Annotated in this window: 127 protein-coding genes, 6 tRNA genes and 1 pseudogene (2 of these 134 only partly in view); 42 read left to right on the top strand and 92 right to left on the bottom strand. The window is 67.7% G+C overall.

Going from position 1 to position 109,960, the window contains the following annotated elements:
- Together EV193_RS15325 and EV193_RS15320 are read right to left on the bottom strand one after the other, a co-directional pair.
- A protein-coding gene (locus EV193_RS15325) for an NmrA family NAD(P)-binding protein (RefSeq protein ID WP_130344773.1) crosses the window boundary here: on the bottom strand, positions 1-37 show its 5' end (the start). 782 nt of this gene lie to the left of the window's left edge; the window shows 37 of its 819 coding nt (coding positions 1-37); the start codon lies at positions 35-37; the stop codon falls past the left edge of the window.
- Complete coding sequence (locus EV193_RS15320) at positions 30-443, bottom strand: nuclear transport factor 2 family protein (protein WP_130344772.1); 414 nt, start codon at positions 441-443, stop codon at positions 30-32. Before EV193_RS15320 ends, EV193_RS15325 begins: the two co-directional genes overlap by 8 nt.
- Positions 444-533: 90 nt before the next feature.
- Here EV193_RS15320 and EV193_RS15315 point away from each other — a divergent pair, with 90 nt between their 5' ends.
- The 5 genes from EV193_RS15315 to EV193_RS15295 all read left to right on the top strand — a co-directional run bounded on the left by EV193_RS15315 (position 534) and on the right by EV193_RS15295 (position 5,781).
- On the top strand, positions 534-1,130 hold the full coding sequence (locus tag EV193_RS15315; protein WP_130344771.1) for a TetR/AcrR family transcriptional regulator: 597 nt from the start codon (positions 534-536) through the stop codon (positions 1,128-1,130).
- A gap of 120 nt (positions 1,131-1,250) precedes the next feature.
- Entirely contained in the window at positions 1,251-2,369 is a 1,119-nt protein-coding gene (locus tag EV193_RS15310; RefSeq protein ID WP_130344770.1) for a sugar ABC transporter substrate-binding protein, read from the top strand.
- Positions 2,370-2,381: 12 nt separating this feature from the next.
- Positions 2,382-3,155 (top strand): ATP-binding cassette domain-containing protein, encoded by a 774-nt coding sequence (locus EV193_RS15305; protein WP_130344769.1) that lies wholly within the window; start codon positions 2,382-2,384, stop codon positions 3,153-3,155.
- Entirely contained in the window at positions 3,155-4,609 is a 1,455-nt protein-coding gene (locus EV193_RS15300) for a sugar ABC transporter permease (protein ID WP_242613398.1), read from the top strand. The genes EV193_RS15305 and EV193_RS15300 overlap by 1 nt, the downstream gene beginning before the upstream one ends.
- A gap of 11 nt (positions 4,610-4,620) precedes the next feature.
- Positions 4,621-5,781, top strand: coding sequence for an ROK family protein (locus EV193_RS15295; protein WP_479723865.1), 1,161 nt, complete (start codon positions 4,621-4,623; stop codon positions 5,779-5,781).
- A 1-nt stretch (position 5,782) separates the two neighbouring features.
- On the opposite strand, the gene EV193_RS15290 is transcribed toward EV193_RS15295, so the two are convergent.
- The gene (locus EV193_RS15290; RefSeq protein ID WP_130344768.1) at positions 5,783-6,958 is read right to left on the bottom strand and encodes an HNH endonuclease signature motif containing protein; all 1,176 of its coding nucleotides are present in this window, start codon (positions 6,956-6,958) and stop codon (positions 5,783-5,785) included.
- A gap of 329 nt (positions 6,959-7,287) precedes the next feature.
- Here EV193_RS15290 and EV193_RS15285 point away from each other — a divergent pair, with 329 nt between their 5' ends.
- The 3 genes from EV193_RS15285 to EV193_RS15275 all read left to right on the top strand — a co-directional run bounded on the left by EV193_RS15285 (position 7,288) and on the right by EV193_RS15275 (position 10,955).
- On the top strand, positions 7,288-7,734 hold the full coding sequence (locus tag EV193_RS15285; protein ID WP_130344767.1) for a hypothetical protein: 447 nt from the start codon (positions 7,288-7,290) through the stop codon (positions 7,732-7,734).
- Positions 7,735-7,760: 26 nt separating this feature from the next.
- On the top strand, positions 7,761-9,665 hold the full coding sequence (locus tag EV193_RS15280) for a glycoside hydrolase family 3 protein (RefSeq protein ID WP_207222648.1): 1,905 nt from the start codon (positions 7,761-7,763) through the stop codon (positions 9,663-9,665).
- Positions 9,666-9,752: 87 nt separating this feature from the next.
- On the top strand, positions 9,753-10,955 hold the full coding sequence (locus EV193_RS15275) for a glycoside hydrolase family 64 protein (protein ID WP_130344765.1): 1,203 nt from the start codon (positions 9,753-9,755) through the stop codon (positions 10,953-10,955).
- Between the two features lie 105 nt (positions 10,956-11,060).
- On the opposite strand, the gene EV193_RS15270 is transcribed toward EV193_RS15275, so the two are convergent.
- On the bottom strand, positions 11,061-11,252 hold the full coding sequence (locus EV193_RS15270; RefSeq protein ID WP_130344764.1) for a hypothetical protein: 192 nt from the start codon (positions 11,250-11,252) through the stop codon (positions 11,061-11,063).
- Between the two features lie 32 nt (positions 11,253-11,284).
- On the opposite strand from EV193_RS15270, the gene EV193_RS15265 reads away from it, so the two are divergent.
- A complete protein-coding gene (locus EV193_RS15265) occupies positions 11,285-11,911 on the top strand; it encodes a TetR/AcrR family transcriptional regulator (RefSeq protein ID WP_130344763.1) in 627 nt (208 codons plus the stop codon).
- Positions 11,912-13,093, top strand: a complete 1,182-nt coding sequence (locus EV193_RS15260; protein ID WP_130344762.1) for a serine hydrolase domain-containing protein — start codon at positions 11,912-11,914, stop codon at positions 13,091-13,093.
- Positions 13,094-13,152: 59 nt separating this feature from the next.
- Here the strand turns inward: EV193_RS15260 and EV193_RS15255 are convergent, their stop codons facing one another.
- Together EV193_RS15255 and EV193_RS15250 are read right to left on the bottom strand one after the other, a co-directional pair.
- Entirely contained in the window at positions 13,153-14,403 is a 1,251-nt protein-coding gene (locus EV193_RS15255) for a glycoside hydrolase family 18 protein (protein ID WP_130344761.1), read from the bottom strand.
- A gap of 123 nt (positions 14,404-14,526) precedes the next feature.
- Entirely contained in the window at positions 14,527-15,714 is a 1,188-nt protein-coding gene (locus EV193_RS15250; RefSeq protein WP_130344760.1) for an ROK family transcriptional regulator, read from the bottom strand.
- 119 nt (positions 15,715-15,833) lie between these two features.
- Between EV193_RS15250 and EV193_RS15245 the strand changes: the two genes are divergently transcribed.
- The 7 genes from EV193_RS15245 to EV193_RS15215 all read left to right on the top strand — a co-directional run bounded on the left by EV193_RS15245 (position 15,834) and on the right by EV193_RS15215 (position 21,850).
- On the top strand, positions 15,834-17,120 hold the full coding sequence (locus EV193_RS15245; RefSeq protein WP_130344759.1) for an extracellular solute-binding protein: 1,287 nt from the start codon (positions 15,834-15,836) through the stop codon (positions 17,118-17,120).
- Positions 17,117-18,028, top strand: coding sequence for a carbohydrate ABC transporter permease (locus tag EV193_RS15240; protein ID WP_207222647.1), 912 nt, complete (start codon positions 17,117-17,119; stop codon positions 18,026-18,028). The genes EV193_RS15245 and EV193_RS15240 overlap by 4 nt, the downstream gene beginning before the upstream one ends.
- Positions 18,025-18,861, top strand: coding sequence for a carbohydrate ABC transporter permease (locus EV193_RS15235; RefSeq protein ID WP_130344758.1), 837 nt, complete (start codon positions 18,025-18,027; stop codon positions 18,859-18,861). Before EV193_RS15240 ends, EV193_RS15235 begins: the two co-directional genes overlap by 4 nt.
- Positions 18,862-18,866: 5 nt before the next feature.
- A complete protein-coding gene (locus EV193_RS15230) occupies positions 18,867-20,309 on the top strand; it encodes a glycoside hydrolase family 3 protein (RefSeq protein ID WP_130344757.1) in 1,443 nt (480 codons plus the stop codon).
- 224 nt (positions 20,310-20,533) lie between these two features.
- Positions 20,534-20,809, top strand: a complete 276-nt coding sequence (locus tag EV193_RS33305; RefSeq protein ID WP_165401362.1) for a hypothetical protein — start codon at positions 20,534-20,536, stop codon at positions 20,807-20,809.
- On the top strand, positions 20,806-21,087 hold the full coding sequence (locus tag EV193_RS15220) for a hypothetical protein (protein ID WP_130344755.1): 282 nt from the start codon (positions 20,806-20,808) through the stop codon (positions 21,085-21,087). Before EV193_RS33305 ends, EV193_RS15220 begins: the two co-directional genes overlap by 4 nt.
- A 199-nt stretch (positions 21,088-21,286) precedes the next feature.
- Positions 21,287-21,850: a hypothetical protein gene (locus EV193_RS15215; RefSeq protein ID WP_130344754.1), complete on the top strand. Its 564-nt coding sequence runs from the start codon at positions 21,287-21,289 to the stop codon at positions 21,848-21,850.
- Positions 21,851-22,021: 171 nt separating this feature from the next.
- Here EV193_RS15215 and EV193_RS15210 read toward each other — a convergent pair whose 3' ends face one another.
- The gene (locus EV193_RS15210) at positions 22,022-22,216 is read right to left on the bottom strand and encodes a DUF397 domain-containing protein (RefSeq protein ID WP_130344753.1); all 195 of its coding nucleotides are present in this window, start codon (positions 22,214-22,216) and stop codon (positions 22,022-22,024) included.
- A gap of 9 nt (positions 22,217-22,225) precedes the next feature.
- A complete protein-coding gene (locus EV193_RS15205) occupies positions 22,226-23,062 on the bottom strand; it encodes a helix-turn-helix domain-containing protein (protein WP_165401361.1) in 837 nt (278 codons plus the stop codon).
- A 242-nt stretch (positions 23,063-23,304) separates the two neighbouring features.
- Here EV193_RS15205 and EV193_RS15200 point away from each other — a divergent pair, with 242 nt between their 5' ends.
- Positions 23,305-23,694 carry a hypothetical protein gene (locus EV193_RS15200; RefSeq protein WP_130344751.1) on the top strand — a complete coding sequence of 130 codons (390 nt, stop codon included), beginning with the start codon at positions 23,305-23,307 and terminating at the stop codon, positions 23,692-23,694.
- A 738-nt stretch (positions 23,695-24,432) separates the two neighbouring features.
- Here the strand turns inward: EV193_RS15200 and EV193_RS15195 are convergent.
- The 44 genes from EV193_RS15195 to EV193_RS14995 all read right to left on the bottom strand — a co-directional run bounded on the left by EV193_RS15195 (position 24,433) and on the right by EV193_RS14995 (position 56,508).
- A complete protein-coding gene (locus EV193_RS15195; protein WP_130344750.1) occupies positions 24,433-24,654 on the bottom strand; it encodes a hypothetical protein in 222 nt (73 codons plus the stop codon).
- Complete coding sequence (locus tag EV193_RS15190) at positions 24,647-24,985, bottom strand: hypothetical protein (RefSeq protein ID WP_130344749.1); 339 nt, start codon at positions 24,983-24,985, stop codon at positions 24,647-24,649. Before EV193_RS15190 ends, EV193_RS15195 begins: the two co-directional genes overlap by 8 nt.
- On the bottom strand, positions 24,985-25,284 hold the full coding sequence (locus EV193_RS15185) for a hypothetical protein (RefSeq protein WP_130344748.1): 300 nt from the start codon (positions 25,282-25,284) through the stop codon (positions 24,985-24,987). Before EV193_RS15185 ends, EV193_RS15190 begins: the two co-directional genes overlap by 1 nt.
- The gene (locus EV193_RS15180; RefSeq protein ID WP_130344747.1) at positions 25,284-25,526 is read right to left on the bottom strand and encodes a hypothetical protein; all 243 of its coding nucleotides are present in this window, start codon (positions 25,524-25,526) and stop codon (positions 25,284-25,286) included. The genes EV193_RS15185 and EV193_RS15180 overlap by 1 nt, the downstream gene beginning before the upstream one ends.
- Positions 25,523-25,741, bottom strand: coding sequence for a hypothetical protein (locus EV193_RS15175; protein WP_130344746.1), 219 nt, complete (start codon positions 25,739-25,741; stop codon positions 25,523-25,525). Before EV193_RS15175 ends, EV193_RS15180 begins: the two co-directional genes overlap by 4 nt.
- A complete protein-coding gene (locus EV193_RS33300) occupies positions 25,738-25,887 on the bottom strand; it encodes a hypothetical protein (protein ID WP_165401360.1) in 150 nt (49 codons plus the stop codon). The genes EV193_RS15175 and EV193_RS33300 overlap by 4 nt, the downstream gene beginning before the upstream one ends.
- Positions 25,884-26,051, bottom strand: a complete 168-nt coding sequence (locus EV193_RS33295) for a hypothetical protein (RefSeq protein WP_165401359.1) — start codon at positions 26,049-26,051, stop codon at positions 25,884-25,886. Before EV193_RS33295 ends, EV193_RS33300 begins: the two co-directional genes overlap by 4 nt.
- Entirely contained in the window at positions 26,048-26,245 is a 198-nt protein-coding gene (locus EV193_RS15170) for a hypothetical protein (RefSeq protein ID WP_130344745.1), read from the bottom strand. Before EV193_RS15170 ends, EV193_RS33295 begins: the two co-directional genes overlap by 4 nt.
- Positions 26,242-26,457, bottom strand: coding sequence for a hypothetical protein (locus EV193_RS15165; protein ID WP_130344744.1), 216 nt, complete (start codon positions 26,455-26,457; stop codon positions 26,242-26,244). Before EV193_RS15165 ends, EV193_RS15170 begins: the two co-directional genes overlap by 4 nt.
- A gap of 64 nt (positions 26,458-26,521) precedes the next feature.
- Positions 26,522-26,977: a hypothetical protein gene (locus tag EV193_RS15160; RefSeq protein WP_130344743.1), complete on the bottom strand. Its 456-nt coding sequence runs from the start codon at positions 26,975-26,977 to the stop codon at positions 26,522-26,524.
- A 20-nt stretch (positions 26,978-26,997) separates the two neighbouring features.
- Positions 26,998-27,915 (bottom strand): sigma-70 RNA polymerase sigma factor region 4 domain-containing protein, encoded by a 918-nt coding sequence (locus EV193_RS15155; protein ID WP_130344742.1) that lies wholly within the window; start codon positions 27,913-27,915, stop codon positions 26,998-27,000.
- A 275-nt stretch (positions 27,916-28,190) separates the two neighbouring features.
- Positions 28,191-28,511 carry a hypothetical protein gene (locus EV193_RS15150; protein ID WP_130344741.1) on the bottom strand — a complete coding sequence of 107 codons (321 nt, stop codon included), beginning with the start codon at positions 28,509-28,511 and terminating at the stop codon, positions 28,191-28,193.
- Positions 28,508-28,843 (bottom strand): endonuclease VII domain-containing protein, encoded by a 336-nt coding sequence (locus EV193_RS33290; RefSeq protein WP_165401358.1) that lies wholly within the window; start codon positions 28,841-28,843, stop codon positions 28,508-28,510. Before EV193_RS33290 ends, EV193_RS15150 begins: the two co-directional genes overlap by 4 nt.
- Positions 28,844-28,938: 95 nt before the next feature.
- Positions 28,939-29,445, bottom strand: coding sequence for an HNH endonuclease (locus EV193_RS15140; RefSeq protein ID WP_165401357.1), 507 nt, complete (start codon positions 29,443-29,445; stop codon positions 28,939-28,941).
- 327 nt (positions 29,446-29,772) lie between these two features.
- Positions 29,773-31,650: a DNA polymerase gene (locus EV193_RS15135; protein ID WP_130344738.1), complete on the bottom strand. Its 1,878-nt coding sequence runs from the start codon at positions 31,648-31,650 to the stop codon at positions 29,773-29,775.
- A gap of 11 nt (positions 31,651-31,661) precedes the next feature.
- Positions 31,662-31,805, bottom strand: a complete 144-nt coding sequence (locus EV193_RS33285) for a hypothetical protein (RefSeq protein WP_165401356.1) — start codon at positions 31,803-31,805, stop codon at positions 31,662-31,664.
- A 79-nt stretch (positions 31,806-31,884) separates the two neighbouring features.
- Positions 31,885-32,154, bottom strand: a complete 270-nt coding sequence (locus EV193_RS15130; RefSeq protein WP_130344737.1) for a hypothetical protein — start codon at positions 32,152-32,154, stop codon at positions 31,885-31,887.
- 3 nt (positions 32,155-32,157) lie between these two features.
- A complete protein-coding gene (locus EV193_RS15125; protein ID WP_130344736.1) occupies positions 32,158-34,572 on the bottom strand; it encodes a phage/plasmid primase, P4 family in 2,415 nt (804 codons plus the stop codon).
- A 13-nt stretch (positions 34,573-34,585) separates the two neighbouring features.
- A complete protein-coding gene (locus EV193_RS15120) occupies positions 34,586-34,996 on the bottom strand; it encodes a hypothetical protein (RefSeq protein ID WP_130344735.1) in 411 nt (136 codons plus the stop codon).
- A gap of 185 nt (positions 34,997-35,181) precedes the next feature.
- Positions 35,182-35,793 (bottom strand): RNA ligase family protein, encoded by a 612-nt coding sequence (locus tag EV193_RS15115; protein WP_130344734.1) that lies wholly within the window; start codon positions 35,791-35,793, stop codon positions 35,182-35,184.
- Positions 35,794-35,919: 126 nt separating this feature from the next.
- A complete protein-coding gene (locus EV193_RS15110; protein ID WP_130344733.1) occupies positions 35,920-36,399 on the bottom strand; it encodes a hypothetical protein in 480 nt (159 codons plus the stop codon).
- 1 nt (position 36,400) lies between these two features.
- The gene (locus tag EV193_RS15105; protein ID WP_130344732.1) at positions 36,401-36,865 is read right to left on the bottom strand and encodes a hypothetical protein; all 465 of its coding nucleotides are present in this window, start codon (positions 36,863-36,865) and stop codon (positions 36,401-36,403) included.
- Between the two features lie 195 nt (positions 36,866-37,060).
- On the bottom strand, positions 37,061-37,741 hold the full coding sequence (locus tag EV193_RS15100) for a recombination directionality factor (RefSeq protein ID WP_130344731.1): 681 nt from the start codon (positions 37,739-37,741) through the stop codon (positions 37,061-37,063).
- 9 nt (positions 37,742-37,750) lie between these two features.
- Positions 37,751-38,548 (bottom strand): hypothetical protein, encoded by a 798-nt coding sequence (locus tag EV193_RS15095; protein ID WP_130344730.1) that lies wholly within the window; start codon positions 38,546-38,548, stop codon positions 37,751-37,753.
- A 159-nt stretch (positions 38,549-38,707) separates the two neighbouring features.
- On the bottom strand, positions 38,708-39,292 hold the full coding sequence (locus EV193_RS15090; protein WP_130344729.1) for a hypothetical protein: 585 nt from the start codon (positions 39,290-39,292) through the stop codon (positions 38,708-38,710).
- A gap of 77 nt (positions 39,293-39,369) precedes the next feature.
- Positions 39,370-39,984, bottom strand: a complete 615-nt coding sequence (locus EV193_RS15085) for a deoxynucleotide monophosphate kinase family protein (RefSeq protein WP_130344728.1) — start codon at positions 39,982-39,984, stop codon at positions 39,370-39,372.
- Between the two features lie 55 nt (positions 39,985-40,039).
- Entirely contained in the window at positions 40,040-40,876 is an 837-nt protein-coding gene (locus tag EV193_RS15080) for a peptidoglycan recognition protein family protein (protein ID WP_165401355.1), read from the bottom strand.
- Between the two features lie 343 nt (positions 40,877-41,219).
- Positions 41,220-41,933, bottom strand: a complete 714-nt coding sequence (locus EV193_RS15075; RefSeq protein ID WP_130344726.1) for a hypothetical protein — start codon at positions 41,931-41,933, stop codon at positions 41,220-41,222.
- 57 nt (positions 41,934-41,990) lie between these two features.
- Positions 41,991-43,118, bottom strand: coding sequence for a hypothetical protein (locus tag EV193_RS15070; RefSeq protein WP_130344725.1), 1,128 nt, complete (start codon positions 43,116-43,118; stop codon positions 41,991-41,993).
- Complete coding sequence (locus tag EV193_RS15065; protein ID WP_130344724.1) at positions 43,115-44,266, bottom strand: hypothetical protein; 1,152 nt, start codon at positions 44,264-44,266, stop codon at positions 43,115-43,117. Before EV193_RS15065 ends, EV193_RS15070 begins: the two co-directional genes overlap by 4 nt.
- Before the next feature lie 15 nt (positions 44,267-44,281).
- Positions 44,282-45,157 carry a hypothetical protein gene (locus EV193_RS15060; protein WP_130344723.1) on the bottom strand — a complete coding sequence of 292 codons (876 nt, stop codon included), beginning with the start codon at positions 45,155-45,157 and terminating at the stop codon, positions 44,282-44,284.
- A 7-nt stretch (positions 45,158-45,164) separates the two neighbouring features.
- Entirely contained in the window at positions 45,165-48,242 is a 3,078-nt protein-coding gene (locus tag EV193_RS15055; protein WP_130344722.1) for a phage tail family protein, read from the bottom strand.
- A gap of 3 nt (positions 48,243-48,245) precedes the next feature.
- Positions 48,246-48,554, bottom strand: a complete 309-nt coding sequence (locus tag EV193_RS15050; protein WP_130344721.1) for a hypothetical protein — start codon at positions 48,552-48,554, stop codon at positions 48,246-48,248.
- 86 nt (positions 48,555-48,640) lie between these two features.
- Positions 48,641-48,958 carry a phage tail assembly protein gene (locus tag EV193_RS15045; protein ID WP_130344720.1) on the bottom strand — a complete coding sequence of 106 codons (318 nt, stop codon included), beginning with the start codon at positions 48,956-48,958 and terminating at the stop codon, positions 48,641-48,643.
- Positions 48,959-49,038: 80 nt separating this feature from the next.
- Complete coding sequence (locus EV193_RS15040) at positions 49,039-49,581, bottom strand: phage tail tube protein (protein WP_130344719.1); 543 nt, start codon at positions 49,579-49,581, stop codon at positions 49,039-49,041.
- A gap of 23 nt (positions 49,582-49,604) precedes the next feature.
- Positions 49,605-50,006 (bottom strand): hypothetical protein, encoded by a 402-nt coding sequence (locus EV193_RS15035; RefSeq protein ID WP_130344718.1) that lies wholly within the window; start codon positions 50,004-50,006, stop codon positions 49,605-49,607.
- Positions 50,007-50,015: 9 nt separating this feature from the next.
- A complete protein-coding gene (locus EV193_RS15030) occupies positions 50,016-50,309 on the bottom strand; it encodes a DUF5403 family protein (protein WP_130344717.1) in 294 nt (97 codons plus the stop codon).
- Between the two features lie 345 nt (positions 50,310-50,654).
- Entirely contained in the window at positions 50,655-51,071 is a 417-nt protein-coding gene (locus tag EV193_RS15020; RefSeq protein ID WP_130344715.1) for a Gp19/Gp15/Gp42 family protein, read from the bottom strand.
- Complete coding sequence (locus tag EV193_RS34745; protein WP_423202169.1) at positions 51,049-51,222, bottom strand: DUF7302 family protein; 174 nt, start codon at positions 51,220-51,222, stop codon at positions 51,049-51,051. The genes EV193_RS15020 and EV193_RS34745 overlap by 23 nt, the downstream gene beginning before the upstream one ends.
- Before the next feature lie 63 nt (positions 51,223-51,285).
- The gene (locus EV193_RS15015; protein ID WP_130344714.1) at positions 51,286-52,230 is read right to left on the bottom strand and encodes a phage major capsid protein; all 945 of its coding nucleotides are present in this window, start codon (positions 52,228-52,230) and stop codon (positions 51,286-51,288) included.
- Between the two features lie 18 nt (positions 52,231-52,248).
- Positions 52,249-52,779, bottom strand: coding sequence for a hypothetical protein (locus EV193_RS15010; RefSeq protein WP_130344713.1), 531 nt, complete (start codon positions 52,777-52,779; stop codon positions 52,249-52,251).
- 55 nt (positions 52,780-52,834) lie between these two features.
- Positions 52,835-53,581: a VG15 protein gene (locus EV193_RS15005; RefSeq protein WP_130344712.1), complete on the bottom strand. Its 747-nt coding sequence runs from the start codon at positions 53,579-53,581 to the stop codon at positions 52,835-52,837.
- On the bottom strand, positions 53,578-54,933 hold the full coding sequence (locus EV193_RS15000; RefSeq protein ID WP_130344711.1) for a phage portal protein: 1,356 nt from the start codon (positions 54,931-54,933) through the stop codon (positions 53,578-53,580). Before EV193_RS15000 ends, EV193_RS15005 begins: the two co-directional genes overlap by 4 nt.
- Positions 54,934-54,954: 21 nt before the next feature.
- On the bottom strand, positions 54,955-56,508 hold the full coding sequence (locus EV193_RS14995) for a hypothetical protein (protein ID WP_207222646.1): 1,554 nt from the start codon (positions 56,506-56,508) through the stop codon (positions 54,955-54,957).
- Between the two features lie 83 nt (positions 56,509-56,591).
- On the opposite strand from EV193_RS14995, the gene EV193_RS14990 reads away from it, so the two are divergent.
- The 5 genes from EV193_RS14990 to EV193_RS14970 all read left to right on the top strand — a co-directional run bounded on the left by EV193_RS14990 (position 56,592) and on the right by EV193_RS14970 (position 58,085).
- Positions 56,592-56,831, top strand: coding sequence for a hypothetical protein (locus EV193_RS14990; protein WP_130344709.1), 240 nt, complete (start codon positions 56,592-56,594; stop codon positions 56,829-56,831).
- On the top strand, positions 56,828-57,007 hold the full coding sequence (locus EV193_RS14985) for a hypothetical protein (RefSeq protein ID WP_130344708.1): 180 nt from the start codon (positions 56,828-56,830) through the stop codon (positions 57,005-57,007). Before EV193_RS14990 ends, EV193_RS14985 begins: the two co-directional genes overlap by 4 nt.
- A 265-nt stretch (positions 57,008-57,272) precedes the next feature.
- On the top strand, positions 57,273-57,587 hold the full coding sequence (locus EV193_RS14980) for a hypothetical protein (RefSeq protein ID WP_130344707.1): 315 nt from the start codon (positions 57,273-57,275) through the stop codon (positions 57,585-57,587).
- Positions 57,584-57,805 carry a hypothetical protein gene (locus tag EV193_RS14975; protein WP_130344706.1) on the top strand — a complete coding sequence of 74 codons (222 nt, stop codon included), beginning with the start codon at positions 57,584-57,586 and terminating at the stop codon, positions 57,803-57,805. The genes EV193_RS14980 and EV193_RS14975 overlap by 4 nt, the downstream gene beginning before the upstream one ends.
- Positions 57,806-57,815: 10 nt before the next feature.
- Positions 57,816-58,085 carry a hypothetical protein gene (locus tag EV193_RS14970; protein WP_130344705.1) on the top strand — a complete coding sequence of 90 codons (270 nt, stop codon included), beginning with the start codon at positions 57,816-57,818 and terminating at the stop codon, positions 58,083-58,085.
- A gap of 199 nt (positions 58,086-58,284) precedes the next feature.
- Here the strand turns inward: EV193_RS14970 and EV193_RS14965 are convergent, their stop codons facing one another.
- The 16 genes from EV193_RS14965 to EV193_RS14895 all read right to left on the bottom strand — a co-directional run bounded on the left by EV193_RS14965 (position 58,285) and on the right by EV193_RS14895 (position 65,918).
- Positions 58,285-58,719, bottom strand: coding sequence for a phage terminase small subunit (locus EV193_RS14965; protein ID WP_130344704.1), 435 nt, complete (start codon positions 58,717-58,719; stop codon positions 58,285-58,287).
- 13 nt (positions 58,720-58,732) lie between these two features.
- Positions 58,733-58,945: a hypothetical protein gene (locus tag EV193_RS14960; RefSeq protein ID WP_130344703.1), complete on the bottom strand. Its 213-nt coding sequence runs from the start codon at positions 58,943-58,945 to the stop codon at positions 58,733-58,735.
- Between the two features lie 487 nt (positions 58,946-59,432).
- Positions 59,433-59,840: a hypothetical protein gene (locus EV193_RS14955; protein WP_130344702.1), complete on the bottom strand. Its 408-nt coding sequence runs from the start codon at positions 59,838-59,840 to the stop codon at positions 59,433-59,435.
- Positions 59,841-60,098: 258 nt separating this feature from the next.
- Positions 60,099-60,785, bottom strand: a complete 687-nt coding sequence (locus EV193_RS14950) for a hypothetical protein (protein ID WP_130344701.1) — start codon at positions 60,783-60,785, stop codon at positions 60,099-60,101.
- Between the two features lie 149 nt (positions 60,786-60,934).
- Positions 60,935-61,141, bottom strand: coding sequence for a hypothetical protein (locus EV193_RS14945; protein WP_130344700.1), 207 nt, complete (start codon positions 61,139-61,141; stop codon positions 60,935-60,937).
- On the bottom strand, positions 61,138-61,317 hold the full coding sequence (locus EV193_RS14940) for a hypothetical protein (RefSeq protein WP_130344699.1): 180 nt from the start codon (positions 61,315-61,317) through the stop codon (positions 61,138-61,140). Before EV193_RS14940 ends, EV193_RS14945 begins: the two co-directional genes overlap by 4 nt.
- 12 nt (positions 61,318-61,329) lie before the next feature.
- The gene (locus EV193_RS14935) at positions 61,330-61,629 is read right to left on the bottom strand and encodes an HNH endonuclease (RefSeq protein WP_130344698.1); all 300 of its coding nucleotides are present in this window, start codon (positions 61,627-61,629) and stop codon (positions 61,330-61,332) included.
- A gap of 2 nt (positions 61,630-61,631) precedes the next feature.
- The gene (locus EV193_RS14930) at positions 61,632-61,838 is read right to left on the bottom strand and encodes a hypothetical protein (protein ID WP_130344697.1); all 207 of its coding nucleotides are present in this window, start codon (positions 61,836-61,838) and stop codon (positions 61,632-61,634) included.
- 86 nt (positions 61,839-61,924) lie between these two features.
- Positions 61,925-61,998, bottom strand: a tRNA-Leu gene (locus tag EV193_RS14925).
- Positions 61,999-62,160: 162 nt separating this feature from the next.
- Positions 62,161-62,233: transfer RNA gene (locus EV193_RS14920), tRNA-Asn, on the bottom strand.
- Complete coding sequence (locus tag EV193_RS14915; protein WP_130344696.1) at positions 62,224-62,574, bottom strand: hypothetical protein; 351 nt, start codon at positions 62,572-62,574, stop codon at positions 62,224-62,226. The genes EV193_RS14920 and EV193_RS14915 overlap by 10 nt, the downstream gene beginning before the upstream one ends.
- A gap of 10 nt (positions 62,575-62,584) precedes the next feature.
- A complete protein-coding gene (locus EV193_RS14910; protein WP_130344695.1) occupies positions 62,585-62,797 on the bottom strand; it encodes a hypothetical protein in 213 nt (70 codons plus the stop codon).
- 37 nt (positions 62,798-62,834) lie between these two features.
- A tRNA-OTHER gene (locus tag EV193_RS14905) sits at positions 62,835-62,907 on the bottom strand.
- Positions 62,908-63,060: 153 nt separating this feature from the next.
- Positions 63,061-63,145 (bottom strand) — tRNA-Ile (locus EV193_RS33280).
- 494 nt (positions 63,146-63,639) lie between these two features.
- Positions 63,640-64,302, bottom strand: a complete 663-nt coding sequence (locus EV193_RS33750; protein ID WP_207222645.1) for a hypothetical protein — start codon at positions 64,300-64,302, stop codon at positions 63,640-63,642.
- Positions 64,299-65,918 carry a recombinase family protein gene (locus EV193_RS14895; protein WP_130344694.1) on the bottom strand — a complete coding sequence of 540 codons (1,620 nt, stop codon included), beginning with the start codon at positions 65,916-65,918 and terminating at the stop codon, positions 64,299-64,301. The genes EV193_RS33750 and EV193_RS14895 overlap by 4 nt, the downstream gene beginning before the upstream one ends.
- Positions 65,919-65,946: 28 nt before the next feature.
- Here EV193_RS14895 and EV193_RS14890 point away from each other — a divergent pair.
- From EV193_RS14890 to EV193_RS14875, 4 genes and pseudogenes are all read left to right on the top strand, one after another.
- Positions 65,947-67,158: pseudogene (locus tag EV193_RS14890) on the top strand (MFS transporter); the annotation flags it as partial.
- Between the two features lie 5 nt (positions 67,159-67,163).
- Positions 67,164-67,823, top strand: coding sequence for a response regulator transcription factor (locus tag EV193_RS14885; RefSeq protein ID WP_130344692.1), 660 nt, complete (start codon positions 67,164-67,166; stop codon positions 67,821-67,823).
- Between the two features lies 1 nt (position 67,824).
- Positions 67,825-69,204 (top strand): sensor histidine kinase, encoded by a 1,380-nt coding sequence (locus EV193_RS14880; protein WP_130344691.1) that lies wholly within the window; start codon positions 67,825-67,827, stop codon positions 69,202-69,204.
- Between the two features lie 92 nt (positions 69,205-69,296).
- Complete coding sequence (locus EV193_RS14875) at positions 69,297-70,250, top strand: TAXI family TRAP transporter solute-binding subunit (protein ID WP_130344690.1); 954 nt, start codon at positions 69,297-69,299, stop codon at positions 70,248-70,250.
- A 93-nt stretch (positions 70,251-70,343) separates the two neighbouring features.
- On the opposite strand, the gene EV193_RS14870 is transcribed toward EV193_RS14875, so the two are convergent.
- A complete protein-coding gene (locus tag EV193_RS14870; protein WP_130344689.1) occupies positions 70,344-70,946 on the bottom strand; it encodes a TetR/AcrR family transcriptional regulator in 603 nt (200 codons plus the stop codon).
- Positions 70,947-71,014: 68 nt separating this feature from the next.
- On the opposite strand from EV193_RS14870, the gene paaZ reads away from it, so the two are divergent.
- The gene (gene paaZ / locus EV193_RS14865; RefSeq protein WP_130344688.1) at positions 71,015-73,054 is read left to right on the top strand and encodes a phenylacetic acid degradation bifunctional protein PaaZ; all 2,040 of its coding nucleotides are present in this window, start codon (positions 71,015-71,017) and stop codon (positions 73,052-73,054) included.
- Here paaZ and EV193_RS14860 read toward each other — a convergent pair.
- From EV193_RS14860 to EV193_RS14850, 3 genes are all read right to left on the bottom strand, one after another.
- Positions 73,043-74,257, bottom strand: a complete 1,215-nt coding sequence (locus tag EV193_RS14860) for a GGDEF domain-containing protein (RefSeq protein ID WP_242613396.1) — start codon at positions 74,255-74,257, stop codon at positions 73,043-73,045. The two genes, paaZ and EV193_RS14860, sit on opposite strands and share 12 nt — an antisense overlap.
- A gap of 322 nt (positions 74,258-74,579) precedes the next feature.
- A complete protein-coding gene (locus EV193_RS14855; protein WP_130344687.1) occupies positions 74,580-75,839 on the bottom strand; it encodes an MFS transporter in 1,260 nt (419 codons plus the stop codon).
- Positions 75,840-76,084: 245 nt separating this feature from the next.
- On the bottom strand, positions 76,085-77,827 hold the full coding sequence (locus EV193_RS14850) for an ATP-binding SpoIIE family protein phosphatase (RefSeq protein ID WP_130344686.1): 1,743 nt from the start codon (positions 77,825-77,827) through the stop codon (positions 76,085-76,087).
- A 58-nt stretch (positions 77,828-77,885) separates the two neighbouring features.
- Between EV193_RS14850 and EV193_RS14845 the strand changes: the two genes are divergently transcribed.
- The 8 genes from EV193_RS14845 to EV193_RS14810 all read left to right on the top strand — a co-directional run bounded on the left by EV193_RS14845 (position 77,886) and on the right by EV193_RS14810 (position 83,942).
- Positions 77,886-78,281, top strand: a complete 396-nt coding sequence (locus tag EV193_RS14845) for an STAS domain-containing protein (RefSeq protein ID WP_130344685.1) — start codon at positions 77,886-77,888, stop codon at positions 78,279-78,281.
- A 287-nt stretch (positions 78,282-78,568) separates the two neighbouring features.
- Entirely contained in the window at positions 78,569-78,835 is a 267-nt protein-coding gene (locus EV193_RS14840) for a thioredoxin family protein (protein WP_130344684.1), read from the top strand.
- A 126-nt stretch (positions 78,836-78,961) separates the two neighbouring features.
- Complete coding sequence (gene dhaK / locus EV193_RS14835; RefSeq protein ID WP_130344683.1) at positions 78,962-79,954, top strand: dihydroxyacetone kinase subunit DhaK; 993 nt, start codon at positions 78,962-78,964, stop codon at positions 79,952-79,954.
- A gap of 2 nt (positions 79,955-79,956) precedes the next feature.
- Positions 79,957-80,574: a dihydroxyacetone kinase subunit DhaL gene (gene dhaL / locus EV193_RS14830; RefSeq protein WP_130344938.1), complete on the top strand. Its 618-nt coding sequence runs from the start codon at positions 79,957-79,959 to the stop codon at positions 80,572-80,574.
- A complete protein-coding gene (gene dhaM, locus EV193_RS14825) occupies positions 80,571-81,233 on the top strand; it encodes a dihydroxyacetone kinase phosphoryl donor subunit DhaM (RefSeq protein ID WP_130344682.1) in 663 nt (220 codons plus the stop codon). The genes dhaL and dhaM overlap by 4 nt, the downstream gene beginning before the upstream one ends.
- A gap of 45 nt (positions 81,234-81,278) precedes the next feature.
- On the top strand, positions 81,279-82,052 hold the full coding sequence (locus EV193_RS14820) for an ion transporter (protein ID WP_130344681.1): 774 nt from the start codon (positions 81,279-81,281) through the stop codon (positions 82,050-82,052).
- 69 nt (positions 82,053-82,121) lie between these two features.
- Positions 82,122-82,781: a transcriptional repressor LexA gene (lexA, locus tag EV193_RS14815; protein ID WP_130344680.1), complete on the top strand. Its 660-nt coding sequence runs from the start codon at positions 82,122-82,124 to the stop codon at positions 82,779-82,781.
- Between the two features lie 6 nt (positions 82,782-82,787).
- On the top strand, positions 82,788-83,942 hold the full coding sequence (locus EV193_RS14810; protein WP_130344679.1) for an acyl-CoA dehydrogenase family protein: 1,155 nt from the start codon (positions 82,788-82,790) through the stop codon (positions 83,940-83,942).
- Positions 83,943-83,945: 3 nt separating this feature from the next.
- Here the strand turns inward: EV193_RS14810 and EV193_RS14805 are convergent, their stop codons facing one another.
- Positions 83,946-85,538 (bottom strand): carboxylesterase/lipase family protein, encoded by a 1,593-nt coding sequence (locus EV193_RS14805; protein WP_130344678.1) that lies wholly within the window; start codon positions 85,536-85,538, stop codon positions 83,946-83,948.
- A 233-nt stretch (positions 85,539-85,771) separates the two neighbouring features.
- Here EV193_RS14805 and EV193_RS14800 point away from each other — a divergent pair, with 233 nt between their 5' ends.
- Positions 85,772-86,569 (top strand): endonuclease I family protein, encoded by a 798-nt coding sequence (locus EV193_RS14800; protein ID WP_130344677.1) that lies wholly within the window; start codon positions 85,772-85,774, stop codon positions 86,567-86,569.
- A 311-nt stretch (positions 86,570-86,880) separates the two neighbouring features.
- A complete protein-coding gene (locus tag EV193_RS14795) occupies positions 86,881-87,609 on the top strand; it encodes a M50 family metallopeptidase (RefSeq protein WP_423202168.1) in 729 nt (242 codons plus the stop codon).
- 208 nt (positions 87,610-87,817) lie between these two features.
- On the opposite strand, the gene EV193_RS14790 is transcribed toward EV193_RS14795, so the two are convergent.
- The 4 genes from EV193_RS14790 to gltX all read right to left on the bottom strand — a co-directional run bounded on the left by EV193_RS14790 (position 87,818) and on the right by gltX (position 90,554).
- A tRNA-Glu gene (locus tag EV193_RS14790) sits at positions 87,818-87,890 on the bottom strand.
- Between the two features lie 34 nt (positions 87,891-87,924).
- Positions 87,925-87,996 (bottom strand) — tRNA-Gln (locus EV193_RS14785).
- A gap of 99 nt (positions 87,997-88,095) precedes the next feature.
- A complete protein-coding gene (locus EV193_RS14780; protein WP_242613394.1) occupies positions 88,096-88,815 on the bottom strand; it encodes an HAD family hydrolase in 720 nt (239 codons plus the stop codon).
- A gap of 236 nt (positions 88,816-89,051) precedes the next feature.
- Positions 89,052-90,554, bottom strand: coding sequence for a glutamate--tRNA ligase (gene gltX / locus EV193_RS14775; RefSeq protein WP_130344676.1), 1,503 nt, complete (start codon positions 90,552-90,554; stop codon positions 89,052-89,054).
- A 92-nt stretch (positions 90,555-90,646) separates the two neighbouring features.
- Here gltX and EV193_RS14770 point away from each other — a divergent pair, with 92 nt between their 5' ends.
- Positions 90,647-91,903, top strand: coding sequence for an FAD-dependent oxidoreductase (locus EV193_RS14770; RefSeq protein ID WP_130344675.1), 1,257 nt, complete (start codon positions 90,647-90,649; stop codon positions 91,901-91,903).
- Here the strand turns inward: EV193_RS14770 and EV193_RS14765 are convergent.
- Entirely contained in the window at positions 91,900-92,682 is a 783-nt protein-coding gene (locus tag EV193_RS14765; protein WP_130344674.1) for a fumarylacetoacetate hydrolase family protein, read from the bottom strand. The two genes, EV193_RS14770 and EV193_RS14765, sit on opposite strands and share 4 nt — an antisense overlap.
- Before the next feature lie 33 nt (positions 92,683-92,715).
- On the opposite strand from EV193_RS14765, the gene EV193_RS14760 reads away from it, so the two are divergent.
- Positions 92,716-93,504 carry an inositol monophosphatase family protein gene (locus tag EV193_RS14760; protein ID WP_130344673.1) on the top strand — a complete coding sequence of 263 codons (789 nt, stop codon included), beginning with the start codon at positions 92,716-92,718 and terminating at the stop codon, positions 93,502-93,504.
- Here the strand turns inward: EV193_RS14760 and EV193_RS34095 are convergent.
- The 10 genes from EV193_RS34095 to EV193_RS14715 form a co-directional block, all read right to left on the bottom strand.
- Positions 93,501-93,902 (bottom strand): hypothetical protein, encoded by a 402-nt coding sequence (locus EV193_RS34095; protein WP_242613393.1) that lies wholly within the window; start codon positions 93,900-93,902, stop codon positions 93,501-93,503. The genes EV193_RS14760 and EV193_RS34095 overlap by 4 nt on opposite strands.
- Positions 93,903-93,989: 87 nt before the next feature.
- Positions 93,990-94,616 (bottom strand): lipoprotein, encoded by a 627-nt coding sequence (locus EV193_RS14750; RefSeq protein ID WP_130344672.1) that lies wholly within the window; start codon positions 94,614-94,616, stop codon positions 93,990-93,992.
- Between the two features lie 71 nt (positions 94,617-94,687).
- Complete coding sequence (gene cimA / locus EV193_RS14745; RefSeq protein ID WP_130344671.1) at positions 94,688-96,340, bottom strand: citramalate synthase; 1,653 nt, start codon at positions 96,338-96,340, stop codon at positions 94,688-94,690.
- A gap of 291 nt (positions 96,341-96,631) precedes the next feature.
- Positions 96,632-97,672, bottom strand: coding sequence for a 3-isopropylmalate dehydrogenase (locus EV193_RS14740; protein WP_130344934.1), 1,041 nt, complete (start codon positions 97,670-97,672; stop codon positions 96,632-96,634).
- A gap of 154 nt (positions 97,673-97,826) precedes the next feature.
- Positions 97,827-99,428 (bottom strand): phosphoglycerate dehydrogenase, encoded by a 1,602-nt coding sequence (gene serA, locus EV193_RS14735; protein WP_130344670.1) that lies wholly within the window; start codon positions 99,426-99,428, stop codon positions 97,827-97,829.
- A 127-nt stretch (positions 99,429-99,555) separates the two neighbouring features.
- Positions 99,556-100,092, bottom strand: a complete 537-nt coding sequence (locus tag EV193_RS14730; protein WP_130344669.1) for an MOSC domain-containing protein — start codon at positions 100,090-100,092, stop codon at positions 99,556-99,558.
- A gap of 54 nt (positions 100,093-100,146) precedes the next feature.
- Complete coding sequence (locus EV193_RS14725) at positions 100,147-100,458, bottom strand: DUF397 domain-containing protein (RefSeq protein WP_130344668.1); 312 nt, start codon at positions 100,456-100,458, stop codon at positions 100,147-100,149.
- Between the two features lie 132 nt (positions 100,459-100,590).
- Complete coding sequence (locus tag EV193_RS34560; protein WP_341273166.1) at positions 100,591-101,439, bottom strand: soluble NSF attachment family protein; 849 nt, start codon at positions 101,437-101,439, stop codon at positions 100,591-100,593.
- A 437-nt stretch (positions 101,440-101,876) separates the two neighbouring features.
- On the bottom strand, positions 101,877-103,343 hold the full coding sequence (locus tag EV193_RS34555; protein ID WP_341273162.1) for a hypothetical protein: 1,467 nt from the start codon (positions 103,341-103,343) through the stop codon (positions 101,877-101,879).
- Positions 103,333-105,117 (bottom strand): HSP90 family protein, encoded by a 1,785-nt coding sequence (locus EV193_RS14715; RefSeq protein ID WP_130344666.1) that lies wholly within the window; start codon positions 105,115-105,117, stop codon positions 103,333-103,335. The genes EV193_RS34555 and EV193_RS14715 overlap by 11 nt, the downstream gene beginning before the upstream one ends.
- Positions 105,118-105,197: 80 nt before the next feature.
- Between EV193_RS14715 and EV193_RS14710 the strand changes: the two genes are divergently transcribed.
- Together EV193_RS14710 and EV193_RS14705 are read left to right on the top strand one after the other, a co-directional pair.
- Entirely contained in the window at positions 105,198-105,962 is a 765-nt protein-coding gene (locus EV193_RS14710) for an alpha/beta fold hydrolase (RefSeq protein WP_130344665.1), read from the top strand.
- A gap of 91 nt (positions 105,963-106,053) precedes the next feature.
- Complete coding sequence (locus EV193_RS14705) at positions 106,054-106,434, top strand: DUF7715 family protein (RefSeq protein WP_130344664.1); 381 nt, start codon at positions 106,054-106,056, stop codon at positions 106,432-106,434.
- 4 nt (positions 106,435-106,438) lie between these two features.
- Here the strand turns inward: EV193_RS14705 and EV193_RS14700 are convergent, their stop codons facing one another.
- The 4 genes in view from EV193_RS14700 to EV193_RS14685 are tightly spaced (at most 35 nt apart) and all read right to left on the bottom strand, a layout consistent with a single transcriptional unit that may run on beyond the window.
- Entirely contained in the window at positions 106,439-107,152 is a 714-nt protein-coding gene (locus tag EV193_RS14700; RefSeq protein WP_207222643.1) for a carbon-nitrogen hydrolase family protein, read from the bottom strand.
- Positions 107,149-108,162: a ketol-acid reductoisomerase gene (ilvC, locus tag EV193_RS14695; RefSeq protein WP_130344663.1), complete on the bottom strand. Its 1,014-nt coding sequence runs from the start codon at positions 108,160-108,162 to the stop codon at positions 107,149-107,151. The genes EV193_RS14700 and ilvC overlap by 4 nt, the downstream gene beginning before the upstream one ends.
- Before the next feature lie 35 nt (positions 108,163-108,197).
- Positions 108,198-108,704: an acetolactate synthase small subunit gene (ilvN, locus tag EV193_RS14690; protein WP_130344662.1), complete on the bottom strand. Its 507-nt coding sequence runs from the start codon at positions 108,702-108,704 to the stop codon at positions 108,198-108,200.
- On the bottom strand, positions 108,701-109,960 hold the 3' portion of the coding sequence (locus EV193_RS14685) for an acetolactate synthase large subunit (RefSeq protein ID WP_130344661.1). The gene runs 615 nt beyond the window's last position; only the last 1,260 of its 1,875 coding nucleotides appear in the window; the start codon falls outside the window, past its right edge; the stop codon is at positions 108,701-108,703. The genes ilvN and EV193_RS14685 overlap by 4 nt, the downstream gene beginning before the upstream one ends.

Raw genomic sequence — 109,960 nt, 5'->3', positions numbered from 1 at the left:
TCGTTCCGGTGGCCCCGATGACCAGGACCTCACGCATCGGCGCGCCCGGTGAAGTCGGTCTCGGAAGTGGCGATCGACGGCGACCAGTAGTCACGGCAGCCGGCGATCCGCCCGTCCCGCACGGTGATCACCCAGACGTAGCGATTGCGGTAGGGCTCGCCGGTGCGCACCCACACGCCCTCGACTTCGATCTCGGCGACGATCACCTCCGGATCGGTGGTCTCGTGCACGGTCAACTCGGTGACGCTCTTGACGTCGTACACGTCGGTGTAACCGCGGAGGTACTCGCGCACCGCCTCACGGCCGTCCAGCCGAGCGGGCCAGCCGTCCGGAGCGAACGGGAACTCCATCGTGCCGTCGACGGCCCACAGGTCGGCGAATCCGAGCATGTCCTTGGCCAGCACCAGATCCAGGCCCTTGTCGAGCAGCTCACGCGGGGTCATCCGTGATCCCTTTCAGATTGGACGAGACGGTGTCGTCCCGTCCAACTTACGCCGGACGGTACCGTATCGTCCATCGGCTAGACTGCTCGCATGAACCGTCGTGCACCGTCCGGCGCGGCCGTGCTGCGGCCCGGCATCACCACCGCCATCACCGACGCCGTGCTGGCCGAACTGGTGGAGCGCGGTTACGCGCGGCTGTCCATGGAGGGCGTGGCCAAGCGCGCGGGCGCGGGCAAGAGCGCCCTGTACCGCCGGTGGCCCACCAAGCGAGAGATGGTGCTCGCCGTGCTCGCCGAGATCAGCGTGCCCCTGGCGGACGACGAGGACACCGGCACGCTGCGCGGGGACGTCCGCGCCACCGTGGCCGGCGTCGCCGCGTGGCTCGCCGAACCGCCGTTCTCCCGGATCATCCCGGACCTGGTCGCGGAGGCCACCCGCACGCCCGAACTCGCCGAGGCCATCGCGACCACCATCGGCGAACCCCGGCGAGCACTGGCACGGGTGAAGCTGGAACGCGCGATGGCGCGCGGCGAACTGCCCGCCGAGACCGACCTGGAGATGGCCCGGGACCTGCTGGCCGCGCTCGTCTACTGGCGGATGGTGGTGCGCCAGGCGCCGGTCGAGCCGGACTACCTCGACCGGGTCACCGACACCGTGCTGCGCGCCTTGGGAGCCGAGCCCGGTTAACGCGGCGTTGCGCAACCGTGTCCATAACCCGCTTCTGTATCGAATCAGACCGCTTCCGCACCACCGTGCCGTGACATATGTTGTGCGCCACAACATTCTTCCCTGGAAAGGGGTGCGCGGATGCGGCGGAACAGGTTGTCGGCCCTCGCGACAGGACTGGGTGCGTGCCTCGCGCTCACCGCGTGCGGAGCGAACGAGACCAGCAACGAGCCGGCACAGCAACCGGCGGGCAGCGGCTCCAACGGCGGCGCCAAGGTCGGCGTGATCCTTCCGGAGACGGCCACGTCCGCGCGCTGGGAGAGCTTCGACAAGCCGATCCTGGAGAAGGCCATGCGCGACGCCGGCCTCGACCCGGACGTGCAGAACGCGCAGGGCGACGTGCAGAAGTTCAGCTCGCTGGCCGACACGATGATCAGCCGCGGCGTGAAGGTGCTGGTGATCGCCGCGATCAACGGCGAGGTCGGCGCCCAGGTCGCGGCCAAGGCCAAGGCGCGCGGCATCCCGGTGATCGACTACGACCGGCTCAACGTCGGCGGCAGCTCGGACTACTACGTGTCCTTCGACAACGTGAAGGTCGGCGAGTTGCAGGGCAAAGGCATGGCCGAGGCGCTGAAGGCCAAGCCCGCGGCACAGGTGGTCGAGATCGAGGGCGGTCCGACCGACAACAACGCCACCCTGTTCCACCGCGGCCAGCGCAACGTGCTGCAGCCGCTTTACGACAACGGCACGCTCAAGCTGGTGCGCAGCCAGCCGATCGACGGCTGGGACAACCAGAAGGGCGGCACCACCTTCGAGCAGATCCTCACCGGCAACGGCGGCAAGGTGGACGGCGTGGTCGCGGCCAACGACGGCCTGGCCGGCGCGGTGATCACCGTGCTGCGCAAGAACCGGCTCAACGGCAGGGTGCCGGTCGTCGGACAGGACGCCACCCAGGACGGGCTGATGGCCGTGCTGCGCGGCGACCAGTACATGACCGTGTTCAAGCCGATCAAGCAGGAGGCGGAGGCGACCGCCAAGCTGGCCGCCGCGCTGTCCCGCAACGACAAGGACGCCGCGAAGGCACTGGCCGTCGGGGGTGTCAACGACCCCAAGGCGAACCGTATGGTGCCGTCCGTACTGCTGGAGCCTCGGCCGATCACCAAGGCGGAGGTGAAGGTCGTCGTGGACGAGGGCTACGTGAAGCCGGCCGACATCTGCGGCGGCGAACTGGCCGGCGTCTGCGCGACGCTCGGCATCTGACGGGTGGTGGCGATGAGCGAACCGATCCTGCGCCTGACCGGGGTGAACAAGAGCTTCGGCCCGGTACACGTGCTGCACGACGTGGACTTCGCGGTCTGGCCCGGCGAGGTCACCGCACTGGTCGGCGACAACGGTGCCGGCAAGTCCACGCTGGTCAAGAGCGTGGCCGGGATCCACACGGCCGACTCCGGGCTGATCGAGTTCCGCGGGAAACCGGTCACCGTGCACAGTCCGAGGGACGCGGCCGACCTGGGTATCGAGGTCGTCTACCAGGACCTCGCGCTGGCCGACAACCTCGACATCGTGCAGAACATGTTCCTCGGCCGGGAGCGCGGCACGCCGTGGCTGCTGGACGAGGCGAGCATGGAGCAGGCCGCCAGGGAGACGCTGGCGTCGCTGTCGGTGCGCACGGTGAAGTCCGTGCGCACCCCGGTGTCGGCGTTGTCCGGCGGTCAACGGCAGACCGTGGCGATCGCCAAGGCCGTGCTGTGGGACAGCAACGTGGTGCTGCTCGACGAGCCGACCGCGGCACTCGGTGTGGCGCAGACCAGGCAGGTGCTCGACCTGGTGCGCCGGCTCGCCGAGCAGGGCATCGGCGTCGTGTTGATCAGCCACAACATGGCCGACGTGTTCGAGGTGGCCGACCGGATCGCGGTGCTCTACCTCGGGCGGATGGTGGCCGAGGTGCCCACCGACGAGGTCACGCACAGCCAGGTGGTGGAGCTGATCACCGCCGGCCGCTCGGGTGATCTCGGGTTGGCCAGGCCAGAGTCGGCGGCGATCTGATGAGCGAGGACCTGATGCCCAAGGCTGATCCGTCGCCGCCCAGGCCGGTCGGCGCGATCTCCGACTTCGGCATCGACACGACCGTGCGCACCACCCGCCAGGCCGGCCAGGACTACGTGGCCCGGCTGCGCGGTGGCGAACTGGGCTCGCTGCCGGCCGTGCTCGGCCTGATCGCGCTGGTCGCGGTGTTCTGGTTGCTGTCGGACAGCTTCCTGACGCTGGACAACACGGCGAACCTGCTCGCCCAGGGCGCCGGCAAGATGATCATCGCGATGGGCCTGGTGTTCGTCCTGCTGCTGGGCGAGATCGACCTGTCGGCCGGCACCGCGTCCGGCGTGTGCGCCGCGGTGATGGCCATGCACTACGTGAAGGCCGGAAACCTGTTGGGCGGCATGGGAACCACGGTGTTCGCCGTGTTCGCGGCCGGGCTGCTGCTGGCCGCGCTGCTCGCCATCATCATGCGAATCTGGGCGGGTGCCGCGCTGTCGCTGCTCGCCGTGGTGATCGCCGCGGTCGGTGTGCCGGCCAACGCCTGGTACAGCGCGTGGGTGGAGATGCTGCTCGCGGTGTGCGTCGGTGCCGCGATCGGCTGTCTGAGCGGATTCCTGGTGTCCAAGATCGGCATGCCGTCGTTCGTGGTGACGCTCGCGTTGTTCATCGCGTGGCAGGGCGTGATCCTGCAACTGATCGGCGAAGGTGGCGTGTTCGGCATCGGCGGCCAGCACGTGCTGTTCGACGTGGCGAACGGCAGCCTGTCGGTCAACGCGAGCTGGGCGCTGTTCCTGATCGCCGCCGGTGGGTACGCCGCGGTGGTGCTCGGCGAACATCGAATGCGGCTGCGACGCGGGTTGGTGACCGCACCGACGCCGGTGGTGTTCGGCAAGGTGGGCACGGTCGCGGTACTCGGGGCGTTGGCCACACTCGCGCTCACGCAGAACCGCTCCCCCAACCCCGATCTGGTGACCATCGAGGGCGTGCCCTACGTCGTGCCGATCGTGCTGGCGCTGTTGGCGGCCGGGAGCTACGTACTCAATCGCACCCGCTACGGCCGGCACATCTACGCGGTCGGCGGGAACGCGGAGGCGGCCAAGCGGGCCGGGATCAACGTGTCCAAGATCAGGGCGAGCGTGTTCGTGGTCAGCTCGGCGGTGGCCGCCGTCGGCGCGATCGTGTACTCGTCCAAGGTCGGCTCGGTCGACCCGCAAGCCGGCGGGCTCAACACACTGTTGTTCGCCGTCGGCGCGGCCGTCATCGGCGGTACGTCGCTGTTCGGTGGACGAGGAAAGATCTCGCACGCCGTGATCGGCGGCCTGGTTCTGGCGGTTGTGGAGAACGGACTCGGTCTGCTCCACCAACCGGCGGCCGTGGTCAATATCATCACGGGGTTGGTGTTGTTGCTGGCCGCAACGGTCGACGCGCTCTCACGGCGCCGCTCGGCTACGGTCGGCGGATAACCGGGATTCAGTTGGCGATCACGACGGCGTTCGGCGCGCGACCGGACGAAGCACGGCGGCACAACCGAACGGCTGTGCTGCGGCGGTTGCATGTCTTCGGACCGGCCACCCGCGCGGCCCTGGCCACTGAACTGGGCCTGAACCGCAGCACCATCAAGGCGGTGGTCGACGGCCTGGTCGAAGACGGCGTCGTCGAGGAATCGGTGCCCCGCCAGCGTTCCGGGGCCGGCCGCCCCTCGCTTCTGGTGATGCCACGATCGCAAGCCGCCGCAGTGCTAGCCGTGGACATCCGTACCGACCGCGTGGCGATCGCCGTCGTCGGAATCGGCGGCGAGATGCTCGGCCGCAACAGTTGGAAGCTGCACGACCGCACCCGATCACCCGACGAGGTGATCACCCACGTGATCGAGTCGACCAGAATCCTGCTCGAAGAATTGAAGCTGGAGATGGTCGCCGCCGGCGTGTCGGTGCCCGGTGTGGTGCGCCGCCACGACGGCCTGGTGCACGAGGCGCCGAACCTGCACTGGACCGACGTGCCACTCGGGCAGCGACTGTCCGGCGCACTCGGCTTCCCCGTCCACGTCGGCAACGACGCTGAACTCGGCGCCCTCGCCGAACACGTACGAGGTGTCGCACGCGGAGCGTCCGACGCTGTATATGTGTCCGCCGACATCGGCGTCGGCGGCGGCGTGATCTCGAGTGGCGCCGCCATGCGCGGCACCGCGGGCTACGTCGGCGAGGTCGGCCACATGGTGATCAACCCGCATGGCCGGCCCTGCTACTGCGGCAGCTCGGGCTGTTGGGAGACCGAGGTCGGCGAACAGGCGATCGCCAGGGCGCTGGGCATGTCCGAGCAGTCGCCGCGCGGCGCGATCGTGGCGGAGCTGCGGACGGCCGACGCGGTGGAGCGGTTGGCATCGGTCACCGAGTGGTTGGTCCTCGGCCTGGTGAACGTGGTGAACGTGCTCGGCCCCGAACTGGTCGTGCTCGGCGACCTGTTCACCGCGCTGCCGAACGACGTGGTCACCCACATCGGCGAGGAAGTCCGCCGGCGCAGCCTGGTCAGTCGTGCGGCGGGTGGCACCCGTGTGGTGGCGTCCACGTTCGGTGCGGACGTGATGCTGATCGGCGCGGCAGAGCTGGCCTTCGAGCCGGTCCTCGGACTCGCCTGAGTCAGGCGGCGTGCATCGTATTGCGGATGGCCTCCCGCGCCGGGTCGACCCAAGCGGGCGGAATGTAGTACGGGAACCCACCGCGCATGACGATTTCCCAGTCCTGCTCGTGAATGATGGTGTGGTGGAATCGACACAATAGTGCCATCGTTTCCTCACTGGTGATCCCACCGTTGAGCCAGTGCACGATGTGGTGTGCGTCGGTCCATTCTGCTGGCCGGTCGCAGCCGGGAAAGCTGCAGCCTTTGTCTCGGGCGATGAGTGCTGCTCGGATTGCTGGGGTGGCGGTTCGTTGCTCGCGTCCGACGTCGAGTGGTTTCCCTCCACTGTTCAACACGATGGGTGTGATCCCGGCGTCGCACGCGATCTGCCGAATCGATTGAGGTGTGATCAGCGCTCCGAAGTCACCTCGGCCGAGCCCAATTTGATCGCGGAGTTGTTCGTAAGAAATCGTGATCGCGAGGTGTGGTCGCCTACCGCCGTCCTGCGGCAGCGTATCGCTGTTGAGCATCCGGTGCGCCAACTCGATCAGCGCGTCGGCCCACCGTCGTGCGGCGGAGCGGTCGTCGTCCTTGCCGGCGGGTTTCGCCAGCGGCGACAGCGCGGCTTTCAACACCTCGGCACACTCGGGTGACAGCCGCCCACGCAGCAGGATCGTGCCGTCGATGTCCTCGACCATGGAGAACTCCATGCGCTTGCGCGCCTGCTTTTCGTCCAGGACAACCTGTTCGGGTTGCAGGTGCGCCCGCGTTCGGAGAGCGAGATTGCCGAGTTTGACGGGGTCAAACTTTGCGGCTTCGTCAACAAGGAGCTGTTCCACTTCGGCGTGATGCTCAGCCGGAAGCTTGTCGATCGTGGCGCGCACAACCTGCACGTGATCACGGCTGATCACCCCCTCGGCGAGCGCCTGCGCCGCCACGGGGAGCGACGCTTCGATGGGTTGCCCGGTAAGCGTGGTCGACCCGAACAACGCGTTCGCGTCCGCCACCCGCCTGCGTGCATCTGCGGGTGTGATCCGCACCGTGTCCCGCAGGAACGACGCCGTGGAGTAGCACCCCATTTCTTTCGCGATGCCTTGCTCATGGATTTCGTGGACGAGTTGAAGTCGCTCGTATTCGAGTTGTCGAATATGGATTTCGCGAGCCCGAAGCTCGTCGATTAGTTGCTGTCCCCTCATACCTCGATTCTACCCAATTCGACCGACCACTATGGGGTGAACTAAAAGGAGCAAGGTGGCGGCGCGGTACGGGCAAAAGGCAGGCGGAGCCTGCCCGTAGCGCCAGCCGTTAGGGCCGATCGAGGCTCACAAGTCCAGGGCGAGGCCCCCTGGGGCCGAGTCGGCGAAGCCGACGCCGAAGGCGCCCTTGACTTGTGAGAATCGGCCCGCACAATACCGCGCCGCCACACCCCCAGGTGCCACCCCAGACACGAAGACTTGTCATGTGACGTGCGTTACGCCATACTTTGTTGTCAGCCACAACAAACACCCTGCACCCAGGTGGCACCATGACACGCCCTGCCCGAACGCTGCTAGGTCTGACAGTCGCGACCCTCCTCGCCACCACCCTGATCACCGCCGCCGCCCCAACAGCAGCCGCAGCCGGCCCCACCGTGAACCACCTCACCACCACCTTCGAACCAGGAACCGCCCCAGCCCCCGTCACCATCACCATCGACGAAACCTGTTGCGACGTCAGCGATTTCACGATCGCGCACGACCTGGCCGACGTCCTCCCCCTCACCCGCCGCGCCAAGGAACTCAACCCAGCCCTCACCGTCATGGCCTCCCCCTGGAGCGCCCCCGGCTGGATGAAAGACAACGACCACATGCACCAGGGCTGGCTCGAAGCCCAGTACTACGCCGACAACCAGACGATCCGCGTGAACCGGGGCGACCAGTCCTACTCCTACGAGCTGCCGCCGAAGACCACGGCCACCTTCACCTGGAGCTGAAACCAATGTCGATCAAGGAGGATCGTATGCGAGGAGTGCGACGGCGGATCGCCGGCGCGGTGGTAGCCGCGGCCGCGGTGACGGTGGTCGCGGTGCCGGTCACCGCGCAGGCGTCACAGCCGGATGCCGGCGCGGCGTACCAGAACGCCGCTTTGCCTGTGCCACAACGGATCGCGGACCTGATCGGCCGGATGACCCTGGCCGAGAAGATCGGCCAGATGACACAGGCCGAGCGTCAGGCGGTCGACACCGAGCCCGGCAAGATCACCGAACTGGGCCTCGGTTCGCTGCTGTCCGGCGGCGGGTCGACGCCGACGCCGAACACCCCGCAGGCCTGGGCGGACATGGTCGACCGCTACCAGTCGCACGCGCTGAAAACCCGGCTGCGCATCCCGCTGCTGTACGGCGTGGACGCGGTGCACGGGCACAACAACCTCGCCGGCGCCACGGTTTTCCCGCACAACATCGGGCTCGGCGCCACCCGCGATCCCAAGCTGGTGCAACGAATCGGGCACATCACCGCCAAGGAGACCCGCGCGACCGGTCCACAGTGGACATTCGCGCCGTGCGTGTGCGTGGTGCGCGACGAGCGCTGGGGCCGCAGCTACGAGAGCTTCTCCGAGGACCCGCGACTGGTCACCGAACTGGCCACCGCGATCGACGGCCTGCAGGGCACCCGCAAGGGCGATCTCAAGCAGCCGGACCGGGTTCTGGCCACCGCCAAGCACTTCGCCGGTGACGGCGACACCAAGTACGGCAGCTCCACCACCGGCACGTACACCCTCGACCAGGGCGTCACGGTCACCGACTGGAAGCACTTCGCCTCGGTCGACCTGCCGCCGTATGTCGCCGCCGTGAAACGACACAACGTCGGCAGCGTCATGCCGTCGTACTCCAGCGTGCAGTGGACCGACCGGCCGGGCAGCGCGCCGGTGAAGATGCACGCCAACGGCGAGCTGATCAACGGCGTGCTCAAGGGCAAGATCGGCTTCGACGGCTTCGTGATCAGCGACTGGGAGGCGATCACCCAGATCCCGGGCGACTACGCCACGCAGGTCCGCACATCGGTGAACGCCGGCGTGGACATGTTCATGGAGCCATTCCGCGCCGGGCAGTTCATCCAGACGCTGACCGCCGAGGTGCGGGCGGGCCGGGTGCCGATGGCGCGGATCGACGACGCGGTGCGCCGCATCCTCAAGTCGAAGTTCGAGCTCGGCCTGTTCGAGAAGCCGTACACCGACCGCACGCACATCGACTCGGTCGGCTCGGCGGAGCACCGCGCGGTGGCGCGGGACGCCGTGGCCAAGTCGCAGGTGCTGTTGAAGAACGAGAACAAGGCGCTGCCGCTGCGCGAATCGCAGAAGGTGTACGTGGCCGGGGTGAACGCCGACGATCTCGGCAACCAGGCCGGCGGTTGGACGATCACCTGGCAGGGCAAGTCCGGCAACGACCACTTCCCCGGCACCACGATCCTGGGCGGCATCAAGGAGCACGCCGACCAGGTGACCTACAGCGCGGACGCGTCCGCGCCGACCGACGGGCACGACGTCGGCGTGGTGGTGATCGGCGAGACGAAGCCGTACGCCGAGGGCGTCGGCGACGTGGGCAACGGCAACACGCTCAACCTCTCCGCCGCCGACAAGGCCGCCGTCGACCGGGTGTGCGGCGCGATCGACACGTGCGTGGTGCTCGACGTGGCCGGGCGCCCGCAGATCATCACCGACGAGCTGCCGAAGGCGGACGCGTTCGTGATGTCGTGGCTGCCCGGCAGCGAGGGCGCCGGGGTAGCCGACGTGTTGTTCGGCCGCACCCCGTTCACCGGCACATTGCCGGTCAGCTGGCCGCGTGCGGAGGACCAGGAGCCGATCAACGCCGGAGACCGCGGGTACGACCCGCTGTTCCGGTACGGCTTCGGGCTCACCACACGCTGACAAGCGTCCCGCGGGGTACTGCCGACACGCCCCCCGATTCGCGGTGCCCCGCGGGACAACCATTCCCCACTGAAAGAGGTGTTCTTCGTGATTTCCCGCCGCAAGTTCCTCGGATACTCGGCCGCCGCGGCGAGCGTGCCCATCCTCGGATCGGCGTTCGGTGCCCACACCGCCGCCGCGGCCGCTCCGGAGACGCTCAAGTTCAGACTCGTCAACAACTCCGGCACCGCGGCGAACGCGTACGTCGTCGGGTTACACAAAGACTCGAGTGACGGCCGCGGGGTGTTCGTGAAGGCGGACAGCTCGACGTACTTCCCGCCCCGGCCGGGCGGCGGCGCGGAGCCGATCACCGAGAACGTGGCCATCCCGATCAACGGCTCGACCGAGGTGACGGTGCCGCGCATGTACGGCGCCCGCGTCTATTTCGTCACCGACGACAAACTCGAATTCCTTGCCGTTCAGGGCGATGGCGACAAAGCCGCGATCGCGCACCCGAGTTTCGTCAACGACGCCGACCCGAACTTCGGACGGAACTGGACGTTCGCCGAGTTCACCCTGGACCCCACGCAGATCTACGCGAACATCAGCTACGTCGACTTCGTGGCCGCGCCGATCGGGCTCAAGCTGGACCATGTCGGCGGCACCCAGGAGGTGCCCGGCCTCAACGGCGGCGCCGTGGACACGATCGCCACGGCGCTGCGCCAGGCCGACGGCGGCAAGTGGGGCGCCTGCGTGCAGGAGGCGAACGGCAAGGTCGTGCGGGTGCTGAACCCGAACCACCGACCGGACGACTTCGCCGGCTACCTGGAGCCGTTCGTGGACGAGGTGTGGAGCAAGTACGCCGGCGAGACACTGATCATCGACTCCCAGCGCGGCGACATCGGCATCCTCGAAGGGCGGGTCGAAGGTGATCAACTGGTGTTCGGCGCCGAGCGGTTCGGCAAGCCGACCTCGGCCGACATCTGGGGCTGCAACAGCGGCCCGTTCGCGAACAACCCCGGCTCGGACACCGAGCAGCGCAAGGCGATCGTGCCGAGGCTCGCGGCCGCGTTCAACCGCACCACACTGCTGATCAACAACAAGCAGCCGCACGAGGAGAAGCCGGAAACGTTCTACAAGCACTCGATCACCAACCACTACGCGCGGGTGGTGCACGAGAACCTGCCGGACGGCCGGGGCTACGCGTTCGCCTACGACGACGTGAGCGCGAACCCGAGCGAGGACCACAGTGGCAAGGTCAACCACGGCGAGCCGAACCTGCTCACGATCACCCTCAACCGCCTGCGCTGAACGCGCGAGTCCCGCGCTGTGCACCGGTGAGTCCCGCGCTCCGCACGATGCGGAGCGCGGGACTCGGGGTGTCTGAGCGCGGGACTCGCGAAACGTGCACCCGGCTCATCGGCTGCTCCCGGCCAGGAACTCGTCGAACGTGATCCGCCCGTCGGCGATGTTCGGGACGAGCACGCCGACCAGGACCGGCCCGACCCAGCCGAGCAGCGCGGGCGCGCCGTTGACCTCCTCGATCGACACCATGACACCGTCCGCGACACCACCCGGGCTCCGGCTGGCGACCGAGACGCCCAGCATGGCACGTTTGACAGTCGTACTAGTTTTAGGTCGTGCAACCTAATCCTGGTCCGAGTGAACTGACGTTCACGGAGGCCGCACGGCGCAAGCAGATCGTGACGGCCGCGATCGAGACCATCGCCGAGCTGGGCTACGGGCGCGCGTCGTTCGCACGGATCGCGAAGCGCGCCGGGCTGAGCAGCCCCGGGTTGATCTCGTACCACTTCGCGGGCAAGGACGACCTGATCGAACAGGTGGTCGCCGAGGTCTACGCCGTCGGCGGCGCCGTGGTCCGACCGCGAGCGGACGCGGCGGCCACCGCGATGGAGACGCTGCGCGGCTACATCGAAGGAAGCATCGCCTTCTACGACACGCATCGCTCGCACATGAAGGCGCTGGTGCAGATTCTCCTTGGCCACCCCGAGGCGCGCGGCCGCTGGTTCGACGAGCCCAACGCCGCGGAGTTGGACGGCCTGGAGGGGCTGCTCGCCCGCGGCCAGCGCGACGGCGAGTTCCGCGAGTTCCCCCCGCGCACCGTGGCGGTGATCATCCGCCAGCTGCTCTCCGGCGCGCTGCAGCACCTGCTCACCGAGCCGGATCTCGATCTTGCCGGTTACACACGCGAACTGGTGGCCGTGTGCGAGCACGCGGTCCGCGCCACCCATGACAAGGAGACCTGAGTGCCCGACATCGATGGTGTGACAGCACCCGCGTTCGACGCGGTCCGCGACGCCTTCGCCGCGAACTTCACCGACGGCAAGGAGATCGGCGCCGCGCTGTGCGTCTATCTGCGTGGCGAGAAGGTGGTCGATCTGTGGGGCGGGCTGGCCGATCCGGAGCACGATCGCCCCTGGCGGCACGACACGCTGCAGGCGGTGTACTCCACCACCAAGGGCGCGACGTCCGCGTGCGCGCTGGTGCTCGCCGAGCGCGGCGACCTGGACCTGGACGCGCCGGTCGCCGAGTACTGGCCGGAGTTCGCCGCGGCCGGCAAGCAGGACATCCCGGTGCGCTGGCTGCTCTCCCACCAGGCCGGCCTGCCGGTGCTCGATCAGCCGCTGTCGCTGGCCGGCGCGCTGACTTGGACGCCGATGGCCGAGGCGCTCGCGGCCCAGCGACCGTCCTGGACGCCCGGCAGCGAGCACGGCTACCACGCGCTCACCTTCGGCTGGCTCGTCGGCGAGGTCGTGCGCCGAGTGTCGGGTAAAAGCCTCGGCTCGTTCTTCCGCGACGAGATCGCCGAACCACTCGGGCTGGATTTCTGGATCGGGCTCCCGGAGTCCGAACACCACCGGGTCGCCCCGCTGATCGAGCCCACGCCCGATCCGGACGCGCTGGCCGGGATGGACCTCGACGCGCTCCCCGAGCCGATGCGCGACTTCATCACCGCCTACACCGACCCGACCTCGCTCACCCTGCGCTCCTACGCCTGCGTGGACCCTCGCCCGGACAACAACGACCCCACCGTGCTGGCCGCCGAGGTGCCCGCCACCAACGGCGTGTGCACCGCCCGCGCGCTCGCCACGTTCTACGCGGCGCTCATCGGCGAGATCGACGGGCACCGCGTGTTCGGCCCGTCCGCATTGAAGGAGGCCACGACCGAGCAGGCGGCGGGAATCGACCGCATCACTCGCACGCCGGTCCGCTGGACCACCGGCTACGCGCTCTGGACCGACCAGTCGCCCTGGCTGCCGCCGACCATGTTCGGCTTCTCCGGCCTCGGCGGGTCGATCGGATTCGCCGACCCGGACACCGGCCTCGCCGTCGGCTACGTCATGAACCACATCGTGCAGGGCATGGAGCCCGATCCGCGCGCGGCCAACCTCGTCACGGCCGTGCGCGAGTGCCTGCGGAGCAGCTGACCCTGGTGGCCCGCGAGCCCCCCGCGCCTGGCTGTGGGGCTCGCGGGCCTGTCAGGAGGTCAGCCGCCGGCGATCGCGCTGATCAACTCACCGTTGGTGGTGTCGCCGGACAGCTCCCAGAAAAAGGCGCCGCCGAGTCCCTGTTGGCGGCTGTAACCCATTTTGCCGCCGATCGTGGCCGGAGTGTCGTAGCTCCACCAGTTGTTGCCACAATGGGCGTAGGCGGTCCCGGCGACGGTTCCGTTCGACGGACATTTGTTCTTCAGCACCTTGTAGTCGTCGATTCCCTGTTCGTAGGTTCCCTGGGCGGGCCCGGTGGCCGTGCCACCCGGTGCGGCCTGGCTGACACCGGTCCAGCCGCGTCCGTAGAAACCGAGGCCGAGCAACAGTTTGTCGGCCGAAATGCCCTTCCCCTTCAGTTTCTGGATCGCCGCGTCGGAATGGAATCCCTGAATCGGGATTCCGGGCCAGGAGGTCAGCGGCGAATGCGGCGCGGTCGGTCCTTGCGGGGCCCAGCCGCCGAAGAAGTCGTAGGTCATCACGTTGTACCAGTCGACGTGGCTCGCCGCGCCGGCGTAGTCCGCCGCGTCGATCTTGCCGCCCTCGGTCGCGTCCGCGGTGATCGCGGCGGTGACCAGATCGCCGCCGAACCTGGTGCGCAGCGCGGACATCAGCTTCGGAAACGCGTCGAACCCACTCTCGTCACACGTCAGCCCGCAGGCGTTCGGGTACTCCCAGTCGATGTCGATCCCGTCGAACACGTCGGCCCAGCGCGGGTCCTCGACCAACTTGTGGCACGACTCCGCGAACGCGGCCGGATTCGCCGCCGCCTGCCCGAAGTTGCCGGACCAGGTCCAGCCGCCGAAGGACCACAACACCTTGATGTTCGGGTTCAGTTTCTTCAATTTGCGCAGTTGGTTGAAATTGCCGCGCAGTGCGCCGGGATCCCAGGTGTCCGGCGTGCCGTCGACGCTCGCGTTGGCGTCGTAGAACTTGTCGTAGTCGGCATAGGCGTCACCGATCGCGCACTGGCCGTTGGTGACGTTTCCGAACGCGTAGTTGATGTGCGTGAGCTTGTCGGCCGAACCGGACGTCTTGATGTTCTTGACGTGGTAATTGCGGGCGTACACGCCCCATTCGGTGAAATAGCCGAGCAGCTTTCCGGCGGCGGCCGGTGCGGCTTCTGACGTGCTGGCGGGCGCGGCATCGGGTGCCGCGGCCGCGCCGTTCGCCGGAGCCACCGTGACGCCGAGCGTCAGCGCCACGACTCCGGCGGCCAGGGCCACCAGCCGTTTCTTGATCTTGGACATCGCGTTCCCTCGCTGCAGGGCAGACGCGACACACAGGGCAGGCGGTGCGTTCCCAGGCGTAGCCGGATCAGGGGCCATCGGTCAACCCCTCACACCGCCGGAGCACACGGATGGAGTAGCCCGTTAGCCCGAGAAGACCTCGTCGCGGGCTCGGTCCACGGCGGCGTGCAACGCGCCCCGCAGCACCGGGTTGCCGGTCACCTCGCTCGGCGTGACCGTGGGCTCGGTCGGCGAGATCCGGCCGACCTCGCGGGCCACCCGGTCGGCCAGGTCCGCCCCGCCGGCACGGCCAAGCGCGCCGGCCAGCACCAGCGCGCCGGGGTCGAGCACGATGTTCACCGCGGCCACGCCGTAGGAGATCCGCAGGGCCAGCTCGTCCAAGAACGCGTCCACCGAACCGTCCACCGCGGCCGTCACGGCGTCGGTCGCCGTCGCCGCGTCGATGCCGTGCGTGCGCGCCAGGTCCAGCACGGCGTCCGCGCTGACCAGCGAGCCGAACCCGCCGCCGAGTGCGGGCAGGCCGGTGGACGCCGATTCCCTGATCGTGTTGGGCAGTCCGACCCCGGGCACCGGCAGGTAGCCGATCTCCCCCGCCGCGCCGGACAGGCCCCGGTGCAGCCGGCCGCCGATCATCACGCCGAGGCCGACACCGCGGTCGATCCACACCAGCGCGAAGTCGCCGGAACCCGCCCCGGCCCGCCCGCCGAACCCGTACTCCGCCTCCGCGACGGTCACCAGGTTCACGTCGTTCTCGATCCGCACCGGCCGGCGAAGATCGTTGCGCAGCGCGTCAAGGACACCCTCGTGCCACTGCGGAAGGTCGAACACGAACTGCACGTCGCCGGTGCGCGGGTCGACCACGCCGGGCGTGCCGATCACCACCGCGCGCAGCCGCGACTCGGCGATGCCGGCGGTGTCGCACGCCCTGGTCACCGCCTCGTGCACGACCCGAACGGGATCGGCGTCGCCGTTGGGATCCACGGTGATCTCGGCGGCCACCGCGCCGGTGATGTCGGCGATGCCGACCGTGACCGTGTCCGGGCCGACGTCGAGGCCGGCCACGTACGCGCTGACCGGGTTCACGCCGTACAGCAGCGCGCTCGGACCGCGCCCGCCGCCCTGCTGCCCGACCACTTCGACGAGCCCGCGTTCCTCGAGGCGGGTCAGCAACTGGGACGCGGTGACCTTGGACAGGCCGGTCTGCTCGCCGATCTGCGCCCTGGTCAGCGGCCCGGAGCGGACCAGGAGCTCCAGCGCGGCCCGGTCGTTGAGCTCGCGCAGCAGGCGGGGCGTGCCCGGCCGTGTCGTCATCCCGATCCTCCTCGAGGGTTTTATTTAGGAAAGTTTCCTGTTAGTTTACCCGAACATCCCACACCATCCACGCAGACACCGGCAGGCAGGCAGGTGGTGCGTCGAAGGGAGTCGCGGCAGTGAAGACCAGCAGACTCGCGGCACTTGCCGCACTGGCTTTGGTGGTCACCGGGTGCGGTTCGAGCACCGGTTCCACCGACGGCGCCGCCGGCGACGGTGGCCCACCTCCGATCCTCACCGTGTGGCAGATGGGCCCCGGCAGCCCTGAGCAGACCACCTTCCTGGACGGCGTCGAAGCCGAGTTCCGCAAGAACTACCCGAACACCGACGTCGTGATCAAGTACGTGCCGTGGTCCCAGGCGGCGACGGCGTTCCAGAAGGCCGCGGCCGGCGGTGAGGGTCCGGACGTGACCGAGATCGGCAACACCGATGTGCAGTCCCACATCGAACAGGGGAATCTGGCCGACATCAGCGCGGAGGTCAACGCGTGGCCGGAGGGCAAGGATCTCAACAAGGGGGCACTGGCCAACGACCAGGCGAACGGCAAGACCTACGCCGTTCCGTGGTACGGCGGCGTACGGGCGGTCTGGTACCGAAAGGACTGGTTCGCCGAACTGAACATCGCCGTTCCGAAGAGCTGGCCGGAACTCGTGGCGGCGGCCCGCAAGATCCAGGACACGAAGAAGGTGCCCGGAATCGCGGCGCCGAGCGACCAGACCAACGCGATCCTCAGTTTCGTCTGGGCGAACGGCGGAGACATCGCCGCGAAGGAAGGCAACAAATGGGTCGGCAAGCTGGCCGATCCGAAAGCCCGCCAGGCGCTGGAGTTCTACACCGGATTGGTGCGGACCGAACGCGTCGCGCCGGACAAGTACGTCGGCAAGAACGAGTTGCAAGGTCCGCAACAGGATTTCGCACTCGGACAGCTCGGCATGTACATCGACGGTAGCTGGGCGCTTCCGGAACTGAAGCAGATCAAGGACGACTCGGCCAACTGGGGCACCTTCCCGGTTCCCGGGCCGACCGGAGGAACGGCGCCGGTCTTCTCCGGCGGATCGGACCTCGCCATTTGGCAGACCACCAAGTCGAAGAAGGCGTCGTTCGACTACATCACGGTGCTCAACAACAAGCGCAACGCCCAGGTGTTCGCCGATTCGCAGAAGTTCCTCCCGCAGTTCACCGATCTGCTGCGCGGCTCCCGATACGCGTCCGATCCGCTCATGAGCGCGTTCGCCACCGCGGCCAACGCCGGTGTGCGGTTCACGCCGACGAGCAAGGGCTGGGCGGACTACGAACAGTCGAAGAAAGTACTCCCGAACGCCGTCAAGGAGGTCATGCAAGGCGCGTCGGTGGAAACCGCGTGTAAGCAGGCCGATCAGCAAGCCGGCCAGTTGCTCAACCCGTGATCCGAACCCGCACCCGGATCACGCCGTACTTGCTGATCCTCCCGACACTGGTCGTCATCGGAGCCCTGCTGTTCTGGCCGATGATCCAGATCGGGATGCTCTCCGCGCAGCAGGTGGGACACCGCCAGCTGCGCGGAGAGCCGGCCCAATGGGTCGGCACCGACAACTACACCGCCGTGCTGGAAAGCGATCTGTTCTGGTCGAGTTTCATGCACACGGTGCTGTTCGCCGCGGTGGCGGTGACCCTGACGATGGCGGTCGGGACGGCGGTGGGCCTGCTGCTGAACCAGTTGCGCGGCCGGATGTCGAACTTCGTCGCCGGCGGCGTGATGATCGCGTGGGCCACCCCGCCGATCACCGCGGCCATCGTGTTCTCCTGGCTTTTCGGCAGCACCGGCGGCCTGGCCAACTGGGTGCTCGAGGCGCTGCCGGACGCTCTGGTCGGCGGCGGCTGGCGTGATTACAACTGGTTCGGCAGCCCGTTTCCCACCTATGTCGTGCTGACCGTGTGCGTGGTGTGGCAGTCCTTTCCGTTCGTCGCGGTATCGGTGCTCGCCGGCCTGAAAAGCGTTCCCGGTGAGCTGTTCGAAGCGGCGAAGGTCGACGGCGCGAGTGCCTGGCGAACATTCTGGCGCATCACCTTTCCGCTGCTGCGCCCCATTTTCCTGGTACTGCTGGTGCTGTCGATCATCTGGGACTTCAAGGTGTTCACCCAGCTGTTCGTGATGTCCGGGCTCGCCAATCGCGACGCCTACAACCTCTCGCTGTTCGCCTACGCGGAGGCATTCGGGTCGATGAACGCGAAACTCGGGCTCGGATCGGCCATCGCGACCGTGCTCACGGTGATTCTGCTCGTGGTCACCGCGCTCTACGTGCGAATGATGGTGCGGCGGGGCGAACTGGCATGAAGTCACGGTCACGAATTCTGGTCAACGCCACCGGCCTCGCGGTATTCGCGGTGACCGTGTTCCCGGTGTTCTGGATGGTCTCCACGGCGTTGAAGCCGAACGAGGAGATCTTCAGCACCACGCCGCGCCCGCTGCCCGGCGACCCCACATTCCGGCATTTCGACTTCGTGCTGAACGGCGGAATCGCGAACACGTCGTTCTGGAGTTACCTCGGCAACAGCCTCATACTCGCGCTGGTCACCGTCGTGGCGTCGGGACTGCTCGCGCTGCTGGCCGCCGTCGCGCTGGTCCGGTTCAGATTCAAATTCCGCACCACCTATCTGGTGATGCTGCTGGTCGTGCAGATGGTGCCGGCCGAGGCGCTGGTGATTCCGCTGTTCCTGGACCTCAAACAGTTGGCACTGCTGGACAATCTCGCCGGGCTCGCACTGGTGTACATCGCCTTCTCACTGCCGTTCTCCATCTGGATGCTGCGCTCATTCGTCGCGGCCGTGCCACGCGAATTGGAGGAGGCGGCGCTGATCGACGGCGCCGGCCCGGTGCGCGCGTTTTTCAGCGTGCTGCTGCCGCTGGTGACGCCCGGGCTGATCGCGACCAGCATCTTCTCGTTCATCACCGCGTGGAACGAGTTCGTTTTCGCCTTCACGTTCCTGGACGACCAGGCGAAATACACGCTGCCGATCATGTTGCAGTACTTCTTCGGCCGTAGCGGCAACGAGTGGGGGCCGATCATGGCCGCGTCCACCCTGCTGACCGTGCCGGTGATCTTGTTCTTCCTCCTCGTGCAAAGACGAATGGTGTCAGGGCTGACCGCCGGAGCGGTGAAGGGATAAACGCAATGACCGAGCTGGAAAGCCTTGCCAGGAGCACGCTGTTGCCCTCGTTCGCGGGCGACGCCCCGCCGGACTGGCTGCTGCGGGAGGTGGACGCCGGACTGGCCGGCGTGACCCTGTTCGCGATCAACGGCAACATGCCGGACTCCGCCGGGCTGGCCGCGCTCACCGGTGCCCTGCGGCGGGCCGGTGATCCGCTGATCGCCACCGACGAGGAGGGTGGCGACGTCACCCGGCTCGCGCACCTCACCGGGAGCCCGTACCCGGGCAACGCCGCGCTAGGCGCCGTCGACGATCCGGACCTGACCGCCGGCGTCTACCGGTCACTGGGTGCCGAACTGGCCCAGGCCGGCGTCAACCTGGACTTCGCGCCGACCGTGGACGTCAACACCGTGCCGGACAACCCGATCATCGGAACCCGCGCGTTCGGCGGCGACCCGGCACTGGTGGCCCGGCACACCACGGCGGCCGTGCGGGGACTGCAGGACGCCGGGATCGCCGCGTGCGCCAAGCACTTCCCCGGGCACGGCGCGACCGCCGTCGACTCCCACCACGAGGCGCCGGTGGTCGACGCGGACCGCGAACTGCTCGCCCGACGGGAACTCGTCCCGTTCGACGCGGCGATCGCGGCCGGCTGCCGGGCGGTGATGCTGGGCCACCTGATCGTCCCGGCGGTCACCGGCACGACGCCGGCGACGCTGTCCCCCGGCGCGGTCGCCCTGCTCCGCGACGAGCTGGGCTTCACCGGTGTGATCGTCACCGACGCGTTGGACATGCGCGGGGCCAGCGGCCGCATCGGCATTCCCGAGGCGTCCGTGCGAGCCCTGATCGCCGGCGCCGACCTGCTCTGCCTCGGCCCCCGCGAGCGCCGGGACAGCCTCGCCTCGGTGATCGTCGCGATCCGGCAGGCCGTCGAGGCCGGGCGGCTGTCGGTCGACCGGCTCGCCGAGTCCGCGGAACGGGTGCGCGAGTTGAAGGCGTGGCTGACCCGGCCGGCCAGCTCGGCGGCGGACCCCGGCATCGGCATCGAGGCGGCCCGGCGTGCCGTGCTGACCACCGGCGAGCCGCGGCTGACCGCTCCCCCGCTGGTCATCGAGGCGAACGCGCCGGCCAACATCGCGGTCGGACCGGTGCCGTGGGGCTTCGGCCGATGGCTGCCGGCCGACGACGTGCTGCGGGTCGATCCGGACGACGCCGACGCGCACGCACTCGCCACCGCCGCGAACGGCCGGCCGGTGGTCCTGGTGCTCCGCGACGCGCACCGGCACCTCGCGCAACGCGCGCTCGCCACCGCGTTGCGCTCGGCCCGGCCGGACACCATCGTGGTCGAACTCGGCCTGCCGATCTGGCGGCCGCCGGACGGTCAGTACGTCGCGGCCTACGGCGCCACCCTGGCCAACACCACCGCCGTCGCAGAACTCCTCGGCCTGACCGCACGACTTTCCTAAGGCGATGTAAGGAAGCCGCCGCGCGTATTGCCGGGGTCGGTCCGCGATCCGCACTGTTGCCCAGATCACGCAACGGTGCGCGGGAGGATCGCGGATGAGCCAGTCAACGGAAACCACGGAGCGGACCGGCGAACGCCGGGTCATCAGCAACATCGTCAAGGGCTCGATCGGCAATTTGATCGAGTGGTACGACGCAACATATGCACCTTTAAGGGAGCAGCGTCGTGGATATCGACTGGTCACAGGTCAGATACGAGTGCTGGAAGACGGTTGAGTACCTCGGCAACGTGCTCATCATCGGTCTGATGATGATGCTTGCGCTTGTGTGCTCGCTGGACCTGCCCGAGCAGTCGGGCGCGCCGTTCGAGTGCGACACGACCAGCATGTTCACGCCTGACGTTCCGCTCGACACAGCTCAGGTGGAGACTGGTCCCGTGGAGTGTGACGAGGACGGCTCGTGCACCGATGGGTTGAGGACATGGGAGGTATGGAGCCGATGAACGAGGAAGAATTCGCCGCCGCGATGGTGTCGGAAATCGCGAACATGGAGCAGGAGGCTAGGGCGCTCACGCCGGAGCTTGCCCGCCTCGCGCGGAGCACTCAGGACGACGTGTTCGACCCGGAGGGCATGGCGCACACGGTGGCGCACGTGAGCCGCGACGGCGGTACCACGACGATCATGAACTGGGGTGGACAGAAGACCGCGCATCCGACGTCGAACCTGTCGGCCAGTCGGAGGCTGCTGGAGGCCGCACGTCGGCAGGGGGCGCCCGGATGAGCGGGCAGAACAGTATTCCGAAGGCGAGCACCGCAGTAGACGCGCACGCTTCAAAGGCTGCCGGACAACAACTGGGGCGCCGTGACCGTGGAGGGCAGCGACGTGGTGTATGAGTGCGGGTTCTGCGGCATGTTTGGGGCCACGCTGAGTGCCGCGTATGTACACAGGCGGGCACGCGAGATTGAGGGAGGCCGGAACGATGAGTGAGACCGAGGGCGTTGTTCGGCCCGAGGGTGATCGGTGGCTCGCCACGTGTGGGCTCGGCAGCCACACTCGCCAGCTCGGCGTGTACGCCACCCGCGAAGAGGCCGTCACGGTGGCGGGCGAGGGCGGGCGCCGGGTGGTCTTCGCGAACAAGGGCGAGTCAGGCTGGGACGCGTACGTGCGCGTGCAGCGCGAGGATGTCGCGGCGACCGTCGGCTTGCCCGTGGACTGGATGTCGTCCGGCGACGTGCTCGCGGTCGAGTTGGACGAACTGACGGGGCACCCACATTGGGGAGGCGACCCGGAGCACGCACGGAAGACGTTGGAGGCCAAGGGACTCTACGTCTGGCAGCACCGAACGGAGCGCAAGACGAGCGGATACCGCCTCGCGCCCCACGGCGACACGGTACGTGCCGCGCTTGTGGCTGGGCACATGTCCCGCCGCGTGCTGCTGTGCGACTCGCGGCCGTGGCCTTCCGAGGAGCCCGGACACCCGCGCGGCGCTGCTTGCGTGCGTTGCGGTGGGCGCGCGTACTACGGCGACAGAGAGACGGAGTAACGCGTCGGTGCTCGTGTGCGACACTACGGACGCGCGCACCATTGTCCCCGCCTTTTCGCGGGGCTCGAAGGCAGCCCCCGGAGACCCCCAGTCCGGGGGCTTTCTTCATGCGACGGCCCCTCGGGAGAAACCCACTCCCAAGGGGCCGTGCTGCACCTCTTATGCGCTACGTCACACGGCCGCCGCACCGCGCTTGGCCGCGCTGATCAAGCCGGCGAGATCGACCGCCGCGAGTACGGGGCCGTCCGGGTTCTTACTGTCACGAACGGCTCCGCCGGCTGAGTGCGCCAACTCTACGCACTGCTCGCCTCCGCCGCTCCGGCTGGACTTGCGCCACGAGGCGCCGGGAAGATCACGGGCTCGCATTCGCCCCTCCTACGTAAGGTCTGAAATTCGCTGGTCGAGCATGGCAACGGAGGCTATCCGACTGTTCGCCACGGCCCGGAGGCGATCATAAGCCACGCCATAGGATCGAGCGTGCTCGCGGCCCAGGTAGTCACTCGACGTCAGCCCCTCGACGTAGACCACTCCAGGGCGACCGGGAAAGATCGTGATCAGGCTAAAAGCGAGCCCATGCGATGAGTGCGCGCCCGACTGGTACGGGACGATCTGAACTGTGATGTTGGGTCGCTCCGCAAGCTCGCGCACGCGAACGAGTTGCTCCCTCAGTACGGGCGGTCCGCCGATCTCGCGGCGAAGCGCCTCCTCCCCGACGATCAACCACAGCGCCGTGCTGTCGTCGGTCTCCCAGCGCTCGGCGCGGCGGGCGCGGTCCTCTGCCATTCGGTCCACGTCCGCCGGGGACACCACTACGGACTCCGTCAACATGGCCCGCGCGTACGCCTCCGTTTGAACGGTTCCGGGGAAGGTGTCCACGCTCCAAATCCGTAGCTCCGACGCTGCCGCGACGAGATGCACATACTTGGCCGCCCACTCCGGCACCCGAGCGGGCGGGAGCCTGCGTCGAGAGTCGGTCGCCAGCACTTGTAGCCGTCGAGCGCGCTCCGCGTCGATTTCGTAGACCTCTACGGCGCGGCGCAGGTCCGCGTCCTTGGTCTTCATGTCGCCGGCTTCGATCTTGGAGAGCTTCCCCGAGTACCAATCGAGAGCCTTGGACGCGGCGGCCGTGGACAGCCCGCGTGTCTCCCGCGCCTCGCGTAGTTCCGCGCCTAGAAGAATTCGTTGCACGATCGGACCGGGGTCTACATCCATGTCACGGAGCATAGCCGGCTACTCCCATTGGGTGATATTCCACTACCGCTCACCTGAAACTAGAAATTCTGGTTTAGTCTGACAGCAGTCGGCGGGGCCGTTGGAGAAGCAGAGTCCAGGCTGTGTGGGCTGGACCCGCTTACCCACCCCCCTGGTATGTCGTGCGAGCGGCCCTAATCCCCTCCCGCGACAGGCCAGTCACCAGCGGTCTCGTCGGCGCCAAACGGATGAAGGGGTCGGCGGTGCTCACGTCAGAGCTTGATCACTGGATCGATGAACTACGGCGCCGCCGCTGGTCCTTCTACTACTTCCCCAACCGCCACGCGCCGGAGATCGTCGCGGCAGTTTGGCTGTGGCACGAGTGCGCCGACGTCATACTCTTGTACCGCGAAGACAAGATGGTCGCGTTCCGAACACCGGACGTGGGCGACCCTCTGTGTCCGGAGTGGGTGACCGCGTTTTACGGGACCGACGACCAGACGACCACCGTGTGGGTTATCCGCTGGGCTCTCGGGCTCCCCGAACCGGGCACCGACCAGGAGAGCCACTACGTGCACCTCATGTCCGCGCCTGCCTCGTGTCGGGTCGAGCGTGCGCGGCCGATGGTCCACCGACCGGGGGTGCAGGCGTGAGCACCATGGACGGCGCACGAACTCATCGCGGCACGTGGTGCCGAGACCCATGGGAGCCGGTCGTGCACTGGGTGCCGGCGGGCGCGGTGGTGTCGGTTCAAGGCCGTGGTCTTCGCCGCGTCGAGATCGCGCGGTCCGTGTGCGCCGGGGTGGCGATCGTATGGCCGCTTCGTCGGCAGCACGCGACGGACACGCGCCCTTGCGACTCGTGCGCACGCTCGACGGCCCTCAGGAACGCCACCGGATCGGGTCTATCGGGATCGACCGGTACACTGCGAAGCTGATCGGTATGGGAAAGCACGATAAGCCGTGTCCGGCATGTAACGGGGCCGGCTGGGTGTGGGGCACCGTGGTCGACCGGAAGACCGGCAGCCGCAACCCGCACAAGGAGACGTGCCCCGGTTGCGGAGGGACGGGCAAATGATACCCGCGATGAAGTACAGCCATGCACCGCGCTGTAGGGCGTGCGGGTGCCGCGCGTTGCTCGTGCGCGACACAGCGGAGGCGCTCGTAATCGAGTCCCTCGGGCGCCTGGAGATGGTCGAGTGTCCTCACTCTCGCGGAGGCTGGCACGTCTGGGCTCCCAAACTGGAAACGGGATACGCACGGACCTAGAGACCCTGAAACGCAAAAAGGCACCCCGCCGGCCCGAAGGCTAGCGGGGTGCCCTTGTCTCCCCCAGGCTGCGATCCGGCTTAGTAGTCCGTCCGCGTACGCCCGAGGTGTTCTCAGTATACGTCACGGCTGTAGCTCCGCGAGGCGCTCCTCTATGCACCAGAGCGCCTGTCGCGCACCATATGCGCGATCATCGTTCCAGGTCTTGCGGTGTAGCGCGAGGAGGGCGCGGACCACGGCCTCGGCGGCTGCCTCTCCCGGATGCAGCGCTGCTTTGCCGTCCTGGGCCTGGTCTTCGGCGTCGATCGCAGCGTCGAGGAGCATTCGGGCGTAGGGGTCAGCCACCGGTCACCCCCAATTCGTCGGCGATCGCCCGCACCGTGGGGCACGGGTACAGCACCGAAGGAACGTAGTCGTCGTCGGCGTTCGCCGGGGTGCACTCGGCGCACCGATCCGGAGCGCGGGAGTCGTCGCACCCGTCGAAGTCGTAGTCCCCCGCTTCGAGGTGGACGGAGGTGTCCTCGTGCTCTTCGAAGGTGTGCTGGGTGCACTCCTCGTACCAGGCCGACGGCTTGTGCAGGTCGAGCACGGCGTTGATCGCGGCGATGAACGGGGTTGCCGGTCCGCCGTGGTATGGGTCGATCTCGGCGCGGATCTTGTCGGCGATAGTGGCCATCACGCCTCACCGGCCAGCGCACGCCGAAGGTCATCTGCCCGCACGGTCTTGCGGCCACCGTGGAGGAGCTGTCGGACAGCCTCGATTCGCCGCTCGTCGGCTGTCCGCTTGCGCTCACGGGCGGACAGATCAACCGGCACCAGCGCGTATAGCGACCAGTCCCATCCGGCTTGACGGCACTCAGCGAGTGACTTGTCGCCAGCCTCTCTGGTGGCGTGGACCTCGACGTCCCAGTCGACGTGCATGCGGTCGTGCTCGTAGCCCACGACCACGAAGCCTTCGATCTCGTCGGTGGCCATCACTGCTCACCGCCCCGAACCTCAGCGGCGGCGACAGCGGCACGGGCCTCACCTGTCGCCTCGCGCTCCATGATCCGCTTGCACCGCGCGCACGAGACCTTGGACCAGTCTCGCGCCTGAACCTGGGGGTTGGCGAACGGCTTGTTCACGTTGGCGCCGCACAGCGGAATCTTGTTCGCGCGGGCCGCGTGGCCGGCGCCCTGTCCGGACTTCGTGAACGTGACAGTGAGGCGCTCGCTCATCGGGTTGCCTCCTGCGCGATCTCGCCGCCGGTCTCCTGCCAGCGGTCGTAGGCGATCTCCAGTCCGCCGAAGACGTCGTCCTTGCCGCCCTTGGCCGCGTACGCCTCCGCCCACTTGCGCGAGCCCTTGATGGTCGGAACCTTGGTCCCATCCTCGCGCCCGTAGGCGTACGCGAAGGCCGCGACTAGCCGATTCTCTCTAACTTCCGCGCTCATCGGGTTGCCTCCGTCAGCTCGCGCTCGATGTCTGCGAGCCTCTCGGCGAGCTGCTCGCGCGTGAGCCCGTCGTTGAGGAACACCTCAACCGTCACGCTCAGCCGGCCATAGGCGTACGCGACGGCGTAGGCCGGGTCCTTACTCATTTGCTCGCCTCCTTGGCGTTGATGCGAGCGGCGGCACCCTCCAGGCGGCGGTATAGCCGCTCTAGGTGGGCGTCCTGGGCGCGGTAGGTGTCCGACTCCGATGCGAAGCTGACTACGCTCAACAGCAGCGACACGTCCGCCGTGTCGAGCGTGAGGGCCGTCATCGGGTCGCCTCCGTGTAGTAGACGCGGATGAACTTCTTTCCTCCGCCGCCGGCCTTGAACACGGGCACGTCCGCGTACTCGTGGCCGTTCTTCGCGCCCCACGTCCAGCCGGCAGCGCCACAGTGCGTGTGCGTCCGTCCCCGATACGTGAAGTCGTCGCCGGTCTCCAGGGCTAGCAGCGCGTCCAGAGTCATCGCGCCGTCACCTCCACCGGGTACCGCTCCGCCGTGACTGTGTGCGCCCGCTTGGTCTTGCCGTTCGCCGTAACGCACTCCGGCACCCAGAAGTCCGCGCCCACGGGCAGCGCCCGGATGCCGTGCGCTACGCCGTGCTCGCACGGGGACGTTTGCCGCATGGACACCACGTCCCCGCCGGCTCTCCGTCTCGTCGCCGTCGCCGTCACCATTTCGTGCTCCTTAGCCGTGAGTCGCCATCAGTTAGACTGACCCTAGACCGCGAGTCGCTATCAGTCAAGCGTAGGAGCAAGAGACTCTCCCGAGCAAAATCCCCAGCAGCGCCGCGAACGCAATCGCCGCTGGCGTAAGGGTTTTCGACGCCGGGGCGTAGCTGTCGGCGGCCTCGGAGAGGCGCACCAGCGCAACAGCCAGACCCAACAGGTCTTCGCTAGCGACTCTCACGCCCCGGCTTGCGCGTCCGGTTACCGGGATGCTCAGAAGGGCGTCACTCTCGGTGTCGGAGAGCCAATAGGCATCACCGATCCACCCCGCTACGGGACGCTCGGACGAGGCGCTCTCGGCCGCGTGCAGCGCCAGCTCCCGCGCCTCGGCAGGCGTGAAGGTGGCCTCGGCCGAGTCCGGGTAACCGTCGTCGCGGCCGTGCTCGGTGATCACGATCAGAACGGCGTCGCCGAACGTGCTCAGGGAAACGCGGTCTCCCTCGGTGTGATTGCACTCGAATGTGTACATGTGGTGGTTCCCCGCCTTCGTCAGTCCGTGATGTCGAGCTTTTCGGCCGTGGCCCCCAGTTTCTTCTCTGCCCGCGCGCGAACGGCGCGAACACCTCGATCCGTCATACCGAGCCGGTCCGCGATTTCGTTTTCGCGGAGGCGCTCGCCGGCCAATCCGGTGCGGAGTGCCATTACGTCGCGCTCCACACGGGTAAGCGGTGCCGCGTCCCAGATTTGATGCGCCAATTCGTGGCGCTCAACTTCCTCGAATGCGTCGTGGGGATCAGCAACGACGTCCGCATAGGTGAGTGTCGAATCACCGTTCACAGGTGAGGACCACTGGACAGTGACGGATGTCAGCGCCGAAAGAATGGACATGAACGTTGAGAATTCCATTCGCTGGCGCGGGTCGTCGGCGTGCTTCGCGCGGAGGTATCCGTACGCCGCAATGGGGTTGTATTCCCCGTCCTCGGTAATCGTCGCCCGGAGCGCGGAACGGACGCGCCGCTTTTCGCGGTCATTCGCGGTGACAGCGCCCGCCCGGATCGAGTCCGCGAGGTGACGCATGTGGCGGGACAGCGTGCGCCCGATGTACGGACCGACCTGCCCGCCGTACGTGGTGCCGATCACGCCCGCCCGAACGTCCTCCAGCAAGCGCGCCACACCCTCCTGATGGAGGTCGTCGCGCCCAAGCACAGATGCGGCCGACGCGCAAGCCCCGGCGGCTTGGTCGATTTCACCTGCGACACGGACGTAGAGCGGCAGCTCTGCGCCTCGGTCGCCGTCTGTGGCGTCCTTGACCAGTACATCTGTGGTTCGCAGGTCCGCGAGCGCGGCCTGCGCGAGGGTGTTCCCGGCCAATCGCGCGAGGTGCCCGGGGAGGGCATGCGAGGCAGGCGCGTTCGGGCTGCGCTGCGCACGGAGGGTAGTCGCAAGTTGGGTAGGACTGTCCGTCATTTGTTCACCTCGGACGTTGTGGGGGAGACAAGAGCGAAGCTAGACCTAGAGCGACTCACACGCAAACATGCGCTTACCCGGTCCGACCTGGCATGTAACACCAGGCCAGACCTGGAAACAGAGAAACCTACTTACCCGTAGGCGGGCGAGTCGCCCTAGATGCCCAGCAAAACAGTGAAAGCCATTAACAGTAGGCCGATCGGAGTACGGGCCAAGAGTTCCGTGGCGGAGGGTTGTCACCGGCGGGTTACACTCCCCCAAACGGGGGATGACGCCTAGCTCACGCTGTGACGATCGCCACAGTTGCCGTAGGCGGCCTCAGCTTCGGCCGCTGCCAGCATCGCGCGGTGCAAGTGCCGTGCAGCCTGTCGGACGCTCGCCCGCGCCTCCGCCACGGCGCGGGCGTAGCCGCTCTCGTCGCGCCACACCACGAGGTCTTCGACAGGGCGACGCACCCCCTTCACCAGTGGGCCGGACACTTGAGGCGGGGTTGATTCCATGGACTCGATGATCTCCGCCCACCGAACCGCGAGAGCGATGTTTTCTTGCATCCACACCAGGTCGCCCCTTGACCCGTCGAAGTTCTGTTCCGTCATTCGTAGTCCCTCTCGGACTCGTAGGTGGCTATCAATTCGTCGGCCCGCGCGAGATAGGCAACGGCAGCTCGCAATAGGTCGGGCGAGTCCTGAAACTGTCCGATGCCGGCGTTGCACGTCGTGCACAGCAGCGCGCGAACGGTGTCGGTGATGTGGCAGTGGTCGACCACGAGGCCCTGAGTGAGGTCCGATTCCGCGCGCCCACAAATGGCACAGCAATAGCCCTGCTCATAGCGGAGTAGGTCTACTTGTTCGCTGCTGATCCCATAGCGCGAGCGATAGCGACGGTCCCGCTGATCAGCGAGCGTGCGGTGATAACGCTCTCGGGACACCGCTCGTGTGCACTCCGCACAATCGATCCGGCGGCCGTCACCGCGCTTGTGGAAGCAATAGACCGGCTTCGTCAGACCACACGATCGACACTGCCTTACGCCGCCGTCCACTCCGCCCACTGAGCGCGAGCCCGCTCCGCGTGGACGCTGAGCAGCCGGCCCGGGAGCCACGCGGCCAGGGCCTTCTTGCCCTTGCTGAGATTGCAGCTCTTACACGCGGGCGCGACGTTCCACGGTGCGTCCGCCCCGCCAAGCGCGAGCGGCTGAACGTGGTCGATGTGCTCCGACGCGACACCGCAATACAGGCACCGGTCTCCGTACAGCCGACGAAGCCACGGCACGTCGTACGGCACGTGCACGGTCTCGTACGCCGCGCTCCGCGTCGCGTGGCCGCGCTGACGTCCGCGATCGCGGGCACTCGGGAACACCCGCCATGCCCGGTCGCCGAACTCCCGGTGGTACCGGGTCGCCTGGACGAGCAGCACCGCGCCCACCGCGCGGACGTCCGGATCAGGCTCGGACAGCCACCACGCGATGATGTGGCACTGAGCCCAGAGCGCGGCGTCGGAGGCGTCGCCGTACTCCTCAGAGAGCGTCTCCACGGCCCGCTTCCGCGCCGCGCGGAAGTACGTCGATGCGCACCCTCGGCACATACGCTCCTGTCGCGGCCACTGCGTGGTGTACGTGCGGACGCCGGCCGTGGACGGGCAGTAGGAGCACTTCACAGGCGCGGCCATTTCGTGCTAGCCAGCATCGCGCGGAGAAGCTCTTCCGTCGGGTCCGCGCTCACCCGGAACGATCCGGTTCCCGCAGCCCGAGCCGGCGAGCCGTTCCGCGCCGGATCGGGAACGGATTGCGCGGCGCTATGGCTGCGATCCACTTCGCGTCCTCGATGACCGGCTCTCTGGGAGGCATCCGATACGGCACGCTCACAGCTCCACCTTTCTGTGCTCTCCATTGATGTAAAGCGTTCCCCACGATCGCCCGCCGATGGTCAGTTCGGTGTCCAGCGGCACCCCGAAGAAGCTGTCAACGCGCATTGTCCGCGCGATCTCGCGCCCGATCTCGTCCGCGTCCTTCTCCGGCGCGGAGAAAACAACCTCGTCGTGTACGGGGAGTCGGAGGAATTCCGTTAGGCCCTTCTCATCCAGGCGGAGGAGCGCTTCGGCAAGGACGTCGCGCGACGTGCTCTGAACCATGTAGTTCGTGGCCGCGTAGAGCCGGTCACGGTCCAGCGGGAGCCGGCGTCCGGCGGGAGTCACTACCTCGCGCCGACCGAATTCGGCGCGCTGCTGTAGCCGGCGCGAGTAGCGCTTAACGCCGCGATAGTTCTTGTCGTACGCCTCGATTGCCTCGCGCACTTGCTCGATTGGGGCGCCCGTTTGCCGAGACAGTGTGGTTGCCCCGCCGCCGTAGACCTTCCCGAAACCAACCCCTTTACAAATTTTCCGATGCCAGTCGGTGTAGTCCGGTCCGTAGATCAGCTCCGCCGTGTAGCCGTGCAGGTCCCGCCCTTCGCGAATCGCGTCGATCATGACCGTCTCGTCTGCGAGTGCCGCTAGCACGCGCATTTCCACGGCCGCGTAGTCCACGGCGCCGATCACGTGCCCCGGTTCCGCGAGCAGCGCCCGCCGGATGGTGGCGTCCGACGACGGGAGCTGTTGCAGCGGCGGCTTACTAATCGACATGCGCGCCGTCCGCGCTTGCAAGCTTGCAATATCCGGATGTACGCGGTCGTCTGCGTCGCGAATCGCGAGCATGGCTTCCGCGTATGATGTCCGCCACTTACCGGCCCGCTTGCTGCGCAACACGGCCTCCGCGAGCGGATTAGGCTCCCGGGCGCCGACTAGTTCCCATTTACGGTTGAGGTCGGCCAGCGGCATAAGGACTTCCTTGTCAACCTTCAACCCGCCGGAGTCCGTTGTCTCGGTAAGCTCCTCTCCCATCTCTACGAGCGCACTCGCGATTTGCTTGGGCGCGTTGACGGACGTGATGCCGTACCGGCGGGCGACTATCGCCCACTTCTCCGACTCCTCCGCCAGTTCGCCGGAGAGCTGCTCCGTGTACTCGACATCGAGCGGCATCCCGACGCGGCGCATCCGCGCACACACGAGACCGACTGCGCTCTCGAATTCCTCCAGGTGGTGTGCGCGGGCGTCGAGTAGATCGGCCTGCGCGTCGAAGAGGCGTGTCGCGAGGATCGGGTCCATGCCGGCGTAGAGCGTGTACGTCGGGTGGTAAAGATCGACCTCGCGCCACACCTTTTCCTTCGTGGTCCCGATCTCCCGAGCGAGAGCGACCATGCTCCCCTTCACTTCGCGGGCAACCTCCGCGTCGAGGTGCCGCCGGGTCAGCGCGTCCAGGCTTTGCCCGACGCCGCCGGGGTCTTGCGGTCCGCGCGGGTCGATCAGATGCGCGCGAACCTTGGTGTCCACCACGCGGGGCCAGAGGTCCGTCAGCTCGACGCCGGGAACGTGCGCGTCCACAACGAGCGCGTCAAACGGCGCGTTGTGGATCACGAGACACGGATGCCGGCGGAGCACGCCGGCCGTAGCCTCCAGCGCACCGGGAACGCCACCCTCCGAATCGACCGGCAGAACCCAGCCGCTACGCGCGTCCCCGAATTGCGCCGTGCGCAGGCGAAACGACGGCGCGTAAAAATCCAACCCTGTCGATTCCGTGTCGAATCCGAGCCGCTCGTCGCCGTGCGCGTTCAGCCACACGCGGAATGCGTCTAGGTCCTCCGTCCGCTCGATCACGCGAATGGCGACGGGCGCACCGTCGATCCGGTATGTGTGCTCGCGCATTAACGCTCCTCTCAGGCGTCGCCGCTGGTGACGTTCGCCGCGAGCACGGTGCAAACCATCTGCATTGCTTGTTCGGGCGTGAACCCAGCGCGGACGAACTCCGCGTACAGCTCGTTTAGCTGCATGGCGGTCGCCGCGAGCGGAGAGATATCCATTGCCGCACTTCCTTTCGGGCATGCGAAAAGGCCCCCACCATGCGGGCTGCGTGGTGAGGGCTATTCGAGAGTGGCTAGATCAAGCAGACAGTTCCCTATGCGCGTCAAGCACGTCCTCTGTCAGCGCCTCGCAGGCGTAGTGCCAGTCCGAGGTGTCGCCTTCGTCGCCCGGGAAGTGCTTAGTAACCAACACACTCAAGACGGCGGAAGCGACGGCGCGGGCCTCATGTCCGAAGTCCACCGCCGTGAATTCGCGCTCGACGTTTCCTTGCGAATCAAGAAGGGGAACGGATACTCGCGCCATTCCTTCGGCAGCCGCGTCCACCAGGACCTTAACCGGGTCGTACATTCGTCATCCCTTCTCCGCCGCGCGGACGCCTATCAACCATCCGACGCCGCCCGTTCCACGAGGGTTGTATGCAACCTTGCGCGATTCCAGTTGCTGGCGGAAACGCTGCTTCCCCCAGCGAAGAACCGGCTCTACGTGTTCGTCAACGCGCCAATCCAGGAACAAGTCAAACGCGTCTTTGAGCTTGATTTGTCCCGCCGGGTCGCGCACGAGGACGCCCGGGAGGAACCCTTCGAGCACGTCCGCAGAGCGGCGGTACTCCTCCACAGCCATGCTCACGGACGCCGGCTCCTGGAGTCCGTCCCGGTACCACTCGACGGCGCCGCGAACGGCCCACGCGATGATGCCGGGAATCTCCTCGCGGAGACGCTCCGGCAATGTGGCGTCCCGATCCTCAACGGTGAACTCCCGCGTGAACGGGATTAGTCTGGTTCGCCGCCAGAAGCCGTCATCCTGTCCGCGAACATCCGGCTTGTAGTTCGTGGCCATGATGAGTAGCGCCGTTGGGTGGAACGTGAATTGCCCCTTGTACAGCTCGCGCGCCACAACCGGGTCGCCGGCCGTGACCTGCTTGAGCAGCGCCTCATTCAGTCGAAGGCCATCGCTCAATTCCGACAGCACCGCGAGCCGTGCCCCGCGAAGCGCCGCCAGTGCGGGGTTAGGTGCCGCCGCGTCGTAGCTCCGCGCGAGGGCAATGGCGGCCTGCGACATGTGCGTCGTAATCCCGGAGAACGCATACGCCAGGGTGTTCACGAGAACTGACTTGCCGTTGGCGCCGTGCCCGTACAGGAGCGCGAAGACATGCTCTCGCGTCTCCCCGGTGATTCCATACCCGATGAGTCGGCGAATGAACGCCGGCATCTCCGGCATCTCCGGGTCCCCAGGGAACACCTCTGCAAGGAATTGCTCCCAGCGCGGGGCCGGTGCCTCTGGGTCGTATTCGAGGTCCACTAACCGCGTCAACATGTGCTCGCGGTCGTGATCGAGCAGCTCGCCCGTGCGAAGGTCTACGACGCCGTTTCGGAACGCGAGGAGATGGGGCGCCGCGTCGAACTCCTCGACGTCTCGCCCGGTGATGGTCTTCAAGTGCGTGAGCGCGGCCTGAATGCCGGAGTCCATGTGCATTCGCCGAACTCGCTTCGTCGCTTCCACGTGATCGCGCGCCTGCTCGCGCTCCTCACCGCTCCCCTTCGGATCGCCCTTCGGCATCTCGTCCAGCTCCGCACGCATGGCGTCCGCGACGCGGTGCCCGATGGCGTTCTCACGCGAACGGGACATGGGCCGCCAGTGCGTGCCGGTCCATGTGAGGAACCCAACCCCCTCGACGTGCGCGGTGTCGGGGCCGACCACCCGGAGCGCATACCGCGCGTTCTCAATGTCGGTACCGTCCATGGGAAGCCGCACCCCCTCCCCGTCGCGTCGCGCGGGTGCCGATGTCCACTGTGGAGCGTCCGACACGGCCGTGTGCAGCTTGCGGGCGAAGGCGTCACCGCTGGCATCGCGCCATTTGCAGATGTCCTTGTGCGCCAAGGGAAACACGAGAGTGCGGGGCTGAATCTCGTGCGCCGTAAGGCTTTCGCCAAGGGCATCGTTGAACTGTCGGCCCGAGCGGTCGTTGTCGCCGGCCAGAACGACAGCAGCCCCGGAGGCCCCGGCCGCGATTTCCTGTGCCGTCCGCTCCGCGCGAGCCACGCCCGCGCCGCGAACGAATGTTGCCGTGTAGCCGGCGGAGGCCGTCGCGAGCGCGTCTCCAGGCCCCTCGGTCACGAGTACCGTGTCGTAGGCCGTGTCCGCGCGCACGACTCCCGTTGTGTCCCAGCGCATGACGGGCTTCCCGTCCGCTCCGCGCGGGTTCTGGAGTCCGGCCCACCGGACCGGGCAGCGTCCACCGATGTCGCGCCCCTGCAGTCCACGCGGGTTCCCTTGCCAGTCAAGGAAGGGCACCACGAGGCGCGGGTGTGCGCGGTAGGACTCGCTCCGGTAGTCGCGGCTGAACAGCTCGCTCGCTCCGTCGTCGTAGCCGAGCTTGAACGCCTCCGCGAGATCGGGAGTCACGCCAAAGCGTCGGGCTGCGTACTTCTCAGCCGGCGACCCGGTGAAGCGGGACGCAGCCCAGTCCACATAGGACGCGAGCGCGGCCAGCGGGGCGCCGCCAAGGGGCTCGTACTCGATCTTCGTAACGGTCGGCTCGCCGGCCACGCGGAACAAGTCCGCCATCTCCATCTCTGCCGCCTGCAAGACATCCGCCGTCGAGCAGCCCGCGCGGCAGTACAGGGACGCGGTGCCCTCGCTGCTCAGTCCTACAAGCAGCGAGGGGCGCCCGTCTGGGTGGGCGGGGCAGCGCACGAGCACGCCTCCGGTGTCCTCCTCGATCGTGCCGGACGGGTCCAGCCGTCGGAGTAGCGCATCGATTTGCACGCTGTCCCCTCCCTTACACGTCGTACTGAGTCGCTGCCTGCTCTGCCTCGGTCAGCGCGTAGCCCCACGGCTTGCCGTTGTCCTGGTGTCCCTGAGCCACGGCGAGCACCTCTCGCGCCTCGTCGGACACGTCGAACCGCGCGGGGAACTCGAGAGAGATAACCTCCGTGTCGTCTAGGTCCTGGTCCAACTCCTGCAATTCCTCCACGCCCACGCCGTAACGCTCGTAGAGTCCGGTCCCGACAATGCATCCGGGCTCGTCGCCGTTCGCGTAGGTGCACGGAGTCCAGCCGGGAATATCCTTGTACCCGGGCAGGGGCACAGGCGAATACACGTAGCCCGCACCACGCGCCTTAACCGCGTCCCGCACCAGCGCCACGGCCTCCGGCACGTCTATCACAATGAGTTTCGAAGTCGTTGTCATGTGCTCTCCTCCCAAATGACCGAAGCCCCGCGAGCCGCCGCGATAGGGAGAGCACAAACGATGCTCTCCCAGTTGGCGCGCTCACGAACGGACTCCGTAAGTACAATCACGTCGCCCGCCCCGAGGGCACGAATGTCCCCCGGGGCGTATGCGTTTTCGTAGCTGAATCTGTGTCGCGCCATTCCTCAGTACTCACAGAAGGCTTTGAACACCTGACTCGCCGCCGTGTGGTAAACGATGACGCCCTCAGGGCGCGGATACCCGGGCGCGGCGAAGGAGCCCAAAACCTGGAGGTCTGCTACGCACTCCGAGACAATGCGGGTGCTGAACGGCCCGGTTACCAGCACAGGAACGAGCCCGAGCCCGGGAACGGCAGCCGTGTCCACGTCCGCGTAGCGCGACACGTTGAACAGCGCGAAGCGCTTCTCCCCCTTCGGCAAGTCGTACCCGCGCTGGATTCCCGACCCCCACCACTCGCCGTAGTGGTAGCCCGCATCCAGCGTGCGCGCCAGCTCGGGCGCGTGGTCGCGCACCCACCGGGCAAAGCCGAAGTTGTCGTCCTCAGGCGTGATGCGCCGCTTCCTCGATTGGGCGCCGACGAGGTATTCCACGACCGGGCCGCCCGCGTTCATCTTGTCGGGGCCGACCACGAGTGCTGTACCCGGAGGCGGGCCGCCGATGTGAGTGCCAAACGCGTGCTCACTAACGACCACGCACGCGTTCGTACCGTCGATTTTCTCCGTGACGATCATGTCTTTATAGAGACGCGGGGTCTTCGGCCATTCCCTGAACTCCATTAGCTGTCTTCCTCCGCCTGAATCCGCTTCTGCTCCGCGCGGAGGGCCGCCATTAACGCGGAGTCCTGTCGCGCGTCCATTGCCTCACGGTCGGAGCGGACGTCTTTCTTCTGTTCGTTGCGCGATTTACTGGCCACGGCGGAGCTCCGAGGCGACCCCGAAACTGTCCTCCACGGCCTGATAAGAGCGCCCGTCGCCCCACGTGTGTGCCTCCTTGGCCCCGACATATGTGGTGTTGTAAACGAACAGGTCCGGGACTACTTCAAACCAGGTGCCGCCGTCGCCGTCCACGAGGACGCGATTCGGGGTGCCGTCATCGGCGTCGTCTCCGAGCAGCTCGCCGAGCGCGGCACACAACTCGCGAGCGGCAGCGCGGGAGAAGTAGACGCTGGTGTCGTTGTAGTTGTCGATCTCGATACGAAACGGGAGATCGCCATATCCCCCGTCTGAGACTCGAATAAAGATGTCCGGGTCCGGGTCGTCGTCCACGGAGATGGACTTCTCGAACGGCCGCGCCGCTCGCTCCTCCACGGTGAAGCCGGCGGGGAGATTTTCGGGCTTCTCCGTCGACTCGCCGGAAATCGTGTAAACGGTGCGCGTTGCCATATCAGTTCTCCTCTACGGAATAGGTCGGGCCGCAGGGGAACTGGTCGGTGACGTCGTTGACGACGTGGCGAAGCAGCGCACTGTGCGCGTAGGTGCCGCTGTTCTGCACACGGGCGAAGCGGAGCACGCTGGCCCATGTGACGGCTTTGTCTGCAAGCCGCGTTACCCGTGCCTTCGCGAACCGGCCGCGCTGAACCTCGAACCAGTGGCACGTGCCGAGAAAATCCCGCCCCTCGAAAACGCGGCCCTGGTACGTCTCCGGCTCGTCGGCACCGAGGTATTCAGTCAGCGCGTCCCGCAATTCGCGGACGGCACGGCGATTGAAATGCATCCGGTTTCTGTCCGGATACGGACTCGCCAACTTGATGCACAGGGTGTCGTGATAGCCCTCGCTCAGCTTCGCGGTGTGTCCCGGCGAGCCCACGCGGGAATCGATCGCGGCCTCGAAGTCGCCTTCCTCTTCCACGACGGTCAACCCAGACGGGAGGACCCACGGGCGCTCTGTAGAAGCACCCTCAATTCGATACGTCTTCTTTCGGGGCATTTCCGCTCTCCTCTCGAAACGAAAAGAGAGGAGCGCCCGGATCAGCGGCAAGAGCAAGCCCCATCGTGGCTGCTGTCCGCGCTACCTAATCCGGGCGCCCCTCAGAATGGCGCGCGATTACTCAGCGGCGCCGGTAACGGTGATCTTCGGCCACGTGTATTCGACGTGGCGACCTGCCTTCGTGTCATATTCCTCGAAGGCCAGCTCCAGCGTGACCCGCGCGGGGCCGCCGATCTCGGCAAGCGCCGACTCGACCTCATCCAGAATCTTCACGAGCGACCACGAACCAGTGGTGAACATGAACACACCCAGGTCCGGGTCATCCGCGAGGCGAAAGACGAGGCGAATATCTGGCTTAGGGCCGATCTGCTTCTTCGCCTTCGCTTTGCGGTCCTCCAGGGAGCGCGGGCAACCGCAATCGTCGCCGATCTCCTCGTCCTCCGGGTGCCCGGAGATGAACTGCACGCCGTCACACACGTGAATCGGCCCGCCGGTTCCGTACTGCGCCATCCGCGAACGGAGCGCGGAGGGGCCGTCAACGATAACGTCAAGCTTCTTCGTGTCGGTCATTACCTGGATGTTGTCCGACTTCTCCGTGTCCCACTCCGCCGGCTCGCCACCAAACATTGCGGCGATTTTGTCCGCGACGTCCGGGTCATCCGTGGTGACGCGCCACTCGGAAAGTGCCTTCGGCTGGCGACCGACCAGCATTCCGCTACGGAATCGGCCGGCGTAGTCGTAGGAGTCGCGCGGCTTCGGCTTGGCGTCCGGGTCAGTCTCGAAAACCCTCAGTGCCATTTGGTGTCCTCACTTCTTGGACGCGCGGCGCTCGGAGCCGGTCGTCGTAAACGTGCTGTAGTCCGGCTTGCCAATGACGGAATCGGAGTCCGTGTGTACCCAGTCGAAGACCTCTCGGAGCGAGAGGAACTTTTGAAACACCGCCGCGTCCGCACGGATGGGGACGAATTGCCAGCCGTCCGGGCGGAAATGAAACACGGCAGCGCCGTCGAATGGCGGCAACGGAACGTCGTCGCCGTCCGGGGTGACGATCCGGTCGGCGTTCATGTACGCGGAGAGCTGCAAGGCAACCTCCGCGTGTACGCCCGACCGTGTGGTCTTGGCGTCGACCATGAGCACCTCGCCGTCGACTTTGGCGATAGCGTCGAACGATCCGGCGTACCGGTGCGTGTCCGACCACACGGTGTCCTCGATGTGGAGAAACTCCGGCTGATACCGGTCAAGGAATTCGCGTACGCCGTTCGCGAACAGCTCCATGTCTGGGTGAAGCCGGCCGACCTTTTCGCCCTTCGCGAGGCGCTCGAAAATGTTATGCGCCTCAGTGCCGATGTCGGCCGCTTCGCCGGTCGTCCGCAAATGCGTCCGCTTGAGCATGTCGACGGCCGCGCTCGGGTCCCTCATCGCGAGCGTGACGACCGCGCCGAGGTTCTCGACGGCCTGCTCCGCCGTGATTTTGGCGACCCAATATTTCAGGAAATCTTTCGGAACCATATCGATGACCGACGTCACACCGGGCACTTTCTCCCGCGTTTCCTTGTCGACATAGAACCGGCTTCCGCCGCGCTTCATCGTGGTTAGTCCTGCCACGCGCACCCCTCCTTTCGTGATGTAGTTGGCTTGCATCACGTACAAGGGGGGTGGGTCACACTTCCGGAACTAATGTGATCGGCGTCACATTAGATTCTAGGCAAAAAAGAAAGCCGCCCCGACCCGCGAGGGATCGGGGCGGCTAAGCGCGAAGAAGGATCAGCGGCGGCGCTGCGTGATGTTCTCTACGATGCGCTGAATCGCGCGCTCTGCCCCGCGAAGGTGGTCGATTGCGTCATCGCGGACGGTGGGGACCAGCCCCGGAAGCCGCCCACAGGTGGACGCAGCGATGGCCTCCGCCACCTCGCGGAGGTTTTCCGCCGCACGTGCCACGCCTGGGCCGTCCGTGGGGCTGGCCAGGCTGTGCCGCTGCTCGCGGCGCTGCGCTGCGCGGGTCTTCGGCGCGAGGCCGTACGCCGCGATCTCCTCCGGCGTCATTCGCTCCTGTCGTACCGTTGCCATGTGGTATTGGACGGCGCGGTTCACCCGCTGGGCCTCCTTGCGGTCCCCGCGAGCCGCGCGCTCGTAAACCTCCGCCGCTGCTCCCCGATACCGGCTCGACGTTCCGGCGTAGTCCGGGCGGCCGTCGCGGTCCTGGAAGCATCCGCGTAGATCGTGGATCGCGTGCGCGGCGGTAAGGTTCGCCTCCTCCGTGCGGGCGCTCGACGCTGCACGAACCGCCAAAACTGCCCGCTCGACGTGTTCGCGTTGTTGAGCGTCCAACTCCACGTCAAACGCGGCCATCGGCAGACCCCTCCTTCTGGTACCTAGTGACCCGTGGCCAACACCGTACCGCACACCGCGAGTCGCTCGCGGTGTTACTACCCCGCAGGGGTGACTTTTCGCAGCACCGCAACGCCGATCGGGGAAGCGCAGCATCGGTCGAGAGCCTCCATGAAGTTGTGTGCGCGCCGGAGGTATGCCGCGTACGTGCTGTCGTTGGAGATCGTGACGTCCGCGCGGATGCTCTCCTGCTCCGTCTCCGACACGTGAGTGTCCGAAGTGGACAGACCCGGGCGCACGACGCGAACGAGGGTGTACCCCTTCGCGCGCAACAAATCCGCTTCGTTCTCAAACCGGACATCTGGGACAACCACGCGCGGGAACTGATGCGCCTTGCGCTCCCACGCGCGAAGCCACACGTCCTCCCCGAGCACGTCCCGCGCGCCCGTGCCGAGGCGCTGGAGGAAGCGGCGCGTCTCGGCGTGGTCATCCTTCGCACGCTCCCAGCCCTTCTGCCGCACGAGATCGACTAGCCCCTCAGCGGGGTAGCCCCAGTCCGGCAACGGTCCCTCAATCATGGGGTCCGCCTTGAGCGCCAAGGCTTTCATCGAGTCCGCGAACCCGACGCGGGTGAAGCCGCGCTCCTCAATGAGGACGCTCGCGAGCGTGTCCTTGCCGGCACGGGCGCGGCCGATGATCCCTACTCCATGCATGTCAGCTCCCTAGTTTAGACCGCGAGTCGCTATCACCCTAGCATGATGGCGACCATCAGCCCACGAACGCGGTAAAGGAGTGGTCGGCCGTGTAACGAATCACCACGCCGACAGTGCCGTCAGGGATGCGTACCGGACCGGGCCGGTCGGCGTGAAACGTGATCGTCTGCCCCGGGCCGGTAAACCTCTTCGCGTTCGGGTCCGCGACCGCGCTCGGCGTCGGGCCGACGAACTCGAGACGCGCTTGAACACTCCGGCCGTACGCGGCGAACACGTACAGGAAGGGCGGACGCCCAGCGGCGGGCACTACCACATGGTCGTCGGTGCCGGCGGGAACGGGCATGGTGCACTCCTCGTAGGGGTCGGAGATGGGGGCGGGGGTCGGCGCCGGAGCGGCGCCGCGAAGGTGATGCGCGACGGCAGCGCGGAAGCCAGCCATGTCGCCAGGCCAGCCGGCGGGGTCGATTTTTCGACCGCGCGGGGCCGCCCATTCCTTGTGCGCGATGGCACGGTCGGCGCCGAGTCGTAGATGTCGCAGGATCGCGGCCACTCCGCGCGGGTAGGCGTCGAGCTGCGCCGGGGTCCAGTCGCCGCGTCCGGTCGACTCCGCCTCGACGCCGAGCATGTGCCGGTTGCCGGCGTTCGTCGGGATGCCGGGGTGCGCGCCGTTGCCGGCGTGCCACGCCTGCCCCGCCGCGACGATTACCCAGGTGCCGTCGCGCGCGAGGCCCAGTTGAGCGAGCGGGCCGTCGAGCCCGGGGCGGCCGTTGACCACGGTGCCCTCGGACGGGTAGTTGCCGGACGCGGGGCCGGCGGTGTGGTGGAGCAGGACGGCGCGGAGGTCGCCCAGCTCCCCGTGCCCACGCGACTGCCAGCCAGGGACTTCGCGCACGCGGAGACCCGCGCGGCGTAGCACATCGGCTAGCCACGTGTTTCTATATGCCATTAGGGAGCAGACCTCCGAATAGGTCGGATAGCCGCCCAGCGGTCTTCGTGAATTGCGTTGGTTTGCTGCGCGGCGCGTACGGCGCGGGCAAGGTCGTCAACGCGGGAATCCAACTTGTCCACGCGGGCACCTACGGAGTGCACGGCCGCGAGCACTTCCCCGTTTCCGGGGGTCGGCTCGGCCTTTTCCGCGCGACGTTTCCGCCAAGCGAGAATGTATTGGGGTCCCTGCGTCACGGCGGCTATAGCGGCGCCGGACGCCAGGAATTCTGTCAAGGTCATATCGAGCCTTACGTCTGCCGGAGGCAGCAGCCGAGCACCTGAAAAGCCACGGCGCCGGTACTGCCGGCGTGCGGCGTCGCACGGAGCGCAATCGGTACGTTGCGATCTCCGAGAAGGTGCGACACGTCGAAGCGTTTATTGGTGGTCTCCAGGAGTCCGGCGGTCCACGAGAACGTGGACGGGCCGATGTCCAAGAAGTAATCCGTCGCGTTAACGCCGGTCGCCTGACCCCAGGTCCCATCAACTTGGATCACGGGGTGCGAGACATACGAAACGCGGCCCTCCCATATGTTCCCGACAAGATCAGCAATCGGGAGGTAGGTATACGGGTATCTCCCCGGCGCCATCGCGTACATGCAGTAGAGCGGGACGTTCAACCACGGCTCGGCCAAGCCGCCCGCGACGTCGGTCGTAAAGACAGGACGGCCCGCGTGGTCGTATTGCCACATTGCCTGGGTGTACCCGTTCGCCGCGAGAGGGTCCGGGTCCCACAATCGAAGTCGAGTCTGTCCGGCGTCGTCGCGAACAACCACAGTGGACTGCTGACTTCCGTCCGGGCGTAGCGGCAAGGAGGGATCGGAGCCGGTAAAGAAGATTTTCTGTCCCTCTTGGTCCTCAACCGTGATGCCGCCGGAGCCGGTCACCGTAAGGCCACCGTCCTCAATTGCGGCGGAGTACAGGGTCTTTCGCTGCATCTCGCGAAGCTGCTGCTCTAGCTTCATCAATCGGTGTTCAATAGCCGAGTTTGGCTGCGGTGTTACTTGCGCCACGCGATTCCCTCAGTTCAGCAATTCCAAAGTTGGGTCGGACTGGCCGGTTGCCTGAATTCCCAGGACGCGAAAGACCAGATCGACGTCCGGGAGAAGGGGGTGGTCCTGCACGCTCGCCATGACGTGATCACCTAGCCGCACATTCGCGATGTGTGGCGCGCCGGTTTGTCGGCCGCTCGGATCGGTTCCGTCCCACCGAACGGTGGCGCCGTAGGTGTAGATCGAATCGCCGTAGGTGTCTCGGTTCGCGGTCGCATATCCGTCGAGCAATTCTTGTTCGCGCGTTGATGTATGCGATGAGTCGACGGATTCCAGACGCGGCCAACCGGCGTTCGTATAGGTGTCTGAGCTGGCGTAGCCGTAGAGAAGCTCGACGCTCATTCCATCGCCGCGTACCCACCAGGAATGCGCGTTGCGCGAGCCGTCGAAGTCGACATCGAGAGACGATAGGGTCGTGCCGTAGTCGTACACATGAGGCTCGCCCGCCTGAAATAGAGCAGGTGCGCCAATACGTACCTCATGCCGGATGGTCGCGCCCTCATCTTGAAGCAACGGATGAAAGTCGAGCTCCGGCCCGTCCGATACTTGGGACAGTTCTGTTAGGCGCTCGCCGAAAAAGGCGAGATCAAACGCGTTATACACGCGGCCGTGACTGCCGGCCGGCAATCCCGTAGGGATGATCAACGGCAGGTCCCCGGCGGGCCGGTCAAGTGCCGCCTCGACTAGTTCCGCCGCGAGGCCCGCAAGGCTGTTCGGCCCAAGCTGCACATTGCTCGCCGCCTCGCGCGGGTTCGTCGCGGTCGGCGCCATGCACAGCCGGCGCATGAGAATCGACCACGGGTCGCCGCACTCGATCGCCAGCACCGGGGCGCCCTCGCGGTCCCGGAAATCGGCGGAGATCATTGGCCCCGCGACGAGCGCAGTTCTGTCTTCTACGAGCGCGAGGGAGAAGCGCCACATGTCGAGTAGCGCCCACATGTCGTCTTTGTGTTCGAGGTCCGGCACATGTACGTCCACTGACAACGAAGCCGGCGCACTCAGGCGCCGGCTCCATCTAGGTTGGCTCGCCATTTCCCATTCATCGACTACTCGACCCGTGCGGGTGTCGTAGACGAGAAGGGATAGCTCGCCGCTCACGCGGGGACCGCGCGGATTCGGAAGCTCCAGGCATTGCCACCCTGAACAGGCATCCAGAAGGCGGAAGACAGATTGCGGAAGAAGCACCGTGCGGTGTGCGAAGTCGTTCCGTCAAGCACGGGCGAAGCATTCGCCGAGCAGTCCACTGTCGCCTGAGTGAAGCCGGCCGCGATCGACTGAGAAAGCTCGAATCCCTCAGAGATAATGTTTGTGGCGCGGTCAGTTGAGTCGTAGTTGGTCGAGATGCCACAGAGCTGGTTTGCCTGGTTCGCGACGTCGATAGCCCAGCTCGTAGAGCACGACGTTTCGATACGGTATGGGTAACCTAGCGCCGGGATGATGAAGGTGGACAGGACAATTGTCTGCCCATTCTGCGCGGTGCCGGGAGTTTGAGTGCCAGTCCAACACAGGGTTTGCGTGCCGTGCCATTTGTTGTCGACTCCGGACCACCGGTCAACAAGCGTCGGGGGGTCAATTCCGGGCGGCACGTGAGGCAGCGTCCGAACGCGCTCCTCACCGTCGATGTACCCGGGGTCCGTGAGCGCGTCGCCCGGAAGCAGGAAGCGCGGGGTGCCGTGTACGTGCGCCGCTTTCCGTGTGTCGGTGATCGAGGCCGCGCTAACCGTGTCAACGCCGGCCGCGCGCGCGATGTTCGTGAGCCGGATCGAACCGCCCGGGAGGGTCGGAGGAACCGGAGTAGTCGCGTGCGGGGCTCCTTTGATGACGCGGAGCTGCGGACCATGTGGGCCGGACGTGGAATCGCCGGCAGCGTGGTCGTAAATCTGCGCAATAACGGAGTCGATGCGCGGGTTGACCAGCTCTGCCGGCTCGGTGTCGAGCGTAGTAAACACGTCCGAGAACGCGAGGTACGGTCCCTGGCCGGCGCGCGAAATGATGGCGCGGCCATCGACCACGCGCACCTTGTTGTCGGGCGTGGTCGGGTTGTTTGGGATTACCTTGAAGTCGCGGAATCTATTCGGAAGGTCCCACTCGGACGGGATCACACCATCGCGGATGGCGCCGGTCGCCGAGTGCGCGAGCAAGGCGCCGATAAGCCCGACCCGGTAGTCTCGCGCGGAGTTGCGGCCCGTGACTCCGTCCGATTCCATTAGCGGAATAGCGTCCGTCATTGGTGCTGATGTGGCCACGTGAAGGACCTCCGATTAATACGCGTCGGACCACTCAGCCACGAGAAGCGCGGTGGGGTCCGGTTGGTCAGCAGAAAAGCGAAGCTCAATCTCGGAGCGCGGCGGAATGCGGAACCACTGAGCGCGAGAGAGTAGGGCGCGCTTGTTGGCGCCGTTGAGACGAACGTCGGTCGTCGCGGAGTCGAGCGTGAGGACCTGCCCCGGAAGGATAGGGTCGCCCCGGTACCACAGGAGATCGCTCGTACTGGAGTTCCGAATTGCAGGGTTGACGAGGGTGGAGCCGGTCAGAGTGAATCGGATGTCCGACTCGGCGTAGCCGTCGTTTCGTAGCACCATTCGGCCGGTCGACCCAATGGCGCCATACTCCACGCCAGGAACGAAGTCCACGCCTGGGGTGTAGACCACTCCGCCGGCACCGTCCGCGAACAGACGAGCGGATGCCGATCGGGTCTGTACCGACCAGCGGCGCGGGTCCGGCGCGGCGAGCTGGATGTCAAAGTCGAGCCAGTGCCCGCCGGGGCGGATTTCGACTTCGGTCGCCGCGTCCAATTCCACGAGCGTGTAGAGGTCGCCCAGCTCTTCTGTGCAACGCAGCTCATAGAGCCTGTGCGGGTCCCCGCACAGCGCGGACAGCGTGTGCTCTGCGTCGCGTCGCGCCTCCCAGGTTGGGCAGTACACCCAGCCGGAGAGCGTGACGATGCGCCCGCCCTTGTAATTGGGACTGCGGTGGTCGCCGGGTCGGGACAGCCGGGGCGCTCGCGCCGTACGCGGCGGAGCGCTCCCCGACCACCCCTCTTCAACTTCGATGACCCACTCGCGCCCCATGGAATCGGGAGCGCCGTTGAATTCGAGACCGTCTAGAAACCATCGCACGCGGAGAGGTAGAGACACCGAAAAATCACCCCATCATTGTGCGGAGCTTTCGCCCGAGTTGCCTAGACGCCTGCACTGCGATCGAGATTTCCGACTGCTCAGGCTGCGGATAAATGTTCTGAGTCAGTGCGATACCGCCCGACGTCGCCATGCCGTCGTCCGTGTCGAATGCTGCGGAGACCTGGCGGAAATGCGAAGTGGCGTCGTCTGCGACAGTGGACAGCGCGGAAAGGACGCGCGGAGATTCATGCTCGATGCCTTGTGTGTAGCCTTGCATCGTCCAAACGCCTAGCTTGCGGAACACCTTCGACGGTGACTTAATACCCATCAAGCCCTTAAACTTGGCAATAATCCCGGTTGCCACCTGACCGGCGGCCCCGAAGGCACCGCCCGCCCCACTCTGGATACCGGCGGTAACGCCCGCGATCACCGACGACCCCGCGCGCTCCATGTCGTCGCGAATGTCGGTGATCCTGCTCAGGATTCCGCGCCCAACGCTGTCGGTGGACGACCACGGCTCATGCGCGCTGCTCAATATTCCGGCGCCGACTTCACCGACCACACTCCGGCCGGCGTTGTTCATTGCCGGACGGGTGTCGAGCCAACGGCCAACGGTGCCCCTTGTCACGGAGTCAGTCGCACCGAACACGGACGAGGAATTGCCGATAATACCGATCCCGACTTGACCGACGTTTTCCCATCCGCTACTAAAGTGGTCAGGGTTCGAGCTAGCCCAGATATCGAGAGAGCTGTCCTTAACGCTGTCGGTCGCACCGGTCACGGCGCCTGAGTTAGCGAGGATTCCCGCGCCGACGCTCGCGACCACGCCAACGCCGGCAGCGCCGAACAGCGACGAGGCCGCCGTGAGCGACCCGGTAATCCCCGCCGGGAGCTTGCCTGCCTCAGCGACGACGGAAGGTGTCCCCGCTAGGATTCCAGCGCCAACATTCCGAGCCGCGTCCGCACCAGCGCCCTGTAGAACGGGTTCGGCTGCGGCGAACGCACCGGCTATTCCCAACGGGACGGGCACGAATGCCCCCATGATGTTGGCGGCTCCCTTAGTAGCCGCCGCGTGCATTCTGTCCGTCGCTTCAATGAGCTGATATGTCGGACGTTCGTTGCCGAAGATGCCAGTAATGCCGTACCAGAGGTTTTCAACGCTGTTCGACACGAACGAGCCGAAGTTCTCGACCGCGTTTTTGTTCTGGTCCCACTGGTAGTCCCAGTCGAGCGATGCGGCGGCCAGCCCGCCTATCAGGACTTTTCCCAAGCCCTTCATACGGGCCGCCGCTGTCTTTTCCACCTTGCCCATGGATGAGTCGACGGTCCTGGGAAGCCCGACCAGCGCGGACGTGACGGAGCCGGTAATCAACGTGGCCAACGGAGAGAGAAGCTTACGGAAGGCCAGCACGGCGGCACCCGCTATGACCAGCCCCGGGCCGATTCCCGATAGTGCACTCACGAGAAGCGGGATGACATGACTTGCTAGGTTCGCAAAGAGTTCGATCATGGGCAGCGCCGCGTCGACCAGGCGAACGAACCCGTCCGCTAGCTTCTGCCAGTCCACCTTTTCAATGATCTTGATCAGCGCGTCACCGATCGCGCGGGCAAGGCGCTCGAACGCGGGCGCCGCCTTTTCAATGGCGGGCTGTAGCGCCTGGAGCGCCTTTACGAGTACTCGCGCCACAACATCGGCGACGGTCACAAGCACGGGCGCCAGCGCCTCAATAATCTTCGCGAACGGCTCCACGGCGGGCGCGAGCGAGGCGAACACGTCTCCGATTTGCGGCCCAAGTCGCTGAATCAACGGCGCAATTACGTCCTTGAAGACACGTCCCAGCTCCATAAAGAGCGGGGTCATTCCCTCAAGAATGTCACCGAGTCCGCCAAATACTTGGCGGAGCATCCGCACACCATCGGCGGACTTCAAGAAGTCAGCGACCGCTTTCGTGCCGTTCTTCAACACGGAGAGCAGGCTTACGCCCTCGACGTTCGCGGCCTTAAACAAGCTACCGATGATCGACCCAAGGTTCTTGAGAACCTGAAAGAAGTCCCCGATTGCGGAGAGGCCGTTACTGATCCACTCCCGGAGCTTCCCCGTCTTTCGCGCCTCCGCGATGAAGTCGCGGAACCGCTCAGCCCCCTCACGAAGACCGGAGGACAAGCCGGGAAGGAATTCCGACCCTACGGTGCCGATGTCGCGGAACGCCTCGAACAGTGGGCGAATCGCTAGTGCTAGTTCGCGAACAGATTGCTTCGCGTTCTCGAACAACACCCCGAAGTCGGCTTTAGTCTGCGCCTGTTTCAGAAAGGCGGAGAACTCCTTAGCGCCGAGGTTCGCCTCTTTCGCGATGCCTTGTAGGCCGCGCGAGAGAATCGGGGCGTAGTCCTTGCCTACCGCGCGAATCTCCTGACCCAGGCCCCGGAACAATTCCTGTTGCACATCTAGCCGGAGCTGATGAAACGCGGGCTTTAGGTCGCGGAACGCGATAGCGGCTTCTCGTGCGGAGGGAGCGAGATTCTTTAGCGCCTCCGCGAAGGCGGCGGGATCGCTCATGCTCGAAAGGGCAGCGCCGAAGCCCTCGAACCCGACGATGAGTGTGGCAAGCGCGGACCCGACAACAGCGCCGATTGCCGGAATCAGCCCGAGCGCACCGGACATCTGACCGACCGCTACGGCGGCCTGTCCAGCAATGGCGACCAGACCCGCAACAGACGCAATGGCCGCCGCCACCCCGACCGTCTTGACGGAGAACGTCGCAGATTTGCCAATGCCGTTCAGCGCCGCCAGTGCGGTCTTATCGACGGCTACTCGGATCTTCGCTTCGGTGCGCTCGACGCGCTTACGCCACGCCTCCACTTCGGCGGACGCCGGAATCGTGTTCGCTGTGGTCTTGACTTCCGCCGAGCGCTGCTCGATTGCCCGAATAGCCGTGTTGACTTCTCGGCCTAGGCCCGTAGTGTCCGCAACGGTCTTAATGTTCAGGCGGGTTCGTGCCTCGATTTTGCGCAAGTACTTGTCCAGCGCGGGTGCGAATTGCTTCGTATCCGGCAGGACTCGAACAGCGGCCCGCGCGACAACCTTCCCCGTGGAATCTGGCATGTGTTAGTCCTTCTGTTTGCGCGCGGCGGCTGCAATATCCGCCACCCGCAAGGTGCGCGGAGCCTGCCGACCAACCCCCGGACGGGGAATTGATGCCGGCTTCTTCGGCGCCCGCTTGCTGCCCTTAGCCAGTACGGCCCACGTGTTCATGTTCATTGCGTCGATCAGCACGGCCGTAAGATGCTCGCCGGTTTGCCAATCGCGATGCTCGGAACCGCCCCGGAGAACCGCCGAGGATGCAGAGCTAGACGAGAGGTGCTCGACCATCCAGAGAATCAACGTCGGGGTGAGCGTGGAATCCTCACGGAACATGTCCGTGAGGTCCGCGCCGTATTCTCGACGGAGGTCCGCGTATAGCGCCGGGGCGCCGACACGCTCAATGAGATTGTCGAGCGCGATTATTCCCCCGCTGACGTCGCCTCCGTGTACCGCTCCAGGAGCACGAGCGCGCCATCAACCTTGTAGTCACGGAGTATCGCCTTCGCCGCGCGGGCGCCGGCAAGGAGAGTAAACGCCTCTAGGGCGAACGTCGAAACGTCGCGATCGTTGTCGCCGTCGTTATCAGACAGTGCGGCGAACGCCTTGCGCTCCTCCACGGTAAGGCGAATCGGGTTTTTCAGGGTAACTGTCTCGCCGTTCGCCAGTTCGGCGTGCTGATCGGCGAACTTCTTTTCCGCCGCCGCGCGAATGTCGCTTAGGGAAAACACGTTAGACATAGGTCGCAGACCTTTCGAAACAGCAGACCAAAGGGAAACTCCGGGGACGGCCGGTCTGCAATAGCCGCCCCCGGAGTTGATTACGGGGCGACGACGATTTCGTCAGAAAGCCACGCCATCAGGTCCTCGCCGGTAACAGAGAGAACGGTCGCGCGGACCGGGAACGAGAGGAAGTTTTCCGGGTCGACCTCAACGTCGTCGTTCGCGAAGAGGGAGACCTTCGGAATCCAAAGGCCGATCTCGTTCGCGCCGTCTACCATTCGCACGTAAAGCGCGTGCTCAGTGGGAGTGGGGTTTGCGGACACGCCGAATCGACCGGCGGTAACTGTGCCGGCGCCGAAAAATAGCCCGAGATTTTCGCGGTCCACCTGGTGGACCTGGAAACCAATCGACCAAACGGTCGGCTCGCGCCGCTCGCGAAGAGCGGTGCTCTGCCACGTGCCCTTTACTTCGGGGTCGCCACCCTCGCGGCTGATGGAAAGGCCCTCTTCAAGAGAGGTGTGGCCAACCTCCACCCACGGAGTGGTGGGCGCAGTGGGGGCCACAGGCTCGACCGTGTTAACGGGAGCAAGGTAAATGTGACCGGTACCCGGAATGAGTACCGCATCGTCGTTCAATGCCATTTGGGATTTCCTCCCGGATACGCTCAGCCCTGGGGCGGGCGCATACCGATTTCGTATGTCGAAGTAGAGATGTGGTACCCGGCGGGAGTCCCCGGGAGTGGCAGACCGTGGGGAATGGAAAGCGCGCGTACGTACGCGAAGTGGCCCTTGCCGGCAAACACGGTTTGCGAGCGCCACGCGGCGTGGAGCACGAGCCGGACCTGCTGCCCGAGAGCGATGGCCGCCGAAGGTGCGCCCTGCGTGTAGCAGTCGATTTCCACAATGGGGCGGTCGAGGTACTCGATATCCCCGGTTCCACCAGCCGTGCGTACGTGCACATAGGGGACGCGCTCGAATTGATTCGAAATCTGCGATTCGACCGTTGTCCCGGATGGGAGCGCCGCGCGGAGGCAGGCCAAAACAAGCCCCGTGTGATCCAGGGTCACCGCGACTCCTTACATATCGAATGCGCCGCGCAGAATGCGGAGCCCTTCGACGCGGGTGCCGTCTTCGGCAATGTGGCCGTATTCGACGGGGATGGGCGCCGGTCCTTCGAGGATTACGAACCAGTCGTACCGATTCGCCTTGCGCACGAGAATCCGGTGATTCGTCTCGTTGCCTAGGAACCGGTGCACGTTCAGCGTTGCGCGGGCGCGCTTTCCACGTGCGCGAGCTTCGTCGCGAACGGCGCGGTTAACGCCCGGAAGTCCGGCGACAATTTCATTGCAGCGGGGATCAACCTGCGCCACTGGGCACGCCCTTAGCGCGGATGATCGCGGTGACGTGCGATGTCGCGGAGGAGTAGCGCCGGCATTCCGGCTCCCCCACAACCTCCCAGTCACGCCCGCCGTACACGACGCGGGACCACGGGCCACCCGGTGCATTTCGCGCAATAACGCGGTAGAGGGTGGTCACACTCTGGCCAATGACCGCCCGCTGAGAAAACGAGAGCTGCTCGACGGAGCTAATCGGCTGGACGCGCCCGCGAACGGTTATCGGCGTCTCGGACGGGAGCCACACTTCGTTTCCGTCCGCGTCGACAGTACGAACGGACGGGTAGATATCCAGCGTCGCGCCGGAGTCGAAGAGGGCCACTACGACCACCCGGTCAAGTCGTCGGGCGGCAGGGGGAACGGTCCCGGGTACGCTGGGTTGACCACGGGCGCGATCGTGAAGGCGCCGCGCGCGACACCGAGCAGGCGCCACTCGTCGTCAGTGACGAACAGGTATCCGGACGCGGCGCGAGGGTCGGCCGAATACGAGTAGTCGCCGGCCGTTTCCTGGCGATAGCCGCCGGGGTTCCGCACGACGCGGAGAACGGCGTCACACTCGACGCGGACCACGAGTGCCTTGTAGGCCGGTTCCGCATTCGCGCGCGTGACCAGATTCGGGATTCGCGCGAGAAGCTCTGCCTCGATATCGGCCAGGCGGGCCGTCACGATGGCTTGCTCGTCGGGGGTCAGATCACGGCCTAGCCGATCCTGTACATCATCCGGTGTTGCTGTTGCCATTCGGGGCCGCCTTCCTGCGCCCGCGCGCGGGCTTCGGCACCGGGTCGGGCTCCGGGGCCGGCTCTGCGGAGACATAGCCCCGCGCGAGCAGCTCGCGCCCGAATTCGTCGCCAACCTCTACGCGCGTTCCCGCCGGAGAGATGAGTCTCATTTCGTATTCCTCCGTTGGGGCAGGCAGGGCCGCCCGCGAAAAGCAGGCGCCCCCACCCGTGAATTAGCTGACCTTGGTCTCAGTCAGCCGAACGAACGACGCGGCGTCATTCACGAGGAAGCCGTACTCGGCCTCTGCGCGTACGGCCACTAGGTTGTGCTCCCAGAGCGAAGTCAGCACGCCGTTAATCGTCACGGTGGCCTGAGTCGAAACGTCGTACGAAATGCCGCCGACGGCACCCCACGCGGCCTGTGACCAGTCGCCGGCAAAGCCAAGCGCGTAAGTGCCCGCGCCCGCCGGGGTCGGCTCGCCAACACCCTCGCCCATGAAAGAGCGCCGACGTAGAAGCGTGCCGCCGCGAGCAACCGGAACGGTGTCCTCTAGCGGAGCCTCGACGTACAGCGGGCGACCCGTGGTGTCCACGGCGCCATTCACGATCGGCTCGATACGGTCGTCCAGCGCGAAGCCGGTCAGCTTCTTGCCGTCATCGACCAGAAGCTTTAGCGCGCTATTGAAGTCGGCGTGAACGCCACCAAGCGCCTGCGTCGCGGTGCCTAGCTCAACGGCCTTGGTGGTCTGGTTGAGATAGGTCGCGAACGGACCGCCGCCGGCAGTGCCGTCCGGCCCCTTGTCGTAAACTGCGGCCAAATCGAACGCAATTGCGAACGCCTCAGCAATCTGCCCAGTGAGCAGCGACATGAATTTCGCGGGGTTGGCACGCACGACCTCAGCCGAAACCACCGCGATAACGGCGAGTTTCTCGGGCTTGATGGTCTTAAGGCCAACGGCGCCCTTGCTAGTCGGCTTCTGGCCACCCTCGGAAACCCAACCGGCGGTCGGCTTGCTGGTGACGTAGGGAATATTCTGCCCGTTGATACCCAGCGGAATACGCTGGACGAGAGACTGCACGACCGAAGTCCGCGCGGCGCGCTCGAAAATCGGGGCGGACTCGTCCGGCGTAAGGAAGCCGGCGAAGTCCGTAGTCTTGGTGGCGGCGGTAATCGCCATGTGTTTCTCCGTTAAGGGTTACCCAGCATTCACCGCACGCGAGAGCGCGTCGGTTAGCGTGCTGGAATTGAGAGCAGGCGGGCCGGCTCCCTGAGTCGGATCGGACGTGAGGATTTGCACGTCAGTGCGCCCGATATCGGTGGCGACCTTCTGAGCGTGCGCGAGCAACTCCTCAGGCGTTTCGCCGCGAAGGAGGTCGTAGTACTCGTTGACCTTGTTCGCCGGAATGCCGCCGGTCACGGCAGCCTGAAACTGCGCGAAGGCGCGGGCCGTTGTGTCGGCGCTTTCCTTTAGCTCGACAAACGCAGTGTTCGCCTGCTCCAACTCGGCGACGCGAGCGGTCAGCGCTTCGGCGGTCGAGGTCGCGTCCGTGAGGCGCTTCCGAAGGTTCTGCGCCTCACTATTCTTCTTCGACAGCTCGGCCTTGTGCTTGTCCAGTGGAACCGTTTCGGCGCTCTGCTCAGGGGTGCCAGTCTCCGTCGCGGCCGGCGCCTCCGGGGCGTCGGTGCCGTTCTGGGTCTCAGCGTTCGGGGTGCCTGCATCAGACATGGGTTAACCCTCCGGGGGTTACTGGGGAATTCGGCGCCCTCCAGGGGCGGCCGGTTTATGCGGCGACAGTTCCCGGCCGGAGGTCCGGCGGGTTGTCGCTGTTCAAAACGCGACGGAGCGCGTTAAGAGGGTGTGTGTCCGGGTGCGCCTCGGCGGCCTTCCGGTACACGTTGTAGAGGTACTTTTGCTGCGTTTTTCCGGGGCGACTTTCCTCGCTGAACACGGGGAAGACAATGCAGTCGCATCCGTCGTGGTACTTCTCTCCGTCCGCATCGAATTGTGCGGACGCGGCAGAGCCGTACAGGTCCTTCCGGCTCGCAAGCAGGACGCAAAATGCGCAGTCCTCGCGTCCGGTGAGGAGTCGGACCCAGCCGAGCGCGAGCTTGTCCGCGCGGACAAGGGACACAGTTTGCTGACGGCTAGCCATTTCGACGTGCCGCGCCACTGCACTACCCGCCGCACGGAGTTGCTCCTCGAGCACAGGCTCCGCCGACACGAGAGCCGGCCGCACCGTGCGGCGAAGAGCGTCGTCAAGCGCGGCGCGCTCGTAATGCGGCGGGGCGACGTTGGGCGCAGAGCCGGCAACACCGTGCCGGCGGCGCTCCCGGCCGTACATCTGTCGCGCGAGCTGCGCGGCCTGCTGGCGTGCGCGGACCACGGCCGGCAGGAGCGAGTCCACCAGCGCGTCATACTGTCGCGCGGACAGCCGGCGCCGAGCCACGCGGCGGAGCAGAGCCACCGTTGCGGCAACCGCGCTCCGCGTGATCACGTCGAGTGCTCGACGGAGCGCGCCGGGGTTCACGCCGCCGGCTCCTCGTCATCGGGGATCGCCGGCAACGCGCGCGCGAACACGGCCGCCGGGTCCTGGTCGCGGTCGCGGTCGCGCAACTCCGTCAACTTGCGTCGCCGCTCCGGCGAGTATCCGAGGTCTTCCCAAGACGCCTCGACCGGGAGAATGCCAGCGCTCACGAGCTTAGCGACCGCATCCGCCTTCGCCGCATACGTCGGAGTGCTCGGGTCACGCCACACAGTTTCTAGGCGCGCTGCGTCTCCACGCCCGCCCGCAATGCGATCGGCTTGCCGCATCCCGCGCTCAAGGCCGCCGCTGAAACTCCGCTGAATACTTTCCACACGGGTGATAAGGCGCTGTTCTCCTGCACGAATCGCGTCCGCGCTCGGCGGGTTCTCGGTCTGGAATCCGAGATACGAGGGCGGCACGGAGGACACGGCCGACACGTTCGTCGCGTAGTGCTCGATCACGCCAGTGAAGTTTGACAAATTCGCGGCGGTGAACTGGCCGACCTTAGAATCGGGGTCCGCAACGGCGAAGTAACGACCGATGTACGCTTGCCACGCCGGAATGGGGTTGCCGTCCGCGTCCTTGAAATCTGACTCGGAGGCGCCCAAAACGTACCGCTGAGGTACGGCCATCAGCTCCTGTGCCACGCCAAGATTCATGATGGCGCGGCACGCGGCGTCGGTGAGCCCCACGACGTCGCGCATTTCGGTCTGACCGTCTCGGTTAGACAGCCGCGCGCGGTTCACCAACGGCGTGACCAGGACCTCGCCAAGACGGTGCTCGTACAGACCGATGGTCGCCCACTGCCCGCCAGGGCGCCGCTCGATGAGCTGATTCGAGTCCGGCAGGTAGAGCATCGCGCGAGCCGGGACGCCTCGGTCGTCCTCGCTGTCAAACAGCGGGCGGAACGCAGCGCGAACAGCACGGGTCGCCGGGTCGTACAAGACGGAGAGGTTCTTCGCAGACTCGAAGGTGACGAGAGGACGGCTCGGGTCGTCGGGGTGTTGCCCGACAACGGCGTAGGCGCGGCCCTGTACGAGCGCCTCAATAAACGCGAGGGCTGACTCCTCGTCTAGGTCGTTGTCCTGCCATATGTCCCAAAGACGTTTGTCCGTCTCGGACTCGCCGGCCAACCGGAAACCCTCGACCGCGAGACGCTCCGCGAGTGCGAGCACCACGAGACGCGGCCAGTTGATCGCCACGACGAGTTGCCGCATTTCCGGAGGTACCGCTAGGCCGAGCCTGTTTAGCCGTTCCTCACCGTCGTAATAGCTCTCATAGAGCCGGAAATCCTTCGTGGTCCGCGCGTGCTCGCGCTCTAGCGCGGTGACGAGTGCCTGAGTCGGTGCCGTCACGCCCCGTCCTTTCCGCGCCGGTTAGCTGTAGACGACAATTCCCGTCTTGCGCTCCACACGGCCCTTTCCAAGTAGCTCAGCGCGAGCCATGTCTGCGAGCTGGAGTGCGGCGAAGGCGTCAACCTTGCGACTACTTTCCCTGTGCTCTTTTCCGAACGACACGCCGTATTGATTGGGCCGGCGACGCGCGTTCAACACGTGGCGCCGGAGATCGGTGTTTCCGTTGTGGATTAGGTCGCCATCGCGGACGCCGGTCACGACGCGCTCAGTGCCAACCGTGAGCCGCTGTAGATTCCCGCGCATGTCGAGCGCAACAGCGTGCCGTCCGGCGGCTTTCACCTTGAGGCGCTGGCCGTAGTCAGCCGCCCACGAATCGACGTACGTTTCCCAGAGTGCGAGGTCGGCGAAGAAGCCGACGACTGTGTAGCGCGCGAACGCGGAATGGACGTAGCCGTTGACCATCTCGCGGTCGACTTCCCAGCCTTCGCCTTCCGGCCCGGTGGGTTTCTCCGCGATGAGCAGAGGGAACACGGCGCGGTCCTCGACCCGCACGGCGACCAGCGCTGTAGCGTCGTCGGTCTTTCCGCCGTCGAACCCGAGGGTGATCTCCTCGCCGTCGAGCAGGAGGAGAGTCTCGTCCTGATTCAGGTCCCATTCCTGCGCGGTGACGAGTGCGTCCTCAGCGGCCACAATTTGGTTCAGGTAGAACCGGCGCGCTTGAGAGGGGAGCGTCTGAGGCAGCCAGATTTCGTTCATGAGGCCGTCAACATCGAGCCACGTTGAATCGCCACGAGCGGCTAGAAGTCCAGCGCGGAGAGAATTCGGGTCCGACATGTCGGTGCCTGGCGGCGCCTCTAGGGAGTCATACAGGAATCCGCTCGACCGTGTTTTGCCGGCGACCATCTTTTGGTAGGTGTCCCATTCGCGCTCCGCTACGGAGTCCTCTCCGGGGTTGTGCGCGTTAGTGATGGACAGTGCCCGCGCGGAACCGCCGCGTGCCTTCGCGAGGTTTCGGCGAATCACGTCGTTCATGTCGTGGCCGCCGTTGGTGGAAATCCAGTGGTGCGTTTCGTTTTGCAGAACGAAGGTCGGCCGGTTCCCTTCCATCGCGCGCGGGCTAGTGGCCACGGCCTCAATCCGGCCGCCCCGCGTGGAGTGGATGATCTCCTTACCGAGGTCTATCCCGTGCTCGGTGACGCACTCCGGCGCGAAGAGGGAGGCAAAGAGCTGCATGGTGTTTCGCGTCTGAAATTGCGATACGGCTGCTACCTGAATCCACGGCGCCGAGTGCGGCTTGCCCACCGGGTCACCCTGCGAGTCGAAGTGCGAAAAGCGCGCGGGTCCGCAGAGCTCGACGGCCGCAATCGCGGCGCCGAGCGGGTCCTTGCCGGAGCCCTTCATTCGGCGATAGCACGCATTGCGGTACACAAACCGGCCGGTCTCATCAACGGCGTAGAACCACAGAACAAAGCGCGCTTGCTCCGAGGTAAACACCCACGGATCGCCTGCGTTGTCGCCGTCCGGGAGGCGCATGTTTCGGTAGGTCCAGCGGAGGACTTGCCAGCCGAGCGTCAATTCTGGGAGTCCGGCGGGGCCGTGTCGGATTGGCTCCACGACACCCCCTTGACTGATAGCGACTAGCGGTCTAGAGTGGTGTCATGAACGAACAACACGCGAGCCGGTCGGCCACCCAGGAGCCGGCTGAACAGTGGTGGGCTAAGCTCGCCGATGACGGCGCCGGCAACCTGAACGACCCGCGATTCCGCGTGTTCACCAGCGCCGAGCAGAACGCAGACGACGCGGCCCGCGAACAGGGGTTCGCACCGTTTTCCGTGCAGTGGTACGAGGCTTGGGCATCGTCGTACAATTTCCTGAGGGAACAGAAGGGCAGCGAATGAAAATCGCAGTCACGGTCACGGTGGACCTCGCGGACCCCAAGGAGTGGACGGCCGCGTTCGGCATTGAGGGCGCGGCGGACATCCGCCAGGACGTGAAGGACTACATCGGCCAGCACCTTCACGACTTCGGCGTGTTCGGAAACGGTGAGGTTTCCGCGACGATCAAATACCGCTAGCTAGGAGAGCAGAGATGCGAGAGGCGAAGGACGATGACGACGAGTCGTAACACCGTGCTCAGCCTCGACGGCAAGCGCGGACAGCGCATGACGGATGAAGCTGCGCGTGAGATTCTCGAAGCCGAAGGGTTCACTCGCCGAGTCCGCGAGAGCGTGATCACTCACAAGGGCGGACGCTCGGAGACGGTTGTGACGATATGGGAGTCTGAGGACTACAGGCGTCGCGCCGTGACAAAGTCAACCTTCGCAGTCTAGGAGAGGCACCGTGCCAAAAGCCACAATGAGCCGCGACGGGATGCCGCGAATCAACATGCTCATTAAGACGCGGTTTGACCACGAGGATATAACCGAAATTCTTGCGTGTCACATGCACAAGAATAAGGGTGAGCTGCCGGACGGAACCTCGCGGCGCACGATTCTTAAGATCGTACGCGACTCAATCGAGCGCTTGGGGCGCGAGCATTTCTATTACTGGAGTGATGGAATGGACGGCGACGACGACGAACACCGCGAGCGGGCGGCACAGCTTGTCCGGTTCCGGTTCCCGGACCTGTTTACCGGAGGAGGTGGCGCACGATGACGACCAAGGGTGAGCCCACCGAGGAAGTGATCGCGCTCGCGGTCGAGATCGTGGACGGCTGGTACCAGGATCGGCGCGTCGACTGGGAAGACGTGTGGGAGCGGCTCGACGGCGCGGAGATGGAGGACGGAACCAAGCTCGACCTCGGCGACGACCTGTTGTCGCCGTACCTGGGCGCGCTGAGGCGCGAAGTCCAGCGGATACGCCGCGAGGGGTAAGGTGTAGGGTATGCGCTTTTACGCCTTGGTTGCGACTAGTAAGGTATCGCCCGACGTTCCTGAACTGATGGACTCCTGGGATGCGGATGCGGTCGCGGAGGACGCCGGTCTTACCCTCGACATGAAGCAAGCGCTCGGGAACGAGCTACGGGACGACGAAAATGCGGACGTCGGGTTTGTGACGATCGAGGTTCCCGACGATGCCATCCTGAGCCACATTCGGTGGGACAAGCTAGAGAAGATTCCGGGCGCCGTGCGGCGTGATCCGAGCACGGAGTAGCAATGGCCACCTACCAAGACGGGAATCGACGGCGCGCTACCCCAAACAGTCGCACGGCCGCGCGTCGAAGTGCCGAAAACCGCCGCTGTCCCAAGTGTGAACGGAAGTCAGCGCTCGTCTTCCACTCCGACGAATTCGGCTTCGGCTCCGTTTGCCGGTGGGAGGACTGCGGGTACAGCCGTATAACCCGCCGGGAAGCCTAGCCGCCTAGCGCCTCGCGGTATGCATCCATCTGTGTGACCTCCGCGTCGTGCTGCGACGTGTCGCCGCCGTCGCGGTTGATCTCGATTCCCGCGCGGAGCCGGTCAGGCTCGGACACCAGAAGCGCATCCATGTCCCGCTGTAGCGCCTGATACATCATCGAGCTTGGCTTGCCGCTTTTCAGCGTGTCACTGAGCAGCTTGATGAACACCCGCGCCCGCGCCCAGTCGGAAGGCTCGTACCGCCACGACTGGCCGCTCTCCGCGAGCGCGGTGTAGAACGCTTCCGCGAAAGGGTGTGCGTCCTCCAGGTCCAGCGGCGGCACCTCGACGGAGCCGCGCACGGTGACAGCGGTCGCGGGGCCGGAGGCCGGCGTATTCCGGCGGCGCCGCTGATCGCTGCGCTTCGGCGCGGGGCCGGATGGCTTAGCCATGTCGTCGCCTCCTCTACAGGAACCGCGTTGTCAGGTGAATGGGGAGCCACAGGCAGAATGCCCAGGTGGCCGGAATGGTGATCCAGCGCCACCAGCGGGCCGGCGAGATGCCGAGTCCGCGACGAATCCACCGCGTGAATGTGAGGCCCTCCAGGTAGCCGGCGTACTCCGCCACGGCGAACAACACGAGGAGGGCAGGCCAGGCTATTTCGAGAACGGCGGCCATGTCGCCCCTTGGAACCCGGCGCGGGCGTGCTGCTCAAGATGCGCACACGCGAGCTTCATCGTGCGGCGCCAATCGCGCGTGTATTCGGCGCGGTGACAGCGTGCGCATTCGTAGGTCCAGTCTCTGTCGCGATCGCGGCGCACGCGAACGAGGGGGGTCATTGAGCACCCCCTCGATTCGTGGTGTAGGGTCTTCGACGGAGCTACCTGAATCCGGCGGGCGCCTTGTTTGCTCGCTGGCAAACTCCCAGCCGCTGGGTGGAGATGCGCGTCTTCACCCAGCGGCACCTTTTTCCGCTGGTCAGCGCGTTGTAGGCACACAGCCCATATCGACTTTCTAACCCGTACAAGACCTTGACTGCTATACCGTACCGGTCACATAACCGCAGGTCAGGGGGTGTCCCCCTGGGTCCCAAGTGGACATTCGTATGTCCCACAAAGGACCGTTACATTCTGCGGTGGTGAATGTAAGCGCGAGGCCGCGCACGTTAAATGTTCATGCTCTCGTGCATCAACTGAACAGCGGTCTTGCCTGCATACTTCGGGGGCCGCCCTGTGCGCTGCCACCTATCGAGCAGCTCGACCACGCGCGCTAGGTCAGAGATGATCTCCTGATCCTCTGCGTCCAGGTGCTTACTGCCCGAGGCGTAGTGAATGGTCGTCGCCGCCTTGCTGCACACGGTACGCACGTCAGTAAGAAGGGCTGACGTACGCTGCCCGACGGGAAGCTCACTCTCCCATTGCAGCTCCGCACGTTTGGCCTCGGCCTGCTCACGCGTAGCGTAGTACCAGAAGTAGGTGAAACCGACCTCATCCACTACCGTAAATGGGTAGCGAATGTGGTGATCGTTCTCGTTTGGCTCTGTGTCCACCACTCGAAAGCTCTTGCGCGCCATGGCGCTACCCCTCCTCGGGCTCGTATCCCACGAACCACTCCGGGGCGTAATCCAATAGGTCCAGGGGTGGCGAATGCAGCTCCGCGTCCCATGGCGCGAGAGGGAGACCACGCCACGGCCACTGGCCGGGAACGCGGTCGTTAGCGTCCACCCAAGCCCACTGGTCGACGGCGCCGCGAAGCGTATGCCCGCTGGAGATCACGTGGTAATCCCACTGGGCGCCGGAGTCGCGAAGGTCGCGCACGAAGAGATCGACCATTAGACGGCCGCCGGCAACCCGGGCACCACAACAGGGCGCGTGAGCATCTGATTACCGTCGTTGCGGATCACGTTGTACGTGCCCGTGAACAGCGCGGTATCGAACTCCCAATCGTCGCCCACACGGCAGTCTACAAAGGTGAGGTCCTCGTTCGTGGCGCCGGCCGTGATGGTGTAGCCGCCACCGTTGAACAGGCACCCGTAGAACGCGACGTCATGGTTGCCGCCGGTCGCCGGGTCGCCATCCAAGAACAACGCCGCGTTTTTCACGTCCGCGCCGGCAACCTGGAACCAGTCCGCGAGATCGGAGACCACGTTGACGAACCGGGCGCGAGTAACGCCCCGCAACGAAATGCCGTCCGCGTGTGCACCCGCGCGAGGGGCGGAGCCACGAATGCACGTATCGATGACCTCGATGTCCGTGCACGGGCCGGCGTCGCCGGTCGCGTTGAAAAGGTCGGCGCCCGATCGGTGAATCAAGAGCCGCTCGAACCGCGCCCGCTCCACGCCCGAAAGGCCGACGCCGCCGAGAACCTCAACGTGGCGCATGTCAAGATCGTTTCCGGTCGCGGTGAAGCCCGCCTCGAAAACGCAGTCAAAAAACCGCGCACCGTTCGCCGTGATCGTGTAGCCGGCGTCCGGCTTGTAAGGAAAGCGCACGCCCACATAGCGCTTGCTAGTCAGCATCGCGCCACCCTGGTAAAGGATATGGTCGCGGAACGCGAGGCGCGAGCCCGTGTTACCCGGATTAGGCCACGAAACGAGGGGCGCTCGCTCCGGCCAGCGGAGGCCGGGGCCGCCTTGAGCGGGAGCGGGGAATGCCATGGAAAATCCGATCAATCGGTAGGAAGAGTGCGAAGGCGGGAGCCCCCAACAGCGAAGCCGAAGGCACGGAGGCGCTCCCGGTACTGCTGGAGTTGAATTGCGCGAGAGGTGTTTTCGATCTCGCGCTGCGCGCCCTCGGAGAGGGTCGCGGTGAAGCGGTGAAGGTCGGCGTCCGTCCAGTCGGGAATCTCGTCCAGGAGGACCAGTGGGGCGCTCATTCCGGCGCCTCCTCGTCGTCGCCGTGCTCGTCCCAGTGCGCGATCAGCAGCGCTGCAAGGTCCTTGAGCGCCTGCGCGAGTTGCAACGTCTGAGACAGGCCAGGGACGGGCACAAGGTCCGCATCGACCCACTCCTTGCCGTCGCGGCCAGTGGCGCGAATGTCAATGACTGCCATGGGGTTCTCCTCTCACAGGTCGCCCGGGTGCCGCTCCGGCGCTCGTCGGCGCGGCGGACGGTTGAGCGCGGCAGCTCGGCCGCCCTCGGAGCTGCTCTTGCGCCGGTGGTGCCACGAGCACAAGGCGCGGAGGTTCGAGTACGAGTGATCCCCGCCGGGGCGTATGTGATCCACCTCGGTCGCCGCGAGACCGCACACGCCCTCCGGCGTCCGCCAGCGGCACTGGTGCATGTCGCGGCCTAGGACCGCGAGGCGGCGGGCGTTCCAGTCGCCGGGCAGCTCGTCGCGGCGGGTGCTGGTGTCCCAGGCCACGGCTACCCCTTGCGCAGGGTGTTACGTGCCGCGATGCCCACGAGGACGGCGGCCAGGGTGCCCGCACCCGCGAGCAGCGCAAGGAAGTGGAAGGGCTTGCCGACGGCCAACAGCACGAGGTACAGCGGCACGCCCACGATCAGGCCGACTGTCGCCGTGATCGCGATCCACACGAACACGACGGCGAATGCGAAAGCCACAGCAGCCATGATGATCTCCTCTACGATGGTGCCTATGTACGGTGAAATACGCGTTGGGCGCATGGAGCCCGTCGAGATCGATGGCGGCGACGACGTACCGCGCGAGGGACTCGAACCCCCAACCTCCGGAACCTAAATCCGGCGCCTCTACCAATTGGGCTAGCGCGGCGTGGCGGCTGGATACGCCCCGCGCGAAGACAGGGACTCGAACCCTGAACCCCCAGTCCCGCTACCGGCCGCCAAGCCGGCGCGTAAGACCGAGAATGCTGACCTACACTCCTTCGCTGCACGCGGCATCGGAACCTGGCTAGGGCTTCCTGTCCGCGTGTTGCTGGCGTGCGTGGAGTCGAACCACGAACCGGCGGATTAACAATCCGCTGCTCTGCCGATTGAGCTACACACCAAGGTCGAACAGGGCGACCGCCCGCGCCGTTTCGCGCGCGAGAATCGGCGCCGGGGCGTACCGGAAGCCACTCAAGTACTCATTCCGCGCCCAGTCCTGCGCTACGGCCGCGCAGTCTTGACTGCACTCCTTGAAACCGAGCAGGCGCGTGCACCGACAACCGCGCCGCTCAACAAAACGCGGATCGGCCGGCGGCACGATCTCCGTGCCCTTGTCCTTGTGAACGGCCGCCGTGCCGCCACCGTCGACCAGAAGCCACACAGTGCGCGGGCGTGGACCGGGAGACCAGTACTCGCCGGTCTTCGTGGTGCCGTCGAGCGCGGTAAAGGTGAGTGTCTTCATTGCTCGCTCCTCACACGGCCAGTTCGACGCGAAGTCCGCGCTCTTGAACCCGCGCCTCGCCCGTTAGTGCCCATTCCCCACGCTGCGTGCGGTGAAACGCTTCCGTCAGAGTGACGTGGTTCCGCGAGCCATCCGCGAAGGTCAGCCATCTCCAACCGCCATACCCGCCATCCTCGACGGCCGTAATCTGCTTGGGCGACTGTGCGCCGGTTTCTGTGTTCATAAGATAGACCCTAGACCGCGAGTCGCTATCAGTCAAGCGCGTGCGGCGGGATTCGAACCCGCACCCACAGAACAAGGTCCGTCCGCTCTGCCGTTGAGCCGTACGCACGCGATGCCCCGGCGCGGTTCACGGCCGCCCGGGGTGCCCGTTTTCGGTGGCTCTCGTTCGGCCACCAGTCACACCACGAAGCGCGGGTGCAATTAGCCGGTCGGTGCGTGCTCGCTTGCGCCGTGAACGCACGAGCAGAGGAACCGCCGACACCGAGCCCCGCGCGGGATTCGAACCCGCTTACGGCGCATGATCAGTGCGCCGCTCTCAGGAGATCAACCCGAGAAGCCGAACCGAGGCAAAGCGCGAGCAGTCCCGGAGGACGCCCGCGAGTAACCCAATCGAGCGCGGCCACGCCCCACCGTCATACACACGAGGGAGGGGACTCCTACGCGGTGGGCCGCGAACGACAGGGGCTTGGGTCCGACACGGTGACCGGGCGCACGGCGGCATTCAGGGTCGCGGCAGGCGTGGAGAGGAGGAGCACGCGCGCAGGGTTCCACAGAAGCGGCCGGCGGCCTCACGGTCACCGTGTCGGGAAGGGAGGAGGTATCGCCCTCCTACTATGTACAAGGGGGGGACCCGGAACAGAAATGGGCGGTTTCGGGGATCACAGACAGGCTCGTTACTCACCCGTTACGGGGAGGGGTGCCGACCCCGTGGGAGGAGTGGGTTTTAGTGAGTTTTAGGGGCTGTTGGGATTCTTTTCTAAGAAGAAGAAGAGAGTCATATAGAAAGAATCTGAAACATGCCCAAAATCCCCCAAAACCCACTCGCCCCGGCTGCGCCTCGCGCTACACCCGTCTCAGGCCGTCCGCCGTGATGAACACACCCCGGCGCCGGAAGGGCTCGGGCGATTCGACGTCCGCGCGCTCGCGCTGACGAGGCAGGTCCGTGACGTACCACGGCGGCTCAGCCACCCGCGCCGGATCGTTGGACCACTCAGGCGCTGCCCACCCGTCGCGGTCCGCGAGGTACTCCGCCAGTGCCGCAAACGACGCGTCTACGCCCGCGTGACCGGTCGCCGGGGGCTCCGTCTCCCACATCGCGCCGGCCGCCACGGCACCGTCGCACCGGAGCACGCTCCGGTACGCGTCGAGCATCTGGAGCACCGCGAACCGCCACAGGGCGGTAGAGCGTTCCCCCCGAGAGGAGCGGAAGTGCTCGGTATACGCGCGGGAGGAAAGGAAGCGTGCAGCGTGAACGGCCATCGGTAGCGCCTCCTGCCGCCATCCGCGCTGTTTCGCACCGCCCGTGCCGCGCTCGTAGTCCTCGGCCGCCGCGAGGAGGCGTCCGGCTTGCTCCTGCACGGCACCCGGCACTGTCGACAGGAGAGCAACCTCAACACCCTCGATCAGCAGGCGTACCCGCCGTTCGGGCGTCTCGGCCTGCTCCGCGCGTCGGTTGATCTCCGCGATGATGCCCCGCGCGATGTGATCGCCGTCAACGTCGGTCATGACCAGTTCTCCTCTGCTCCGGGGTCGTCGTGGCCCTGCTCGTGGAGCGCCTCCGCGCCCGTCATGCTGAACGTCAAGCGAGACTCCCAGTCACGGTGCCCTCGGTGTGGCGCGGGGGCGACGTCCACCCGCACACCGGCCGACAGGAGCAGCTCGCGCCGCGCGTGCATGTCGGACACCTCCCATTCGTGGCGGTAGCTGATCCCCGTCTCGCGCGTGATGTCCACGGGCGCCTCGTATGCCCCGGCTGACAACGCCTCGCGCTTGGCCTCTAGGCCGGCGTACATCGCGCGGTACTCCTGGGTGCCCCGCTCCCCCTTGAACAGGCCGGCGGCCCGGTCCGCGCGAAGGTCTGCGAGCACTTCGTCAACCTCCGCGAGCGCTACGCGGTTGTCACGGCCCGGGGTGCGCTCTACGACCACCGTGGATAGGTGGCCAACCTTCGAGAGAAACTTCTCTTCCACCCAGTCCTCCACGTACTCCGCCAGGATGCCCAGCCCGGTGCACGTGGACAGTCCTCGCTGACCACTGACACAACGATAAGACGGCCCTTGAGCTGCTTTGCTCTTGTACAGCCGGTACCCGCACCGTCCGCAATGAACGACTCCGAGAAGGAGGCTCACGTTCTTCTGGCGCCGCCGGTCGGGCGCCGACGTCTCCGCGAGCCGCTCTTGCAGCGCGTACCAGGTGTCAAGGTCCGGCTCCCAGCCGCCGCCCTCGGCCGGCCGCGAGAGCAGAGGCCGCTCACAGAACACCACGGGCTCGCCGGCAAGGTCGCCCTCCGTGTGTCGGATGATCTTCCCGTAGTGGGTGCCCCACCCGATCAGGGCGGGGTTCGACAGAATCCATGTGATCGTGGCGCTGGTCCAGCGTGTCGGCCGACCGCGCTTCGCCGCCTTGGCCTTGGACAACCTTCGTGCCATCGGTGTGGGGATGTCGCGCTTGATGAAGTCGCGCGCGATCGCCATACGGCTGTTGTCGTCTTGCCCGTCGGAGTTGCCCGCTAGAACGCGCTGCACCACCTCCCACGCGATCGGCTGTACCTCCGGGTCTAGTTCCAGCGCGAAGCCGCCGTCCCCACTCGGGTGCGGGCACGTGGTGTACGGGTACGGCGTCCTGCCAGCACCCCAGCGGCCCACGGTGCGCATGAACTTGCGAGCGCGGAGAATGTTCCGCGTGATCGTCTCGCCCTCGATAACCGCTTGTTCCGCCATGGCCATGCCGATCATGCGACCCGCACTCGTGGAGAAGTCAACGGTGTCTCCGCCCAGCGACAGGCAGATCAGGCGCACGCCATTCAGGTCCGCCCACTGCATGAGGTTGGGGAAGTCGAACTTCCGCCGCGCCATCCGCTGGATGTCCCGGAAGACAAGCACTTCGTACTGCTCCGGGTGCCGGAGCCAGTACCCTAGTTCGGGGCGTGCCCACGGCGACGTCTGGATAGCCGAGACGTCCATATCCGCCGGCTCCCCAACCACGTTCCAGCCGCGCGAGACGGCGTAGTCGTAGCCGTCCGAGCCCTGCGTCACGTCGCCCGTGGTGCCATCCCGGGTCTTGCTGAGGCGGGCTGCCACGACGGCTCGAAGGGCGCCGCCCGACTTGTTTTCCCAGGTCATGGCTGATAGTGTACACGAAGCGTCGTAGTGGTACGACTGGTACGCGTACACCGCGTTCTCGATCTACTTCGCGGCCACGTTCTTCCCGTCGGGCGACCAGACCGCGCAATGGCTCAACACCGCGGCCGTGTTCGCGGTCGGATTCCTGATGCGGCCGATCGGCGGCTGGCTGCTCGGCCGGTTCGCCGACAAGTTCGGCCGGCGCCGGGCGCTCACCCTGTCGGTGACACTCATGGCGTTCGGGTCGCTGATGATCACCCTCACGCCGGGTTACGCCACGATCGGGGTACTGGCGCCGATCCTGCTGGTAACCGCCCGGCTGTTGCAGGGATTGTCGGTCGGCGGTGAGTACGCGACCTCGGCGACCTACCTGTCGGAGATGGCCTCCAGCGGCAAGCGCGGCTTCTACTCCAGCTTCCAGTACGTGACACTGACCGCCGGTCAACTGCTCGCGCTCGGTCTGCAGATCGTGCTGCAGCAGGTGCTCACCGCCGAGCAGATGACCAGTTGGGGCTGGCGGATCGCGTTCGGCGTCGGCGCGCTCGGCGCGATCGTGGTGATGTACCTGCGGCGCACGATGGACGAGTCGGCCAGCTTCGAGAAAGAAGCCGAGCGCCAGGTCAGCTCGCGCGGCACGCTGCGCGCGCTGATGCAGCACCCGAAGTCGGTGCTGCTCGTGGTCGGCCTGACCCTCGGCGGCACGGTCGCCTTCTACACCTACACCACCTACCTGCAGAAGTTCATGGTCAACACCAGCCACATCGACAAGTCCACGGTGAGCTGGATCAACTTCCTGGCGCTGCTGGTGTTCGTGGTGATCCAGCCGGTCGCCGGCCGGCTGTCGGACCGGATCGGCCGCCGCCCGCTGCTGCTCGGCTTCGGCATCCTCGGCTCGCTGCTGACCGTGCCGCTGTTCACCACGCTGGCCGACACGCGCAACCCGATCGGCGCGTTCGTGCTGATGCTCGGCGGGCTGGTGATCGTCACCGGCTACACCTCGATCAACGCGATCGTGAAGGCGGAGCTGTTCCCGACGAACATCCGCGCGCTGGGCGTCGGTCTGCCGTACGCGCTGACCGTCGCGATCTTCGGCGGCACCGCCGAGTACGTCGCGCTGTGGCTCAAGCAGGCGGGCAACGAGTCGCTGTTCTTCTATTACGTGGCAGGCTGCATCGCGGTGTCGCTGCTCGTCTACCTCCGGATGGGCGAGACGTCGAAGGACTCACCGTTGGAGGACTGAGGGTCATGCGGGTGCTGCTCGTCGAGGACGACGACGGGGTGGCCGGCGCGGTCGGCGAGGCGCTTGGCGCGCACGGCCACCACACCACCAGGGTGACCCGCGGCGCGGACGCGCTGGCCCGGCACCGGGAGGCCGACCTGGTGCTGCTCGACCTGGGCCTGCCCGACGCCGACGGCCTCGATGTCCTGCGCAAGCTGCGCCGGCTGGCCCGGACTCCGGTCGTGGTGCTGACCGCGCGCGGCGACGAGCGCACCGTCGTGCGCGGACTGCGCCTCGGCGCGGACGACTACCTGGTCAAACCGGTGCGGCTGGCCGAGTTGCTGGCCCGGATCGAGGCGGTGACCCGGCGCGCGGCAGCCGCGGTCACGCCGGCCGGCGGCGTGGTGGAGATCGGCGACGTGCACGTCGATCTGGACGCGCGGCGGGTCACCGTCGCCGGCGTGGACATCGAGCTGACCTCCAAGGAGTTCGACATTCTCGCGGTGCTCGCCCGGCACCGGGGTGCGGCGGTGAGCCGGCAGCAACTGCTGGACGAGGTGTGGGGCGACGCGTACCTCGCGGTCTCCCGGTCGCTGGACGTGCACCTGGCGCAGTTGCGCGCGAAATTGGGCCGGCCGGGGCTGTTGACCACGATCCGCGGCTTCGGCTTCCGCCTGGGCGACTGACATGCGCCGCCGTCTGCTCCTGGTCCTGCTCGCGGCCTCGATCGCCGCCGTGGCCGGATTCGCGTTCCCGTTGTTGACCAGTACCGCCGCGCAGCGGACTCAGCAGTTCGTGATCGCCAGGACCGCCGACGTGGACCGGTTCGCGGTGCTGGCCACCGGCGACGTCGAGCTGCTGACCGACGAGGTGCGTGCGCACACCGGTCTCTACGGCGACGCGGTGGTCGTGGTGGACGCCCGGCGCCGGCCGGTCGTGGAGGCCGGGATGCGCGCGTCGGATCCCGAGGTGGCGGCCGCGGTGGACGGCGCGCTGCGCAACCAGCCCGCGGCCGCCCTGTCCGACCTGCGCCCGTGGTCCTCGGGCGACGCGTCGTTCACCAGGCCGGTCGGCACCGGAACGCGGGTGTCCGGCGCGGTGGTGCTGCGCTCGTCGGTGCGGCCGGCAGCCGAGGACGTCACGACACGCTGGTCGGTGATCATCGTGGGCGCGCTGGCGGCCGCGGCGATCTGCGTGGTGCTGGCCCGGTGGATGGCCCGCTGGGTGCTGCGGCCGGTCGCCGAGCTGGACCGGGGCGTGCGCGAGGTCGGTGCGGGCCGGGCCGGCGCGCACGTCGACCTGAACGCGGGCCCGCCGGAGTTGCGCGGGCTGGCCGGGTCTTTCAACCGGATGTCGGACGCGGTGGCGGAGTCGGCCGAGCAGCAGCGCCGGCTTGTGGCGGACACCTCGCACCAGTTGCGCAATCCGATGGCGGCGCTGCGGCTGCGCATCGACGCGCTGGCGGCACAGGTCGAGCAGGGCGGGCGCGGCACCTACGACTCCGTGGTCACCGAGCTGGAACGGCTGGAGCATCTGCTGGACGGCCTGCTCGCGCTGGCGTCGGCGGAGAGCACCGCGACCGAGCTGGCGGCCGGCGCGGGCGAGGCGCTGTCCTGTGACGCGCTGGTGGTGCTGAACGAACGGGCGGACGCCTGGCTCGCGGCCGCGCGGCGCACCGGGACCCGACTGTCCATTGTGGACTCCACGACGGCGATTCCGGTGTCCTGCGGCGATTCCGAGCTCGCGCAGGTGATCGACGTGTTGCTGGACAACGCGATCAAGTACGCGGCCGGCGGCACCGTCACGGCGTCGGTTCGGCTCGACGGCAACCACGGCGTGATCGAGATCGTCGACGACGGTCCCGGGGTCGACGCGGCCGACCTGCCGAGGATCACCCAGCGGTTCTGGCGCTCCCCCAGCCAGCGGACCAAGCCCGGATCGGGTCTGGGCCTGGCGATCGCCGACAGTCTGGTCACCACCCGCGGCGGCACGCTGAGCATCCGGCGGCGCACCTCGGGCGGGCTCGCGGTCCGGGTCGAACTGCCGCGTTCGATGGCGAAAACTTAGCGACCGCTCGAAAGCTGTGCCGCGTACTTTAGCCCGCTAAAGTCCGACAGCCGGGAAAGGTGCAGGTCAGAGCGTTGTGGTGGAGGTGCCGGATGAGCGTGTCGAGGCGGGCGATTCTGCGGGCGGGTGCCGGACTGGCGGCCGGCTTCGCGGGCGGCTGCGCGGCGGGCGGCTACGACGGTCCGGAAAGGACAGTGCGGATCGCGGCCGGCGAGCCGGGTGGGTTCTACGTCGAGTTCGCGCGTGTCCTCGCCGCGGAGATCCACGACGCCGAGCCGGCACTGAACTGCGTGGTCACCGAGACCGGTGGCAGCGTCGCCAACCTCCAGCAGGCCGCCGACGGACGGGCCGATCTCGCGTTGTCATTGGCGGACGTGGCATCGGCGGCGCTGCACGGGCGGACCCCGTTCACCGGCGAGATTCCGTTGCGCGCCTTGGGTCGGGTCTACGAGAACTACACGCAACTCGTCGTGCTCGCCGACAGTCCACTTCGGACAGCCGGCTCGCTCGCCGGACGCCGGGTGTCACTCGGCGCGCCCGGCTCCGGCGCCGCCGTGGTCGGTGAGCGCCTGCTCGCCGCCGCCCGGTTGAACGTGCGCGTCGACCATCAGCCGCTGGCCGACGCGGTGGCCGCGCTGGAGCGGCGGGCGATCGACGCGCTGCTGTGGTCCGGCGGCGTGCCGACACCCGCGCTGGCCGAACTCGACCGCAGGACCGGGATCCGCCTGCTGGACCCGACCGAGTACCTGCCGGCGCTGCGGGCCGAGTTCGGCAGGTTCTATCAGCGGGTGTCGGTGCCCGCCGGGAGCTATCGGACGCCGGCCGACGTGCCCACGGTCGGCGTGGCGAACCTGCTCGTCTGCGCTCCGAATCTGCCCGACACGCTGGCCAGCACCGTGGTCCGCGTGTTGGTCCAGCGCGCGGATCGGCTCGTCCCGCAGCAGGCGCTCGGCACGCAGTACCTCGACGTGCGCTCGCTCATCGGCACCACCGACGTCCCACTGCACCCCGGCGCGGTGGCCGCCTACCGAACACTGCACGGCTGAGCGGGCGCCTCGTACAGGGTTGAGCCCGCTGGACCCGTTAGCTGGCCTAACGGGTCCAGCGGGCTCATTCCGTGAAAGTGGCGATCTGTGCACCTAACGGGGCACGCGGATGCCGTCGAAGGCGACCTTCGCGATCGCGTCGGCCAGTGCGCGGTCGTCGGAGGCGCGGCGTGGCTGGTACCACTCGATCAGCGAGTTGACCATGCCGAACAGCAGCCGCGCGGTCATGGCCGGGTCTACATCGGGACGCAGATCGCCGTCCGCCTCCGCTTGCGCCACGAGCTTGGCCACGATCCGGTCGAACGCGCGCCGCCGGCCCAGCACCGCCCGCTCCACCTCGGTGTTGCCCCGAACCCTGAGCAGCAGCGTGACGAACGGCAGCCGCGTGCAGAGCACCCGCACACTCCCCCGGACGAGGTGCTCGAGCTTGTCGATCGCGGCGCCCGGCATCTGTTCGGCCTCCGTCGCGACGGCGAACAGCCCGTCCAGCGCCCGGTCCACCGACATCCGCAGCAGGTCTTCCTTACCGGACACGTGGTGGTAGATCGCCGCCTTGGTGATGCCGAGCCGGCGGGCCAGTTCGTCCATGCTCGTGCCGTCGTAGCCGCGCTCGTAGAACAGCTTCGCCGCCACCTGCAGCAGCGATTCCAGGTCGTACCCGGGCCGACCGCGCCGCCTGCCACTTCCCTCGGCCATGGGCGGACGCTAGCATTCTTTTCTGACCGTTCGGTAGGTTATTTGACTCGGCGAGAGGGCGGGATCCGATGGCAGGCCTGCTGCGCAGCTACGTCTCCGGCGCATGGCACACCCCGACCGGCGACGGCGCACCGACGCACGACGCGGTGACCGGCGAGGAGGTCGCCCGCCTGTCCACGGCCGGCCTGGACATGGCCGCCGCGCTGGAGCACGGTCGCCGCGTCGGCGGGCCCGCGCTGCGCGAGCTGACCTTCCACCAGCGCGCCGCCCTGGTGAAGACGCTGGCGTCGCACCTGCGCGAGCACCTCGACGAGCTGTACGCCCTGTCCGCTCGCACCGGCGCGACCAAGGGCGACTCGAAGTTCGACGTGGACGGCGGCATCGGCACCCTGTTCGGCTACTCCAGCAAGGGCCGACGCGAAATGCCGAACGACACCGTCTACGTCGAGGGCGCCGTCGAGCCGCTCGGCCGGGGCGGAACGTTCGTTGGCCAACACGTGTTGACCCCGCTGCACGGCGTGGCGGTGCAGATCAACGCGTTCAACTTCCCGGTGTGGGGGCCGCTGGAGAAGTTCGCGCCCGCGTTCATCGCCGGCGTGCCCACCCTGATCAAGCCGGCCAGCCAGACCGCGTACCTGACGCACCGCCTGGTCGAGTTGATCATCGAGTCCGGGATCCTGCCGGAGGGCTCGGTCCAGCTGATCTGCGGCAGCGCGGGCGACCTGCTCGACCACCTCACGCCGCAGGATCTCGTGTCGTTCACCGGATCGGCGTCCACCGCGCTTCGGCTGCGCACGCACCAGGCGGTCGCGCGCAACTCAGTGCGGTTCAACGCCGAGGCCGACTCGCTGAACCTGTCGATCCTCGGTCCGGACGCCAAGCCGGGCAGCACCGAGTTCGGCCTGTTCGTCAAGCAACTGGTCACCGAGATGACGGTCAAGGCGGGCCAGAAGTGCACCGCGATCCGCCGCGCGTTCGTGCCCGCTGAGCTGATGGACGACGTGGCCGCCGCCGCGGCCGAGCGGCTGGCCAAGATCACCGTCGGCAACCCGGCCGACGACAGCGTGCGGATGGGCGCGCTGGCGAGCCTCGAGCAACGCGAAGAAGTCCGCCGCTCGCTGAAATCCCTGCTCGACGCGGGCACCGCCGTGTTCGGCGACCCGGACACCGTCGAGGTGATCGACGCCGATCCGGAGCGCGGCGCGTTCGTCTCCCCCGTGCTGGTGCGCGTGGACGACACCGGCCGCGCCGAGCCGCACCAGGTCGAGGCGTTCGGCCCGGTGTCCACGCTGATGCCGTACACCTCCGCCGACCAGGTGATCGAGTTGGCCGCGCGCGGTGAGGGCAGCCTCGCCGGATCGATCGTCACCGGCGACACGGAGTTCGCGCGCCAGGTCGTGCTCGGTGTCGCGCCGTGGCACGGGCGGCTGCTCGTGCTGGACGCCGACAACGCCGCCGAGTCCACCGGCCACGGCTCACCGCTGCCCGCCCTGGTGCACGGCGGACCGGGCCGCGCGGGCGGCGGCGAGGAACTGGGTGGGATCCGCGGCGTGCTGCACCACATGCAGCGCACCGCCGTGCAGGCCAGCCCCAAGGTGCTCGGCGCGGTCACCAACCGCTGGGTCACCGGCGGGCCGCGCGCCGAGGGCGAGCACCCGTTCCGCAAGTCGCTCGCCGAGCTGCGGATCGGCGACTCGGTCACGGCCGGGCCGCGCGAGGTGACCCTGGCCGACATCGACCACTTCGCCGAGTTCACCGGCGACACGTTCTACGCGCACACCGACGAGGAGGCCGCCAAGGCAAACGAGCTGTTCGGCGGGATCGTGGCGCACGGGTACCTGGTGGTGTCCTTCGCCGCGGGCCTGTTCGTCTCGCCGGAGCCCGGGCCGGTGCTGGCCAACTACGGCCTGGAGAACCTGCGCTTCCTCACCCCGGTCAAGCCGGGCGACCAGCTCACCGTCACCCTCACCTGCAAGCAGATCACCCCACGGGAGAACGCCGACTACGGCGAGGTGCGCTGGGACGCCGACGTCACCAACGCCCAGGACGAGTCGGTGGCCAAGTACGACGTGCTGACCCTGGTGGCCAAGGAGCTGTCAGCCCGCTGACCCCTGGGACTGCACGACGCGGTTCCGGCCCTCGTCCTTCGCGTGGTAGAGCGCGACGTCAGCGGAGGCGATGAGCGCGTCGAGCGTGCTGGCCGCGTGCGGCCAGGTCGAGGCGCCGATCGAGGCGGACAGCCCGGTGATGACCATGGGATGGCCGTTCGCCTGGATCGGGACGGCGAGTTGGGTGATCTCGTGCCGGATGCGTTCGGCGATGATCCCGAGGGTGCGCGCCGAGACGTTCGGCAGCGCCACGACGAATTCCTCGCCGCCGAAGCGACCGACCGCGTCGTTGCTGTCGCGCACGCACCGGGTGATCGCGGTCGCCGCCTCCCGCAGGATGACGTCGCCGGCGGGATGGCCGTAGGTGTCGTTGACCTTCTTGAAGTGATCAAGGTCGATCATCAGCAGACCGAGGTCGGCCTGTTTGCGTTCGACCTGGATCAGCGCGCCCTCGGCCTTGGCCCGCCAGCCGGTGTGGCTGAGCACACCGGTCTTCTCGTCCCGGGTCACGGCCGCCTCGAGCTGACCGACGAGAACCACCCGGTGCATCAGCAGAATGAGCGGCAGCGCGACCACGATCAGCCCGGGCAGGGTCGTCAGCGTCACGGCGTTGAGCACGCCGACGCACAGCGTGGCGAGGTCCAGCCCGTTGTCCGCCCAGTCTCCGAACAACTCGTGCGGCGTGCGTCCGATCTCGTTGCGGGCGGGCAGGATCGCCACGGCGTTGACACCGAACTGGGCGAGCATCGCGCCGAGCACGGCCAGGACGCCGGGCCACCCGGACTGGATCGCGCTGTGCATGTCGTCGATGCCGCTCGCGAACAGCACGGCCGCCGCCGCGTAGCACGAAAGGATGACGCAGCAGGCGTTGTTGATGGTGCGGAACGGGGGTACCCGACGCAGGCGGTACCAGCTGCGCAGCCCGAGGTGCAGGTAGAGGATCGCGGTCAGCGCGCCGGCGAGCCCCGGCGGCAGCACGAGAACCGCGGCGAAGGTCCACACCGAGCTCATCGTCACGTGCGGGCCGCCGGACAGCCGCCGCCGTGCCCGCTCGACGTGGCGGCCGAGTTCGGCCTGCAGAACACCCAACGCCGCCAGGGCCACGAACAGCACCAGCTGCGACGTGGTCGGCGCGGCTGACCAGAGCAGCGCCGTGGTGAGTCCGACCACGGCGGCCGCGGTCGTCAGGCAGTACACGACCACGCGCGGTCGCTCCCGGAACAACGCCCAGTTACCAGGTCGAAGACATACCGTGAGCCGATCCGTTACCGAACGTTTGTGCTCGTTCCCCATACTCATGGTGCATCCCGGTGAAAAGCACACCGCCGGGTCAATAACCGAACCGCGCGGGAAGGAGACCGCCATGCGCGACCGCGGCAACTGAACCCAGTCCTATTTCCGCCAACCGAATTCGAGGGAGGCATGTCATGCGCGACCGTGGCAACTGAGGACCCGGTACCGAGTTCAACATCAGCCACACCGGTGAAAGGAGGCGGCCGCCATGCGTGACCGTGGCAACTGATGATCATGATCGGCCCTCCGCGGCGACAGCGCCCACGGAGACGGGCTCGGCTGCGTGGATCCGGCTCCACGCCATCGCGATCGGGATCGCCACAAGCGTTCCGGCTGTTCCCGCGATCGCGATGGTGTGGGCGGGTCCGACCAAATCGGCGAGGACGCCTCCGGCCGCCGCGCCGAGCCCCTGCACCGTGACCAGGCCGGTCGAATTGAGACCGGCGCCCTGTGCGCGCCGCTCGTCCGGAAGACGCCGCATGAACTGGACCACGCCTTGAATGTTGTAGCCGGTGGCCAGCATTCCGGAGATCGCGAACAAGATCATGGACGGCACCAGACCGGGGTACAGCCAGCAGCAGACGAGGGGAATGCCGGCGGCGACTCCGAGTAGACCGATGATTCTCGCCTGCGTACGTTCGGATACCCATTTCCCGAACACGACACCACCGATGACACTGCCAATCGGGTCGGCCGCCATGAGCAGGCCGATCGCCGCGGTACCCGCTCCGAGACTGGCCGCGTACGGCGCGGCGATCGTCTCCGGCACCACGTAGAAACCCGCCAGCCAGTTGAGCGCGACCAGTGTGCGCAGCCTCGGATCGCGCCACACGAGGCGCGCGCCGGACGTGGTCGACGACAGAAAAGACTCACGCGCGTCACCCGGTGCCGTCGCGGCCGGCGGTCGATTCCGTACGCCGTATCGAACGAGCATTCCCGAGATCGCGAACGTCGCCGCGTTGACGGCGAGCCCGACCGAAGGGCTGATCGCCGCGACCAGAATCCCACCGCCGGCGAATCCGAGCACCTGCGCCGACTGCATGGTGATGTTCCGAATGGCCATCCCGACCGTGTACTGCTCCCCGTGCAGCACGGTCGGCAGCGCCGCCTGTTGCGCGGCTTTGAACGGGCCGCCGAACAGGGTCGTCGTCGCGACGAGCACACACAACAGCCACAACGGCATTCCCGGAACGACCATGAGCGCGACAAGAACGGCGCGTACGAAGTCGGTGATCACCATGACGTCGCGACGTGACCGGCGATCTCCCCACCCGGCGAGGAGCACGCCGCCGAGCAACGTCGGAATGTAGGTCAACGCGTAGGTGAGGCCGGTGAGCGCGGCGGAATCGGTCCGGTAGAAAACCAGAACGGCAAGCGAGACCCGAGCGAGTTGATCACCGAGGACGGACAGCAGTTCAGCGAGCCACAACGCTCGAAACTCGCTGATCGCGAGAACGGCGGAAAACGATCCCGGCTGTGTTCCCGATGCCACCGATCCCCCAGCCGATTACTCAGCACCCAGACGGGCACGGGCTGCCCGTGGTCCATTTCTCATCGATCTCACCTGTCTGAACGCGCCCTCGGAGTGAACTCACTCTATGGACGGGACCAACGGGAAATCGAGGTAATCGGTGATGATCGCCCGATCGCATCAACGGATCTCACGGACGGTGATGAGCACGGTTGACGGCCTCCGCTTTTCGCGGACTCGCCACGCGCCACGAATGCGCTGTGTAGTCACCCGACGGGCTGGTGCGCGTCGGGGCGCACCCACGTCATCGAGACGGTGGTGCCGCTGTCGTTGGTGTCGACGTCCGCGTGGTCGGCGAGGCTCCGGATCAGGGCGAGCCCCATGCCGCCGCCGGACTCGTCGTCGTGGTCGCGCCACTCGCCTTGATCCACCACGGCGATGTGCAGCCAGTCGGGGTGTGCGGTCGCGCTCAACCGGAGCTCGCCGTCCCCGTTGCGGTAGGCGTGCTGGGCGACGTTGGCCATCGCCTCGTAGCTGGCCAGCTCGATCGACCGCACGACATCGCTCGGAAAGCTGTGGCCGCGCGCCCAAGCGGTCAGGGCCCGCCGCGCGGGGGTGAGCTGATCGGCGCGGGCGGGCACCCGCATGGTGACCATGGGTAATGACGGCGGGTCGTCATCCAGCTCGGTGAGCGGTTCGTCGCGGTAAGACATCACTGCATCCAGGTCCCCGTAGGTTTCGCCGTTCCGATTACCCGAATCGGACGGTCTCACACGCGGAGATGTGATCTCGGCGTCGCGGCTGAGAACGACGACGGCGATATCGTCGCCGGGGTCCTCGCCGGCGAGGAGTTTGTGCATCACGGTGGCGCACACGGCGTCGGCCGGCGCGGGGTCGATCGCGTCGCACAACCGGGCAAGGCCCTCGTCGACCGGGGCGTCCCGGCGCTCGACCAGACCGTCGGTGTAGAAGCACACCACGCCGCCGGGAGCCACCTCCACGGTGTGCGCCCGGCGGTGCCGGGAGGCAAGGCGCGCGCCGATCGGCAGGTCCGCGTGGACGTCCAGCACGGCCGCCGGATGATCGGGCCGGCGGTACACCGGCGGTGGATGACCGGCCAGCGACAGCGCGAGCCGGTGCGTCCTCGGGTCGAAGATCGCGTAGGTGACGGTGGCCATGGCGTCCGGCTCGAAGTGGGTCACCTTGCGGTCGAGCTTCTCCAGCACGACGGCGGGATCGTCGAACTCGAGCGCGTAGGCGCGCAGGGCGCTGCGCAACCGGCCCATGATCACCGCGGCGGGCAGGCCCTGCCCGACGATGTCGCCGATCACCACGCCGAGCCTGCCGGAGGGCAGCGTGAACACGTCGTACCAGTCACCGCCGACGCCGTTCACCCCGCCGGGCAGGTATCGGGCCGCGAGCACGGCACCGGGCACCGCCGGCAGCCGCGCCGGCATCAGGCTGCGCTGGAGTGCCGCGGCGGCGGCGCGCTCGGCCCGGGATCTGACGGCCTGCGTCGCCAGTGCGATCCGGTCGGCGGCGACCTGCAGGAGGTGCGCGTCGTAGTCGGTGAATCGCCGCTTGGTCAGCGAACCGACGTGGAGCACGCCGACGACGTTTCCCTCGGCGAGCATCGGGACGCCGAGCAGGGTCCGCAGCCCCTGTTCCCACAGCGAGCGGTTGAGCACGGTGGTCTCGTCGACCCGGTCGAGCACGATCGGGCGTTTCTGCGCGGCGATCGAACCCGCGAAACCTCGCCCGACGGGAACACGGACGGCCTCGTCCACATCCTCGTTCAGGCCGGATACCGCGGTCGGGACGAGCACACTCTCCGCGTTGTCGTGCATCAACACCATGGCGCTGTCCGCGTCGAGCAGTTCGCGCACACGATCGAGCAACTGCCGCAGCAGGGTGTCCATCTCGACGTGGGCGAGGCCCGTATCGGTGAGAGACTCGATACGGCTCAACCGGTCCTGCGCGTCCTCCGGCCGGTCGACCGGTTTCGACATGGGCTCAGCCTAGCCCGCCACATTGCCGACGGGCACTTCGACCGACAGGATGGGCGACATGGCCGTGACACCTGACGATCAGGGACCTACCACCCTCGAAGTCGCCGTCGAGCCTCTCGGCCAGGCGGCGATTCTGTCGGCGACCGGAGAGGTCGACATGGTGACCGTCGGCCGGCTCGAGGTGGCGGCGCACCGCGCGCTCGAGGACTCTCCCCCGGCCATGGTGGTCGACCTGAGCGAGGTCACGTTCCTGTCCTCGGCCGGCCTGAAACTCCTGGTCCGCCTGCACGAGCGCGCCGGCACGACGACCCGGTTCGGCGTCGTCGCGGCCGGCCCGGCCACGCTCCGCCCGCTGCAGCTGATGGGCCTCGATCAGGACATCGCGGTCTATCCGACTCGCGCGGACGCCGTCACCGGACTCGACCTCGCCGACCCGGCCACACCCGATCGCTGATCGTCCGACACGATCGGCCGCCTACTTTGGTCGCCGGTGCGCAATACGAACGGATGAGAAATTCGCCGGCGACACGCTCGCGACCTGGGTGAATAACGCCGCGACATGTACATCCGGCATTGCCGGAAATCTCCGGCAACCGATCATGATCGTCGCGGCAATTCCGGATCATTGATTGGAGAGGCGGAATGCGCAAGATCGGCCTTGCCGCGGGCGTGATCGCCCTCACGGCGGGCGTCGTGTTCGGCGCGCCGCGGCGCCGGCGTCCGCCGAGGTGACGAGTTCGTCTGCCTCGGCGATGCGGACCGTGCCAGAAATTGAAGCCGGTCATCGAAAAGCTGGCGAAGGAAGGCGCTGACGCCGGCAAATGGATTCTCGCCGAGGTCGATGTCGACGAATCGCCGGGCATCAAGGACAAGCACCAGGTCGAGTACTGCCCGACCCTGATGCCGCTGCGTGACAAGGCCGAGATTCCGGACAGCCGGCGGATCGGTTTCGACGGTGACGCCGCCGCGTTGGAGCAGTACATCAAGGATCAGATCGCCAAGGGCTGACGCGATCGGGTCGGCCATGTCATTCGATGTGGCCGACCCGTCTCGCCATGCTGGCCACGCCGCCTCGATCATGGGATCCTGCGAGACCACCCAACAGCGCGATCGCAGGTCAGAGCGGTGATGCCAGTGAAGAAGATCATCAACGATCCGTCCACCGTCGTCGCCGACGCGTTGCGTGGCGTCGAGGCGGCCCATCCCGATCTGCTGACCGTCGTCCATGATCCGGCCGTCATCGTGCGGGCCGACGCGCCGGTCCAGGGCAAGGTCGCGATCATCTCCGGCGGCGGATCCGGGCACGAACCCATGCACGGCGGGCTCGTCGGCCTCGGCATGCTCGACGCCGCGTGCCCCGGCGCCGTGTTCACCTCGCCGACGCCCGACCAGGTGCAGGCCGCGGTGGAGCGGACCGACGGCGGCGCCGGCGCGCTGCTCGTGGTCAAGAACTACACCGGAGACGTGCTCAACTTCGAGACCGCCGGCGAACTGGTGGACACCGAGGTCCGCACGATCGTGATCGACGACGACGTGGCCGTGAAGGACTCGCTGTACACGGCGGGCCGGCGTGGCGTCGGCGGCACGGTCCTGCTGGAGAAGATCGCCGGCGCGGCGGCCGAGCGCGGCGACGACCTGGACGCGGTGCACGCGATCGCCTCCCGCGTGGTGGCCAACGTCCGCTCGATGGGCCTGGCGCTCACCGCGCCGACCGTCCCGCACGTGGGCGAGCCCAGCTTCGACCTGCCGGAGGAGGAGATGGAAGTCGGCATCGGCATCCACGGCGAGCCCGGCCGCGCCCGCGTGCCCATGGAGAACGCCGACGGCATCGTGGCCCGCCTGCTGGAGCCGATCCTGTCCGACCTGCCGTTCACCGACGGCGACCGGGTCCTGCTGTTCACCAACTCGATGGGCGCCACGCCGCTGCTGGAGCTGTACCTGGCCCACGGCATCGCCGAGCGCCTGCTGGCTGAGCGCGGGATCACCGTCGAGCGGCGACTGGTCGGCCCGTATGTCACCAGCCTGGAGATGCAGGGCATGAGCCTCACCCTGTTGAAGCTCGACGACGAGCTGCGCGATCTGTGGGACGCCCCGGTGCGCACGGTCGCGCTGCGGTGGGGGCTGTGACCGTGGGCTGCACCGCCGCCGACCTGGTCACCGCGATCCGCGCGGCCGCCGCGACGGTCGCCGAGCACCGCGTCGAGCTGATCCAACTGGACCGCGCCATCGGCGACGGCGACCACGGCGAGAACCTCGACCGGGGGTTCAAGGCCGTGCTCGCCGCGCTGGGACAGTCCACAGTGGACGATCCGAGCGCGGTGCTGAAACTGGTCGCCACGACGCTGATCTCCAAGGTCGGCGGCGCGGCGGGACCGTTGTACGGCACGGCTTTCCTGCGCGCCTCGACCGCGGTGAAGGATCGCGCCGAGCTGACGGCCGCGGACGTGGCCGAGGCGCTGACCGCCGCGCTGGGCGGAGTCGTCGCGCGCGGCAAGGCCGAGCCGGGCGACAAGACCATGGTCGACGCGCTGACCCCGGCGGTGCAGGCGGCGACCGGCGAGTCGATCACCGAGGTGCTGACCGCGGCGGCCGAGGCCGCACAGGCCGGCGCGGACGCGACCGTGCCGCTGGTCGCCCGCAAGGGCCGCGCCTCCTACCTCGGTGAGCGCAGTGCCGGCCATATGGACCCGGGCGCCCGCTCGACCGCGTTGCTGCTGCGGGCCTTCGCGGAAGCCGCCGCACGATGAGCCGCGTCGGGCTGGTCGTGGTGTCGCACAGCGCGCGGCTCGCGGACGGCGTGGTCGAGGTGGCCGCGCAGATGGCGCCGAACGTCACGGCCGTCGCGGCGGGCGGCACCGCGGACGGCGGGATCGGCACCGACTTCGACGCCGTGACGGCCGCCATCGAGAACGCGGACGGCGGCGCCGGGGTGGTCGTGCTGTACGACCTGGGCAGCGCCCGCATGATCGCCGAGATGGCGGTCGAAGCGGCCGACAACGCGCGGCTCGCGGACGGTCCTCTGGTCGAGGGCGCGGTCGCCGCGGCGGTTGCTGCCGAGGGCGGCGCGGATCCGGCCGCGGTGGCCCATGCCGCCGAGAACGCCGCCGGCCCACCTGACGAACCCGCCCCGACCACCGGAGAATCCGAGGAAGCCGTGGTCACCCTCACCAACGAGATCGGCCTGCACGCGCGCCCCGCCGCCACCGTGGCGCGGGCCATGACCGAGATCGACGCCACCGTGACCGTGCACTTCGGCACCGCCACGGCCGACGGGCGCAGCGTGCTCGCCCTCATGGGCCTCGGCGCGCGCGGCGGTGACCGGATACGCGTCACCGCCACCGGGCCGCGCGCCGCCGACGCCGTGCGCACCTTCCAGGAACTCGCGGCCGACAACTTCGGCGACTGAGCAGCGCAGGCCCCACAGCTGCTCAACCGTGCCAAGATCAGCGAGGTGGGAGCACGCGAGAGAGTTCGTGCGGTCGTCGAGCACCGCCGCACGCAGCAGTTCTTTTTCTACGTCATCGTGGTGGTCACGGCCGCACTCGCGCTGCGGAAGCCCGCCGCGGATTCGGACTTCCTCCTGGTGTTGATCCGGATCGGTATCGGGATCTTCGTGGTCGAGATCCTTCTCCGTTTCTGGGCCTACGGGTGGCGGTATTTCCGCGATCCGTGGGCGGGTCTCGACATCGTGGCGGTCGCCGCGGCGTTCGTCCCTGGTGGACTCGCCCTGCTGGCCCTGCGATTCTTGCGGATATTCCGGGTCCTCCGGCTCGTTTCGATGTTTCCGTCTCTGCGTCGGATCGTCGCCGGGCTCCTCGCCGCGATCCCCTATCTGATCGGGATCGGGTTCGCCATTCCGCTGATCATCTTTGTCGCGGGTGTCATCGCGACGAACCTGTTCGGCGGGATCGCACCGCAGTATTTCGATGACCTCGGCACCTCGTTGATGACCCTTTTCCAGGCGATGACCGGTGAGGGATGGCCGGATGTCGCGAAGGCGGTCATGGACAGGGCGCCGGTCGCGTGGATCTTCTTCGTGATCTACATCGTGGTGTTCACGCTCGGCGCGCTCAACATCCTGATCGCGGTGATGGTCAACGCCATGGAACAGGTCGCCTTTCACGAAGCGGAGGAGCGAACCGACCTGTTCGAGGAAAGACTGGTCGCCGAGATCCGCGCACTGCGCGAAGAAGTGGCCGCACTGCGGGACGAACGCGGCAGCTAGCGCATCGTTCGGCGAATGACCCGAGGTCGCCCGATGGTGGAGGCCGGGTCTGCCTCTACTATTTCGCGGATGACCGCCCATGATCTTGACGTGTTCGAGCACCTGGACACCTCGACCCTGCCACCACGTCAGCAGCGAATCCTGGTCGCGATCCGGGACTGGGTGGTCAGGTACGGGTATTCGCCGAGCACCCGGGAAATCGGTCAGGCGGTCGGCCTGCGGTCGTCGTCCTCGGTGTCGAAACACCTGGCGAGCCTGGAGGACAAGGGCTTCCTGCGGCGTAGTTCCTCGGTGTCACGGCCGATCGACGTGCGCCTGTTCCTCCAGGAACCGTCGACGCATCGGCCCGCCGAGGATTCGGTCAGCGTGCCCGTCGTCGGCGATATCGCCGCGGGAACTCCCATCTCGGCCCACGAGCACGTCGACGACATGCTCACACTCCCCCGCGGCATCACCGGGCGCGGCACCGTCTTCGGCCTGCGGGTGCGGGGCGACTCGATGATCGACGCCGCGATCTGCGACGGCGACATCGTCGTGGTGCGACAGCAGTCCGAGGCACACTCGGGCCAGATCGTCGCCGCGATGATCGACGACGAGGCGACCGTGAAGGTGTACCGCCGCCGCAACGGCCACGTTTTTCTCGAGCCCCGAAACCCCGACTACGAGGTCATCGACGGCGACCACGCCGTGATCCTGGGGACCGTCGTCTCGGTACTGCGCAGCTTCTGACCCGCGATGACCACGAGGCTGACCGACGACGAGGAGCGGATGGTCGCTCTGGTCTCGGAATTCGTGGACGAGCGGGTGCGCCCGCGAGTGCGCGAATTCGAGGAGGACGACGTCTACCCTGCCGAGTTCGTCGACGAGATGAAACGGCTCGGCTTCTTCGGACTGCTGGCGCCCGTCGAGTACGGCGGCGTGGACGTCAGCATGGCGTGCTTCGCCAGGGTCACCGAGGAACTGGCCTGCGGCTGGATGAGCCTGGCCGGCGCGATCGGCGGCCACTCGGTGATCACCTACCTGATCACCACGTTCGGCACGTCCGAGCAACGCGAGCGCTACCTGCCCGCGATGGCCGACGGGTCGATCCGCGCGACGATGGCACTCACCGAACCGGGCGGCGGCAGCGACCTGCAGGCCATGCGCACGGTGGCCGGCCGCACGGACGACGGGTGGTCGATCACCGGCTCGAAGACGTGGATCTCCAACGCCGCGCACTCCGGGCTGATCGGCCTGCTGTGCGTCACCGACCGCGACGCCGAACCCGCACACCGCGGCATGAGCGTGCTCCTCGTCGAGCCGGGTGACGGGCTGACCGTCTCCGCGAAGCTGCCCAAGCTCGGCTATCGCGGGATCGAGGCGTGCGAAATCCTGTTCAACGGGCGCGTCGTCCCGGACAACGCGGTACTCGGCGGGACTCCGAACCAGGGCTGGGCGCAGATGATGCGCGGGCTCGAGGTCGGCCGCGTCCAGGTCGCCGCACGGGCGGTCGGCGTCGGACAGGCGGCGCTGAACGACGCGGTGCGCTACGCCCAGCAGCGCGAGTCGTTCGGCAAGCAGATCTGGAAGCACCAGTCCGTCGGCAACCTGCTCGCCGACATGGCCACCACCCTGCGTGCGGCGCGGCTGCTCACCCTCGACGCCGCCGAACGGCTCGACGCGGGCGAGCGCGCCGACATGGAAGCGGGCATGGCCAAGCTGTTCGCCTCCGAGACGGCCATGCGGGTCGCCCTGGACGCGATCCGCGTGCACGGCGGCTACGGCTACTCCAAGGAATACGACGTCGAGCGCTACTTCCGCGACGCTCCGCTCATGATCGTCGGCGAGGGCACCAACGAGATCCAGCGCAACGTGATCGCCGCACAGCTCATCGCCCGCAACCAGATCTGACGTTCACCGGCCGAGTGTGGCCCAGAAGCCGCACTTGTGCCGCTCCGCGAGGTCGACCGGTCCGACGCCGTCCCTGCCCGGCGCGAGTCCCTGCACGTAGGGCACCTCCGCGTCGGGACTGAACGTGAGCCAACGCGGACCGGGGGCACGCGCGGGATCGCCGGTGGCCGCGAAGCCGGTCCAGTAGTCGATCATCTGCTCGGACAGGCGCCGCTGCTCCGGAGTGAACGCGGCCGGCATGCCGCCGAGGTCGAACAGCGACCAGAGCTCGGACGCGTGCTGCGCGCCCATCGGCATTGTCGGCGGCAGCGGGGACAGCGCGGGCGGCTGCGGGTCGGCGAACTCGTACTGGTGCACCGGCACATGCCGGGCCAGCCGCCGGGACGTGGCGAACTGCGTGCACGCCCACTTGCGGTCGGTGGTGATCGCCGCCCAGGCCAGCGCTGCCGAACCGTAGGCCTGCCGCGGGTACTCGGCCCGCACGGCCGCCTCGTCCTTGCCGAAGGTCGTGGCCATCACCGCGTCGAAGGTCTGCTGGCTCATCGCGTACTGGAAGTTGTCGTACCTCGACGTCGCCTGGGTGCCCTCGTCACGGGTGTTGCCCGACAGCACCGGCACCCGGTGCACCAGTCCCGCGCGCACCGCGTCGGCCGGATCGACCGGCAGCATCGGCGTGCCGTAGGCGGGCTGGATGAACTTCTGGTGCACGCCCATCAGCTTGTCGACCGGCAGCGCGCGCAGACAGTCGACGTCGGCGCAACCGAGGTCGGTCGCCGTGCGACGCCCCTGTGCCTGCAATGCGGCCAGCGGCTCGTAGATGGCGTCGGCCGGCTGGCCGCGGAACTCGGTGTTGGCCGGCCAGCTCAGCTCGCACGATCCGCTCTGCAGCACGGCCTTGTCGAACAGCCCGGCCGCCGACGGCGAGGTGAGATGCGCGCAGTTGCTGACCCCGCCCGCGGACTGGCCAGCGACGGTGACGTTGTCCGGGTCGCCGCCGAACGCGGCGATGTTGCGCCGCACCCACGCGAACGCGGCCTGCTGGTCGGCGAGCCCGAACGTGCCGGAGCCGGCCAGGTCGGGGTGGCCGAAGAAGCCGAACACGCCGAGTCGGTAGTTCAGGGTCACCACGACGACGTCGCCCCGCGCCGCCATCCGCTGTGCGTCGTAGTTGCTGCCCGCGCCCATGTAGAACCCGCCGCCGTGCACCCACACGACGACCGGCTTCGGCTCGGCCGCGCGCGTGGACGGCCTGGTGACCTCGAGATACAGACAGTCCTCGTTGGTGCTGCCGGCCGGAATCTCGCCCGGCTTCTGCGCGCACACCGGGCCGGACACGGTCGCGTCCCGGACACCGGCCCACGGCGCCGGCGGTCGCGGAGGCTGCCAGCGCAGCTCGCCCACCGGCGGTGCCGCATAAGGGATTCCGCGGAACACCGTGGCCCGCTCACCGGCCGCGCCGCGCACCACGCCGGCGTCCGTGTGCACCGTCGAGCCGTCCGGTTGGGCCGCCGACCCGGTGACGCCGACCAGCAGACCGCCTGCCACGCCGACCGATGCCAGCAGCGCGGGCAGTGCCCGCCGTCGCCAGTTCCGCATTCCAGGTTCCTCTCCGTGGCTCGGGTGCACGTTCGCATCGCTCGTCAGATCCTCGCGGGTGCCACGCCGCCACGAATCGGTCAAGCCACCGGTACGGACATCCACCGATGAGTTGATCTCCGTCAGCCCACAGTCGTTTGGTGGATCTTCACACCTTGGTTGGTTAACACGGCGAACCCTAACCGCTACGGTAGTTCGCGTATCACTCTGTGTAATCATGGGAAGGGTCTGCCATGCGAACACCCAGGAATCGTCGCCGGTTACTCGTGGCGCTGGTCGGCGCGGCGGCGATCGCCGTCGGCGTGCAGGTGCCGGCCGTCGCCACGAACAACACCGCCACCGCGGCCGAGGACTACTACCAGGACGCGATCGGCAAAGAGGGCCCTGAGCTCAAGGCAGCGCTGAACACGATCATCAGCAACCAGACCAAGCTGTCCTACGACCAGGTGTGGGACGCACTGAAGGTGACCGACGAGGACCCGGGAAACACGGCGAACGTGCTGTTGCTGTACACCGGTCGCTCGCAGAGCAAGGACACCAACGGCGGTGACCCGGACGACTGGAACCGCGAGCACGTCTGGGCGAAGTCGCACGGCGACTTCGGCACCGAGACCGGGCCCGGCACCGACGTCCACCACCTGCGCGCGACCGACGTGTCGGTCAACGCCGAGCGTGGCAACAAGGACTTCGACAAGGGCGGCACCGAGGTCGGCGAAGCGCCCGGCAACCACACCGACGACGATTCGTGGGAGCCGCGCGACGCCGTCAAGGGCGACGTCGCCAGGATGATCTTCTACATGGCCGTGCGCTACGCCGGCACCGACGGCTTCGCCGACCTCGAACTCAACGACGAGGTCAACAACAACACCAAGCCGTTCATGGGCCGTCTGTCGATGCTGCGCCAGTGGCACCAGCAGGACCCGCCGGACGAGGCCGAGAAGAAGCGCAACCAGGTGATCTTCGACCAGTTCCAACACAACCGGAACCCGTTCATCGACCACCCGGAATGGGCCGCCTCCATCTGGCCGTGACCGAAGGGAAGGGGTACGGCCCGCCGGCCGGATGGGTGCCACTCGGCCGGCGGGCCGACTGAACGTGAGGCGAAGGTGACGCCGGGAGCCTTGGCGCCACCTCCTTCAACACAGGCATGCCTCACATTCCCTCGGAACAATCGCCGCCGCGACGACCGTCGCGGTACTGCCAGGTCTCCATGCCGCGGCGTTATCCGACCCGGTCGAGCGACCATTCACGGAGTGTTTCAGCCAATACGCCGAACAGCGCCTTCTGAGCAACCGCGACAGCACCCTGCGACGTCGGTCCACCGATGTGATGACCTGTAGGCGTGAGCTTGGCGAAGATCGAGTGGTGGGAGCGGCCGTTCGCGGCGCTGCCGGAGCCGCACGCGGTCGTACCGCTGGCGGCCGGTGTGCTGGCGCTGGTGATCGTGCTGTCGGGCCAACCATGGCGAGTCGCGCGGCACGTGCTGACCCTGGTGCACGAGGCCGGGCACGCGCTGGCCGCGGTCCTGGTCGGACGCCGGCTGCTGGGCATCCGGCTGCATTCCGACACCTCGGGTGTGACGTTCTCCCGCGGCAGGCCCGACGGCCCGGGTGCGGCGTTCACCGCGCTCGCGGGATACCCGGCACCCGCGCTGCTCGGACTCGCCTTCGCCGGCCTGATCGCGATCGACCAGCCCGCGACGGTGCTCCTGGTGTCCGCGGTCGGCGTGATCGGCGTGCTGGTCATGGCGCGCAACGTCTACGGGGTGATCACGGTCCTGCTGGTGGCCGCCGTCCTCGCGGGCGTGGCCTTCCTCGGCACGCCGGACGTGGTCGCGGCCTTCGTGTACGCCATCACCTGGCTGCTGTTGCTCGGATCGGTACGGCCGATCTTCGAACTGGGGCGCAAGCGACACCGCGGCCGGGCACGTGACTCCGACGTCGACCAACTCGCCCGACTGACCAGCGTCCCCGCCGCGCTCTGGATACTCCTGCTCACCGTCCTGGCGCTCGGCTGCGTCCTGGTCGGCGGCGCCTGGCTCCTCGAACCGACCTTCCCACTGTTCCGCTGAGGGATCCCGGCCCAACCTGCCGCTGGCGGAGCCGGCCGCAAACCCGCGGGACGCGCGAAACAGGGTGACCCACCAGTGTTGATCTCGCCCCCAAAGCAACCAACGCTGGCACGCAAGAACACGCACCGTGGGGTCTGGGGCTCGGCCCCAGACATAAATGCGAAAGATCCCCGTCTGCGTTCTCCGCAGACAGGGATCTCCCGATCTGTAGCCCCGACGGGATTCGAACCCGCGCTACCGCCTTGAGAGGGCGGCGTCCTAGGCCGCTAGACGACGGGGCCTCGAACAGAGTGGAACCTTACAGTATCCGCTCCGCTGGGGTACCAGGACTCGAACCTAGACTAACTGAACCAGAATCAGTCGTGCTGCCGATTACACCATACCCCAAGGGCTTCAACGCTCCGTGATCGGTCGCCCGTCACGTTCCGTGCTGCCGGAAAGAGATACTAGACCACGGGTTGAGACCAGGAGAAATCGGCCCCGCGATCATCGACAGCGCTGTTGACTCGGCACCACGGTCGGCGGCGTGCGGAACTCGCTGACCAGCAGCTTCGGCAGCGCTTCGAGCGATGTGATCACGTGCACCGCCCGCTCCCCCGGCTCGGCGCCCGCGGCCCGGTCCAGCCAGATCCCGTGCATGCCGGCATCCCGCGCGCCCACGGCGTCGAGGTCCAGCCGGTCACCGACGTGCACGATCTGCTCCGGCGGCACGTCGAGCTGTTTCGCCGCAGTGGCGAAAATCACCGGATCGGGTTTACCGCAGCCGATCTCGCCCGCGATCACCACCGTGTCGAAGTATTCGGCGATTCCGAGCCGCGCGAGTTTGTCCCGCTGATGCGCGCCCGTCGAATTCGTGATCGCGCCGATCAGAAAGCCGGCGGACCGAAGCCATTCCAAACACGGGACCGCGTCGTCGAACGTTCTCCATGTCTGGTTCAGGAATGCGAGCCTGCGATCCTCCATCCGCACGATGAGGTCGTCGTCCAGCAGTGCGCCACAATCGGCGAGGAACGCTTTCGTGCGCGCTCTGCGCATCGTGTCGTAGTCGATCTCGCCGGCGATCGCCCGCGCCACATGCTCCTCGGTGACCCGCTCCCACGCGGGCCACATGTCGTCTCTGCCGATCATCGCGGCCACGGCGGATCTCGCGGAGGTGGCGAAGTCGACGAGCGTGTCGTCGATGTCCAGGCACACCGCGCGAATCAAGGGCGAAGTGTCCTGAAAACCCCCCAGCTCGTTGGCTCTCAGCGTTGCACGACCGGTGGTGACTGCGGCAAGCGGAGAAGTCATCCCGCGAGGCTAGGTGACTAAAGTCCTCTTCGATTCGTCCGACGAGGTGATGTTGGGCCGACTGTTTCGGTTAAGCTGGCCGCAATTCCGAAATAGCCCAAACAGACTTTATCGCCATGCGATCGACAGGCGTTACCAAGTGACTCCGAGTGTCACCCGTTCGACGCAATGCGCACCGAGTCGAGCGCGCGCGTCAGCCGGCCGATCGACCGCTCGCGGCCGAGCAGTTCCAGTGACTCGTACAGCGGCGGTGACACCGTGCGACCGGTGGCCGCCACGCGAACGGGCGCGAAAGCCTTGCGCGGCTTGAGACCCAGCCCGTCCACGAGTGCCTCTTTGAGCGCCTGCTCGATCGCCGGCGTCGACCACTCGGTCAGCGCGCCGAGCGCGTCCACGGATGCCGCGAGCACCGGCTCGGCGTCCGCCTTGAGCACCTTGGCCGCGGACTCCGGGTCCGGCGCGAATTCCGCGTCGTCCACGAACAGGAATCGCACCATGTTGCTCGCCTCGGACAACACGACCAACCGCTCCTGCACCAGCGGCGCGATCGCGCGCAACGCGGTCAACTGCTCCTCGCTCGGCGACGCCGGCAGCACGCCGTCCGCCGCGAGATAGGGCAGCACGGCGGTCACGAAATCCTCGGGCGCGAGCGCGCGCAGGTGTTCCGCGTTCAGCGCCTCGGCCTTTTTCAGATCGAACCGCGCGGGGTTCGAACTCACCTTGGAAATGTCGAACGCCTCGATCATCTCGGCCATCGTGAACACGTCACGGTCGTCCGCGATCGCCCAGCCGAGCAGCGCAAGATAGTTGAGAATTCCCTCCGGCAGGAATCCGCGCTCCCGATACAGGAAAAGATTCGACTCGGGATCGCGCTTGGACAGCTTCTTGTTTCCCTCGCCGCGCACGAGCGGCAGGTGCCCGAACTCCGGCGTGAAATCGGTGACGCCGATTCGCCGCAGCGCGCCGTACAGCGCGATCTGCCGAGGGGTGGACGGGAGCAGGTCCTCGCCGCGCAGCACGTGCGTGATCCGCATCAGCGCGTCGTCGACCGGGTTGGTCAGTGTGTACAGCGGCGCGCCGTTCGCACGCATCAGCACCGGGTCCGGCACGCTGCCGACCTTGAACGTGATCTCACCCCGGATGAGGTCGGTGAACGTGATGTCCTCGGCAGGCATGCGCAGCCGCAGCACCGGCTCGCGCCCCTCGGCGCGCAGTTCCGCCCGCCGCGCCTCGGTCAACTCGCGGTCGGCGTTGTCGTACCCGAGTTTCGGATCCTGGCCCGCGTCGCGGCGGCGCCGCTCGACCTCCTCCGGCGTGGAGAAGGACTCGTACAACTCCCCCGCCGCCAGGAGCCGCTGCGCGATATCGGCGTAGATCTCGCCGCGCCGGCTCTGCCGGTACGGCTCGTCCGGTCCGCCGACCTCGGGCCCCTCGTCCCAGTCGAGGCGAAGCCAGCGCAGCGCGTCGAGGAGTGCGTCGTAGCTCTCCTCGGAGTCGCGGGCGGCGTCGGTGTCCTCGATGCGGAACACCAGCTTTCCCTTGTGGTGCCGGGCGAACGCCCAGTTGAAGAGAACGGTGCGAATGAGACCCACGTGTGGGGTACCCGTCGGCGAGGGGCAGAAGCGGACGCGGACGGCGGCTGTGTTCGTAGTCATGACCCGATCAGCCTAACCGTGTTGACGCGTGCGGCGGCGGGGTGCATCCTGAGGTTATTCAACAACTGTTGAAAACGAACTGGGAGGCGATCATGACGGAGCGCACGACCTGCGCGGTGGTGGGGGGCGGCCCCGCCGGCATGGTGTTGGGGCTGCTGCTGGCACGGGCCGGCGTCGAGGTGACCGTGCTGGAGAAGCACGGCGACTTCCTGCGGGACTTCCGCGGCGACACGGTGCACGCCTCGACGGTGCGGCTACTCGACGAGCTGGGGCTCGGCAGCCGGTTCCGCGAGATCCCGCAGAGCAAGCTGGAGACCATCGGCTTTCCGAGCCCCGACGGCGACGGCATCGTGACCTTCGGCGAGCTGCGCCGGCTGCGCGCGCCGTACAACTACATCGCGATGGTGCCGCAGTGGGATTTCCTCGACCTGCTGGCCGACGCCGGTGCCGAGGAGCCGACCTTCACCCTGCGGATGAACACCGAGGTCACCGGCCTGCTGCGGGACGGCGAGCGAGTGACCGGCGTCCAGTACCGCACTCGTGACGGCGTCGAGGGCGAGCTGCACGCCGATCTGACCGTCGCCTGCGACGGGCGGCACTCACTCCTGCGCGACACCATGTCGTTGCGCCCCAAGGAGTTCGGCGTCCCGTTCGACGTGCTGTGGTTCCGCGTGCCGCGCGACGAGAAGGGCGGCGACGTCAGCGGCATCACCGGCAAGATCGACGGCAGCAACTTCATGGTCATGATCAACCGGGGCGACTACTTCCAGAACGCGTACTTCATCAAGAAGGGCACCGACGCCCAGGTGCGCGCCGAGGGCATCGAGCGCTTCCGGGAGCGGGTGGCCGCGATGGCGCCGGAGGTGGCCGACCGGGTGGACGCGATCGAGAGCATGGACGAGGTGAAGATGCTCGACGTCAAGCTGAACCGGCTGCACCGCTGGCACAGCGACGGCCTGCTGCTGATCGGCGACGCCGCGCACGCGATGTCACCGCTCGGCGGAGTCGGCGTGAACGTGGCCGTGCAGGACGCCGTCGCCGCCGCCCGCCTGCTCGCGGAACCGTTGCGGCGCAAGGACGTTCGGACGTCGCACCTGGCCGCGGTGCGCCGCCGCCGGTGGCTGGCGACGGCCGCGACACAGAGGCTGCAGCGGACCCTGCAGGAGAACGTGGTCGGCCCGCTGATCACCGGCGAGCGAAAGTCGTTCCCCAAGGCGCTGATCACCGTGATGCGCCGGCTGCCGTTCATGCGGGCCGTCCCGGCGTACATGGTCGGCATCGGGCTGCGGCCGGAACACGCGCCGGAGTTCGCGCGGCGCCCGGACGCGAAGGCCGGTAGTCGGGCCTAGCGGTTGGCGACCGAGTTGGTCAGAGTGCCGATACCGGCGATGCTGACCGACACGGTCTGCCCGGCGGTCATCGGGCCGACGCCGGCGGGCGTGCCGGTGAGGATCACATCGCCGGGCAGCAGCGTCATCACCCGCGAGATCCACTCCACCAGTTCGCCGATGTCGTGCAGCAGCAGGCCGGTGTCGGACTGCTGGCGAACCTCGCCGTCCAGCTCGGTGCGGATCTCCAGGTCGTCGTCCGGCTTCACGTCGGTCTCGATCCACGGACCCAGCGGGCAGAACGTGTCGTGGCTCTTGGCCCGCGTCCACTGGCCGTCGGCCTGCTGCTGGTCACGCGCGGTCACGTCGTTGGCGATCGTGTAGCCGAGCACGACGTCGGACGCGCGCTCGGCGGGGACGTCCTTGCACGGCTTGCCGATCACCGCGGCCAGCTCGCCCTCGAAGTCGACCCGCGTGGAGTCGGCTGGCAGCTTGATCGCCGCGTCCGGACCGATCACGGTGGTCGACGGCTTCATGAAGATCACCGGGGAGGCGGGCGCCTCGCCGCCCATCTCGCGCGCGTGCTCGGCGTAGTTCTTGCCGACGCACACGACCTTGCTCGGCAGGATCGGCGCCAGCAGCCGCACGTCGGCCATCGGCCAGCGCCGGCCGGTCGACGGAGTGCCGCCGAACGGGTGGTCGGCGACCTCCACGGCGGTCAGCTTCGTGAGGTCCTCTCCCTCCCCCTCGACGGTGACGAAGGCGACTCCCTCAGGGTGGGCGATACGCGCGACTCGCATGGCTTCGACCCTACGCACCGGTACCGTGGCGACGTGTCTGGGGCTCTCGAGTTGATCGCGGTCGCCGAGCGGTGTGTGAAACAGGCGGCCGACCTCGTCCGGCAGCGCGGCGAGGAGCGGCCGGCGGTCTGGTCTAAAAGTGAGACCGACCAGGTCACAGCGGTGGACCTGGCGGTCGAACGGCTGTTGCGCGAGGAACTGCGCGCCGCCGTTCCCGGCTCGGCGATCGTCGGCGAGGAGCTGGCGCCGACCGCCGGCACCTCGGTCACCTGGTACGTCGATCCGATCGACGGCACCAGCAACTTCCTGCGCGGGCTGCCGATCGCGGCGATCTCGATCGGCGCCGCGGTGGACGGCGAGATCGTCGCGGGATGCGTGCTCGACCTGTTCCGCGACGAGTGCTTCACCGGCGGACCGGACGTGCCGCTGCGGGTGCGCTCCGCCGGGCTGCGGCCGGTGCCGGGTGAGGGTGCGCGTCCGCTCGTACTCACCGACGTTCCGCTGCCGAACAGCACCCGGTCCGGTGAAATCGAGTTCCTCGGCGAACTGCTGGCCCGCGCCGAGGTGCGCCGGGTGTACTCGACCGCGCTGTCACTGGCCTGGGTGGCGGCCGGCCGCGCGGACATCGCGTGCAACCTGGGCATCTACCCGTGGGACGTGGCGGCGGGCGCGGCGCTCGTGCGGTCGGTCGGCGGCGTGTTCGTCCCGATCGGCGGGGACGACGTGCACGCACCCGGATTCGTCGCGGCGCGTGACGAGGCGCCCCGGCCGATGACCGAGTGGATCACCGGCCGGCTGCGCGAGATCGCTGAGACGGGCTAGCTCGCCAGAGTTTCCCGCAGTGGCACGAAGTCCGGCCAGATCAGCCGCAGGTCGCGCCCGTAACCGAGCCGGGCCAGCGCGCTCTCGGCGGAGTTGAAGCTGCCGGTGAACCGCTCCGAGGTACCCCACAGCAGCGCACGGTCGGGGAAGGACATGCCCCACGCGTAAATGCCGGCCTGACGCCATCCGGGCGCCACCTCGCACAGCGCGAACACGCGCGGAGCGTCCCTGGTGGACAGCAGGCGCAACAGGTCCTCGAGGGTCTCCTCGTCCGGAATGCCGAGCGGGTTGTCCTCCCCGTCCTCCAGCGCGCCGAAGTCCTCCTCGTCGACGACATCGTCCTCGAACTCGTCCTCGAACTCGTCCTCAGGCTCGACGTGCTCGTCGTGCTCGGCCACCCTTGTCCTCCATTCGCGTGGAACAACCCGACGGTAGTACGCCTTCGCGCCGCGCACGTGACCTCAACGGGTGAACTCGCGAGTTCTTCAGCGCTCGGTCAGTACGAAGGTCTGCTTGGCCAACAGGTACGCCGGCAGTCCCGGCTCGCCGCCGCCCTTGCCGGTCGCGTTGACGCTCACCGTGATCACCTGGCGCGGCGTGGTGACGGTGAACGCACGCACCCGCGACCGTTCGACCCCGGCGAGGGTCACCTCGGTGCCGGTGATCCGGCCGATGTTCGTGTCCCGGTACTCGGGCTTGTCGGTGATGGTCTCACCGCCGACGAACCCGACGATCGCCTCACGCGGGTTGGCGCCCGGCGTGTCGGCCACCCACATCTTGATCACCGCGGAGCCGTCGGCCGCCTTGACCACGCAGCGGGCGTTGAGCGCGCCCCTCGGCTGCTCGGCCGGCGCGCTGACCGTCCACCCCGGCGCGATGTCGAACGTTGCCGGCAGGCGGCACGGTCCCCCGCTGACCTTGCCGGCACGGGGCGCGGGAGCGACGTCGTCGCGCCACACGCCGGGTGGCGGCGCGCTGGTCGTCGGCGGCGTGGCGCTGGGCGTCGCCGACGGCGGCTGGGACGCCGGAGGCTGGGCGGCGGGTTCGTCACCGCATCCGGCGATCAGCGCCGCGACGGCGGCCACACTCGCGGTCATCAGGAAGGCCTTCACGGCTGTGTCCTTCGCGTCGACGATGATCCACACGTGACGTTACCCGCCACGGCGGTCGCCGGCAGAACGAGTCAGCCGACCGGTTGAGTGAGCCGCATTGCCTTGTGTGCCAAGGCATCGCACAGCGCCAGCCAGCTCGCCTCCACGATGTTGCCGTGCACGCCGACCGTGGTCCACTCCTGCCCGCCGTCGGCCGACACGACCAGCACGCGGGTCACCGCGTCCGTGCCGTGCTGCGAGTCCGAGCCGTTCACCGGGTGCCGCGCGCCGGGGGTCAGGATGCGCACCTTGTAGTCGACCAGCTCGACACTGTCCAACCAGGACAGATGCGGCCGCAAAGCCTTGCGCAGCGCGGCGTCCAGCGCGTGCACCGGCCCGTTGCCCTCCGCGGTCGCGATCACCCGTTCCTCGGCGACCTGCACCTTCACGGTCGCCTCGGACACGATCTCGCCGTCCAGCCGGTGGTCGAGGATCACCCGGTAGGACTCCAGCCGGAACGGCGTGTGGTCCACAGTGGACTGTGAGAGCTCGTCGCGCAGCAGCAGCTCCAGCGACGCGTCGGCGGCCTCGAACGACCAGCCGCGCGCCTCCAGGTCCTTGACCTTGCCGACGACGTTGGTGAGCACTTCGGGTTGGCCGGCAAGGTCGACCCCGAGCTCGCGTCCCTTGAGCTCCAGGCTGGCCCTGCCGGCCATCTCGGTGACCAGCACACGCTGGTCGTTGCCGACGACCGAGGGGTCGATGTGGTTGTACAGCAACGGATCCACCTTGATCGCGCTCGCGTGCAGGCCTGCCTTGTGGGCGAAGGCCGAGGACCCGACATAGGCCTGGTGGGTGTCGGGTGCGATGTTGGCGATCTCGGCCAGCGCGTGTGACACGCGGGCCAGCTCGGTCATGCGCTCCTGCGGGATCACCGGCATGTCGAGCTTGGTGACGAGATTCCCGATCGTGGCGAACAGGTCGGCGTTGCCGGCCCGCTCGCCGTAGCCGTTCGCGGTGCACTGCACGTGCGTCGCGCCGGCCTGCACGGCGGCCACTGAGTTGGCGACCGCGCATGATGTGTCGTCCTGGCAATGGATTCCGACCCGGAACCCGGTCTTGTCGATCACGTCGCGGACGGTGTCGGCGAGCCCGAGCGGGAGCTGCCCGCCGTTGGTGTCGCACAGCACGGCGACGTCCGCGCCGGCCTCCATCGCGGCGGTGAGTACCCGCAGCGAGGTGTCGGAGTCGTAGGCGTATCCGTCGAAGAAGTGCTCGGCGTCGAGGAACACCCGCCGGCCCTCGGCGACCAGCAGCGCCACGGTGTCCGACACCATCGCGCACGCCTCGTCCACGTCGGTGCGCAGCGCGCGCTCGATGTGCCGGCGGTCGGACTTGGCGACCAGGGTGACGGCCGGCGCTCCCGAGTCGAGCAGCGCGCGTACCTGCGGGTCGTCGGCGGCCTTGGTGTCCGGGCGGCGGGTGGCGCCGAACGCGACCAGGACGGCGTGCCGCAGGTCCAGCTCGTGCGCGGCACGGGCGAAGAACTCGGTGTCCTTGGGCAGCGCGCCGGGCCAGCCGCCCTCGATGAACCCCACGCCCAGTTCGTCGAGCAGCCGCGCGACGGCGAGCTTGTCGGCCGCGGAGTAGGAGATGCCCTCGCCCTGCGCACCGTCCCGCAGGGTGGTGTCGTACAGGTGGAAGGCGTCGCCGAGTGGCGTCTCTGCGGGGGTCGTGCGGCTCACGGTGGACTCCTGGATCCGTTGCGGGAAAAGAAAAAGACCCCTCGCGGATGCGAGAGGTCAGCGCGCCTGGGTGCGAAGCTTCAGCTACCCGGCGCGCTCGTCAATAATGATCACGGCGTGAACGGCCACGACTGGATGGTGCCACACCCGCCATCCGAGTACCAATTCTCGGACCCGATCTCCCACATTCTGGGCGTTAACGCCCGAGTTCCGCGCCCGGACACGGTGAGTCCCGCGCTCAGGCTGATGCAGAGCGCGGGACTCACCGGTGCACAGCGCGGGACTCGCGAATCAGGCGCGGTCGCGGGCGTTGGAGGAGACCAGGGCGGCGAGACGGTCACCGATGGCGAACGTGCCACCCGGCTGCGAGTGGTCCCGCGTGGCGAGGTCGAAGGCCACCGACGCCTCGATGCGCTTGGCGGCCTCGTGGTCGCCGAGGTGGTCCAGCAGCAGGGCCACCGACAGCACGGCGGCCGTCGGGTCGGCCACACCCTGCCCGGCGATGTCCGGCGCGCTGCCGTGCACCGGCTCGAACATGCTCGGGTTGCGCCGGGTGATGTCCATGTTCCCGCTCGCCGCGAGCCCGATGCCGCCGGTGACCGCCGCGGCCAGGTCGGTCAGGATGTCGCCGAACAGGTTGTCGGTGACGAGCACGTCGAACCGGCTGGGATCGTTCACCATGTGGATCGTGGTGGCGTCCACGTGCTGGTAGGCCACCGTCACGTCCGGGTACTGCAGCGACACCTCCTCAACCACGCGCGACCACAGCGAGCCGGCGTGGGTGAGCACGTTGGTCTTGTGCACCAGCGTGAGGTGCTTGCGCGGGCGCGCCGCCGAGCGGGCGAACGCGTCGCGCACCACCCGGTCCACGCCGAACGAGGTGTTCACGCTGACCTCGGTGGCGATCTCGTGCGGGGTGTCCTTGCGCAGCAGGCCGCCGTTGCCCGCGTACAGGCCCTCGGTGCCCTCGCGCACCACGATCATGTCGATCTCGCCGGGGTCGACCAGCGGGCTCTTCACGCCCGGGTAGAGCCGCGCCGGGCGCAGGTTCACGTGGTGGTCCAGCTCGAACCGAAGCCGCAGCAGCAGGCCGCGCTCGAGGATTCCGCTCGGCACCGACGGGTCACCGACCGCGCCGAGCAGGATCGCGTCGTGCTCGCGCAGCTCGCTGAGCACCGACTCGGGAAGCAGCTCGCCGGTGGCGTGCCACCGGGTGGCGCCGAGGTCGTACCGGGTGACCTCGGCACCGGGAACGACCTCGCCGAGCACCTTGAGGGCTTCGGCGATTACCTCCGGCCCGATCCCGTCACCAGGGATCACCGCGAGCCGCATGCATACCTCCAGGTCGTACTGTGCCGACACGGCGGGACACCGTGTCGGCTGCAGGTCGCCAGAAGGCTACCTGGATCTTGGACACATTACGTATCGCGCCACTCCACCGGGTGGTTCACCTGGGTGAATAGTGACGCGTGATCGTGTAGGCCAGTCAGTCGAAACTGACCGCCCGCACCAACGCGGCCTTCACGGTGTGACCGATCGAGTCGAGCACCGAGCGGTCCACCGGACGGTCCACGCGCAGCAGCATGACCGCGTCGGTACCGGTCGTGGTCTGCGAGATCTGGGCCGCCTCGATGTTGATGCCGGCCTCGCCGAGCAGGGTGCCGACGGTGCCCATCACGCCCGGCCGCTCCGGGTACTCCAGCAGCAGCAGGTGGCCCTCGGCGCGCAGGTCGAAGTGCCGCCCGTTCACCTCGACGAGCTTCTCCACCTGCGCGAGGCCGCTGAGCGTGCCGGACACCCGGACCGTGGCGCCGTCGCCGTAGACCGCACGCAGCGTGACCAGACTGCGGTGTGCCGCGCTCTCCGGCGCGGTGATCGTCTCGACGGTGACACCCAGCTCCTCGGCCAGCCGCGGCGCGTTGACGAAGGTGACCTGATCCTCCACGACACCCGAGAACGCGCCGCGCATGGCGGCCAGCGGCAGCACCGAGACGTCCTCGGTGGACAGCTCGCCGCGCACCTCGACGGTGAGCGTGGACGGCGCCTTGCCACCGCTGAACGCGGCGAGCACCTGGCCCAGCTTCTTGGCCAGCGGCAGGTACGGGCGCACCTCCTCGCCGACCACTCCCCCGCTGGCCACGTTCACCGCGTCGGGCACGAACTCGCCGCGCAGCGCCAGCAGCACCGAGCGCGCGACGTCGGTGCCGGCGCGGTCCTGTGCCTCGGCGGTGGACGCGCCGAGGTGCGGGGTGACCACGATGCCGGGCACCTCGAACAGCGGGCTGGAGGTGGTCGGCTCGGTGGCGTACACGTCCACACCCGCGCCGCCGACCTGGCCGCTTCGGACGGCCTCGGCGAGCGCCTCCTCGTCCACGAGGCCACCGCGGGCGGCGTTCACGATCAGCACGCCCTTCTTGGTCTTGGCGAGCTGATCGGCGCCGATCAGGCCCTTGGTCTCCGGGGTCTTCGGCAGGTGCACGGAGATCACGTCCGCGCGGGCCAGCAGGTCGTCCAGCGACACCAGCTCGATGCCGAGCTGCGCGGCACGGGCGGCCGACACGTACGGGTCGTAGGCGATCAGCGTGGTGGCGAACGCGGCGAGGCGCTGCGCGAACAGCTGGCCGATCTTGCCGAGCCCGACCACGCCGACGGTCTTGCCCTGCAGCTCGACGCCGGCGTACGAGCTGCGCTTCCACTCCCCGCCGCGCAGGCTCGCGTCGGCGGCCGGCACCCGGCGGGCGACCGCGAGCAGCAGCGCGACGGCGTGCTCGGCGGCCGAGACGATGTTGGAGGTCGGGGCGTTCACCACGAGCACGCCACGCTCGGTGGCGGCGGGCACCTCGACGTTGTCCAGGCCGACGCCGGCACGCGCGACGACCTTCAGCTTCCCCGACGCGGCAAGGACTTCCGCGTCCACCTTGGTCGCCGACCGCACCAGCAGCGCGTCCGCGTCGGCCACCGCGGACAGCAGCGCCGGCCGGTCGGTCCCGTCGACGTGCCGCACCTCGACCTCGTCGCCGAACACCTCCAGCACGGACGGGGCGAGCTTTTCGGCGATCAGGACGACAGGGCGGCTGGGGTTGGTCACGGCTGTGCTCCACTGGGTAGGAATGGGCTGGGTTAGCAACCGATGGCGACACGGCTACCGCGCTGTAACCAGATCGCCTCAAATACTACGACGTGGGACGAGTCGTCTCACATCGTGGTGGACGGGCTCAGATGGGTTCCTGCGGCGAGTGTGGCCCGTCGGGCAGCTCGACCTCGATCGGGTCACCAGGGCGCACGACTCCCCCGGTGACCACGACACCGAGCACGCCGGCCTTGCGCACCACGTTGCCGTCGGCGTCCAGGCCGACCATCTGCTTCATCAGGCCGGCCCGGAACTTGTTGACCTGGTGACACGGCGTGCGCAGGCCGGTCAGCTCGACCACCGCGGACTCGCCGATGCGCAACCGTGTGGCCGCCGGCAGCCCCTGCAGATCGACGCCGCGCGTGGTGATGTTCTCGCCGAGCTGACCGGGCTCGATCGGGTACCCGGCGCCGGCCAGCTCCTCGTGCAGCTCCTGGGCCTGCAGGTGCACCTGGCGCAGGTTCGGCTCGTCGATCTCCTCGCCCAGCTTGGTCCGGGCGCGGATGGTCGCCGCCGCGTGCACGTCCCCGTCCACGCCGAGACCCGCCCGCAGCGTGATGTCGCCGCGGGTGGGCTTGCTGAACGTGTGCGCCGGACTACTGGCGACCGCGATGACTCGCATGCCGCCATGCTGCCAGAACGTCGTTGGGCCGCAACGGGATTACCCCGGCGATGATCACCAGGGCTCGTCGAACTCGCCGGCCCTCGCGCCTTGGACGAACGCGTCCCACTCCGACTCGGTGAACACCAGCACGGTGTCGTCCGGACCGGTGTGCTTCGAGTTGCGCATCGCGATGTAGGTCTTGTCGTCGGTGTGCGGCACGAACGCGATCTGCACGTACTCGCCGTCCGGGTCGTAGTCCGGCGCGTCGGTGTCGGCGGCGGTCTGCCACTCCGCGTTGGTGAGGTCCAGCTTGCCGCGTACGTGCGCCTTGTCGTCGTAGATCGGGGCACTCGTCTGCTGTGCCGGCTTGTCCTCGTCACTCATCGAATCGAAATCCTTCGCCGCGCGTCTGTGTCGACACTCAACGTAGCGTCGTGCCCGGAGGTGCTCGCGGCCAGGTCGTGTCTGACAAATCTCGGTCGATCACGACCACGGGTTTGTCAGACGCGGCCTTGGTCAGCCGATGTCGTCGAGCATCTCCTGGATGTGCGCCCGCTGCTCGTCGTTCCCGTCCGGCAACACGCGGAGCGCCGCGCGGAACGCGTCCGCGGCCTCGGCCTTCCGATCGACCTCCTCGAGTACCCGTCCGCGCAGGGTCAGCGCGGCGGCCTGCTCGGACCGCACGTCCAGCGCGGCGAAGGCCTCGGCCGCCGTAGCGGCGCGGTCGGCCGCCTCGTCGCGCTGCTCCCACGAGGACAGGATCCTGGCGGAGTCGTACCGCAGCACGGCCCGCTCCCAGAGCAGTCGCGGCTCCTCGGCCCCCAGTTCGAGGGTGCAGCGCTCGGCGCGCAGCAGCGTGCGCCCGCACCGCTCCCGGTCGCCGGCCCAGTGCCAGGACAGGGCGGCGCGCCGCCGGTTGTGCAGCTCGCCGACGGCGTTGCCGGCCAAGGCGTACGACTCGCCGGCCCACTCGTAGCGCTCACCGGCTTCGGCGTCCCGGTCGAGCCGGTCGAGCAGGTCCGCCGCGATTCCGTAGCACTGACCGGCCTCCTGGTGCTGGTCGGTGCCGGCGTAGTACTCGACCGCCTCGGCGAGCAGGTCGACCGCCTGTGCCGACTGGTTCAGATCGGAAAGCGCTTGTGCCAGAACGAACTTCGCCCGGTTGAGCCGGTACGGGTCCTCGATTCGCTCCAGCTCGGGGATCGCGTCCTCGGCGGCGTCGGCGGCCTGGTCTGGACGCCCGGCGGCCAGCGCGGCCGAGGCAAGCTCGAGGTTGGACAACGCGGCGGCACCGGGCTCTCCCGCGGCCAGCCGCACCGAGACGGCCGCGGTGAACGCCCGCACGGCGGCGTCCGGTTCGTCCATGTCGAGGGCGACGAGACCGCGCAGGTGCCAGGCGTTGGACCGCCTTGTCCACACCGAGGACCGTGTCACCTCGGCGAACAGCCGCTCCGCTTCGGCGAACTCGCCGGCCGCCGCCCGGACCCGCGCCCCGGTGAGCAGCGTCTCCAGGTAGACCTCGGTGGTGGGCGGGACGGTGGCGCGGAACAGCTCCGCCGCCCGGTCGGCGCGCTGGCGCACCTCGTCGCGGCGTTCGTCGCCGAGCTGGGCGGCGTAGCCGGCGATCTCCGTGGTCAGCAGAGCGCGGGTGAGATCGTCCTCGGCGATCGTCTCCGCCGCGCGCAGCAGGTCCAGCGCCTCGTCGTGCCGGCCGATGAGCCAGAGCACATGCGCGAGCCGCCTGGCCGAGCCGCACCGCGCGGGGACGTCACCGATCTCCTCGATGCGCTCGTGGGCCGCGGTCACGTCGGCCAACCCGTCGTCGACGCGATCGGTGAGGCACCACAACGTGCCGATCCGCTGCCGCACCACCTGCTCGCGCACCGCGTCGCCGGCCTCGGCGAACAACTCGAGCGCGCGCCGCCAGATCCGCTCGGCCTCCTCCGGACCGCTCTCGGCCACCGCGTCCGCGCCGGCCTCGTTGAGCCTCCTGCCCAGCAGCTCGGACTCGGGGTCCGGGCAGAGTTCGTCGAACCGCCGCCAGGCCGCTTCCGCCGCGGGGAAGTTGAGCAGGCGCGCCTGCTGGTCGGCAAAGTCGGCCAGTTCCTCCGGCGAGGCCGGCAGCGCGGGCATCTCCGGTTCGGCCGGCTCGTCCGGCTCGTCCACGGGCGCGGGTCGGCGAGCCGCGGCCGACAGCGGCAGATGGTCGACCAGCGGCTCCGCGGCGAGGATCGATGCGACCGGTCGCCCTGTCGCGAGGTGCCGTTGCGCTCGTCGAACCGTGCGGCGATCTCCTTGGCGCGCAAGGAAAGCTCGGCGGCGACCTCGGTGGCGTCGACGTCCGCGCCGTCCCGGCGGATCATGATGCCGGGCTCGGCCTCGGCGGCCAGCCGAAGCGCGAGCGCCCCCGACGCGGCGAACTCCATCTCGACCAACGGCGACGGCGGCTCCTCGAGCGCTGTCAGATGCCGCTGCACGAGTTCGATGGCACGCGCGGTGTTGCCGGTGCGGGCGCAGAACTCCACGTGCGACGCGATCGGGCCCAGCTCCCGCCGCTCGGTGCGCAGCCTGCGATAGGCGCTCCGGTGCGCCTCCGCGGCCTCGGTGAGCCTGCCGGTGCGCACGTAGGGCAACAGCAGGTCGGTCAGGATCGACTGCGGCTGCTCGACACACGTCATCTCACCGGCGAGCACCGGCACCGCCAGCGCGACGGCGTCCTCGTCGCGCCGCCGCCAGGCCAGGTAGCTCACCTTCGACGTCGGCTCGCACCCGACGCAGTCCGACATCCCGTCACGCGGCGCCGCGCACCACAGCCGGTAGTGCTCGGCGGCCGTGTCCTCGTCGCCGACGTGCTGCGCCACGACCACCCGGTACTGGTGCACGGCGTTCATGCTGTAGCCGGCCAGCCGGTACCGGCGCTCCATGTCGTCGAGCACGGCCATCGCCTTGTCCAGCGGAACCTCGGGGAACTTCGCCAGCGCGTTGACGATCCACTTGAAGCTCCACATCAGCTCGTGGTCGTAGTGCGGGTCGGCCTCGCCGCGGTCGTGCACCGCGAGGCACCAGGCGAAGGGCACGAACGCCTTGCCCGGCTCGCCGCCCATCACGTACGCGTTGGTCGCCAGGATCCGCGCCGCGTACTGGATCGGGGCGTTCGCCTCCGCGTCGGCGCGACGGACGATCGCCTCCACCGCGGCGATCTGGCCGCGCCCGTACGGCATCCGCCCTGCTTCGCCGAGCCGCTGCTCCAGCGCGACGTCATCGATCACGAGTGTCCTCCCCAGGTACGGCCGACTCCAGCAGGCCGAGGAACGAGCGGTTCAGCAGCGCGGCGTCGGCCGGCCGGATCGGGTGATAGCCCAGTAGCAGCGCCTGGCCGTAGAGCGCCTCGACGGCCGAGGTGATCAGACCGGGATCGGTCAGCCGGCTTGTCCTGCGCACCAACGGATTCCGGTGGTTGAGCACGAGTTGCGGGCGGTCGTCGCCGGGCTTGTCGAACGCGCCGAGGACGCCGGCCCACAGCGCGTCGGCCTTCTCCCGGGTGGCGCGCAGCTCGCCTTGGAACGCCGCCGCCCGGTCGATCAGGTACAGCACGGGCAGCGAGGCCGGCTCGAAGCCGCGCAGCACGACCTCGCAGCCGAGTTGGTCGAGCACGCGCTGCGCGGTGTTCAAGAACGGCCGCAACTCCAGCTCCTCGGCCGGCGCGACCGACTCGAAGCGGGTCGCGAGGTCGGTGGGATCGAGCTGCTCCACCTTCACCTCGGTGTCCATTGTGGACAGCCGCTCGATGATCTCGCTGTCGTAGGCGTACCCGCCGTTGACCACCGCGATGTTCTGCGCCGCGGCCACGCCGGCCAGCTGCCGGAAGTCCTCTGCCGTCACCGTGTAGCGGACCACGCCGTGCGTCGCGGCGAACTCGGCCAGCGTCATCTTGCCGACGTTGGTCTCCATCGGCCACCACTGCTCGACCAGCCGCAGCATCTCGTCGTCATGCAGCGCCAGCGCCTTCACGCCGAGGTGGTGGATGCCGAGGAACCTGGCCAGCCGCTGCGGATCGGTGCGCGCGAGACCGACGAGCCAGCCGCGTAGCCGCTCGCCGAGCACCTCGCGGGTGTGCTCGAGCAGGTCGTCGGAGTACAGCGCCTCCCTGCTCGCCGTGGGGCGCAGCTCGGTCGCGTCCACGACGCAGCGCACGAAGAAACCCCAGTCGGGCAGCAGGCCATCGGCGTTCTCCGACAACAGCATCCGCTTGAGGTACACGCGGTGCCCCGCCCGCGCGGCCGGGTTGGCGGCGAACGGCAGCACGTACGCGACGCCGGTCAGACCGGCCTCCGGCACGTCCAGCTCGACGACGTCGAACGGCGTCATGCCGAACACGTCCTGCGCGTGGCCGACCAGATCGGCCGTGCGCTGCTCCGGCCTGCGTTCGTCACGGCGCCACGGCGGGCCGGTGCCGCTGACCGCCGTGCCGTTCACGGTGACCTCGAACGGCAGCATCGACCCGTACAGCGCCGCCAGCTCGGCGACCGTCGGCGGCTCGAACCACTGCTCGGCGCCCTGGCGCGCGGACAGCGTCACAGTCGTCCCGACACTGTCGCGTTCGGCCGGTGACACCGTGTACGTGCCGTCGGAGTTGCCCACCCAGGCGACCGCGTCGTCGCTCCCGGCCGCGCGGGTCGTGAGCCGGATCTGGTCCGCCACAAGGAATCCCGACAGCAGCCCGATGCCGAACTGGCCGAGGAACTCGTGCCGCGCGAAGCCGAGGTCGTCGCGCTTGGAGCTGCGCCCGATCGTGGCCAGGAACTCGCGCACCTGAACCGGGGTCAGCCCGACACCGGAATCCTCGACGACCACGCGGCCGTCGCCGACCGTGATGCCGATCGTGGCCGGCGCGTGCGGCTCGGTCCGCCGGCGTGCGGTGATCGCGTCCACCGCGTTCTGCATCAGTTCGCGCACGTACACCCGAGGGCTGGAGTACAGGTGGTGGCTGAGCAGGTCGACCACTCCCCGCAGGTCGACCTGGAAGTTCTGCTGTGGGAGCACCGACGCACCCTATCGGCGCGGGCGGAGGCACTCGACGGCTTTCGGCGCTTCGGCCGGTCTTCGTCCGCTACGTTGCCGGCATGCGCGAGTTACAGCTGCCCGAGGTCGGCGCGAGAATCCGGTGGATCGACATCGCGGGCGACGGCCCGGCGCGGGTGTTCGTGCACGGGCTGGGGTGCACCGGCGGCTCGGACTTCGCGCACATCGCGGCGCACCCGCTGCTGGCCGGGCGACGGTCGATTCTGGTGGACCTGCTCGGGCACGGGCTGTCGGACCGGCCGGGCAAGTTCGACTACGGCCTCGAGTCGCAGGCGCGCTGTGTCGCCGCCGTACTCGATCACCTCGGCCTCGACGGCGTGGAGCTGGTCGGCCACTCCATGGGCGGCGCGATCGCGATCCTGCTCGCCGCCGAGCGGCCCGACCTGGTGGCGCGGCTGGTGGTGGCCGAGCCGAACGTGCTGCCCGGCGGCGGGCCGGGGAGCCGCTCGATCGCCGCCATGGACGAGAAAACCTTTGTCAGTAACGGTTTCCGGCGGATGGCGATGCTGATCGACCGGCCGGACTTCGTGGCGCGGTTCCGGTTGGCCGACCCGGTGGCGTTGCACCGCAGTGCGGTCGCGCTGATCGAGTTGACCACGCCGACCACCGGCGAGTTGCTGGCCGGGTTGGACATTCCCCGAGCGTTCCTGGTCGGAGCGCTCAGCCGCGACGACGAGGACGACGCCGAGCGGATCGCCACCGACGCCGGCATTCCGGTGCACGTGATCGCGGACGCCGGGCACAACCTGATGATCGACAACCCGGACGGGTTCGCCGAGGCGCTGGCCGCCGCACTCCGGGACTGACCTCACACCATCGGGCGACAGCGCTCCGCAAACGGCGGGGAAACGTCAGGCACCGGTGCCAAGCTGACGCGGCTCACAGAGAGGGGTCGCCATGAAGGTTCTCGTCGCCACATCTCGCACGCAAGGTCAGCGGGACAACGACTATCACTGGTGCGTGGACGGTGAACTGGTCCAGGCTCTGCCGGCCTGTGCCAGCGATAAGGACGATCCGGAGGGCGGCTGTGGATGCGGGCGCGGATTCGCAGGGTTGAACTCGCACAAGGCGACGACCACGGCCGCGGTGGCCGAGGTGCCGCTCGCGTTCGACGACTACGTCGAAGCGATCCGGTCCAGCATGGAGGATGGCGGCTGGCCCACACACAACGCACCGGTACTCGCCGCGAGCCTGGTCACCGCCATCAGCGATCTTCCGATTGGGACGGTGATAGAGCGTCGCCTCGACTGGATCCGGGCCCGCCCGTCGGCGCTATGAGCGTTCAACGGGTGAGCGTGGCCGTCGCGAACTCGCCCGGTTCCGCGCCCGCCTGGTCCACGACCGTCCCTTGTGGACTCCACACGCCGGAGCCGCCCGAGGTCTCGGCGAACCCACCGCCGGTCGGCCCGGCGAACGACGCCAGCGCGACGAACACGTTGTGCCGCACGGAGATTCCGTGCATCCGGGTGTCCCGACGGTCGGCCGAGGACGCGGCGAACACCGCGCCGACGGCGTAGCAGTCGATGCCCAGCGCGACGGTGGGCAGCAGGTGGTCGTCGAACGCGGAGTCGCGGCAGATCCCGAGCCCGAACCGCCAGCCGTCCACCTCGATCACGGCCGGCTTCTCCCCCGGCGCGAACCGTGCCTCGGCCGGGTCGAGCAGCATCTTGAGGTACACCACCGCGACGCCGTCACGGTCCACCCGCAGCATCGCGATGTGCTCGCGCCCGTTCTCCCACACCGGCGCGCCGGCCAGCGCGATCGTCCCGGTGTCGGTGCACGCGTCGGCCAGCACGTCGAGCCGGGGATCGGCCACCGCGACCGTCGGCCCGTCCAACTCGTACCCGGTCAGCGACAACTCGGGGCACACCACGACCCGCGCGCCGGCGCGGCGCACCAGATCCGCGTGCGCCGCCGCGTTGGCCGCCACATCGCCGGCGACGCACACGGGCTGTCCGACCGCGACGGTCAGCCCGCGCGCGTCCTCGCGACTCACGCCGTGTCGGTGAGCGGGCGGTCCACCCAGGACATCAGGCCGCGCAGCTTCTTGCCGACCTCCTCGATCGGGTGCGCCTCGCCGGCCTGCTCCAGGCGGGTGAAGTTCGGCCGTCCGGCGTCGTCCTCGGCCACCCACTCCTTGGCGAACCGGCCGTCCTGCACCTCGGCGAGGATGCGCTTCATCTCCTCCTTGACCGCCGCGTTGATCACGCGCGGGCCACGGGTGAGATCGCCGTACTCGGCGGTGTCGGACACCGAGTAGCGCATCCGCGCGATGCCGCCCTCGTACATCAGGTCGACGATCAGCTTCAGCTCGTGCAGGCACTCGAAGTACGCGATCTCCGGCGCGTAGCCCGCCTCGGTCAGCGTCTCGAAACCAGCCTGCACCAACGCCGACGCGCCGCCGCAGAGCACCGCCTGCTCACCGAACAGGTCGGTCTCGGTCTCCTCGGTGAACGTCGTCTTGATCACGCCGGCCCGCGAGCCGCCGATGCCCTTGGCGTAGGACAGCGCCAGCGCCTGGGCACCCCCGGACGGGTCCTGCTCGACCGCGATCAGGCAGGGCACGCCCTTGCCGTCCACGAACTGGCGGCGCACCAGGTGCCCCGGCCCCTTCGGCGCGACCATCGCGACGTCCACATTGGACGGCGGCTTGATCAGGCCGTAGCGGATGTTGAAGCCGTGCCCGAAGAAGATCGCGTCGCCGTCGGAGAGGTTGGGCGCGATGTCGTCGGTGTAGATGGCGCGCTGCTTGGTGTCCGGCGCGAGGATCATGATCAGGTCGGCCTCGGCGGAGGCGTCGGCCGGCGTGAGCACGCGCAGCCCCTGCTCCTCGGCCTTGGCGCGGGACTTGGAGCCCTCCGGCAGCCCGATCCGGACGTCGACGCCGGAGTCGCGCAGGCTCAGCGCGTGCGCGTGGCCCTGGCTGCCGTATCCGATCACGGCGACCTTGCGCGCCTGGATCACGCTCAGATCGGCGTCATCGTCGTAGAAGATCTCGACCGACATGGTGGTGTGTACTTCCCTTCAATAGCAACGAAAAATCAGCGAGCCGAGGTGGCCGTGATCGAACGGGGGCCGCGCCCGATGGCCACCATGCCGGACTGCACCATCTCGCGCACCCCGTACGGCTCCACCATGCGCAGCAGCGCCTCCAGCTTGTCCGCCGTGCCGGTCGCCTCGATGGTGACCGCCTCCGGCGACACGTCGACCACCTTGGCGCGGAACAGCTGCACGGTCTCCAGCACCTGGCTGCGCACGGTGGCGTCGGCGCGCACCTTCACCAGGAGCAGCTCACGCTGCACGGACACCGCCGGATCCAGCTCGACGATCTTGATGACGTTCACCAGCTTGTTGAGCTGCTTGGTGACCTGCTCCAGCGGGAGGTCCTCCACGGCGACCACGATCGTCATCCGGGACACCTCGGGGTTCTCGGTCGGGCCGACCGCGAGCGACTCGATGTTGAAGCCGCGCCGGGAGAACAGGCCGGCGACGCGCGCGAGCACACCGGGCTTGTTCTCCACCAGGACGCTGAGGGTGTGCGTGGTCACTGCTGGACCTCCAGCTCTTCACCGATGCTGTCGTCCTCGAACAGCGGGCGGATGCCGCGCGCGGCCATGATCTCGTCGTTGCCGGTGCCGGCCGCGACCATCGGCCACACCTGCGCGTCCTTGCCGACCACGAAGTCGATCACGACCGGCCGGTCGTTGATCTCCATCGCGCGCTTGATCACCTCGTCCACGCTGTCCTTGGACTCGCACCGCAGTCCCGCGCACCCCAACGCCTCGGCGAGCAGGGTGAAGTCCGGAATCCGGTGCTTGTGCGTGCCGAGGTCGGTCTGCGAGTAGCGCTCGGCGTAGAACAGGTTCTGCCACTGGCGGACCATGCCCAGGTTGCCGTTGTTGATCACCGCGACCTTGATCGGCGCGCCCTCGATCGCGCAGGTGGCGAGCTCCTGGTTGGTCATCTGGAAGCAGCCGTCGCCGTCGATCGCCCACACCTGCTTGTCCGGCACGCCGAACTTGGCGCCCATCGCCGCCGGCACGGCGAAGCCCATCGTGCCGAGGCCGCCGGAGTTGATCCAGCTGGCCGGCCTCTCGTACTTGATGAACTGCGCGGCCCACATCTGGTGCTGCCCGACGCCCGCGGTGTAGATCGCGTCCGGCCCGACCAGCGAGCCGATCCGCTCGATCACGTACTGCGGGGACAGCGTGCCGTCGCCGGGCCACTCGTAGCCGAGTTGGTAGTTCTCCCGCCACGAGTTGGCCTGCTTCCACCACGCGATGAGGTCCGGCTTGCCGGCGCTGTCCGCCCGGATCGCGGCCACCAGCTCGGTGATGATCTCCTTGCAGTCGCCCACGATCGGCACGTCGGCGCGCCGGTTCTTGGAGATCTCGGCCGGGTCGATGTCCGCGTGCACGATCTTCGCGTCCGGCGCGAACGAGGCCAGCTGCCCGGTGACCCGGTCGTCGAACCGCGCGCCGAGCGCGATCAGCAGGTCGGAGCGCTGCATGGCGGCGACCGCGGCGACCGACCCGTGCATGCCCGGCATGCCGAGGTGTGACGGGTGCGAGTCGGGGAACGCGCCGCGCGCCATCAGTGTGGTGACCACCGGAATGCCGGTCAGCTCGGCCAGCTCCAGCAGCTCGGCCGACGCCTGCGCCTTGATCACGCCGCCGCCGACGTAGAGCACCGGCCGGCGCGCCTTGGCGATCAGCCGCGCGGCCTCGCGCACCTGCTTGCCGTGTGGGCGGGTGGTCGGCCGGTAGCCGGGCAGCCGCATGTCCGGCGGCCAGGTGAACGAGGT

This window comes from Herbihabitans rhizosphaerae, from assembly GCF_004216555.1.
GTDB lineage: Bacteria > Actinomycetota > Actinomycetes > Mycobacteriales > Pseudonocardiaceae > Herbihabitans > Herbihabitans rhizosphaerae.
Note: the sequence above shows the minus strand (reverse complement) of the source record. Positions and strands in the feature narration are given on the sequence as shown.

What these genes read in the sequence shown, in the direction of transcription:
- EV193_RS33300 (WP_165401360.1), bottom strand. Translation starts at nt 25,887, where the DNA reads ATGAGTAAGGACCCGGCCTACGCCGTCGCGTACGCCTATGGCCGGCTG.
- EV193_RS15235 (WP_130344758.1), top strand. Translation starts at nt 18,025, where the DNA reads ATGAAGTCACGGTCACGAATTCTGGTCAACGCCACCGGCCTCGCGGTA.
- EV193_RS15230 (WP_130344757.1), top strand. Translation starts at nt 18,867, where the DNA reads ATGACCGAGCTGGAAAGCCTTGCCAGGAGCACGCTGTTGCCCTCGTTC.
- EV193_RS14950 (WP_130344701.1), bottom strand. Translation starts at nt 60,785, where the DNA reads ATGCTGACTAGCAAGCGCTATGTGGGCGTGCGCTTTCCTTACAAGCCG.
- EV193_RS14805 (WP_130344678.1), bottom strand. Translation starts at nt 85,538, where the DNA reads ATGCGGAACTGGCGACGGCGGGCACTGCCCGCGCTGCTGGCATCGGTC.
- EV193_RS15010 (WP_130344713.1), bottom strand. Translation starts at nt 52,779, where the DNA reads ATGTCTGATGCAGGCACCCCGAACGCTGAGACCCAGAACGGCACCGAC.
- ilvC (WP_130344663.1), bottom strand. Translation starts at nt 108,162, where the DNA reads ATGTCGGTCGAGATCTTCTACGACGATGACGCCGATCTGAGCGTGATC.
- EV193_RS15210 (WP_130344753.1), bottom strand. Translation starts at nt 22,216, where the DNA reads ATGCGAGCCCGTGATCTTCCCGGCGCCTCGTGGCGCAAGTCCAGCCGG.
- EV193_RS15270 (WP_130344764.1), bottom strand. Translation starts at nt 11,252, where the DNA reads ATGCTGGGCGTCTCGGTCGCCAGCCGGAGCCCGGGTGGTGTCGCGGAC.
- EV193_RS15255 (WP_130344761.1), bottom strand. Translation starts at nt 14,403, where the DNA reads ATGTCCAAGATCAAGAAACGGCTGGTGGCCCTGGCCGCCGGAGTCGTG.
- EV193_RS14885 (WP_130344692.1), top strand. Translation starts at nt 67,164, where the DNA reads ATGCGGGTGCTGCTCGTCGAGGACGACGACGGGGTGGCCGGCGCGGTC.
- EV193_RS14710 (WP_130344665.1), top strand. Translation starts at nt 105,198, where the DNA reads ATGCGCGAGTTACAGCTGCCCGAGGTCGGCGCGAGAATCCGGTGGATC.
- EV193_RS33750 (WP_207222645.1), bottom strand. Translation starts at nt 64,302, where the DNA reads ATGACCGACGTTGACGGCGATCACATCGCGCGGGGCATCATCGCGGAG.
- EV193_RS15045 (WP_130344720.1), bottom strand. Translation starts at nt 48,958, where the DNA reads ATGTCTAACGTGTTTTCCCTAAGCGACATTCGCGCGGCGGCGGAAAAG.
- EV193_RS34745 (WP_423202169.1), bottom strand. Translation starts at nt 51,222, where the DNA reads ATGAGACTCATCTCTCCGGCGGGAACGCGCGTAGAGGTTGGCGACGAA.
- EV193_RS14945 (WP_130344700.1), bottom strand. Translation starts at nt 61,141, where the DNA reads ATGAGCGCCCCACTGGTCCTCCTGGACGAGATTCCCGACTGGACGGAC.
- EV193_RS15075 (WP_130344726.1), bottom strand. Translation starts at nt 41,933, where the DNA reads ATGAAGCTAGAGCAGCAGCTTCGCGAGATGCAGCGAAAGACCCTGTAC.
- EV193_RS14765 (WP_130344674.1), bottom strand. Translation starts at nt 92,682, where the DNA reads ATGCGAGTCGCGCGTATCGCCCACCCTGAGGGAGTCGCCTTCGTCACC.
- paaZ (WP_130344688.1), top strand. Translation starts at nt 71,015, where the DNA reads ATGGCAGGCCTGCTGCGCAGCTACGTCTCCGGCGCATGGCACACCCCG.
- EV193_RS33285 (WP_165401356.1), bottom strand. Translation starts at nt 31,805, where the DNA reads ATGGATATCTCTCCGCTCGCGGCGACCGCCATGCAGCTAAACGAGCTG.
- EV193_RS14740 (WP_130344934.1), bottom strand. Translation starts at nt 97,672, where the DNA reads ATGCGGCTCGCGGTGATCCCTGGTGACGGGATCGGGCCGGAGGTAATC.
- EV193_RS15180 (WP_130344747.1), bottom strand. Translation starts at nt 25,526, where the DNA reads ATGAGCGAGCGCCTCACTGTCACGTTCACGAAGTCCGGACAGGGCGCC.
- EV193_RS14800 (WP_130344677.1), top strand. Translation starts at nt 85,772, where the DNA reads ATGCGAACACCCAGGAATCGTCGCCGGTTACTCGTGGCGCTGGTCGGC.
- EV193_RS14725 (WP_130344668.1), bottom strand. Translation starts at nt 100,458, where the DNA reads ATGAGTGACGAGGACAAGCCGGCACAGCAGACGAGTGCCCCGATCTAC.
- EV193_RS14940 (WP_130344699.1), bottom strand. Translation starts at nt 61,317, where the DNA reads ATGGCAGTCATTGACATTCGCGCCACTGGCCGCGACGGCAAGGAGTGG.
- EV193_RS14870 (WP_130344689.1), bottom strand. Translation starts at nt 70,946, where the DNA reads ATGGCCGAGGGAAGTGGCAGGCGGCGCGGTCGGCCCGGGTACGACCTG.
- EV193_RS15110 (WP_130344733.1), bottom strand. Translation starts at nt 36,399, where the DNA reads ATGGCAACGCGCACCGTTTACACGATTTCCGGCGAGTCGACGGAGAAG.
- EV193_RS15155 (WP_130344742.1), bottom strand. Translation starts at nt 27,915, where the DNA reads ATGACGGACAGTCCTACCCAACTTGCGACTACCCTCCGTGCGCAGCGC.
- EV193_RS14895 (WP_130344694.1), bottom strand. Translation starts at nt 65,918, where the DNA reads ATGACCTGGGAAAACAAGTCGGGCGGCGCCCTTCGAGCCGTCGTGGCA.
- EV193_RS15305 (WP_130344769.1), top strand. Translation starts at nt 2,382, where the DNA reads ATGAGCGAACCGATCCTGCGCCTGACCGGGGTGAACAAGAGCTTCGGC.
- EV193_RS15015 (WP_130344714.1), bottom strand. Translation starts at nt 52,230, where the DNA reads ATGGCGATTACCGCCGCCACCAAGACTACGGACTTCGCCGGCTTCCTT.
- EV193_RS15160 (WP_130344743.1), bottom strand. Translation starts at nt 26,977, where the DNA reads ATGTACACATTCGAGTGCAATCACACCGAGGGAGACCGCGTTTCCCTG.
- EV193_RS14875 (WP_130344690.1), top strand. Translation starts at nt 69,297, where the DNA reads ATGAGCGTGTCGAGGCGGGCGATTCTGCGGGCGGGTGCCGGACTGGCG.
- EV193_RS15320 (WP_130344772.1), bottom strand. Translation starts at nt 443, where the DNA reads ATGACCCCGCGTGAGCTGCTCGACAAGGGCCTGGATCTGGTGCTGGCC.
- EV193_RS14730 (WP_130344669.1), bottom strand. Translation starts at nt 100,092, where the DNA reads ATGCGAGTCATCGCGGTCGCCAGTAGTCCGGCGCACACGTTCAGCAAG.
- EV193_RS14985 (WP_130344708.1), top strand. Translation starts at nt 56,828, where the DNA reads ATGAAAATCGCAGTCACGGTCACGGTGGACCTCGCGGACCCCAAGGAG.
- EV193_RS15055 (WP_130344722.1), bottom strand. Translation starts at nt 48,242, where the DNA reads ATGCCAGATTCCACGGGGAAGGTTGTCGCGCGGGCCGCTGTTCGAGTC.
- EV193_RS15310 (WP_130344770.1), top strand. Translation starts at nt 1,251, where the DNA reads ATGCGGCGGAACAGGTTGTCGGCCCTCGCGACAGGACTGGGTGCGTGC.
- EV193_RS14810 (WP_130344679.1), top strand. Translation starts at nt 82,788, where the DNA reads ATGACCACGAGGCTGACCGACGACGAGGAGCGGATGGTCGCTCTGGTC.
- EV193_RS14965 (WP_130344704.1), bottom strand. Translation starts at nt 58,719, where the DNA reads ATGGCTAAGCCATCCGGCCCCGCGCCGAAGCGCAGCGATCAGCGGCGC.
- EV193_RS15020 (WP_130344715.1), bottom strand. Translation starts at nt 51,071, where the DNA reads ATGGCAACAGCAACACCGGATGATGTACAGGATCGGCTAGGCCGTGAT.
- EV193_RS14845 (WP_130344685.1), top strand. Translation starts at nt 77,886, where the DNA reads ATGGCCGTGACACCTGACGATCAGGGACCTACCACCCTCGAAGTCGCC.
- EV193_RS15115 (WP_130344734.1), bottom strand. Translation starts at nt 35,793, where the DNA reads ATGGAGTTCAGGGAATGGCCGAAGACCCCGCGTCTCTATAAAGACATG.
- EV193_RS14970 (WP_130344705.1), top strand. Translation starts at nt 57,816, where the DNA reads ATGCGCTTTTACGCCTTGGTTGCGACTAGTAAGGTATCGCCCGACGTT.
- EV193_RS15190 (WP_130344749.1), bottom strand. Translation starts at nt 24,985, where the DNA reads ATGGCCACTATCGCCGACAAGATCCGCGCCGAGATCGACCCATACCAC.
- EV193_RS15135 (WP_130344738.1), bottom strand. Translation starts at nt 31,650, where the DNA reads ATGCGCGAGCACACATACCGGATCGACGGTGCGCCCGTCGCCATTCGC.
- EV193_RS14955 (WP_130344702.1), bottom strand. Translation starts at nt 59,840, where the DNA reads ATGGCGCGCAAGAGCTTTCGAGTGGTGGACACAGAGCCAAACGAGAAC.
- EV193_RS14960 (WP_130344703.1), bottom strand. Translation starts at nt 58,945, where the DNA reads ATGGCCGCCGTTCTCGAAATAGCCTGGCCTGCCCTCCTCGTGTTGTTC.
- EV193_RS15090 (WP_130344729.1), bottom strand. Translation starts at nt 39,292, where the DNA reads ATGGCCGCGTTTGACGTGGAGTTGGACGCTCAACAACGCGAACACGTC.
- EV193_RS15130 (WP_130344737.1), bottom strand. Translation starts at nt 32,154, where the DNA reads ATGTACGACCCGGTTAAGGTCCTGGTGGACGCGGCTGCCGAAGGAATG.
- EV193_RS15300 (WP_242613398.1), top strand. Translation starts at nt 3,155, where the DNA reads ATGAGCGAGGACCTGATGCCCAAGGCTGATCCGTCGCCGCCCAGGCCG.
- EV193_RS15165 (WP_130344744.1), bottom strand. Translation starts at nt 26,457, where the DNA reads ATGGTGACGGCGACGGCGACGAGACGGAGAGCCGGCGGGGACGTGGTG.
- EV193_RS15040 (WP_130344719.1), bottom strand. Translation starts at nt 49,581, where the DNA reads ATGGCATTGAACGACGATGCGGTACTCATTCCGGGTACCGGTCACATT.
- EV193_RS14880 (WP_130344691.1), top strand. Translation starts at nt 67,825, where the DNA reads ATGCGCCGCCGTCTGCTCCTGGTCCTGCTCGCGGCCTCGATCGCCGCC.
- EV193_RS15120 (WP_130344735.1), bottom strand. Translation starts at nt 34,996, where the DNA reads ATGACAACGACTTCGAAACTCATTGTGATAGACGTGCCGGAGGCCGTG.
- EV193_RS15175 (WP_130344746.1), bottom strand. Translation starts at nt 25,741, where the DNA reads ATGAGCGCGGAAGTTAGAGAGAATCGGCTAGTCGCGGCCTTCGCGTAC.
- EV193_RS15150 (WP_130344741.1), bottom strand. Translation starts at nt 28,511, where the DNA reads ATGACGGAACAGAACTTCGACGGGTCAAGGGGCGACCTGGTGTGGATG.
- EV193_RS14910 (WP_130344695.1), bottom strand. Translation starts at nt 62,797, where the DNA reads ATGAACACAGAAACCGGCGCACAGTCGCCCAAGCAGATTACGGCCGTC.
- EV193_RS34560 (WP_341273166.1), bottom strand. Translation starts at nt 101,439, where the DNA reads ATGGACGAACCGGACGCCGCCGTGCGGGCGTTCACCGCGGCCGTCTCG.
- EV193_RS14915 (WP_130344696.1), bottom strand. Translation starts at nt 62,574, where the DNA reads ATGAAGACACTCACCTTTACCGCGCTCGACGGCACCACGAAGACCGGC.
- EV193_RS14975 (WP_130344706.1), top strand. Translation starts at nt 57,584, where the DNA reads ATGACGACCAAGGGTGAGCCCACCGAGGAAGTGATCGCGCTCGCGGTC.
- gltX (WP_130344676.1), bottom strand. Translation starts at nt 90,554, where the DNA reads ATGACTACGAACACAGCCGCCGTCCGCGTCCGCTTCTGCCCCTCGCCG.
- EV193_RS14705 (WP_130344664.1), top strand. Translation starts at nt 106,054, where the DNA reads ATGAAGGTTCTCGTCGCCACATCTCGCACGCAAGGTCAGCGGGACAAC.
- EV193_RS15315 (WP_130344771.1), top strand. Translation starts at nt 534, where the DNA reads ATGAACCGTCGTGCACCGTCCGGCGCGGCCGTGCTGCGGCCCGGCATC.
- EV193_RS15285 (WP_130344767.1), top strand. Translation starts at nt 7,288, where the DNA reads ATGACACGCCCTGCCCGAACGCTGCTAGGTCTGACAGTCGCGACCCTC.
- EV193_RS14930 (WP_130344697.1), bottom strand. Translation starts at nt 61,838, where the DNA reads ATGGCTGCTGTGGCTTTCGCATTCGCCGTCGTGTTCGTGTGGATCGCG.
- EV193_RS15280 (WP_207222648.1), top strand. Translation starts at nt 7,761, where the DNA reads ATGCGAGGAGTGCGACGGCGGATCGCCGGCGCGGTGGTAGCCGCGGCC.
- lexA (WP_130344680.1), top strand. Translation starts at nt 82,122, where the DNA reads ATGACCGCCCATGATCTTGACGTGTTCGAGCACCTGGACACCTCGACC.
- EV193_RS33295 (WP_165401359.1), bottom strand. Translation starts at nt 26,051, where the DNA reads ATGACGGCCCTCACGCTCGACACGGCGGACGTGTCGCTGCTGTTGAGC.
- EV193_RS15220 (WP_130344755.1), top strand. Translation starts at nt 20,806, where the DNA reads ATGAACGAGGAAGAATTCGCCGCCGCGATGGTGTCGGAAATCGCGAAC.
- EV193_RS15170 (WP_130344745.1), bottom strand. Translation starts at nt 26,245, where the DNA reads ATGACTCTGGACGCGCTGCTAGCCCTGGAGACCGGCGACGACTTCACG.
- EV193_RS14990 (WP_130344709.1), top strand. Translation starts at nt 56,592, where the DNA reads ATGAACGAACAACACGCGAGCCGGTCGGCCACCCAGGAGCCGGCTGAA.
- EV193_RS14850 (WP_130344686.1), bottom strand. Translation starts at nt 77,827, where the DNA reads ATGTCGAAACCGGTCGACCGGCCGGAGGACGCGCAGGACCGGTTGAGC.
- EV193_RS15205 (WP_165401361.1), bottom strand. Translation starts at nt 23,062, where the DNA reads ATGGATGTAGACCCCGGTCCGATCGTGCAACGAATTCTTCTAGGCGCG.
- EV193_RS15290 (WP_130344768.1), bottom strand. Translation starts at nt 6,958, where the DNA reads ATGAGGGGACAGCAACTAATCGACGAGCTTCGGGCTCGCGAAATCCAT.
- EV193_RS15050 (WP_130344721.1), bottom strand. Translation starts at nt 48,554, where the DNA reads ATGTTCCGTGAGGATTCCACGCTCACCCCGACGTTGATTCTCTGGATG.
- EV193_RS15085 (WP_130344728.1), bottom strand. Translation starts at nt 39,984, where the DNA reads ATGCATGGAGTAGGGATCATCGGCCGCGCCCGTGCCGGCAAGGACACG.
- dhaM (WP_130344682.1), top strand. Translation starts at nt 80,571, where the DNA reads ATGAGCCGCGTCGGGCTGGTCGTGGTGTCGCACAGCGCGCGGCTCGCG.
- EV193_RS15100 (WP_130344731.1), bottom strand. Translation starts at nt 37,741, where the DNA reads ATGGCACTGAGGGTTTTCGAGACTGACCCGGACGCCAAGCCGAAGCCG.
- EV193_RS15250 (WP_130344760.1), bottom strand. Translation starts at nt 15,714, where the DNA reads ATGACGACACGGCCGGGCACGCCCCGCCTGCTGCGCGAGCTCAACGAC.
- EV193_RS15185 (WP_130344748.1), bottom strand. Translation starts at nt 25,284, where the DNA reads ATGGCCACCGACGAGATCGAAGGCTTCGTGGTCGTGGGCTACGAGCAC.
- EV193_RS15215 (WP_130344754.1), top strand. Translation starts at nt 21,287, where the DNA reads ATGAGTGAGACCGAGGGCGTTGTTCGGCCCGAGGGTGATCGGTGGCTC.
- EV193_RS14770 (WP_130344675.1), top strand. Translation starts at nt 90,647, where the DNA reads ATGACGGAGCGCACGACCTGCGCGGTGGTGGGGGGCGGCCCCGCCGGC.